Raw genomic sequence first — 115,343 nt, 5'->3', positions numbered from 1 at the left:
TCATCTGATCTCACTCGCGCCTGAAGCGACCAGCATTATGCTTAGTCTCAACAGCTCCGTCCTGCAGTTGGCCATGGCTGCCGGCGCGGGTATCGGCGGCATCATCGTGGAAAGTGCTTCATTGACCGCCATCACATGGATTGGTGCCGCCGGCGTCGCCGTCGCCGCGCTCATATCGGCCGGGGCCTTCGGTTACTTCAGCGCCGGCGCGGCTTCCCGGGTAGGCTCAAGTCCTCAAATAGACCAACCTGGCAGCACCGAACGCTCCTGACCCATCATCTCAAGAAGAAGCCCGCAGCTACCGTTTTGACAAGTAGGCTGCAGGCTTCTTTTCACAAGTCACGAATGTGCACGCTCATCAATAACTCATATATTAAACAGTTACTAGCGTAATCACCTAAAGAAACAAGGTCATCTAACCGTCTGGTAAGCGAGGCCTATGGCTCCAGAATCAAAGGTTTTGTTTTCGATTAGTTTAAGATTGATCTTCTCCTTAACACCTTGGAATAACGGCAATCCCTTACCGATCAGGACGGGAGAAACCGTAATTTTATACTCATCAATTAAATCAAGCTGCATTAGGTGGTGTGCTAACCTAGGACTTCCGAGGATGACCATATCCTTGCCTGGTTGCTGTTTGAGATTCTTGATCTCTTCCTCGACATCTTCTTTCACGAGTCTGGAATTATTCCATTCGACATGCTCCAGCGTCGTGGAAAAAACGATCTTGGCCGTTTTTTCGATCCACTCGGCATGATCCCGTTCATGCTGTGAAGCGGATGGGTCCGAAGGTACAGATGGCCAGTAACTGTGCATCATCTGATAAGTCCCACGTCCCCAAATGACAGTGTCGGCAGTACTCAGAATTTCTTTCGCATGTTTCTCCAAATCAGCATCATAGGAAATCCAGCCAATGTCCATTTCACCATTCGGTCCTTCTACAAAACCGTCAAGCGATGCGTGCAAAAATAGAACGAGCTTTCTCATTATTATTTCTCCTCCGATTACGAATTTTTGTTCGTTTATTTGGTCGTTAGACCGTATTTCATCCTGATGTTATGTTTATCATAAATCATTACGTTAGGTAAGGTTCAAGTGCAAATCTATCTTTAATGAATATGGTTTGCTTAATTTGTTCCTCTTCTGAACACTCTAGGGTATTGGGACCTTGTCCAGCAACATACACCGTATCTTTCACTCCAACTGTGAGTAGGCTAAACCAACCGAATTTTCTACGCCAAAATATTTCTTCAATTTCATTCCCCGAACATGTTGAGCTATAGTTCTCCTTTAGTTCAATCATCCTTATTTTATTTGTATTACATCATCTTTCAAATTCAACATATCCCAAAGGTCTATCTCTTCTAAGTCTGAACATCCAATAACGATTTCATATTGACAATTAGATTTATTTATTTCAGTTATTACGCCAGCAACATCCATAGATTTATTAAGGGAGACATGGATTTCCATTCCTTTATTTATTTGCCCTTCTAACAAAACCCCTTGAAAGATAAAAGCATTAACTGTCTTCAATGTTTGGATTACTTGGAACTGTGCCATAAATCCCTCCGCAATCTTACGACTTAAGGTTTGAGCTAACTATTCGGTGAACCGGTTGAACTTTCCTGCAGTTGAACAAAAAGCTGCCACTCATGCCGGTAGCTTCGACTTTGGAATTCAACTAAAGTCTCCTGTTAGTTCAATGCGTTTCGATATAGCATACAAGAATTATCAAGGATACACTGTCCTTCTGGCAATTTTTCATTCAATGATTGATTTATTAAGATAGCATAAAACTTATGTAATTTATTTTTGAAAGTAAGATTTGCAAAGTTATATTTTTCATTTGGCCATGCTTCATTAACATCAAACAAACCTATCATATCTTCTTCAATTGCTAAACCACCCACGCTAAAATTTAACGTTCTATAAAGTGAAATTAATAAACAGATAAACTCATCAATTTCTTCATCTCTTATACCTGGCTGTTTCCACTCTGAAGCATCTTCTTTAGCTCCGAAAAAACTCATTGAGAATGACAATAACTCCGAACTTATTTTCTCAACGAATAGTAAAGCTCTCCGTTGTCGGGTTGTGTGCACTGTTAAGTTGATTTCTATTCGATGGATCATCTTACTGTGGGGATCATCCTCATCAAAAGGATAGCCCTCGTAAAATTGCTGAATATACTCTGGCGAGTTGTGTACTTCTATTTTAACGTCAATATTGTTCAGTTTAGAGATGACATTTTCAATTATCGTTGGTTCATGAAATATGAAGCTAAGTTCTAAAAACGGTCCACCTTGTAACCAACTCATTAATAATCACCTCATTATTATTGCTATACCGCTTCGCTCTTTCGAAGTTTAGAAACAGTGGAAAAGCGTCACAAAAAAAATCATTTTAATACGATGTGGCTTTTTACCTCCCTTCGGTGTCTAAGGAATTGTACGTTCAGGAGGAGGTACTACAGGTGTCACGAGCTCAAGACAAAACGAAAATCCCTGTTCTTCCGGAGGAGCAGGAGCACATCCAGCATTTCGAAGCCATCTATGATCAATATCGAGAGAGAATTCGAAATTATATCGCAGTAAAAACAAATTCGGCAGCGGCCGATGACTTAACACAACAAGCTTTTTTAAAAGCAATGGAAAACTATTGCTCATTTAATCATAACTCCAGCATATTTACTTGGATATTCAAAATCGCGCAGAATATTGTCAAAAACGAGTATCGTAAGAGATCACGAAATAAAGAAATCATGCAAGAAATTATCGATTTTCAGTCCCAATCGATTTCTCTCGATATAGCTAGAGATGTCGATATCCGCATCGATATTAGTGCTGCATTGGCCCAATTGAATGCATTAGATCAGCAAATCATATCATTGCGTTTTTTCGTCGACTGCACTTTATTGGAGATATCCAAAATCATTGGGATGCCTGAAAGCGCGGTTAAGAACAGACTTTACCGTGCTTTAAACAAACTAAAAAAAGAATTAAAAGAATGGGGAGACATAACTATCATGTCTATCAAAGAAATGATATCGATTGTAGATAAAAACGAGGCATCCACCAAGAATGATGGTATGAACAAGGTATACCATGACTTATTTGAAGAACTGAAAAACAATGTTGAGCGAATTGTTACAACCTTTCGTCATCGACCTTCACAGAAAATCTCTATCGAAATCTATCCGGATCTGTCCACTTTTCATCAAGCAATAGGCGAACCGGATGCGCCTAATTGGTTCATGGGTACCTATGATCACAACAAAATTAAAATCGTATCCCCACTAAATCCGGGCCCTGAACATTCGTATCAATCGGTTCTACGACACACGATAAGCTTGTTTACGATGTGGTTAGTGACGGATATCAATCCGTTGGCACCGAAATGGCTTACTCATGGACTCGGCGGACATGAAGCCAAACAAATGTCGCAAGAATATATCCAGTATAGCACCTCCGAAGCGATTCAAAATGATGCCGTCCCTAGCTTTCAAGCTTTAACGAATGATACGTGGGATTTCGAGAAGATCGGAGGATATGCATTCTCGAATTTACTCATAGAATATCTCCTTCATTCTTACAGTTCAGATGCGCTCAACAAATTCATAAGCGATGCCACTGATTTTCAAGGCGCATTTCAAGTATCGGAAGCTGAGTTGCACGCGATGTGGGTGCAATATTTAAAATCTAGATTTTCTTAAATTCTAAATTAATATCTGACCATAACAAAACCACCTTCGACAAGGTGGTTTATTCTTTCGTCACCCGATAGCTTAATGCTATTGGTAACCAACTGATTTTATTTGTATAAACACTAGATAATTACAAAATAAAGTGTACAAAACATATGTTCTCCTGTAAAAATATTCTATCACACTATCCTGCTATTTGCTTAATGACAGTGACCAGACTTAATCTTTTTAAATTCACCAGACATTTACATTCAAAAGGTAAGGCGTCCTCCCTACCGGGAGAACACCATCGGCGGTTTTAGTGCTCCGTACTTTTCTCAGCTCTTTAAGAAACAAAAAGGAGTAACGCCTAATTTATACCGATCTGCAAACAAACGTATCAGATGGAGTAGTGCGCTCTACAACACATATTTATACTTGCTAAACTTCATAATAAAACCGTCCATCTGCTACGCCGATTTGTATGATATTTCGTACAAAACCTCTGCGATCGTCCATCTGCAATGCCCTTTTGTATGATATTTCGTACAATACCTATGCGACCGTCCATCTCGTGCGCTGATTTGTATGATATTTCGTACAACCCTCTGCCATCGCCCATCTCATGCGCCGATTTGTATGATTTTTCGTACAAAGCCTCTGCCATCACCCATCCCGAGCGCCGCTTTGTAGTGCATATTTCCGCATAGCAAAATAAGGGAGCAGCAAGCACTCCCCATTGGCATTAACCCCTATTTCATCAACAATCATTTTCAATCAATAATCATGCTTCATAAAGCTTTTTGCCAGATGTTCTGCTTCAGGGTCACGACTGCTCTTCTCATGGTTCTCAAGCACATCGATTTTGTAAGTTTCCCCATCCCTCATAGCTTCATAAATAAAATTCTGGGGATCTATTAAACCGGTAATTTCATGTCCGTATTCCTTCAAGAAGTGAGCATAGTCTTCTGCATTTGGTTCCTGATCTTCCTCCAGAAATAGCAGTCCTCGGAATTCCTTGGCCTCTTTACCGTGAATAACCTTGAAGTGTACGATATGTTCTTTTTTCATCCCAATCATGCCTCCCTAAGAGCAATTGCTCTTGTTGTGAGCGTGCGTTAACTCAACGATCATTCTCTTCTAATTATGAATGTTCACGGGGATGAAAATCAAACCACAATTTGATGAATACTTCACGAAAAAGCGCACTAAGCAGTCTTAGTACGCTTTCATTGCCTCTACTATGAACAATTAGTTATTATCAATCTTCACGAGCGGCGTCAATGCACCGCGATGAAGCAGCTGCAGCTTGTGAAGCGCACGCGTGCAACCAACGTAAAGCAGCTTCGCATCACCTTCGCGATATGCCTCTTCCCCAGCATCTGCAATCACCACTGCGTCAAACTCAAGTCCTTTGGACAGGTAGACAGGGACAACCGTCAGACCGCCCTTATAGGCGGGCTGCTTGCTTTGAACCAAGGATGGAGTAAGACTCGCATCCTGCAGCACGTTATAGATCGCTTCGCATTCCTTAGCCGTACGTCCAATTACCGCTACAGTCTGATAGACTCCCGTACCAAGCATCGCCTGTACAGATGCCAGCAACGTAGATTCCCATGAAGTTTCTTCACATGGAATCACATCCACAGGTTCACCGCTCCGGAACACCGGAGTCGCCGGCTTCACGCCGCCATCCATACCAGCTAACACGTGGTTCGCGAACTCGATAATTTCCATGGTTGAGCGATAACTGCGATCGAGCTCGTAATACCCGACAATCGATGAATCAAACAGATCCATCTGCTCGCTCCAGCGGCGAACGCCAGCATAATCATGAATACCCTGCTGCAAGTCGCCCAGTACGGTAAGCGAAGGCATGCGTTGGCACAGCGCCAGCGCCTCAAGCTGCATCGGCGAGTAGTCCTGCGCTTCGTCAATGACGATATGGTCGAACATCGGCGTGTCGAGACCATACATTCGAATGTGCAAATATACAAGCGGTGCCAAATCCTCCGGATCGACGACGCCGGCTTTCAGCTGCTGCACCGTCCGCTTGGCAATTGCCTTCGGCACATCCGCATGAGCATCCTTGCCATCAAACAAAGTGCGATACAGCTGCGGTGCGCTGTAGGATGGCATTTTCTTTACATAAGCGTTCAGCTTGGAGTTTGCCTTCGACTTCGCTGCCTTATCGGTTAGCCTACGTTCCTTCCACTCCGATTCCAGCCACCGCTTCATCCGGCTGGCCAGACGTTCGCGGCGTTTCATTAGTGGTTCGTCGCCGCCATAATCGGTCTCGAACCATTCGCGGATACGGACAGGCGACAAGGTAAGACCTGGATGCGGTTCGAACGGCACATCCGGAGCCATTCTCCGTTCCACGTCCTTCAGTTTCTCATCTAGCAGTTCACGAAACGCTGCACGTCCCTTGTATCGACCAGGCGCTTCATCACGTTCAACTTGCGTACGTTTCTCCTCGAACCAATGCTCAAGCGTATCTGCAGCGCTCACGAGCTTCACTTCATGATCCAGCAGTGCTATTGACCAATCCGCAAACGTTGTTTGCGCGATATCGCCAACCCCAAGCTCTGGCAGAACGCCGGATATATAATCGAGGAACATGGTGTTCGGTGCAAAAATGATCATGCGGTTCGCCGCGATCCGGCCCGCATATCGATACAGCAGATATGCGAGACGATGGAGCGCTACCGTTGTTTTACCCGAGCCCGCTACCCCTTGAATGAATAGCGCCTTGTTACGCTCGGCACGAATAATGTTGTCCTGCTCCTCTTGAATCGTTGACACGATGTCGCGCAGCTTATTGTCTTTTGATTCGCCGAGACGGTACAACAGAAACTCATCGGACGCCCCAACGTTGTCCGCGCCACGCACATAGCTGTCGACCACGCGAACAAGTTCACGCTGGCGTACGAGGATATTGCGCTTCAGCATGATTTCGCCCGTCTCTTCACCCTCAGGCGATTCGTACGTCACCGGACTTTCCCCGCCGCTGAACGAATAGAACAAGCTTGCGATCGGCGCACGCCAATCGATGACGAGCGGGTCAACTCCCTCGTCATCGCCTACGCCGGCTTTGCCAATGTAAAGCGGCTTCACATCACTGTCCTTCTCATGCTTATAATCGATACGGCCAAAATACGGCTCTCTCGCCGATACTTCCAGCCGTTGACGACGCTCCTCGCGCGTCGCGTCGAGCACTTGCTCGGTGTAGTCGTTGCCAAGATACCGGGGACCGATCCCGCCTAACTGCCGATCGATTTCTTGAAGAGTGTGGGTTAGCCGCTGCTCTTCCTCCGGATGAATGCTGTGAACGGACATAACTACCTCCATCAAATGTTTGTCTTTACTAACCGTAACTATTTAAAAAGGATAAATAGAATACCATTATTAAACGGACTATGCAACAGACAATACCATAAAATACGCTCCGTGGACAAAATAAACAGCCTCGAGATTCGAGGCTGCATGACGTACCGTTATTCAGTTATATCCGATTGGAACAAACGTTCACTGTGCGGAACGCGCAAGCGCTGCAATTGAGCCGCGGAAATCAGGTCTGCCGTCATCCGTCCACAATAGCTCCACTACAAATGTATGGCGATTCGGATCGTATAGAGGATCTCCTACAATGTCCTTGTACGTTCTGGCGTGGAACACAAACAACGTCTTCTCGTCGTCGGCTGACGCCGAAAAGCTATTATGACCGGGACCATACATCGAGATACTCTCATCTGTCGTGAGAACGGGCTCTTGCGACTTGCGCCATGAGGCGGCATCGAGTAAATCCGCATCGCTATCTGCTTCAAGCAGGCCCATGCAATAATTGAAATCAGTGGCGCTAGCCGAGTATGTGAGGAATACCCGATCCCCCTTGCGAACAAATGCCGCGCCTTCATTCACTTTGTAGCCGATGATCTCCCAATCATATTCCGGCGTGGAAATCATCGTTTGCGGCCCTGTCAACGTCCACGGATTGCTCATTTTGGAGATGTACAGATTGGAGTTGCCTTCGATTGATGGATCCTTTTGTGCCCATACATAATAGCGGCTGCCATTGTGCTCGAAGGTAGTTGCATCGAGGGCGAAGCTTTCCCAATCGGTAATAACTTGCCCTCGTTCCGTCCAGCTGCCTTCCAGTGGATTGGCACTGTCATTCTCTAGTACGTACATCCGATGGTCGAACAGACCATCCTTCGTTTCCGTCGTATGTGCCGCTGCAAAATAAACGTACCATTTGCCATCGATATAATGCAGTTCAGGCGCCCAAATATTGGCACTAAGAATACCCGTCTCGCGTTTTCTCCAGACCACAACTGGAGTTGCTGTAACAAGGCCCTCAAGGTCCTGTGCTCTACGGATTTCAATTCGATCATACTCTGGTACGGATGCCACGAAATAATAATAACCGTCCGAATGTCGGTGAATATAGGGATCTGCTCTTTGCACGATCAAAGGTTTCATGGTGTTATAACTCCTTCTGAGGGACTATTCAGCCTATTAATTGATTCGTAAGTTTAAATACTAACCTTTAACAGCACCTGCAGTCATACCGTCTATGAAATATCTCTGGAAAGCGATAAACAGAATGAAAATTGGAATGATGGAGAAGAAGGAACCCACGATCAATAGGTCATAGTTATTTCCATAAGGCGTTAACAGTGTTTTCAAACCGATTGGAAGCGTAAATTTACTCTGATCGCCAAGCACCATGAATGGCCAGAGCAGATTGTTCCAGCTGTTCATACCGTTCAGAATGGCCATTGCCGCAAAGGAAGGCTTCATAATCGGCATTATCAGTCTGAAATAAATCGCATATTCGTTAGCGCCATCAACCCGGCCAGATTGAATAATCTCTTTGGGTATGCTTCTTAGATATTGTCTGAAGAAGAATATCGTCCCGGCATTCGCTATACCTGGCAGAATGATCGCTGAATAGCTATTCACCAAATGCAAATCATTGATTAAGCTGTACAGAGGAACCAGCAAGATTTCGAAAGGCACCATCATAATGAGCAAAACGCATATAAAGAGGAAGTTCTTCCCTTTAAAATCATAGGCTGCAAACCCATAAGCAACAAATGCGCTTACAAATAGGGTTAAGACCACTTGAGCAATCGTTAAAAACATACTGTTCCAGAACCATGTGAAATAATCATGTGATCCAGTGAACAAATAGATGAAATTATCAAAGCTCATGATTTTAAAATCCAGACTTAAGTTAAGACCATATCTGATTAACGATTCACCTGGTTTAAAGGAAGAAAGGGCCACTGCATAGAATGGAATCATAATTATTACGAATAGTACAATAAAGAAACAAATCATGACGATTCTAGCAATTAAGTTGTTCTTCGATTGACTTGCGCCCATTTTAATCCTCCTCCTTCTTGAACATTCCACTGAATTTCAGCTGCGTTAAATTGATAACCATTGCAATGACTAACAATACGATACCAACTGCCGCTGCGTAACCCAGTTTATTCTTCTCAATCCCTTGTCTATACAGATATCCGACAATGGTTAAGCCGATATTTTTCGGTGAATTGTTACCGTTAAACATCATTAAGCTCTCGGTAAACATTGCTAGACCTGCATAAACGCTAATGGTCGTCACATATATCGTGGTCGGCTTCAATAATGGCATTGTAATGTTTTTGAATTTCTGCCATGCTGATGCCCCGTCAATTGAAGCAGCCTCATAATATTCATTGTCAATGCTCTTCAAGCCGGAAAGATAATAAAGCATATTAACGCCTGTCCATCTCCAACATGCAAGGATCAACAGCGCTGCCATACTCCATTCTCCGTTTTTCAAGAATTTAATAGGCTCTACTCCAAATAAACCTAGGAAACTGTTCATTAATGAGCCTTCCATTTCGCCGAAAGTAAGGCGGAAAATAGTACCCGCAACGGCGACAGACGTCAATGCAGGAAGAAAGAACGAAGATTTGAAAAACTCTCTTCCCATCATTAACTTACTGTTGATCATAACGGCGAATAACATTGGGAAAGGAATCAACAGCACTAAAGTTCCCAGCATGTACACAACGCTATTCTTAATAGCTGTCAGAAACACTTTATCTGTAAATAATTTCGAATAGTTCGCTTCGCCAACCCATTTGGGATCCTGTCCCAACATCCGATCTTGGAAACTCATGACGAATGAATTGGCAAGCGGATAAGACCAAAATATTAAGAATATGAGTATGAAGGGCAATACAAACACATAAGGCGCAACTTTTTGAGAGTATACAAATTTCTTTATCATATTCTCAATCTCCCTTGAGATTGATTAAACCTGCCGACCACTATACCTGCCGACAGGTTTAATCAAAATCATTTACTTATTAGGTTTATTTCAATTCTTGTTCGATTGCTGCTTGTGCCTCGTCGAGTGCTTCTTTCACGTCTTTGCCATCTTCGAAGATAGCGTTCAAAGTAACCGTATTCAGGACGTTGCCGATCGTCGGTGAAGCTTTTACGGATTTGATCGCTTGAATTTCGTCTTTGATTTCATTCAACGTATCAAATGCATTTGTTTTGAAGTATTGAACGTACTCGTTATCAGGGTTTTTCGTTACTTTCTCATCTTTCCATACATCCATGTTGATTGGGTCGAATCCAAGCGTATTCCAGATTTCAGTCGTAGCTTCTTTCGAAAGCTTGGCGAACGCTACGAATTCTTTGGCCAGCTGAACGTTTTTGCCGCTCTTCGTGACGACTGTGCCCGTACCGCCCAAACCAACGGAACGTGGGTTGCCTACTTCAAATACAGGCAGTGGAGCAATTGCATACTTGCCTTTAAGATCCTTCATTTCGTTTACGAAACGGGACATGTACCATTCAGGCATCAATGCGCTTGCGTAGTTGCCTTTGTTGTATTCGCCTTTCGCTTCTTCTGTATCCGGTTGTCCGCCTGGGATCGTGTGGATAACATTGTTCTTCTGCAGGTCGACCAACATCTCAAGAGCTTTGATCATTTCTGGCGAGTTAACTTTAGGATTGCCGTTCTCGTCTGTGAAGTCAGATTTTTGCTGAGCAAGCAGCAGCGACTCTTGCCACATAGCCGAAGTATCAGCAGTACCTAAGTACTTGCCAGTCTTCTCATACACTTTGATGCCTGCTTGCTTGTAATCTTCCCAAGTGATGATCTTCTTGTAGTCAACGCCTGCTGCTTCAAGAATTTCAGTGTTGTAGAAAGCAAGCGTAGCGCCTACGTGATAATCAAAGCCATATACTTGGTCTGCTTTGCTGTAAATCGCGACACGTGCCGGAACGACAACGTCTTTGTATGGTGCGAATACATCATTCAAAGGCTCCAGCGGAACGTTGTCGCCTTCCAAGAATTTAGGGAATTGACCAAGCTCGATATCCGCGATATCAGGAGCGCCTTTGCCACTCGTAACAGCCAACAAGAGCTTATTGTGCATATCATCATAAGGCATAACCGATACATTCAACTTAATTTGTTTGTCTGGGTTCTCTTTGTTCCATAATCCCAGCATTTTATCCAAATGCTTGCCGTGCAAATCTACGAATGTCCAGAACGACAATTCTGTTGCATTCTCACCAGCATTAGCGCCTAACTGCGTTGTTGTTTTTGAATCATCAGACTTGCCACATGCCGACAAAACCATTGTCAAAATAAGGATTGTAACGATGGAAACTAAAGTACTGCGTTTTTTCATTTGTTCGTCATCCTCTCTTTTGTTGTTAAACGTTTAAAAATGGGTTGACTAGTTAGCAATGTTAATATAAGCGGTTACAATTGTGTCATTGACACCACTTTCCTTAACATTGTTCTAACTGTTTAATGAAAAAGCCCCCTGCGTACTCCCTCTCAAATTCTGTATTGTAAGCGCTTTACATTTTGTATTATAGTATATATGGAATATGTTTTATATACCCAATTGATTATAAAATCATAAAATTTATGGGGAGATGCGGCAAGTTGAAAAAGCTGGCGCTCTACAAGCAAATTCAAGAAGATATTATGAGGAAGATTAAATCAGGGCTGCTACGGCCAACGGACCGCATCCCTTCTGAGCAAGAACTGATGGACGAATACAAAGTAAGCAAAATCACAGTCAAGAACGCCTTAACCCTACTAGCTGATGAAGGATTAATTATACGCGTACAAGGCAAAGGAACATTCGTCTCCTCCAACCTTGATGTTTATAACATTGACACGCCGACTCCATCCGCACGCGTATCGTCCTTGCCACTCGTCGGCTACATCATTCCTACAATGAGAACCCGTGTCATACAGAAGCTTGTCGACTTCACGGAACAATTCCTGCAAGAAGCTGGACTCAGCATGGTACTGAGCATTACGCGCGAGTCCTCCTCTATTGAATCGAACGCCATTCGCACGCTGACGGAACTTGGTGCGCAGGGGTTAATCGTTTTTCCGACAGAAGATGAGAAGTACAACGAATCACTGCTGCGTCTGTCGCTCGATAAATTCCCATGCGTATTCATCGATCGGTATCTTCGCAACATTGAGACTTACACGATTACATCGGATAATTACGGAGGTGCGTACAAGGCAGTCTCGTACTTGCTGTCCGAGGGTCATCAGCGGATTGCGCTCATTTCACCTGAGAACTCCAATTCTGCTATAGAGGATCGCACGCTCGGCTTCGAGAAAGCGTACACCGATCAAGGCATCTCGATCGACAAGAGCTTGTGGTGTCACATTCCTCTCGACATTCTACGAGGTGAACGGGCATTGGACTATGTTAGCAGCTTCCTAGAGGAGCACAACGGAATCACTGCCGCCTTCACCTTGACTGAGGAAACTGCTCGTCTTACTTCAGCCGCCATCAGTCGATTGAACAATGACACCAACATCGAATTGCTATCTTTCGATAATCCTCATCTAGCAAGCGTGGCGTATGTGCAGCAGGATGAACAAGAAATGGCACGAACCGCCGTAAGGCTGTTACGTGAACAGATGGACAATATATACTCGCCGAAGAACGCCGTCATTCCTGTACAGCTTATTTTCCCTAGCATATAGAGAAAGATATCTTCTATATATCCCATCCGCATAGAATATAGCAATATGAGAAAACCTCTTTCGCAGCATTTCGAAGAAGAGCGACCGCGTTTAGAGGTAGGCTTTATCGCCAATAAGAATTCGTTCTTTCGAGAAACTCGAAAACTTATACATTCTTATGTGGTAAGAGAAAGGTGGGAGCAGTCTGAAAATTCGGAAAGAAATCAGAGGTTTTACGGTAGGCTTGTTGGCGGGTAGTCTTCTTATGCTCGCCGTGCCGACGTTTGCCGACACGGTGAAGCAATATGTATTGGTCAAAGTGGGCTATCCCGTGTACGTCAACGGACAAGAGTATACGAGTGGAGAGCAGCCCATTCTGAACTATCAAGGTAACACCTATGTTCCGATGAGATCGGTCGGCGATATTCTGGGCGCCGATGTGAGATGGAACAGCGAGTTAAACCGGTCTGAAATCACCTACGGTGGCGGCATGCCCCATGCGAACAATGCCTTCCGCCATATTCAAGTAACCGGCTCCAACGGCCATTACACCGTAACCGGGGAAGCGAGAGTGTTCGAAGCGGTCATGAACTACGTCGTTTCCGCTCAGAACAATGATTTGGCGGAAAGTACCTATATGCTGAACGAAGGGGCTCCGACTTGGTCCCCATTCAGCTTAAGCATCGTCATTCCCGCTGATCAATTGCCGCTAAGTGGAACACTTAAGATCGAGTTGTTCGAATACAGTGCCAAGGATGGCAGCCGAATTAACGTTATGCCGTTGGTGCTTGAGACTTTCACGCCGCGTGTTAATAATTAAGTGGTGAAGATCGAATAACAGTCCCTTGGGCTGTTATTTTCGTTTTGGGGTTTTCTAGCAGATTGTGGATAAACTTTACTGCCATCAGCATTTACAAATATATGACAGTACATTGAATCTCTTAGTTGCTGCTCTATTCATGATATACTTGTCGAATGTCCTCAACCTAAATTACGACTTCCGTAACGTTTAGAGGACTTATTTCCACACGCCGAATACTTCCGTCAGCACGTACAAATGGACGATTGCCATTGCAGGATAACCAAGCTTAAAAGCTGCATGCTTCGTTTTGTGACGGAACATCTGCATACCGGCAATGCCGCCGAAAGCACCGCCAATCATCCCGAGCGTTAACAACCGTTTCTCTGGAATGCGCCGACCATGATGGCGAGCTTGCTGCTTGTCATATTTCATCATGCCCCATAGAATGAAATTCACTGCTACGTAATAGGCGATAAGGATTGGAATCATGGATGAATCAACCTCAATTCTTTGAAAATATTATGATACATACAAATCATACAACGACATCATTGCTGACTATCATGGAGGAGCCTACATTATGATCGATTTACAAACTGCTGTCTCATTCATTGCCGTCGCCATTGCGCTGACGCTTATGCCGGGACCTGATATTCTGTTCGTCATCGCGCAAAGCATGAGCCGTTCTGCTCGAAGCGGCATTATGGTCGCGCTTGGCTTATGTACAGGCCTGCTTGTTCATACATCGCTTGCGGCACTTGGCATATCCGCCATCGTACTGTCTTCCGAAGCCGCCTTTACTGCAGTTAAATGGCTCGGGGCTGCCTATCTTCTCTATCTCGCTTGGAAGACCTGGCCGAGAAAGAAAACAACGAAACCAACAACTACAACTGCTATCAATACCCACAATGATACCGATCAGAAACAGGATGAAGTTACACTCGGCACGCTATATCGGCGCGGTATCTGGATGAATGTACTCAATCCGAAGGTTTCGCTGTTCTTCCTTGCTCTGCTGCCCCAATTCGTATCGATGGATAAAGGACATGTTCCATTCCAGATGGTCCAGCTCGGCTTACTGTTCATCATACAAGCACTTCTTGTGTTCAGTGCCGCATCAATCGTTGCGGGATGGCTCGGCGGATCGATCCAGCGCCGATCGAACAAATGGAATAAGCGCCTCTCGATTATCGAGGCGCTTATCTATGCAGCGCTTGCCGCGAATTTGGTTCTGCTTCATTTCTAGATGGCGCATTCGCTGGGATTTTGTACGAATTATCGTACAAAAGGGCGCTATGAGCAGTCCGGCGCTCGGGTTTTGTACGAATTATCGTACAAAGTGGTGCTCGTGGCTGCCCAGCGCTGGGATTTTGTATGAATTATCGTACAAAGTGGCACTCATATTATTCTCTCCGCTGTTCACTTACGGTCTCGGCCGCACTCGATTCGTCGGCACTGCCGCGAACGGGTCATCCGGCCAATAATGCTTCGGATAACGAACCTTTAATTCTTTCTTCACTTCGAAATACGTATTCCGCCAGAAGTTTGCTAGATCCTGCGTCACTTGCACAGGCCGCTGTGCAGGTGACAGCAGGTGAAGCGTAAGCGGAAGCTTCCCCTTCGCAATCCTCGGTGTCTCCTGCAACCCGAACAATTCCTGCAGCTTGACCGCGAGCACTGGCTGCTCCGGATCGGTATAATCAATCGCAATTCGTGAGCCGCTTGGCACCGTCATGTGAGTCGGCATTAGCTCATCCAATCGCTGTTTGTCGCTCCACGACAGCATCGCTTCCAGTACATGCATCATATTCAGCTTCTGAAGGCCGTCGCGGCTGCGTATTCCCGACACATGCGGCTCGAGCCAATCTTCGAGTGACGCAAGAAGCGCTTCTTCCGACAAGTCTGGCAATTCTGCATCGTACTGGCGCATGACGCGTATGCGATCCCGCAGTTGCGAAGACTGTTTGCTCCACGGAAGGATTGAGACACCCTCCACCCTTACACCATCCAGCAATGCAGCTGTTACGGCGTTGGGGTCAGGCTTAGCGATCTGTTCTTCCTTCAACACGAGCGCACCGAACATGAGCTTGCGTCTCGCCCTAACCGCTTGCGCGCTGCGATCCCATATGACCGATGCCTCTTCAGAGATTCGATCGCTATGATAAGCATGCAGCTCGCTTTCTTCAACATCTGCCGCGAGTATAATCCGGCTCTCGCTGTCGGCATCTTCCATCTCGGATGCCGCAATAAAGGCGGCGAACGACAACGGCTGCGTCGGCGTCAGCACAGCGCCTCGGCCGCTTGCGAGCAGGAAGCGCCCGTCGCCGCGGCCTTGGCCGACGCGATCGGGGTAAGCGAAGGCGAGCAGCGCGCCGATCGACAGCTCGCGAGCAGGCGATGCGTCGGTGTCGCGCGCTGAGAGCGAAGAGTCGGCGCTGCGTGACGACGGCGACGTGACAGCGCTGCGCGCTGACGGCGCGGCTTGCGAGCCGCCGCTGTGCGGCGAAGCCGCTTCGTTAGCGCCGCGCGGCAACGGCTGCGCCTGCGGCGCTTCGGCGCTGGGCGAAGCCCCAGCGCCATCCTGCGCGAGCGCGCGCTGCCATTGGCGCGCTTCCGCGAGCGCCTGGCGGGCGGCGGCTTCGTCTACGCCGCCGCCCGCCCCTCCCGGCGCCCCGCGCCGGAGCGCGCGAAGCGCGCCAAGCCGCAGCGCGATGTCGGCGCTGCGCTCGCCGCGCAGCGGATCGCGGCCGCTGAGCAGCGCGGCCAGCTCGCACGCGGTGTCCGCGGCGGCGTGGCTGATCGCCGCCGCGGACAACAGCATGCGCGCGAGCCTTGGCTGCGCGCCGAGCGCGGCCATGCGCCGCCCGAGCGGCGTCAGCCGCCGCTCGCGATCGAGCGCGCCGAGCTGCTGCAACAGCTCGCATGCGCTCGCATAGGCGCCGGCTGGCGGCTCGTCGAGCCACGCCAGCTCGCTTGGCGCGCTGACGCCCCAAGCGGCGAGCTCGAGCGCCAGCGGCGCAAGATCCGCTTCGAGCAGCTCCGGCGTGCTGCGCGGCGCAAGCATTAGCTGCTCCTGCTCCGTCCACAGACGGTAGCAGACGCCAGGCGCAACGCGCCCTGCGCGTCCACGCCGCTGATCGGCCGACGGCGCCGACACCGGCACCGTCTCCAGCCGCGTCATGCCGGTGCGCGGCGAGAAACGCGGTACCCGCATCATGCCGCTGTCGACAACAACGCGGACGCCTTCAACCGTAATCGATGATTCTGCAATCGATGTAGCGAGTACGATCTTGCGGCGTCCCGATGGACTTGGCGCAACGGCCTGTCCCTGCTCCTCGAGCGACATACTGCCATGAAGCAGTACAATATCGACTGCCTCATACATGCCGCGTCCGATACCCTGCTGGCGCAGCTGTGAATCGACCCGGCGCATCTCGCGCATACCCGGCAAGAAGACTAGCACATCCCCTTCATGATCCGGCAGGGCAGCCGTAACCGTACGGGCTGTCCGGTCCTCAAGCGATTCAGATCGCCAGAGCGCACCCGAACTGAAGCCTGCCGGACGATCCGAATAGACGGTCTCAACCGGAAAGGCTCTGCCCTTGCTCTCTATGATGGGAGCATCGCCAAGGAGACGTGCCACTGGCGCTGTCTCGAGCGTTGCAGACATGACAAGCAGCCGCAGATCCTCACGAAGCAGCGACTGTGCCTGCAAACACAACGCCAATCCAAGATCGCCATGCAAATGCCGCTCATGAAACTCATCGAACAGAATGGCGCCCACCCCTTCGAGCGAAGGGTCGCTCTGCAGCATGCGCGTCAATACGCCCTCCGTCACGACTTCGATTCGTGTCGCTGCACTCACCTTCGTATCGAGCCTAACGCGATAACCGACCGTTTCACCGGTCTTCTCGCCAAGCAGCGATGCCATATGCGCAGCCGCCGAACGTGCTGCCAGCCTGCGCGGTTCGAGCATAATGATTTTGCCGCCGCCAAGCCATGACTCGTCCAACAGCGCGAGCGGTACGCGCGTCGTCTTGCCTGCTCCCGGTGGAGCAACCAGCACCGCGTTCGAATTGGACGACATCGCTTCTAACAGCTCCGGAATCGCTTCATCAATCGGTAATTGAGGTAAACGTCTCACACATACCTTCCCTTTCTAACCTACAACCTTGCAGCAATGTCCAATCCTTTATTTCTTCATGCATCTGGACGCTATAATCTAATTAGAAAATATGTATATCCAGCATCCCTTTCATTCCACACGCTCACACCACAAGTGTTGCCATACCATTTGTTCTATCGGGTCTCTCCCGGATTCTTCAGACGAATCATCTGTTCCACTTGTCTGCCATCTCCTGGCAGCGTCGCCTCGAATGCACGAAGCTGAGAGGATCCATCGCCGTCGAGAAAAATGCCGTCCTCCATCTCGCCGTAAGCTTCGAGTATCGCCTTCCTGAAGATCGCAAGCGTCGTCTTCGTCTGCGATACGATCAAATAAAGCTTGCCATCCTTATCATAAACAGCCGCAGTCCGCAGCCGATTATCATCTGGGTAAGGTGCTTGCTCCGCATCCACCTGTTGACGCCATCCTGACTCATCCGTTGGGCGCATGCTAATGCCGCCTTGCGCCCAATAATGGTTACGATCCGTCACCTTCAAGTCCGCCGCATTGGATACAACCTGCACACTCAACTGATTTGCAGCCCCGTCCCACACAAGCGTCCCGCGAGCAAATTTCACGTTGCTGTTACCTGATCCATACGTTTCTGGCTTGCCTCCAACGGGCTGATCATTAATGACCGCGATGCTGAGCAGCATGCCATTAAAGAAAAATCCGCCGTTCACGCCATAATAGATTGAATTTGCAACATTGCCGCGTACAGCCTCAAGTGTTACCTTGCTTGGTTCTGTCACAAGCGCGTGCATAACAACGCCTTCTGCTTCCTCACGCACGTACGTATAGCCGTCATAGGCTGGTTTACCGTTCGTTCCATGATGTTCCGTCTGCGCTGCGGTGAGCCATATCGCAATGCCAGCCGCTGCACAAGAAAGCGCCACTGCCAACAGCACAACTGCTGCAATTGATGCTGCGCGCCCTTTCTTCCTATCCGGTTCAGGCGTAAGTTCGGCATTCACAGATTGCTGCGTTTCCATGCCGCTCATCAAGTGACATCGCCCAAATAAACGGGTGTCAGTTGACCCGAGGCTATCACTTGCCCGACCGTTTGCGGAACAAGATTTAAGGTTGGAAGCTTATCAATATCGATCCACTCTACGCCAATCTGGTTCGCATCCGGTACAGTCGCCGTATCATACGGGCGATCGGACAGCAATTTGCATTCGAAATAGCACTCGACTTGGTGAAATTCATTGTACATCGTAGCCGGCGCCTGGTTGCGCCCGATAAACTCACGGACATGGACAAGCGCAAGCGGCTGTATATCCTGTCCGATTTCTTCTAAACATTCTCGAATAATTGAGGCTTCGAGCGTTTCCCCATGCTCTTGTCCTCCGCCTGGAAAGCCGTAATGAATGCCGCGCTCGCTGTTCTTGAACTTAATCAGCAATATTTGTCCATCCCTGCGGATGATCGCTTTAGTCGCAATACGGATTTTCTTCATCCAACTTCTCCTCCGGCACCCGATAGTGTGAAATCTTCTGATTCTCGCTTAATCGAACCAGCCTTTCCTTTTGAACCACAGATACATAAGCAAGCCGAGCACAAACATTAGAACAAGGACGTCCGCGTATCCAGAACGCCAATGCAGCTCAGGCATATGATCGAAGTTCATCCCATATATCCCGGCGATAAACGTCAGCGGCATGAAAATCGTCGTTATAACCGTGAGCGTTTTCATGATCGAATTCATACGGTTGGAACTGTAGGACATGTAACTGTCCCGCAAATCGGCTGTCATTTCTCGGCTTGCGTCGATCATCTCCGACAGCTTCAATAGATGGTCATGAACGTCCGCGAAGAACGCTCGCTGCCCCGGCAGTTCATCAATTCGGTCTGAGCCCAATATTCGATAGAGCAGATCCCGCATCGGATTGATCGTCTTGCGCAAATGCAGCAGTCTGGAGCGAATATCAAACAGCGCATCGAGCAGCGCAGTTCCAGAACGTTCCGAATTCTCGATTTCCCGCTCCGCAAGATGATCATCTATCGCATATACGGCAGGAAAATAGCGGTCCACGAGCTCGTCCATCAAATGATACGCCGCATGCAGCGGCTGCAAACGCTTCTCATCCGAAGAAGGAGTCGCCAGTACTTTATCCATTGCAGCGCGAACTTCAGGTGACGGATGCGTATGGAACGTCACAACGAACTTCGCGTTCAGAAACAAATTCACTTCGTGAACGAATAGCGATTCCGGTTGCAGCGCATGCAGCACGAAGAAATGCGTTTCTCCGTAATGGTCCATCTTAGGGCGCTGCAGCCGATGCAGACAATCTTCAATCGCCAGCGGGTGAAAATGAAACCAGGACGATAACAGTTCAATCTCCTGATCCGAAGGCTGGTCAAAATCGACCCAATACCATTCGTAATCGCCGCTATTCGCGCGGATATCGTCCATCGTCAAATCGATCAGCTTCTCCTGCTTCTTCGTCACGGCGATAATCGACAGCATTCTTCAAACCTCCAAGCACCAATGTTCACCAAAATATGATCTATTGTACCATGTCCATCGTAGCATTGGTCAATCATTGACCCGCTATGAGCTTAATCCGTACTTGCAGTTGATTCGAAAATATCGGCCATGCTAGAATATGGCTTGTCTTAGCGTCCATACCCATTATTTTTTATTCAAATAAACTGAAATCGTGACGAAGCATCGCTCCAAGCTTGCTTCAATACAGCAATACGGAGGTGACTTAATCGATGATACGCGGAAGATTCGCACCGACACCTTCCGGTCTTATGCATATTGGCAACGCACGAACCGCCCTTCTCTCGTGGCTGCAAATACGCAGCGCGGGCGGCCAATTCATTCTGCGCATCGAAGATATCGATAAGCCTCGATCGAAGCCCCATTACGCGGAGCAGGCGCTGAGTGACCTGCGCTGGCTCGGGCTTGATTGGGATGAAGGCCCTGATATCGGCGGATCCTACTCTCCTTATGTGCAGAGTGAACGGGAAGAGCAATATGAGGCTGCGCTGCAGCTGCTTCTCGAGCAGGACAAGCTTTATCCTTGCTTCTGCAGCCGCGCCGACCTTCAAGCGATCGCAAGCGCTCCGCACGGTTTATCATCTGAGGGGCCGGCTTATCCAGGCCTGTGCCGTCATTTGACGCCATCCGAACGTGAAGAACGCGGCGCTGCCAAGCAGCCTTCACTCCGATTCGCCATGCCTGATCATCCGATTTCTTACGTTGATGAAGCGGCTGGTCCGCAGACCTTCGAGTCTGGCGCTGGAGGCGACTTCGTCGTCAAACGTGCCGATGGCATCATCAGCTATCAGCTTGCAGTCGTCGTCGACGATGCTGCAATGGGCATCACCGATGTCCTGCGCGGCTACGATTTGCTGGACTCCACGCCACGGCAGCTGCTGTTGTATGAAGCTCTCGGTCTGACGCCGCCGCGCTTCGCGCATGTCCCGCTGCTCTTAGGACCTGACGGCAATCGGCTTGCGAAGAGGCACGGCGCCATCTCGCTGGCTTCCATTCGCGAGAGCGGACTACCGCCAGAGCTCATCGTTGGCGCGCTTGCTGCATGGAGCGGCCTGCATGATCGTACCGAACCGATTGCAGCACAAGAACTAATTAGCAGCTTCAGTCTAAACAAAGTCTCAACAGCCCCCGTCGTTGTCGATGATGCGACGTTTAAGCTGCTGGGACTGGCAGATAACGATTGATCCATTCAAAAACCTCCCGTTAGGACAGCTTTGTCTCAATGGGAGGTTGATTTTTTATAGAAAGTTTCTATTCTCCATCCTTTTACTTCGATTCAAGATCCTTCTTAGCCAATTCCATAGCGACTGCAAGTTTTATCTGATTCGTTTTACTTAGCCCCTTCGACCAGTTTTCAATCGGAATCACACTCATGATCGGTGCTATTCGCTCATCATAACGGTCCAATTCAATATCGATTATGGAATGCGTATCTATAAGGAATGTAATGATATCTTCCCCCTGCTCGGGGATCCAATATAAAATGTAGGCCGTCTTCATCTCAGGAAATGTCTCTCTGATGACGCTAAGGAACCTTCGCATGTCTCTATCGTTGAACAGTCTTGTTTTCGAAGCGATTAATTGTTCCCTATAAGTCTGTTCCGTCCATGTCCCTTTAAGCTTCATGGTCTGCCTACTTTCTAAATAAACGATATGGATACTCCGATGTAAGCGCTCTGTCTGTAATGGACTTTTTGGCGTCTCTGGCAGTGTTCACCATAGGCGTATACTTTGACACCATAACCGTATTCGCTGTCGTTGTACCGTTGACCTTCCAACTTAGAGCCACCTAGCTTTGCAAGACAGTCAGGAAGGTCTCTCCGACTGCTCCATTCAGATTGAATCGGTATCATGAACGTTACTCGTTGACTCCCTACCTCAAGTGTGGACTAGAACCCGATTGATACCAGTTTCGACTAACGTCTATCAGGTTCAATCGTTACCCATCGAGATTGCATTTATAGAAGATGAACCAGTTGCAATGCACGTAACAGGTCCCACCTTATTAGATGGTGTGGTTGATTACAATTATACGAAGAGGACTGAATAAACCAAAAATCCACAGAACGAGGCGTGAATGCCTCGACTGTGGATTTTGTTATAAGTGCGATTAACGAGCCGTCCAGCCTCCGTCTGCTTTAATGACATCACCATTCACGAAACTGGAGTCGTCTGATCCAAGGAACAACGCGACACGAGCAATTTCCATTGGATCTGCCAGTTTGCCTGGACCAGCATCCGTAAGCGCAGCGAGACCAAGCGGATGTGGGGCTGTAATGGTCGACTGGATGTTTGTGTTGACACCGCCAGGAGCAATTGCATTTGCACGGATATTGCCGCCTTCACGACCATAAGTGGAAGCGATGTTTTTCGTAAGACCGATAAGACCATGTTTCGATGCAATATAGGCTGCGCCGCCGCGTGTACCGAACAACCCGCCGACCGAAGCATTATTGACGATTACACCGCCATTCGGCTGTTCTTTCATAATGTTGACTGCAGTACGGCATGCCATGAATGGCCCTTTGAGGTTAATGTCGATCAGACGATCCCAGAGCTCGTCCGATACATCTCCGACAGGAGTGAAGTTGTCCATTACACCTGCATTATTAACGAGAATGTCAAGCGAACCGTATGCCGATACGGCAGCGTTGATCATATTCTCAACGTCTTCTTTTTTCCCGACATTGACAACAGCACCTGCTGCTTCACCGCCGTTTTGTTTAATTTCAGTGACTACCGCATCTACACTAGCTTGATTGATATCCGCAACAATGACTTTAGCGCCCTCTTGCGCGTACAGCGTTGCAATTGCTTTGCCCATACCGGAACCTGCACCTGTTACGACTGCTACTTTTCCTTGTAATTTCAATTGAAACACTCCTTTATGTTGAGTTAGCTATTGCACGGTTTGAATATCATACACACCCTTATTATTGATCTTGAAAGCGTATCCTTCAATTTACATCTCGTAGACGTTTGTTTAAGTTTGAACACATGTATATAATTTTGTATATAGAAACGCAAACTTTAGACAACTTGGCGAGGGATGTGCAATGAGCAATAAGAACCCGAATAGCAGCGTGATCCGAACGAAAAAAGCGATCAAAACAGCCCTCATCTCTTTGCTGAACGAGAAAGATATTAGAGAAATTACGATTAAAGAAATTGTTGCACGTGCGGAATATACAAGGGGAGCCTTCTATGCGCATTACCAATTCAAAGAGGAATTGTTGGACGAGCTAATTCAGGAGACAATTGAAGGGTTCTTGGCTGCTTTCCGAGCACCGTATGAGGGAAAACGAGAGGAATATAATATTCACAATTTGACGCACTCCACGGTTGTAATTTTTCAGTACATCCAAGAGAATGCCGCTGCATTCAGTTTGTTATTCAAAGGCACAAGCTTTGGATTTCAGGAGAAGCTGGGTGTAGCGATTAAAGTCATCTATGAAGACGAATTTGAATTATTGTTCCCACAAATTCCTTCTCACATCAATCGTGCCATCTTCATAAATCAGTCCGTTTACACGATTCTAGGCTTAATCAGGTATTGGATTCAATCCAACTTCATGTACTCTGCTCAATATATGACCGAACAAATGCTTGAGATTGCGAAGTGGTCCTATTCGGAGTGAACAATCCAAGGGGCTGGTACTGCTATGCACTTACAGCGGTGGAGTTTCTTGGTCTCATCTACCGTTGGTGCATTAGTGCACCTATGGGGCTCGATATAGAGAGTCTCACGTTCTGTTGGTGCAGTATTGCACCTACGGAGATTGGATATCGTGGTTTAATGATCAGTAGGTGCAGGTTTGCACCTACCGAGATGGTTTATCGAGGTTTGGTGATTTGTAGGTGCAGTTCTGCACCTACGGTGAAAGATTTATGCTTGAAACGACTGATTCTACTCCTCGGAGACAAACACCCGTACTTTTTCACTTCTATACAACCATCTGCTAGCGACCAACCTACTCTCCCGCCCGTCAATCCTCATGCTGCGTCGTTACCGACTCATATACCGTGTCATAGACGAGCTTGCCGATTGCCGCACCCACTTCGGTTGCGGTGCCAGCATATTCATGAACAGCGCCGTAGGCGGGGTTGCCGCTTACTCCTAAGATAACGGCATCCGTCGACGTGCCTGTAGCGATGAGTCCGTTGTCCATATCGCGTAGGCCGATATCCTGTAAGGCAGCAGCTTTGGCTTCTGTTGCCGTCATGAGGGCGTTAACCATTGCCGAGTCGGTCATTTGTCCGTCGAACAGCAGCATCGTGTTAATTGTGCCAGCTCGCCATGCCGGGTACACTGTCCTGTCGCTGCCAGCGCGTGCAGCGTTGCGTGTTCCCGACGTGGTGATGCAGATAAGTTTGAAATGGCTATCTGCAATCTCTGCGACTGAGGCATGCGTAAGCTTGGCTGCTGTCATGAGAACGACGGAGCGCTTCGGTGCGAGGTTCCATTGACTAAGCTGCGAAGCAATCTCCTCTTGTGGATCGCCACCGTTATAATCAAGCGGCACCTTCCAATTCACGAGCCGATCAACAGACGATATTCCACCGTTGTAAACAGCATTGCTCAACGTACGGAGCCTATCAGGAATGGCGACCGTAATCCGATCGCCGTCCTTATCTCCCGATAACTCCGCGGTGACATCCTGCCAATACGCCGAGCGGAACAATGCTTGTGTGCGAAATGGCTGCATCTTATGTTGTCACTCCTATTCCAACCAGCGAATCAACGCTGCTGCAAACATTCAGACAATGCTTGGATAAGCCGTTCATTGAGTTCGCGAAGCTTAACAGCCACACGAATAAACCGTCCGTTTAATCCTTCAAAATGCGATGCATCGCGAATTAATACCCCGCGCTGCCCCATCAATTGTTGGAGCTGAGCTGCTTCAATCGCAGACTCGTCAGGTAATTTAATCAACAAGTAATTCGTTATGCTATCGAACACCTTGCAGCCAAGTGCCCCCAACGCGTTCGTCAGCCACGCCCGCTCCTCAGCGAGCCACCTCTGCGTACGATGCGCATACGCCTCTTCGTCCAGCACTGCCTCACCTATCCACTGCGCAAGCGAGCTGACACTCCATGGCGTCTGCTGCCCGCGCATCTGAGCAATCGTCTCCTCAGAGCCTACCGCATAGCCGAGACGAACACCGGGAATCGCATAGAATTTCGTCATCGATCGAATGACAAGCAGATTTGGCCGCCTCGTCGCTTCCTGAATGAGCGTGATAGCTTCTTCATTCGGGACGAAGTCGAGAAACGCCTCGTCGATAACAACGAAAGCACCCGTGTCAAGCAACTGCAGCACTAAGTCGCGATCTACGGTCACCCCTGTCGGATTGTTCGGAGAGCCTAGCATCCAGATTCCCGGACGATCATAGCCTGATGCTGCTTCCAACACACGCTCCGCCGACAGTCGGAACGAATCCTCCTCGAACATCGGTACCTTCACAACGCTGCCACCGTACTTGTGCGCCGCATCCGCATATTCACCAAAACATGGCACAGCTAGTCCGACACCTTGATTCGGACGCAGCGCACGGATCGCCAGATCAATCAACTCAGCCGCACCGTTGCCGCACAAGATATGATCTGGCTTGATTCCATGCCGCTGTGCAAGCTTGCTTCGCAGACCGCGAACTGCCGGATCCGGGTACCGATCAAGCTCACGCCACTTCGTCTCCAGCACATGAAGGACAACTTCCGGCGGTCCAAACGGATTCATATTCGAGCTAAAATCAACAAACTCGTCGGCGGTTATGCCGAACAAATCCGACGCGGTCACTAAGTCGCCTCCATGCCCATACCGTTCCAGCATGCTGCCACCTCCTACAACTTCGTATTACATCAACCACACTTTGACCGCAATGCATACTGCGACAAGACAAGCCGCCTCTGCCGCTTCATTCATAGCGCCATATGTATCGCCGGTCAGCCCGCCCAGCTTCCGATTCAGCCAGACCGCCAACAATGTCCCTGTCAGCGCTGCCGAGGCAGCAATCACAACCAATGAAATGACGGCTTTCTCGGCATCCAAATTAGAAAAATACAACAATACAGCCGATACGATCGCCGCTGTGATCAATGAACCTAACACATGCCGTAGCCTTGCAGCACGGAACATCGCACCCATTCCGCCCTCTCTTGCATTCGGCCACAGCGTAATCGCAGCCGTCATCCACCAGCGGCTCCATATCGGTCCTGTAGCCACCAACAACCAAACTGCAGGCGAATCTGCCCGTTCGAACAGCGTATAGAGTGCTGCAAACTTAATGAGAATCAGCACGACAGCGGCAATGACGCCCATCGCCCCTACTCGGCTATCTTTCATAATCTCGAGCATTTGCTCCCTCGGCCTTCCGCTTAACACGCCATCAGCTGTATCCATCCAACCGTCCAAGTGCAATCCACCCGTAAGCGCAATCCACCAACCAAGCGTTATCGCTGCAGCGAGCATCGGCATGTCGAGCAGATGCAGCAATGATGCTGCTCCGCTTGTAAGAAGTCCAATCAACAGCCCTGCAAAAGGGAACGAAATCATACTGACAGCTAGTGTCGGCGGGTCAAAGGGAACTTGAATCGGCAGCGGGATACGCGTCAGCAATTGAACGGCAGCCACCAGACCGTTCATGCTGTTTCTTATCGTACGGCCCACCATAACGCTATTACTCCTATCCATGTCAGCATTGTCGTCATATATAACAATTTAACCGTTTGCAGGATGTCGCCTGCCGCTAGCGTGCGCAGCGGCCAACCGAGTCGTGCCCGTTCACTGTCTTGTCCAAAATAACGGTTGATACCGCCGAGCTCGATCCCAAGAGCGCCAGCAGCCGCCGATTCGGGAATACCGCTGTTAGGACTCGGGTGCAGCCGAGCAAACTTCCACACAGCTCGGATCGATCGCCCAACCGACATACCTGGAAGAAGCATGGCCGATAGCGGCATCAACAGCGCGCTAAGTCTTGCTGGCACGTAGTTCAACACATCATCCAACCTTGCAGAGCACCAACCGAAATACCGATACTTCTCATTCCGATAACCAACCATCGAATCTAGCGTATTCGCAGCTCGGTATGCCATTGCGAGCGGCGCACCTCCTAGGATTGCGAATAAGAGCGGAGACAGAAACGCATCGACCGTATTCTCTGCTACGGTTTCTACCGCCGCTCTTGCCGCATCCGGTTCATCGATATGATCCGTGTCGCGGCTTACGATATAACCGACATATTTGCGCGCCTCGGGCAAATTGCCTGCCACCAGCGGACGATAAACGAGCATCGCCGCATCCTTCAGACCTTTGACGGCAATCGTCGTCGAGATGAACCATACACTGACTGCGTAACCAAGCCAGCGATGTATAGCATCGGCAGCGAATACGATCAACAGCATCGCTAGCCAAGCCAATAGTACCGTTGTTAAGGTCAGTACAATGCCACGAAGCCGAATAACGGAAGGCTTCGCATCAACATCAGCACCGCGGCGAAGCCGTTTCTCCAGCAAGCGGATCCACTGGCCGATTCGAATGACCGGATGCGTTGGCCATTTCGGGTCGCCGACGAGCAGATCGACGATCACTGCCGCCGCGCTCATTAACAGAAGCTCCGGCCAACTGTATAGAATACCGATCACAGGTCGTCCAGCGATACGGCAATCCGGCTGAGATCAACCGGGATTCCGCTGACGACGAGAAACGTTCGATCCGCTATCGCTGCGATTTGGCGATTCATTCGTCCCGCCGCATCACGGAACGTCCGCCCTAACGGATACGCTGGCACGATCCCGCTTCCCACCTCATTCGTAACAAGCAGCAGCGGGTAACGGTAGCCCGCAATGGCATCGACGAGCTGATCAACTTCCTGCTCCAGTCGTTCAGCCGGTTCATGCTCATAGGCAAGCAACGTATTCGTCAGCCAGAGGGTTAAACAATCTACAAGAACAACTGGTGCTTTATTACCTTCCTTAACCGCAGCATCCGTAGCTTGTTTCAAAGAACGAAGCTGCTCCGCAAGCGCAAGTGTTTCCTCAATCGTCTGCCAGCGGAAGGAGCCTTCCTCACGCTGCTTGCGGTGCAGCCCGATTCGCTCCCGCATCTCCTCATCGCCTATCGCTGCTGTAGCGATATACACGCCTTTATCTGCGAGCTTCGCTGCGTATTGCTCGGCGAACGAGCTTTTGCCGCTGCGCGCGCCGCCAGTGATTAGAACTGCCATGATTGATGTGTCCCCCTGTACAATCGTTACCCGCGTGATACGCCAGCACTGTCGAACGTCGCCATCTCGCGCATAACGCGCTGCGCCGCTTCAATGAAGTGGAAACACAACGCTGCGCCAGTTCCTTCTCCCAAACGCATGGACAGATGGATTACAGGCGATAAGCCGATCTTAAGGAGCAGTTGGCCGTGCGCCCGCTCGTCCGACAGATGCGACCCAATCATATAAGACACGGCATCCTTACACAACGAAGCTGCAATAAGCGCGGCCGCTGAAGAAATGAATCCGTCGATTACGACCGGACATTTGCGCGATGCTGCGCCAATAATGACCCCTGCCAAACCTGCGATTTCAAGTCCGCCCACTTTGCTAAGCACGTCGATCGGATCGGATGCGTCCGGTGCATTCGTCTCGATCGCACGGCGAATGACAGCCATTTTGTGCGCAAAACGTTCATCGTTAATACCCGTTCCCCGGCCTGCCGCCTCTTCAGGCGAATCGCCGGTCATAACGGACATCACAGCGGAGCTTGCCGTCGTATTGCCGATACCCATCTCACCTGTTGCAAACATCCGATAACCGTCCAGCCATAGCTGATCGACAACTTCGATTCCGGCCAGCACCGCTTCGATCGCTGTCTCGCGGGTCATTGCAGGTCCTCTAGCTATATTGTTCGTGCCATGCATAAGCTTACGGCTGATCAGCTCTGGGTGACTGAGCTCGGCATTAACGCCGATATCGACACAACGGACATCCGCGCCTGCTTGTCTTGCAAGCACGTTCACAGCAGCTCCGCCTGCCAGGAAATTCAACACCATCTGCGGCGTAACCTCTGCCGGGAATGCACTTACGCCTTCTTCGCATACCCCGTGATCTGCAGCCATCACAATTATGGCTTTGCGCGATAGATCGGGATGCAGCGAGCTTGTAATACCTGCAAGCTGACGTGCAATATCCTCAAGCTTGCCGAGACTGCCAGGGGGCTTCGTCAAATTAAGCAGATGCTGCTCCGCCTGCTGTATTGCTGATTCGTCCAGCGGCTCAATTCTCCGAATTTCCTCCTCTAGCTTGCTGCGCAGCTCACTCTCTCGGTTTGTTGACACAATACAACACGCTCCCTTGATTTATTAATGGATTAACGCCCAATTGGCTGCATAAATTGAATTCGATCCGATGGAAACGGCTCCTTCAACAACCGCCCTGCGCGGTGTAGAACAATTTGCGGAGTCCCGCCTTCTTCGGTATATATCACTTCCGCGTCTGCATGATAAACATCACGGACAAGCCCTTTCGTAATGACATCCCTTGGCTTGCCAGAGGCATACAGAGAACCATCTTTCATAACAAGCAGTTGATCGCAATATAACGAGGCTAGATTCAAATCGTGCAGCACTGCCACAACGATCATTCCCCGCTCGCGCTGCCACGCATGCACGGTCTCGAGCAGTTGAAGTTGATAGCCGATATCGAGATACGTAGTCGGCTCATCGAGCAGCATGATCAGCGGATTCTGCACCATGATCTGGGCAAGTGCCGCACGCTGGCGTTCACCGCCGCTTAATCGATCCAGCGGACGATGCTGAAGCTCAGTAAGCCCCATTCGACTGAGCGCTGATTCAATCAGCGGCGTAGGATCCTCCCGCTCATCACCGAACCAGCCCTGATAGGCGAACCGTCCCATTGCCACTGTGTCGCGCACGGAAAATCCGACAGGCGGCAGTCCACCCTGCTGCAAGACAGCCATTGTTCGCGCTAATGTTTTGCGAGGATAACCCCCGATCGGTTTACCATGCAGTAGAATCTTTCCCGAGGAAGGCTGTGCAGCACCTGACATGAGCCTCAGCAGCGATGTTTTGCCAGCGCCATTGGGTCCGATGATGCCATACATCCCTGGTTTCGAGAACGTGAACGTCATCTGATTCACTACTGTCGAATGGTCAATCGCCAGACTAACCTGCTTCGCTTCAATCATCCGTTACACGTCTCCTTTCCCGCCAAGCTTATGCCGATATAACAGCAATGCGAAGAACGGCGCACCAACAAGAGCTGTGACGATCCCAAGCTGTATCTCCCGCGGGGATAATGCAATCCGAGCCACCGTATCCGCCCAGAGGACGAAGATGCCGCCGCCAATTGCTGATAGCGGAATGATGCGACGATAGTCTGGACCTACTAGCAACCGCAGTAGATGCGGTACGACTAAGCCTACGAAACCAATAACGCCCGACACCGACACCGCCGCTGCGGTAAGCAGTGTGGAGCCGATAAGCACGATAAGCTTCGTTCGCTCGACATTAACGCCGAGATGAGCGGCATGCCGCTCGCCGAAAGCGAACAGATTCAGCCGATGGGCATAAAACGCGATAAGCGGAACGCCAACAATTAGGAACGGAATCAGCATGTACACATGATCCCAGCTTCGAAGTGCCAAGCTTCCCATCAGCCAGTATAGAATCTGATTCACAACCCCTTCAGACATAGAGACCATGAACGAAACAAAAGCACCAAGGAAGGACTGAATAATTACGCCTGCAAGAATGAGCGTTTCGATCGCCATCGCCCCTTTGGAACGGGCAAGCGCGAATACGGCGAACAACGTCAGCGCGCCGGTTACGAACGCAACTAGCGGAATCGTCCACAGGCCAAGCAGCGACTGCAGACCGAAGAAAATGATAAAAGCCGCGCCAACCGAAGAGCCGGACGCGACGCCTAATGTGTAAGGGTCTGCAAGCGGATTGCGCAGCACGCCTTGGAAGCCTGTGCCAGCTGTCGCTAGACAAGCGCCGACGAGCACCGCAAGGATGACGCGCGACAGTCGGATCTGCACGACGATCGCGACGTCACTATCGGACCAATCGCCGAACAGATGGATACCGGTTATTTTGTAAATAAGAATGCCCCATACGTCTGACAGCGATAAGCCCGCTGAACCGATCGAAACCGCCAGACCGATAGAAACGACAAGAAGGAGCATAGCTGCTCCTCCATATAAGACTGATCGCAGTCTCATTCGTTATTGAAATAGCTCCGGATGAATCGCCTTCGCGAGTACTTGCAGTCCATCTGCAAGACGTGGGCCGACACGGGACAGCGGATCCTCCGGCACCTCAACGAGACGATTATTCTTCACGGCGTCAATCACTTTCCAACCTGGACGGGAGTTGATCGCTTCCAGAATCGGATTCGGGCTCTCGGCCAGCGAAGGATATACAATGACTTGCGGATTGCTCTTCACGATCTGTTCAGCATCGAACTCATGCCAACCATTACTCTGCGCAACGTTCGTGCCGCCTGCCAGTGTCAGCAGCTCATCCATAAATTCACCTTTACCAACCGTCCAGCCTTGCGAAATTTCTATTAGTACAGTTGGTTTATCGGCGCCGGCAAGCTTCGATTCAACATCTGCTTTGACTTGGCTCATATGATCAGCCACTTCAACAGAAGCCTGCTGCTTATCGGTCAGAATGCCGATATTCTTAATCTTCGCAATGACGGCATCGTAAGTCTTAGGTTCTGTTGCATATACGTTCAGCTTCAGTGCGCGCAGCTGCTCGATGGCTTGCTTGTTAGCAGACACGGAAGCTAGGATAAGATCCGGCTGCAGCGCAGTAACCTTCTCGATGTTGGTCGTCATATCGCCGACTTTCTCGATAGCGGCAGCTTGCTCTGGATAGTTGCTGTACTCGTCGACGCCTACCACACTGTCACCAGCACCAATTGCGAATGCGATTTCCGTCTCGCTCGGCGCAAGCGTCACAATGCGAGCTGGCGCTTTCTCGAGCGTAATCTCTGTACCCGAATCATCCTTGATCGTCAGTGGATACACGGTCGCGCCAGGCTGCTCGGCGGCAGGCTCCGTCTTCCGATCATTCGTTTGCTCCGCTGTCTGTTCTTGCTGCTGCTTGTTCGAACTATTATCATTGTTCGTGCTGTTGTCCTTGCTGCCGCATGCTGCGAGCAGCATCAGAACCATTACGATTGAAAGAAGGCCCAATTTCCTCCATAACCGCAATTGTGCTTGTTGCTTGTTCATGTTCATCTCTTCCTTTCAAGCTATGTAAAATAAAAAAAGCATTCCCGCCGCAAGGGTCGGAAATGCTTCAGTCAACGAATCCTCGCTCCTGTCTTAGAACTGCATTAGCAGCTAGACAACAGATAGGACTACGTTATTAGCGATTATCCAACACCTTCCCTAACACCACGTAGGTAGATGCATGTACGAGACAGGCAGGTATCCTGACTTGAAGCCCGCGTACCAACGTCTTCCCAAGGAGATCCTCAGTGACTGGTGTCGGTGCGGTTACTTGGTTTATCTTACATGCCAAGCGCTTCTTACAGTGGCGGGTCCGTGCCGGAATTACACCGGCTTCCCTATTGTGCCGTGCGGATCGATCTGACTTGCATCGCCGACTAGCACCTGCTCGATTGCATATCCAATTGAATGAACGAAAGTAACTATATCATCGGACATGCTTTTTGTCTATCCTTCCCATCACAAAAGTCAATATAGTCCTTACCACTTCCGCCTAAGCTGCAACCGAAGGATGATCGCATTGCCAACAACTGATAATGAGCTAAGCGCCATTGCAGTTCCGGCCATCCATGGCTGCAGCTGCCCTAACGCAGCACTTGGGATGACAGCTGCATTGTAGAGAAAGGCAAGCGCTAGATTTTGCTTTACATTGCGCATCGTTAACCGGCTGATCCGCACCGTATCCGCAACCCCGGTAAGCCGGCCATGCAGCAGCGCAAGCTGCCCCGCTCCCATCGCCGCATCTGCTCCGCCGCCAATGGCAAAGCCGACATCAGCTGCTGCAAGCGCAGGGGCATCATTCCATCCGTCACCGACCATGGCGACAGAACCGTGTCGCTGCTGGAGCGAATGAATGAGCGCCACTTTCTGTTCCGGGCGCAGCGATGCATGGACTTCTCTTATCCGAACGCGTGAAGCGATGGCCGATGCAGCTGCTTCCCGGTCACCAGACGCAAGCACAATGTGCCGAATGCCAGCTTTGCGAAGCATCGCTATCGCTTCCCGCGCATCTGCTCGAAGCGGATCTGCTAATGCAATGGCTCCTTCGCATCGGCTGTCGACTGCCACGTACCATATCGTCTCACCTTTGCGTTCATGCTCGACTGCAAACCGTCGAACCGAGTCTGTTAACCGCCAACTATACTTGATTGCATAATCGTATCCGCCGACTGCAACCGTATGTCCGTCCATTTCGACTAACGATCCGCCCTCTGTGTGATTTGCTCTACTGCCAGCGGATTTGTTCGACATCCGGGTTGGTGTTTCATTATTGTGCGCATAAGCAGCACTCGATGCAGCAGCTCGAACGGCTGCAGCATATGGATGGGTCGCATGTTCTTCTGCAGCCGCAGCTAACCGAAGCAGCGCAGCAGGATGCAACGTCTCTGCATGAACAGCCGTCACTTGTGCACGGCCTTCTGTCAGCGTACCTGTCTTATCCAGTACAACAGCCTGCAGCTGAGCTGCTGTCTCCAGCGCATCAGCCTGTTTCAATACAATGCCCCGCTTAGCGGAAGCGGTTGATGCTGCCGCAAGCGATAAAGGTGTCGCAAGGCCAAGCGCGCAGGGACAAGCGGCTAACAGTACAGCCAACGCACGTATAAAAGCTGCTTCGCCATTTCCTTTCGTCCACCAGATCATACTTACGATGAACGTTGCGATTGACAGGCCGATCATCACAGGTACGAATATGCCCGCAATCACATCCACTTTACGCTGGACAGACGTCTTGGAAGCCAACGCTTCCCGCATCATGGCGTGAAGCCGCGACAGCGCTGTAGTCGCACCTGAGGCTTTCACATAAACACGAACTTCGTTTCGTGCATTCATTGTCCCTGCATAGACACGTTCACCGCGCTGCTTGGCAACAAGCCGGCTCTCCCCTGTCAGCAGCGATTCGTCCGTCTCCGCCGAATCGGATAACAGCAGGCCATCAGCAGGGAACGGCTGTCCAGGCTCAACGATTACCTCATCCCCCGCTTGCAGTAGTGCCGACGCAACTTGCTCTCGACTTCCTTCGCGAACAATGGTCGCCATCAACGGCTGAAGCTCGCCCAAACTGCCTAGCTCCGAAGCTGTGCGGCCAGCCGCCGCAGCCTCTATCCATTTGCCCAAGAGCACAGCTGTAATGACGACCGCCGATGTCTCAAAATAAAGCGCTGAATTGGTTTCAGCCATTGAGCTTCCGCCTCGGAACACCATGTAATGACTGTAAAGATAAGCCGCTGTCGTTCCTGTAGCTACGAGGACATCCATATTGGCTGCCCTCTGCTTCAACGCATAATAAGCGCCATAGTAGAATGGAGCGGCAGGCACTAATTGGATCAACGTTGCAAGCCCGAGCTGAACCCATCGGTTCATTAAGATAGTCGGTACCGGAATGAAGGAGAGCGCCTCAAAATGATGCGCCATCGGCCACAGCAATGGAATCGTCAGCAGCGCCGATAGTATGAGCCTAAGCAGGAGCATCGTCCTCTCCTGCCGGTCGAACGCTGGCCGCTGCTCCGAGGAGGATTGAAACCCAAGCCTCGTAATGACATTGCCGATATCATTGACGCTTAATCGTGATGGCTCATAGACGATCCATGCCGAACGCGAAGCATAGCTGACCGCAGCCTGCTTCACGCCAGGAAGACGACCAACTGCTTTCTCAATCCGGGCAGCGCAAGCCGTACAGTGCATACCACCTATTCGAAGATCGATAGAGATCGGATCAGATGGATTAGCTTCCAGTGGATGAGATTCAGCGTCCACCGTCTCTATCGGAGGTTTTAACATTTGAACAGACATAGACGCATCGCTCCTTCCTCGTCTCTCCCCATTGTATGTCCACTACGCGTCGAGCATGTCTCATGTTCTTGTTTCATACTGGCACTGGCATATGCTATCTATCCGCATCAAAAAAAGCCCGTATCCTCCCCATCCTGGTAGACGAAGAAAATACGAGCTTTATTCATTCCATCTCTGTTCAAAACTTACGTGTTACGCGCCAGAAACCACTTTCCCGTTCCAGTTCAGCATGCCCCCGGCCACATTAACGACTTCGTAGCCAAGCGCCGTCAAATAATCGCATGCTCGGCTGCTGCGATTGCCGCTTCTGCACATGAGAATGAACGGCTCTTCGCCGCCGGCAGCCAATTCCCCAACCCGCGCTTGCAGCTGCGACAGCGGGATGTTGATCGCCTCTTGCACATGGCCGTCTTCCCATTCATCAGGCTCACGAACATCGACTAGATACAGCTTCTCGCCTTGCTCCAATCTGTCGCGCAGTTCGTCCGTGCTTATTTCTGTATACATAAATCCTGTCTCCTTCAATAACTGAAATGGTCGTCCATTCCATTGTAACTAGATTGCAATAGCGATGTCCACCTTAGCGGAATTTAACAGCCGTACCGCTTACAGCGACCATCAGCATCCCGTCTCGGACTACCTCATAGTCAATGTCGACGCCAACGATACCATTCGCACCGAATCGAACGGCTTGTGCACGCATTTCTTCAAAGGCGACATCTCTCGCTTCCTTTAGTTTGTTCTCGTATGCGCCGGAGCGTCCGCCGATCACGTCTGTGATCGAAGCCAAGAAATCACGTACAATGTTAGCGCCCATAATGGCTTCTCCGGTAACAATACCGATATAGTCCTCGATTGCACGGCCTTCAATCGCATTCGTCGTCGTCATCAACATAAGGAATCATCCTTTCTGCCTATCGTTGATCTGTTGTTCATTGCAATTCTGTCAGCTTGAGCCCTACCCGTTCACCTGTCGATGGATTGACACTTACAGCTACTCGAATGGCATACTCACGGCTTGCCTTACGAACCCACAACCGAAAGCGATACTCCACGTTGCCGTCTACGGAAGGATATCGCCCTTCATAAGCATAGTCGACTACTTCCGCTTTATATTCCTGGCTTGTGTAATCAACCGCTTGCCGTCCCCATTGGGCATATTCAGGCTGAAGCCGCGCACTCGCAGCAGCAGCGCTGCTCGCCGTTGGATCAGCCAAAGCTATAAGTGTAATAGCTGCAATGAACCACTTCTTCCACTTCATTATTGGCATGGGAATCCTCCCTGTTGGATAGTTGAATAAACGGAAACCGAAACCGATCTTGTTTAATTTCTCTCCAATTGCCACGATTAATCCATACACAAAACCTAACAACAATTCGAGCCTGCTTGTATGCGCAAAAAGAGGTTGCCCCTTCACCAGTGCGCTGGCTTCGGGACAACCTCTACATATCTTGCGGCTTTAACAGCGATTCATCTAACCTTCACTAACCTTCGCTTATTCAGCCGATCTAGCTTTGAACTTCCGTTTGCGGTTCAGCAGCTCGTACACCATCGGTACGAAGATGAGCGTGAGCAGCGTCGAGCTCGTCAGACCGCCGATTACCGTAATGCCAAGACCTTTGGAGATCAGACCGCCGGACTCAAATCCGAGTGCGAGCGGGAGCAATGCGCCAATCGTTGCGATTGCTGTCATCAGAATCGGACGCAGACGCGTGCCTGCTGCTTCGAGCAACGCTTCACGTACGGACAAACCTTCTGCTTCTTTATGAATAACGCGGTCAACCAATACGATCGCGTTCGTGACTACGATACCGATGAGCATCAGCATACCGATCAATGCCGTAACACTAATCGTCTCACCTGCGATCAGGAGACCAACCAATGCACCGATAACGGTGAACGGCAGCGAGAACAGAATTGCGAACGGTGTACGCGCGCCGCCGAACGTGATGACGAGCACGAGGTATACGATAGCGATTGCGGCAACCATCGCAAGGATCAGCTGCGTAAACGCCTCGTTCATATCCTGCGTTGCACCGCCCATTTCGGTCGATACGCCAGCAGGAAGATCCATGGCATCGATTTGTTTTTGTACATCAGACGAAACCTTGGAGATATCGGCTGTCTTCGCATCTGCGGTTACTTCCGCATATACTTTGTCGTCTTTACGCGTAATCGTATTCGGCGACTGACCTTCCTCTACCTTCACAACATCCTTCAATGCAACTTCGAATCCGAGCGGCGACATCAGCTGTTCATTCTCGAGATCCGAAATGCTGTTATACGTTTTGGCTTCCACATGTACCGTAACATTCAGCTTCTCCCCATCCTTCGTGATGGTCGTCAGCTGCTCTTGCGTACGAACTGGGGAGATCGCCATTGCCACTTGACCAGCCGTCAAGCCGTATTGGCTCAGCTTCGCTTGATCAGCAACAAGCTTGTACTGCTTGTACGACTTCGCAAGGCTGGTATCGACATTCGTCAGTTTGTCGTTCTTCTTCCAGTTGTCAGCGATTTGACCTACAACGGTTTGCAGCGTGTCCATATCTGGGCCGTATACGGTCAGCGACATGCCACTGCCGCCAAGGCCGCCGCCTGTGAAGTCCTGCTGCTTCCATTCGCCTTTGCCGCCGAGGCCTGCGAGCATATCGATAACAGCTGTTTTCTCATCCTCGAACTTCGGCGTTTTTTCATTGTAATTCAAGTAGATAAGCCCTTGCTTCGAAGCGCCCGGGTTGAGCGGATTACCGCTGCCAATCGTGTATTGCATCATTTCTACATTGTTACGGCTGAGCAGCTCCTTCTCTGCTTTCGAAGCCAGATCTGTTACTTGCTCAAGCGTCTCACCTGGTGCTGGGTTATACGTAATCATCATCGTCTTCTCGCCCTCGGAAGGGAGGAAGCTGAAACCGATGAGCGGCGTCAGCAACAAGCTGCCGACGAGCAGAACAATCGCAACCAGCGACGTGATGACTTTATGATCGAGCGTCCAACGAAGCGTACGACGATATGCGCCGGCCAAGCGACCTGGCTTATCTTCGTGATGCTTCGCATTCTTCAATCCTTTGCGGAACATCATGTGGGCAAGCATTGGTACGACCGTAATCGCAACGAGCAATGAAGCGAGCAGCGAGAATACGATCGTCAATGCGAATGGCATGAAGATCTGGCCGACTGCGCCCGATACGAAGCCCATCGGCAGGAATACAGCGATCGTTACGATCGTCGATGCAAGAATCGGGATGAACATTTCTCGTGTCGATTCGAGCATCAGTTCTTTACCCGTCAACTTCTCCGTAGCAAGTGACATACGGCGGTACATGTTCTCGATAACGACAATCGAGTCATCGATTACCCGTCCTATGGCGACGGTCATGGCGCCGAGTGTCATTATGTTAAGCGTAATATCAAGTTGATTCAGAATAAGCAGCGCGATGAAGATCGACAATGGAATCGATACGACGGCAATGATCGTCGAACGAATATCGCGCAGGAAGATGAGAATGATGACGACAGCGAACGCAGCGCCAATGAATGCTTTGCTCAGCATCGTATTGACCGATTTCTCGATCGGCTCACCTTGGTCGTATACCGTCAGAATTTCCAAGCCTTTATTGTCTTCCGACAGGCTCTTCACTTCGTCCTTCACACTGTTGACGACATCAACCGTATTCGCGTCTGCCCCTTTCACGACCGAGATGCCGATTGCATCTTGACCGTTCGTACGGGAGATTGAAGAAGCCTTGCCGATAACCGTCAAATCTGCAACTTCAGACAGCTTCACTGTAGGCAGTTGAATCGCTGCACCGGCTTGCGGTGCGTTCTGACCTGCTGCTCCAGCACCAGCGCCGGCACCTGCTGCACCACCCGCACCCGCAGGTGTGACTGGGATCTGCAGATTGTTCAGATCGTCTTCCGTCCATATGTTGCCGTCGACAACTACCGTATTCTCTTCGCTGCCGAACGTGAACAGACCAAGCGGAACCGATAGGGACGAGCCTTTAATAATGCCCTTCACCGTATCTTCCGTCAGACCGTATTGCTGCATTTTGTCCGACTTGAACGTCAGCTCTGCCGACTTCACATGCTGACCGGAGATCTGAACAGACGCTACGCCTTCTGTGCCTTGAATGGCAGGAACAACTTCTGTCTCAACAAGCTTCGTCAGCTCTTCAAGCGACAGATCCTTATTCGCTACGCTTAAGGACATAACAGGGAAAGCATTCAGCGAGATACGCGAAATATCTGGCGCATTCACGCCTTCAGGCAGTTTCAGCCCGCTGATCGCTTCTGTTATTTCGGCCTTTGCCTTTTCCATATTTTTATCAAAACCATACTGGATAATGATGGAGGATGCATTCTCCATCGAAGTCGATGTTACGTTCTCGACTCCCTCCAGATTGCGAACCTGCTGCTCGATCGGCTTCGTCACATCGTTCATGACCGATTCCGGCGCGGCGCCAGGATAAACCGTTGTTACGCTGACAATCGGAATTGTAATATCAGGCAGCGTCTCCATCTTCATCTGCATGCTCGAGTACATACCGGCAAACAAGACGATGATGGTCATAATCCAGAGTGCAAATTTGTTGTTCAATGAAAATCGAATGATGCTTTTCAATACCGTCACTCCATTCCCCTATTTATAATTGTTACATCTATAGTGCAAATCCAGGCTGCATGTTTATACCTTTAGCCTGTATCCGACTCCCCATACGGTATCGATATATTGCGGATTCGATGGATCGAGCTCAATTTTCTCCCGCAGCCGCCTAATATGAACGGTTACGGTGCCAATATCGCCAATCGACTCCAATCCCCATACCCGCTCGAACAGCTCTTCCTTCGTAAAAACACGATTCGGATGTTGGGCAAGCAATAACAATAAATCGAATTCTTTACCCGTCAGCAGCATGTTCTGATCTCGTATCGTCACTTGATGCGTTAGCTTGTCTATCGTCAGTCCACGAATCGTCAACGAGTCGCTTCTGTTCTGATTATCGCCAGTAAGCCGTTCATAACGGGCAAGATGCGCTTTCACCCTTGCTACCAGTTCGCTTGGACTGAACGGCTTCGTCATGTAGTCATCTGCACCAAGCCCAAGGCCGCGTATTTTATCGATGTCCTCTTTCTTCGCAGATACCATTAAGATCGGCACATTCGCAGTCTGCCGAATACGTCGGCATATCTCGAAACCATCCATATTCGGCAGCATGACGTCCAGAATAATGAGATCAAACTTCTCTTCCAGCGCACGCTTCAGTCCAATGTCACCTTTCACCTCAATATCGGCGCGGTAGCCATTGCTCTCTAGATAATCGCGTTGAAGCTCTGCGATGGAACGCTCGTCTTCAATAATGAGAATGGACTTCATCGTTACAATTTCACCTGCTTTCTGCGTCATGCTCATGATCGTTCATCCATTGGCGCAGTGTTACAGTGATGGCTAGTCCCCCGCTGGCAGGCAGCTTGGCTTCAACATGTCCGCCATGTCCTTGTACGATCTGTTTCACAATCGCAAGCCCGAGACCGCTTCCGCCTGTTTCGGTGCTTCGCGACTGCTCCGTCCGGTAGAACTGGTCGAACAGCATAGGCAGCGCATCCGGTGCTACACCCGGCCCATTATCGCTAATTTCGAATTGAATGTAGCCACCTGGCAATCCATGCAGCGAGATAACTATACGCCCTTCGTCATCGCTGGTTTCATCCATCATATACTTAACACTGTTCCCAATAATGTTGTGAAACACCCGACTTAACTTTTCGGTATCAGCCGCCACCATCAACGGCTCGCCTTCAATCCCTTGCAGCGCCAGCGTAATGCCGGCTTTCTCCAGATCAATCTGCTGGTCTTCGGCGAAGTGCATAATGTAGCGACGAATATCGATTGGTTTAAAATCGTACGCCACATGCTGCATATCCAGCTTGGAGAACAAGAACAGCTCATCAATCAGGCGATCCATATCTGTCGCTTTGCGGTACACGGTGCGCAAATATTTCTCCTGCTTTTCCTGCGTGTTGGCCACACCATCCAAGATGCCTTCTATGTAGCCTTTGATTGCCGTGATCGGCGTCTTCAAATCGTGGGAGATATGCGAGAGCAGCCGTTTGCGGTTCTCTTCCTCCTGTAGTCGATCTTCGATAGAGCCTTTAAGTCGCTGCCGCATCGCCTCGAAAGCAATGCTGAGCTCGCCAATCTCGTCCTTGTTCATCGGCTTTACTTCACCATCAAGCATCCCTTCACTAATCTGCTCGGCCGATCGTTTAAGCGAGTATAATGGCTTAATGATGCTCCTGGAAACGATATAGGTTAGAAAAATGCTTGTTCCAACAAGCGCAAACAGTCCGATGGCAATAAATATGATCTTCCAATATATCGGAAGCTGTTCCTGCTGCCTGAGCAGCAGCACTTTACCTTCAACGCCGTCGGCGAACACGACATCTTGTCTGACGATTTGATACAAATAGCCGTCTAACGTAATTTGATCACGATTATCGTCGACCAGCTTGCCCCAATCTTCATGCGGCGCAGCTTCACGCAGCATAGGGGTTACGGCTGGCGGGTACCCTTCCCGCTCCAGAACAACACCGGCCTGCAATTCCGCCAGACGTTTCTGAAAATCGTTCAAGTATTGGTCGTTCTCCATCCGTTCTGGCTCGTACCGCAGTACATAAGACAGCTCACCGAGTGCAACCGCTTGCCGATCCTTATAATATTTCTCGTTCGTCATTAGCTCGTGAAGCGTCTGGTCACTGAGAAAATAAAGCAGCGATATGATCAAGCTGATCATAATGATGTTCGGAACGATTACCATCGCCCATAGGGCGACTTGCAGCCTCGTACGAATCGACACATTGCTCATCCTTCTGCTGTTATATGTTGCTATATTAGAATAGCGTTTAATTCTTAACGAATTTTAACTCATTTCTTACAAAATTATTAAACATTCTCTCATTCTAGCGTTATCCTATCGTATAATACGCAAGTAGAAGCTGTATGCGGCTCGACTAACGACGATTATGACTGGATACGGAGGTAATGATTAATGTCTGCTGCGCTTCGAATTTCGCGTCGACAGCAACGCGTATGGTTTGCCGTCATGACCGTCCTCTACTGGACGTCCATGTATATGTATGTACCGATATTATCCCCTTACTTAACATCAAGAGGGCTATCGCTAAGTATGATCGGCATTGTGCTGGGCAGCTACGGCTTCGTCCAGCTGCTCGTAAGATTCCCGATTGGGCTCTGGTCCGATACGCTCGGTCGCCGCAAGCCATTCATCATGCTTGGCCTTGCAGCCGGTGCGTTAAGCTGTCTGCTGTTCGTCATCCCAGGCGGTTTCGGTTGGTCGCTCTCTGGCCGGATAACGGCCGGCATATGTGCATCAAGTTGGGTTGCTTTCACGATTATGTATGCTTCGCTCTTCCGACCCGATGAAGCGTATAAGGCAATGGGCCAGGTAAGTGCGATGACAGTAGCAGGCCAGTTGCTAGGGATGGCCTTCAGCGCCCCGCTTGCCGATTCGTTCGGCTGGCATGTCCCGTTCTATATCGGGATCGGAGCTGGCATTGGCGGGCTGGTTGTTGCGTTGTTCATCCGAGAAGAGCCTGCCGCAGAAGGACGCCCGCCAATGTCGATCCGCCTGCTGCGCGGAGTGGTCCGGCAGCAGACGCTCGTTCGTGCTGCGGTGTTATCTGTACTTGTTCATGCGATGCTGTTTATCTCCATGTTCGGCTTCACACCGCTTAAGGCCAAGGAACTTGGCGCCGACGGTTGGCTGCTGACGGCGATCGTATTCGCGTTCATGATCCCGCACGCTATCGCATCCTTATTGGCAGGCGGCGTATTATCGGCGAAGCTTGGGGAATGGCGTTTGCTGCAAATTGGTTTCGGCATCGGTGCAATCGCCACCGCACTTATCTCCGTTAGTCCGAATCTTATCGTCCTGGCAGCTACACAAGCAGTGAACGGCTTTATGCAAGGCTTACTGCTGCCGATGCTGCTCAGCTTAGCTATTCGTGAAGCGCAGTTGAATGAACGTGCGACAGCAATGGGCTTCTACCAAGCTGTTTATTCGGTCGGGATGTTCGCTGGACCATTCGTCGCCGGCTGGATGAATGATCGCTGGAGCATTGACAGCGGCTTCTGGCTTGGCGGAGCAGCAGGCGCCATTGCGACCGTGTTGACATTCGTATGGGGACGTAAGACCGCAGAGGCGACACGAAGGTTGGAACATTGATATGCACATAAGAAAGTCCGCATGCTGCGTCTGGGCATGCGGACTTTTTGTTATAACCAATACAAGATAGCGAATAAAATGCCAAACACCACTGTAAGCTTGCTGTCCGAGATCGACCATCTGAGTACAATTCCACGAGTAGGTGTACTGCCGCCCATTCTTCCGTATCCCCGGGCTTCCAGCGCATCTGTCATCTCATCCGCGCCACGAAGCATGGCCAACATGAAAGGCGCCGTAATCGCGTACAACATTCGAGCAGGCAGCTTACCTGGCCGTGTGGTCGATTTGCCCCTTGCATGCGCAATACGAACGAAGCGTTCCCACTCTTGCTTGATCATCGGCAAGAATCGAAAAATAAGGGCAACCGTTAAAGCTAATGCGTCTATTGGCAGCTTGATCTTACGCAGCCAGCCAAGCGATTGTTCAATCGCTCGCTGAAGACGGATTGGTGTAACCAACGCAGCGATCGGAAGGCCCGTCACCATCACTACGAGCAGCTTACTAAGACGGAAACCAGTCTCCACTACCGGATGCCAATCGTAGCCGATGGAAGTCAGCTTGATTCCCGCGAACAGAATGAATACAATCACCATTCGGATATAGAGAATAATGGCATTGCGCCAAGGCGTAATCGTATATCGAAGCGGCCACCAGACGAATGCCGAAGCAAACAACGTCGCGACGAGCAAGCCCCACCAGTTCTGCTGCAGCAGGATGCCTGTAGCAAACAGCAAATAACTGAGTACGACAGCACGCGGATCAAATCGATCGGATGGTATCACTCTCGTATTGCTGCGGGGTGCTTGCCTATTCGTATGTTGAATGGATGGATTCGCTGCTGTTATCAATACTGCAGCATCTTCAGAATCGGTTATGCTATCCGGCCGATCGGGAGGATTCACAATGGCCTGACTGCCTGATTGAGCAACAGCATGATGATCTCCGCTTAGTAGTTGCTGTGTTAATGCAGCAGCAAGAGCCTTCGGTTCCATCCATGCTTCATCCGAAGCCGGCAGCTTGATGCCTGCTTGATGCAGGAAGGCTGCTGTCTCCAGCGGCTGGGGCAGCGGACCGCTATCCGTTGAAGCGGCTAATGACGCCGCGTACTGAACCGCTGGTCGGATTCCGATCGATACGGCAGAGCCATTATCTATCTCAAGGACCGCATCTGATATTGGGAGCAGAACCTCCAAGTCGTGCGCGACGATGATTGCACTTCCTCCTGCTGCGCGATGCTTCATTAGCAACACACACAACTGTTGGATTCCATCAGCATCCAGTCCCGCCGTCGGCTCATCGAGCAGCAGCCATTGCGGCTGGCACGCTGCCAGCATCGCGAGCGACAATCGCCGCTGCTGACCTCCGCTCAGCGTCTTCGGATCCCGCTCCAGGAATCGCTCCGATTCCAGACCTACTGCCGCTAACGCATCCTCCATACGTGCATTCATCTCTTCACCGCTGAGCTGATAAGGGCGCATAGAATAACGGAACTCGTCCGCCACCGTCGACAGAAACCACTGTGCGGATGACTGCTGCAAGGAAACACCAATCTGCATCAAGTATTCCTTATTGAGCTTCTTCTTCAACCACAGCTGCTGATCCGCTAGTTGAATGATGCCTCCAGCCGGTTCGCGAAGCCCCGCTAACGTTTCGAGCACCGTTGATTTGCCAGCGCCGTTATGCCCGACAATTAACGTAATCCGACCTGCCGGAAACGCCGCAGATAGAGCGTTCACAATCGTCTTACCGTCGACAAGTACGCTAAGATCATGGACATGCAGGCTGCCGTTGCTGCGCATAGCTGCTCACCGCCTTTGCAAGTGATGATGCCGTGAGCGGCATTGGAGGCTCGAGTGCAACACCTGATTGCTGTAATTCCCACACGGTCTCCACTACATACGTCGCATCCAGACCCGCTTCTTCACATGGGCTTTTCTTACTAGACCTTATATAGAAATGCTCCGTACTTCCATCGAATGTAATCCGCCCATCTTTCATCGCGACAACCCGATCACCTTCAATCAACTCTTCCAGACGCTGCGTGACCCAGACAATCGTCGTTCCTCTTCGATGAAGCTCTCGTAAAGCGGCCATCACTGCTGTCGACGCATGAGGATCGAGCATCGCCGTCGGTTCATCCACAATAAGAGCATCCGCTTCGCTAGCGATGCAACCTGCAATGGCTGCAAGCTGCTTCTGACCGCCGGACAACTGCGCGATTGGCTGCTTCATCCATTCGGTTAATCCAGTGATGCGCATAGCGGCATCAATCCGGCTAGCCATCTCTTCAGGAGGTACAGCAAGCTGCTCCAGCAGCAGGATAGCGTCTTCTTCTGGCGTCATGCCAACAAGTGCTGCTTCCGGATTCTGCGTAACGAGCGGAGCGAATGAAGCACCTGTCGCACTTGTCATCACGCCACTTACTCGTGGCTGACCAAGCCCTGCAAGCAGACGCGCAAGCGTGCTTTTGCCACTGCCATTCGTTCCGACAATAAACACCCACTCGCCAGACTTAATTGACAGATCAATATTAAAGAGCAATTGATGCTCCCTCGTATGTATGAGCGGTTGTCTCTCGCCACCAGCACCAGACTTATGCATAACCGCTGCCTGCACGAACAGATCAACGGATTCTAGCTTCCAACGATTTCGATGCAAAAAATTCACCCAACCTCTTCCTATATCGATAAACGTATGCTATGATTCTTTTCGTTAACCAGATTCAATTGATATTAGGTTAACATATAACGACGTACATAGGAAGGTGCAATCTATGAAAGCATTCAATATTCGCAGTATCGTATTCACCGCACTATTCGGCGCATTGTTCATCGCGCTTAGCTCCGTCAAATTCGATCTAGGCTTCTCGGCTGTACCGATCACGCTTCAGAATCTAGCCGTCATGCTCGCAGGTGCCTTCCTCGGCGCAAGATTGGGCTTCACCAGCATAACGATCGTGCTGCTGCTCGCCGCAACGGGACTGCCGCTGCTTCACGGTCAAGGCGGCCTATCTTATATGACCGGTCCAACGGGCGGTTTTATCGCCGCATTCCCGTTTAATGCCTTCTTCGTCGGTTTATTCGTAGTCATGCTGATGAACAGCCGGTTCTCGTCGAACCGGACCACGACAATTGTTGGACTTTTCCTTATCTTCGAAGTGTTTGGCTCGCTCCTCAGCTACGTAGGCGGCGTACCTTGGCTGATGCATTCCTTGGATTATTCATTCCACTTGGCAATGGTCAAAGGCTGCTATCCGTATCTGTTAGGCGACGCTTTGAAAGCTGTAGTTGCAACAGCCATCACGATGTCGCTTTATCCGTTCATCGCGATTTATCGGGCCAAACAATCGACAAGCCCCACTTCCGCAGCACACCAAACAGGGATGAGCCACTAGGCTCTCCCTGTTTTTTTGCACCTATGTGCTTATGGATGGATCAAACCCTTATCCAATCTCTACAACGACAGACGATAGATGTTCACAACATCTTCTTTGGTCAACTCGCGGAAGTGACCGCGCGTACCATTGCCGACCGTTTTCTCTGCCATTTCTTCGAAACGGCTGGCGTCGATATTGTAATCGGACAGACGCGAAGGCGCGCCGATCGAATTCCAGAACTCGCGCAGCGCTTTAATGCCTGCCTCGGCAATCTCACGGTCTGAACGGCCATCTTCACGAATTCCGAACACGTTCACAGCAAATTGGCGGAAACGAGCAACGTTATCGTCCAATACATACGTCATCCAGTTCGGGAACAAAATCGCAAGGCCGCCGCCATGCGGAATGTCATAAACCGCCGATACCGCATGCTCCATATCGTGGTTCGCCCAGTCGCCGAGAATGCCCATCGACAGCGTACCGTTCAATGCCATCGTACCGCTGTACAGAATCGTTTCGCGATACTGCAGGTTCGTCAGGTCGTTGACCAGATGAGGAGCCGTTTCAACGACGGCACGGAGAATCGACTCACAGAAGCCGTCTTGTACAGGCGTACGGTTGTCGTGGTGAAAATATTGCTCGAACACGTGAGCCATCATATCGACCATGCCATATACCGTATGATCCTTCGGTGCAGACGCCGTCCATTTCGCATCTAGAATCGAGAAAGCCGGATACACGTGCGGGCTAGCCCAGCCGTGTTTCTCTTCTGTCACTTCATTCGTAATAACGGAGTTCGAGTTCATCTCCGAACCCGTCGCTGCAAGCGTTAAGATCGTGCCGAGCGGCAAAGCGGACTGTACAGTTGCTTTTCTAGTCACAATATCCCAGAAGCTGCCGTCATACTTCGCCGCTGCTGCAATTGCTTTGGCACAGTCGAGCGTACTGCCTCCACCTACTGCGAGCACCCAGTCGATGCCCTCTTGGCGAATGATATCCGCACCGCGATGTACCGTCGACAGACGCGGGTTAGGCTCAACGCCAGCCAATTCATAAACGGTGCAGCCCGCTTGGTTCAACAGTTCATTGACCTCATCATACAAGCCATTGCGCTTGATGCTGCCGCCGCCATATACAAGCAGCACTTTCTTCCCATATTTCTCAGCTTCAGCCGTAATATGACGCAGCGACTGATCCCCGAAGTAAAGTTTAGTTGGATTGTGGTAGACAAAAGGACGCATGCTAGTTAATCTCTCCTTCCGATTATGTACATCTTCACTTCTTCATTATGATAAAAAACGTTAACAAGGTCAATCATAGTTGACCACTTTGTTTTATCGGTTTTATCAATAATGTCAAATCATGATCAATTCCGTGCTGTATTCTTTCCTAAAATGGTAATAAAAAAACAGGAAAAGCTCAAAAGCTCTTCCTGTTTCATTATTGTAGAAGGATTAGTTGCTGCAATCCGCAGGCTCATCCTGCTCCGTTGCGCCTTCCACTTCAAGCTTCTGTGCAACCGTATCGCGAACAACGCCGATAACGAGCTGAAGCATGTAATTGATATCGGATTGGCTTTGCTGGAATTGCGATACGATCGGCATGCCGTCCAGCTCATCCTGCAGCTCAGCCATTTCTTCCTCGATCTTCTTCGCCATTGCTTCGTTCTTGAACGTTTTCTCGAACGCAACGACTTCCTTCTGCTTCTTCTTCAGCAGCGCCATAACCGATTGTACGCGCTCATGTGCTTGAATTTGCTTCTCCGCTTGACGGTAACGCTGTACCTCCTCGGAAGTGTAGATCAAGTCTGCCAATTCTTTTGCCTTCTCCATGACGTCCTTACGAACGATCAAATCACGGGTATGGAAGCTTGGAACACACCGTCCTTCGTGATCATGATCGTGGTCGTGTCCGCCGCAAGTATGTGCGTGCTGTTCTGCCATTCTAATCTCTCCTATCGTTACGTTTGCTTTATCTATGCGATTAAGATACAGCTTCTTCGGTATGCAATACAGGTTCTCCCTTAATATGCCAAGTGAGAGGCTCCGTTACACGGACATGAATGAATTGCCCAATCCATTCCTTCGGTCCTTCGAAGTGAACGAGCTTGTTCGTCCGCGTGCGGCCGGACAGTACGTTCGCGTTGTTCTTGCTCTCGCCCTCTACCAATACCTCGACGATTTGACCATACAGCTTCTCATTGCCTACGCGTCCAAGCTCTGCCATTAGCCCATTCAGACGAGCAAGCCGTTCACGCTTCTCTTCGAACGGAACGTTGTCCTCCATGCCAGCAGCAGGCGTGCCTTCGCGCGGCGAGTAGATGAATGTGTATGCCATCTCGAAGCCAACTTCACGGACGAGTGACAATGTCTCTTCGAATTGCTCTTCGGTCTCACCAGGGAATCCAACGATAATATCGGTCGTAAGCACGACGCCGGGAATCGCTTTCTTAATTCGTTTCACCAAGTCGATGAAATGTTCACGGCTATACTTACGGCTCATTCGTTTCAATACTTCCGTACTGCCGGATTGTACAGGCAAGTGAATGTGCTCCACAAGATTGCCTTTGCCTGCCAACACCTCGATCAGATGATCGTCGAAATCACGCGGATGACTCGTTGTGAACCGAATGCGCGGGATATCGATCCTCGAAATGTCCGCCATCAGGTCACCGAACCGATACTCACGATCTTCGAAGTCTTTGCCATAGGCATTAACGTTCTGGCCGAGCAGTGTTATTTCTTTGTAGCCTTGACGCGCCAACTCTCGCACCTCGGCGATAACATCCTCCGGTCGACGACTACGCTCTTTGCCGCGCGTATAGGGTACGATGCAGTATGTACAGAATTTATCGCAGCCGTACATAATGTTGACCCAAGCCCGCATGCCTTCGCGTTTCTTCGGCAGATTCTCGATGATGTCGCCTTCCTTGGACCATACTTCGACGACCATCTCTTTGTTATAATAAGCGTTCTGAAGCAGGTTCGGCAGACGGTGAATGTTGTGGGTACCAAATACGATATCCACATGCTGCTGCTTCTCCATGATACGGTTGACAACGGATTCTTCCTGTGACATACAACCGCAAACGCCGATTAACAAGTTCGGACGTTCGCGTTTCAGTGATTTCAGGTGGCCGAGTTCGCCGAACACTTTATCTTCCGCATTTTCCCGAATGGCACAAGTATTGAGTAAAATAACGTCTGCTTCAAGTCGATCTTCGGTCGGCGCATAGCCCATCTGTTCGAACATGCCTTTCATGACTTCCGTGTCATGCTCGTTCATCTGGCAGCCGTACGTTTGAATCAGATAGTAATGCTGCTTCGCTTCGTTCATAGCTCTGAAGCCGTCCATGATATGCTCGGTTTCTGCATTCCCGAATGCATGAACCTGAACATCTTCTTTGCCCCTGCGCTTCTCTTCTTTATGGTTAGGCGCAGCATGTATCTGAATGTTTCTGCCGTTGATGCGGTAAGTGATCTTACCCTCTTCTTCGCTTACGACTTTCGCACCGCTAAAATCGAAATATCTAGAGTAGTCCTTTGACTCATTCTTGCTCACTGTTGTCTCACTTCCCCTCATCAACACGTATCTCTCTATTAAAGCTCGTGTTCATCGTGATCAAAAGCGTGCTTGTTGAACAGCCTATTAAACTTTAATTATCGTTCCATCAAGGAATTATACCATCTACCTATAACAATTTCCATTCTCCTTATTCGTGAAAAATATTATTGCAGCCCCTCCGGAAACCATGTCCGCAGGAACCGGATCCATTCCTTCGCCGCGTAAGACAAATAACGATCCTTGCGCCATACGAATGCAAGCCGCCATGGAATAATTGGCTGGTCCAAGGCGACGGCAGCGACACCATCTCCCGCTTCCCGGCAGATCGATTCCGGCAGCAGGGCAGCGCCTAGATTGGCAGCAACGAGTCTTACAATAAGATCCCACTGCGAGCTTTCGCACACAATGTTAGGACGGAATCCTTCAGATAGACATGCGGCGGGGATTCGATCATGCAGCGCGAACCCTTCACTGAACGAGATGAGCGGTTCCGGCTCAAGCTCCGTCAATGCAATTCGTCCTCTAGCCGCATACCGATGCTCCGGATGCACCAGAACCATTAGCCGTTCATCGGCGATCAGGATCGATTCGAACAGCTCCGATTTCGTTGGCAGCAGCACGACGCCGAAATCAAGCGCACCATTCTCAATATCGGCTTCTATGCGCTTAGCGCCATCCTCCGCCAACTCGATTGATATTCCCGGATACATCGCGTGAAACCGTCCGATTGGTTCTGCAAAATAACTAGCCCCTGCCATCGGCGGCAGACCAATGCGCAGCTTTCCTCTCCGGAGCGAAGCGAGCTCATCAAGCCCTGTCGTCAAATTATCAAAGGCATGCGCGATCACATTCGCCTGATCCACAATCAATTGGCCGACGTCCGTTGGTACGATGCGGGAACCAGAGCGATCAAACAACTCGACGCCCAACTCTTCCTCCACAGACTTAATCATTTTACTGATTGTAGGCTGGCTGACGAACATCGTCTGAGCCGCTTTCGTGAAGCTGCCTGTCCTAGCAACTTCTATGACATATTGCAAATGTTTGATATCGATTGCGTATCCCCGCCCATAGACCAAATTCATGAACATCATTCTTATTATTCATTTTACCTATATTACATTCGCTCGTATACTTGTCATGAACGAAAGGGGACTGCATCAACATGGCTTTATTCAAAAATTTGTCGCTCACCATTGCGCAGATCGCCTTGCTTACGGCGCTCGCGTTTGGATCAGACCGGGCGGCACAATGGCTTCATTTGCCCGTTCCCGGAAGCATCATCGGCGCTATTATTTTGTTCGCCCTGCTTAAAAGCGGTACCATACGGCTCCGCTGGATTGAACGAGGCGCGAACTGGCTGCTCGCACAAATGCTGCTCTTCTTCATACCGCCGTGCGTCGGCATTATTCAATACGAGGACATCGTACGTACGAATGGAGTAACTCTGCTCGCCGCCGTTATGATCGGAACAATCGTTGTGATGGCAATTATTGCACTCCCATCAGCCGTTATCCAAGCTGGCAAAGGGAGACGCCGTCTTAGAAGGCATGACGAGGTGAGCCATTCATGATCCCATTGATTTGCCTACTCGTTACGATCGGCATCTATATCGCGTCGCGCGCGCTTTACGCTCGATTCTCATTGTTCATTCTCACGCCAGTTCTCGTTACGCCGCTGCTGCTCATTGGCTTGCTGCTCATTACTGGCATTCCATACACTGACTTCGATAGCGGCGCACACTGGCTGTCTGATCTGCTTAAGCCCGCAACGGTTGCATTAGCCGTACCGCTGTATCGGCATTTTGATGTGCTGAAGAAGCATGCGCTTGAAATCGTCTGCGGCGTTATCGCAGGCTCAGCTGCATCTGTTATCTGCGCTGCAGCTGCTGGCGGATTATTCCACTTCAACGCTACGCTTACCGAGAGCTTGATCCCCCGGTCTGTGACGACGCCAATCGCCATGAACTTATCTGCCACGCTTGGCGGCAATCCGGCCTTCACCGCTGCGCTTGTCATGGTTACCGGGCTGACAGGCAGCTTGTTCGGCCCTGCAGTCATACGCATGCTTCACGTCGAGAGCGATGTTACGCGAGGCGTGATGCTTGGCACGTCCGCGCATGGCGCGGGCACGTCCAAAGCGTTCGAGCTTGGTTCGCTTGCCGGAGCCATTGCCAGCGTGTCAATGATTATTGCAGCCCTGCTTGCAATTATCGCCCTGCCGGTCTTCGCACAACTGATCTACTAAACATGAAGAAGCGGTCATCACTGGATAACTCCAGTGATGACCGCTTCTTGTGCTGTGAGAGCAATTTTATTAATCGATAATCTCCGCTTGTTGTCCATTCTCCACGCCTGCCGCATTCGCTTCATCGGTGTCGATATGCATGTCCAGCGCAAAATTCGGTGACACCCGCGCAACGACATTCTCGAATACAACGCCGCGGTCGCCGCCTACACGTACGCGCAGCTTCTGCTTGTCCACGATACCCCATTGCTCTGCATCGCTAGTATGGAAATGAATATGACGAGCCGCAACAATAACGCCTTCTTCAATCGTTACCTCGCCGACAGGACCTTGAATCGTAATGCCCGCCGAACCTTTAATATCACCAGACTCGCGAACAGGCGGCTTCACGCCAATCGCGAATGCATCCGTACGTGAAATCTCAAGCTGAGTCGCTGGACGTACCGGACCCAGAATGCGAACCTTCTGGAACGACCCTTTAGGGCCAACAACAGCAACTGTCTCATTCGCAGCATATTGGCCTGGCTGAGACAATGGTTTCATCTCTGTCAGCTCATAGCCAGCGCCGAACAAGATCTGTACATGCTCCGCTGTCAAATGAATGTGTCGGGCAGATACGCCCACTGGTACCATCTTCGCCATCGCTTCATCGCCGTCCTTTAATGCTATCACTATTGTAAAAAACAAGAAAAGGCATACGACTAATCGTTAGCCGTATGCCTTATTATACCTGTTATTATTGGAACTCGGCAACCAACTTGTCGAACGATTCGCGACTAATGTCGAGCGATTGCGAGCTGAGCGCCTCTTCCTTGAAGCCAACGATCATATCTTCGTAAGACTTGCGTTCTTTGTTCTGATAGATAAGACCTGTCAGCAAGCCGCCCGTCTCCATGATCTTGGTCATCGCTTGTATGCGGTTCGTCGGATCGTAGTCCGGGAACTCTGCCAGGTTCACGATGTTCTCCTTGAACCAGTCATACGTATTCACCTTGTTGAACGTTACGCAAGGGCTGAACACGTTGATGAACGAGAAACCTTTGTGCGCCATGCCCTGCTCAATCAGTGCCGTCAGCTGCTTCAGATCGCTGGAGAACGATTGTGCAACGAACGTTGCGCCTGCCGACAGCGCAATCTCGAGCGGCGACAACGTCGTCTCGATCGAGCCTTCTGGCGTCGACTTCGTCTTGAAGCCTTCGGCGCTGCGAGGCGATGTCTGGCCTTTCGTCAGGCCATAGATTTGGTTATCCATTACGATATACGTAATGTCCAAGTTTCGGCGAATCGCATGAACCGTATGGCCCATACCGATCGCGAAGCCGTCGCCGTCACCGCCGGATGCGATAACCGTCAGCTCGCGGTTAGCGAGCTTAACGCCTTGTGCAATTGGAAGTGCGCGGCCGTGAATACCGTGCAGGCCATAGGCATTGATGTAGCCCGAAATACGTCCCGAACAGCCAATACCCGAAATGACAGCAAGCTCTTCTGGCTCTAAGCCTACGTTCGCCGCGGCCCGCTGAATCGCTGCTTGGATCGAGAAGTCACCGCAGCCTGGGCACCAGTTCGGCTTAACGTTATTGCGAAAATCTTTAAATGTAGCCACTTAGTTCAACTCCTTGCATGCTTTATACACTTCGGATGGCAGGAATGGGCTGCCGTCATATTTGAGGACATTATGGATTTTGTCAGCGTAACCTGCGTGCATCTTAATCTGTGACGCCAGTTGAGCCGTTGCATTGTTCTCCAGAACAACTACGCGCTTCGCACTATTCAGGTACGGCGTAAGCAGGTCTGTCGGGAACGGTGCGATCAGACGAATCGTCACATGATTCGTCTTCAGCCCGTCTGCTTCTAGTCTACGGCGCGCTTCATCGATAGTGCCGCCTGTCGAGCCCATGCCGATAATAAGCAGGTCCGCTTGCTCGTAAGGAGCGTCTACTCGAATGGCATCACGGAATTGCAGCGAATTCAGCTTCTTCAGACGTTTATCCATCATATTCTTACGGTTCGTTGTGCTCTCCGATGGACGTCCAGTCTCATCGTGCTCGACGCCTGTGACATGGTGGATACCACCTTTTACACCTGGAAGCACACGCGGCGATACGCCATCTTCCGTAAGCTCGTAACGCTTGAACAGTTCATTATCATCTGACGCTGGCACTTCTTCAACCAATTTACCGCGCTTAATGACGATCTGATCGTAATCGAGCATTTCGCATGATTGTTTGCCCAGCGACAGCTGAAGGTCCGTCATAACGATAACTGGCACTTGATACTGCTCGGCAACGTTGAACGCCTCGATCATGTCATAGAAGCAGTCTTCGATCGAAGCAGGCGCAACAACTACCTTCGGAATTTCACCGTGCGTACCGTACACCATCGCGTTCAAGTCAGATTGCTCCTGCTTGGTCGGCAGACCTGTCGAAGGACCACCACGCTGCGTATCTACAATAACGAGCGGCTGCTCCGTCATACCAGCAAGACCGATCGCTTCCATCATGAGCGACAAGCCTGGGCCAGCCGATGCCGTCATCGTGCGAACACCTGCATAGTTCGCGCCGATTGCCATCGTGACAGCAGCAATCTCGTCCTCCGTCTGAACGACTGTACCGCCGAACTTCGGCAGTTTCTTAATGAGGTATTCCATAATTTCTGATGCTGGCGTAATCGGATAGGCCGACATGAGGCGGCAGCCTGCTGCAATCGTACCGAGACCGATTGCTTCGTTACCGATAATAAACATCTTCTGCTTGCCGTCTGCAGGCTCCAGCTTGAATGCTTCAATTGGACCGCCTGCTTGATCAAGCACGAAGTCAGCGCCTTGTTTGACAGCCTCGATGTTCTTCTCAACGACTGCTGCACCTTTACGGCCGAATTCTTCTTCTACTGCTTTATTAAACACTTCGAGCGGCAGTCCAAGCAGTGCCCATGATGCACCCGAAGCAACCATGTTCTTCATCAGGGATGTTCCAAGACCTTCGGCGATCGCCGTGATCGGAACAGCAAACAGTCTAGCGTCAATTCCTTCTGGCACAACGGGGCTAAACTTCGCATCCGCGACGATAACGCCGCCAGACCGAAGCTCATGCGCATTAAGATCAATGCTCTCTTGGTCGAATGCAACAAGAATATCTAAATCATCGGAAATCGCACGAATCGGACTCGTGCTGATCCGAATTTTATTATTCGTATGTCCACCTTTGATGCGAGAAGAGAAATGGCGGTATCCGTACAAGTAGTAGCCGAGACGATTCAGCGCAGTGGAGAAAATGCGGTCCGTACTTTCAACGCCTTCCCCCTGCTGTCCCCCGATCTTCCATGATAATTGACTGATCAAAACGTCCATCTCCTCTTTTATAGAACGCAGCAGCATTCGTATATATGTGTACGATTAGAATTTAATAATAATTATCATTTAAATTTTAGGGGAGGTAGCAGCAAAATGCAAGACTCGCGACCTGAATAAATGATCTGTCTTTGCGATGAGATTCGTGCTAAATAGAGAATATAGTGTCATCAGCCTAGCTATGCAGTAGGTAATTGTTCTTTCAAATACCGGATTGCATTACCCGAGGTGATATCGGTTACAACTTGTTCTGGGAATACCCGCAGCATCGCTTCTACAAGCTTAGGAACGTCTGCCGGATGGCGCAGCGACTGAACATACTGCTCGATTCCGTCGAAATCAGAACCCAGCATAAGCTGCTTAGCTCCCCCCAGTGCCGCTACATGCTCGATATGCCGAAGAACATCCGTGATGGTGGCGTTCCCGTCTTCTTTTACAAAATAAGGCACGTACGTAATTCCAATCCGTCCATCAATTGCTATGAGTGCTTTAATCTGATCGTCAGCTAAGTTACGAGCATGCGGACATAGCGACTTCGCATTCGAATGCGAGGCAATAAACGGCCGCTTCACGCGATCTGCCAGTTCCCAGAAGCCTTGCTCGGTCAGATGCGACACATCAAGTATGATGCCCAGCCGTTCGCATTCGTCAACGAACTGCGCCCCTCTCGCGGTCAACCCGCCTTGTCTAGGCTCCAGTACGCCATCTGCTGCCCAATTCGCGTGGTTCCATGTCAATCCGACTGCGCGAAGCCCGAGATGGTACAGCAGCCTTAGCATCGAGAAATCGCCATAGAGCCCGTCTACACCTTCAAGCGACAACAGGGCGCCTGTCTGCCCATGATGGACCGCATAGTCAATATCAGCGGCTGTGCGTATCAGATGCATCTTCGGATTCGAGAGTACATGTTCATAAAATAAATCGACGCTCTTCCAGACGGCAGCCTGGCTTGTCATACGCGGAGATATAAACACTGCAAACGTCTGCAGAATCGCTTGTGAAGCATGGAGTCGTCCCGGTGTCACATCAATTTGGCTCTCGGATCGGTCATCGAACGAGAGCTCCTCATGCTTCAGCAGCTTCCACAGCACGTCACAATGAAAGTCAGCTATCGGATAACCTGAAGTGGCGGATTCACGCATTGCTACGTCATCCCTTCCTATATTGTTATGCAGCATGCAAAAAACCTGCCTACAAATATGTAAACAGGTTTATCCATTTCGTAACTATTGTGCTGCCGTGCCTACACTGATCATCTAGGTTCAACGATCAATTTGATCGCAGTGCGGTCTTCACCATCGATTACAATGTCTGTGAATGCTGGAATGCAAATGAGATCGACGCCGCTTGGTGCTACGAACCCTCTTGCAATCGCTACTGCTTTAATCGCTTGGTTTAACGCACCAGCCCCGATAGCCTGAAGTTCTGCGCCGCCACGTTCTCTCAAAACACCCGCTAGCGCGCCAGCAACAGAGTTTGGATTGGACTTTGCTGAAACTTTTAATACTTCCATGAAAAAGTACCTCCTCGGGAATGATGGGTTAATTCCACTAGTTATAACTATTCGAGGGAGGCAGAAAGATTCCTTCTTTTCTTGCTTGTACTTTGTTCACTATTCCGAATTGTTTGACATTTAGAACAATTTATTTTGAAATTGAATATCGGTGCATCGATTTTGGATCAAATTGGCGGCTAGAAGAACATTAACGTCTCTTCCGTTTGACGAATCTTCTGAATCGAAGTCGCTTTACCCGTCGCATCATCTGTGTCCACTAACACAGCGTGGAAGTGCCAATCGCCTTCATCCACGACGAACCGGGTCGGCAGCTGCGTCAGGAATTTGTGCAGCACCGCTGTGCGCTCCATCCCAAGCACGCCGTCACGAGGTCCAACCATCCCTACATCTGTCAGATACGCGGTTCCTTGCGGCAAAATCCGATCGTCATTCGTCTGCACATGCGTATGCGTACCAACAACAAGCGAAGCTCGGCCATCCAGATGCCAGCCCATTGCGATTTTCTCGGACGTCGCCTCTGCGTGGAAGTCGACCAGAATCTGATTCGTCTTGTCGCTCACCTCTTCGATCAAAGCATCCGCCGTGCGGAACGGGCAATCGATTGGCGGCAGGAAGGTACGGCCTTGAATATTAATAATCGCAAGTGTCTTCCCGTTCGCTTTAATGATTGCTGCCCCTCTGCCCGGTGCCTCCGGCGCGTAGTTAGCAGGGCGCACGATGCGCTGCTCGTCGTCGATCCACTCGAAGATGTCACGGTTATCCCACGTATGATTGCCCATCGTAATGCCGTGTACGCCCGCTTCGAACAATTCTTTCGCGATTGTAGCCGTAATCCCCCGGCCAGCTGCCGAGTTCTCGCCGTTCGCAATAATGATGTGCGGATTATATTTAGTCTTAAGCGCCGGCAGCACTTTCTTCACAGCCGCTCTTCCGACACTTCCGACAATATCGCCGATAAAAAGAATTCTCATAATAAAACCTCCGGTTTTCTTTCATCAAGGGGCTGTTGCCCCTTGGACCCCTACTTGTCTTGAAGTTAAAGGGGCTTCGCCCCTTAGAACCTTAACTTTATTGATTAAGGGCTAGCGCCCTCACTATAACCCAATTGTTCTACCCACCAAAATCCTCCCTGCAAGGGGGACCCCATGGGACTCCCGTCCCCTGGACCCCGGAAGAGGCGTTTGAGAGGCGATAGTGCTGCTGAGTTAACAACGTGCTGGGAGACGCGTACCCCTGCGGGGTACAACTCTTGTTCGACGTGTGGTAGTCAGGGGCTGCGCCCCTTACGACCCTCGACTTCGATGAAACCAGATATCTTAAGGGCTTGCGCCCTCATTGTAACCCAATTTTCTCTACCCACCTAAATCCTCCCTGCAAGGGAGGACCCCATGGGACTCCCGTCCCCTGGACCCCGGAAGGGGCGTGTGAGCGGCTGTTGGAGGGGCTCCGTGACAACGTGCTAGGAGTCGTGTACCCTTGCGGGGTACAACTCTTTTTCGACGTTGTGGAAGTCAGGGGCTGCGCCCCTTACGCCCCCCCCCCGACTTCGATGAAACCAGATATCTTAAGGGCTAGCACCCTCATTGTAACCCTGTTTCTCTACCCGCCTAAATCCTCCCTGCAAGGGAGGACCCCAAAGGGCATTGCCCTCTGGACTCCCGAAGGACGGATCTATGTACGTTGTTGGATCGTCTGCCCGCTTTCATCCCTGACGGACACGCTCTAATGCGTACACGTTTGGTTATGGACTCTTCTGGTGCATACGTGTTCAATGTTCTCGCGATCGTTCTGCTTGTGCTCGCTTTCGTCCCTGCGGGACACGCTTTACGTTGGCTCATATCGCTCTTATACCTAATCCCCTTCAAGGGGATTAGGTTACATCCAATTCCACACCTGACCACACTCTCGGTTTCACCCCCGCCCTCTCAAGGAGGATTCTCCTCCCATGGGACTCCGTCCCCTGGACCCCGGAAGAGGCGTGTGAGCGGCTGTTGGAGGGGCTCAGTGACATCGTGCTGGGAGTCGCGTATCCCTGCGGGGGTACAACTCTTGTTAGGGGCGTGCGGTCAGGGGCTGGCCCCTTGGATATTAGTTGGTTTGCCTATAAGTTCATTATGTACTGCCAATTGCAGTGTTAACGATATATGTACATTGAATACTTGAAGTAATGTTAACCATCCGCCGGGTGTCACCCGAATAGACTAAGACGACAGCATATCATGCGGATGATAACCCTGAAAAACAAACAAAAGTGGCTGACTAGCAGCCACTTTCGTCGTTGCTTTAATTCAATTATTTCGCGTACTCGACAGCGCGCGTTTCGCGAATGACCGTAACCTTGATATGGCCCGGATAATCGAGTTCGTTCTCGATTTTCTTCGTGATATCGCGTGCTAGGCGGAACGCTTCCGTGTCGTCGATCTTCTCAGGCTGAACCATGACGCGAACTTCGCGTCCAGCTTGAATGGCGTACGACTTCTCGACGCCTTCGAACGATTCGGAAATTTCTTCGAGCTTCTCCAGACGTTTGATATACGTCTCCAGTGTCTCGCGGCGTGCGCCCGGACGTGCTGCCGACAAGGCGTCAGCTGCGCCGACGAGCATTGCGATAACCGACGTCGCTTCGCAATCACCATGGTGGGATGCGATACTGTTAATAACGACTGGATGCTCCTTGTACTTCTTAGCAAGTTCTACGCCGATCTCAACGTGCGAACCTTCGACTTCATGGTCAAGTGCTTTACCGATGTCATGCAGCAAACCTGCGCGCTTAGCAAGCGTAATATCCTCGCCGAGCTCGGCAGCCATCAGACCTGTAAGGTACGCGACTTCCATCGAATGCTTGAGCACGTTCTGACCGTAGCTAGTACGATATTTCAAGCGGCCCAATATTTTGATCAAGTCAGGATGCAATCCATGCACACCAACCTCGAAAGTAGCCTGCTCCCCGTATTCGCGGATACGCTCGTCCACTTCTTTCCGAGATTTCTCGACCATTTCTTCGATCCGTGCAGGGTGAATCCGTCCATCTGCCACAAGCTTCTCCAAGGAAGTCCGGGCAATTTCCCGACGAATCGGGTCGAATCCCGACAGTATGACCGCTTCCGGTGTATCGTCGATAATGAGATCGATACCGGTCAATGTTTCCAGGGCGCGAATATTGCGGCCTTCACGTCCGATGATGCGGCCTTTCATTTCCTCATTCGGAAGAGCTACAACAGAGACTGTCGTCTCTGCAACATGGTCAGCCGCACAACGTTGAATAGCCAACGAGATAATGTCGCGCGCTTTCTTATCTGCTTCTTCCTTCGCTTGCTGCTCGATTTCCTTGATCATCTGAGCTGTTTCATGACGAACTTCCTGCTCTACGTTGGACAAGATGATACTGCGTGCATCCTCCATCGAAAGATTCGAAATTCGTTCCAGCTCAGTTACTTGCTGCTTGTAGAGAACATCGATTTGCGATTGCGTTTCCTCGATTCGTTTCTCCTTGTTGGCAACTTGTTCTTCTTTGCGCTCAAGCGCTTCTAATTTTTTATCCAGAGTCTCTTCTTTCTGCTGAAGACGACGCTCTTGACGAGACGTTTCATTGCGCCGCTCGCGGATATCGCGTTCAGCTTCAGAACGGAGCTTGTGGACTTCATCTTTCGCCTCAAGCACAGTTTCTTTCTTCAGCGCTTCCGCTTCTTTCTTCGCATTCTCAACGATTACGGTAGCGGCTTGCTCAGCGCTTTGAATTTTGGCTTCGGCGATCGATTTGCGAATGAAATAACCTATCCCAAAGAAAATCGCACCAACAACGAGAACGATCAAGATCCATACAGCCGTTTGCATCTTGTTCACCTCCCCGTTGCACACCAAGTTTCAACGCTTGGGATGATATTTTGTTTTAAATCCAAGTAAGTATAAGTTTCCCCCTCCAATCGAATGGCATCGATTGAGGTTCCCTCATACTTGCGCTTGAATTTTACCGGAATGAAACGTTCTGTAACCAAATAAAGGATGGAGACAGCCGTTTCACCCTGTCCTTAGCCGGTTCCATACCGAATAATCGACTAAACTAAGTGAAAATAATCTGTTTCGAATCAATTTTTGGAAGGAAAATCGATTCAAAAAGAAAGAATACAAAATCATTTTATCTTTTGACAAATTCAATTGTCAAGCCATCCTAACTCTTCATCATCAAGAGCAGCCTCCTGATCAGCAGATGCACGCTTCACAGCTTGCATGGCTACATCCATCGGAAAGCCCCTTCTCAGCAAAAATTGAGCAAGTTTACGCCGCTTGTCATATATTTCGCCTGTCATGGATCTCCATTTCTTAGCAGCTGCAAGATCTGCAACTGCTTGCTCTGCCTCTCTCCCCAGCTCCTGAGATGCAGCATCTGCTGTATGCTTGTCCACTCCACGCATCTTCAATTCCTGTTTAATAAGCAGCCTTCCCTTGCCGCCCGAACGAAGTCGGCTTTCGGCAAACCGCTTCGCGTAATCTTCATCATCAATGAGACGTTCCCGCTCCAACCGCTCAATCGCATATGCGATTGGTTCAGGCTCAATCTCCTTGCGCTGCAAATACCGTTCTATCTCTTTGCTCGTCCGAGGTCGCAATCCCAAATAGTTAATCGCCAGTGCATAAGCTTTGTATTGATTATCCTCCGCTCGTATGTCGGAAATCGCAGATTCCGTCAATTCTAATCCTTTAAACAGACGGTGTCGAATGAGCAGGTCTTCATGAACGGACAACATAGGTTCCGAATCATTGTTCATATAAATATGATATCGGCGGTACTGCTTCGCGTCTTGTTCAACTGATGTAACCGTATAAATCATCGCCCAATTGTAACCTCCTCATGAACGAGGAACGGCACCTCGAATAAGGTGCCGTTCTCTTCTTGCTATGTGATTACCAATTGTTCTAGAGCAAATCCTCGAAAGTTGGCTCTTCTTCTTCTTCCTTCTCTGCTGCAAGTGCTGCAGCTTGGAGAGCGGAATCAGAAAGTTGCGTTGCTTGACGAATCTGTTTCTCAATCGTAGCAGCAAGTTCTTTATTGTCCTTCAAGAATTGTTTCGCATTCTCACGGCCTTGACCCAGTCGATCGCCATTGTATGAGAACCATGCTCCGCTCTTCTGAACGATTTCAAGTTCCGTACCAATATCAATAATGCTTCCCTCACGCGATATGCCTTCGCCGTACATAATGTCCACCTCAGCTTGCTTGAAAGGAGGTGCAACCTTATTCTTCACGACTTTAATCCGAGTGCGGTTACCGACGATATCGTTGCCTTGCTTAATCGACTCGATACGGCGTACATCAAGACGTACGCTAGAGTAGAACTTAAGCGCGCGTCCGCCTGGCGTCGTCTCTGGGTTGCCGAACATAACGCCGACTTTCTCACGCAGCTGGTTAATAAAGATCGCGATAACTTTCGATTTGTTAATCGCACCAGACAACTTACGAAGAGCCTGCGACATCAGACGTGCTTGAAGACCAACGTGGGAATCACCCATGTCGCCTTCGATCTCCGCTTTCGGTACGAGTGCGGCAACGGAGTCGATAACAATAATGTCGACCGCGCCGCTGCGAACGAGCGCTTCCGCGATCTCGAGCGCTTGCTCGCCTGTATCCGGCTGGGATAGCAGCAACTCATCGATGTTGATGCCTAGCTTGCTAGCATACAGCGGATCGAGCGCATGCTCGGCGTCGATGAAGGCAGCTTGTCCACCAATCTTCTGTACTTCTGCGATTGCATGCAGTGCAACCGTCGTCTTACCGGAAGATTCCGGTCCGTATACTTCAATAATACGACCGCGAGGAAATCCGCCGATCCCAAGGGCAATATCTAAAGCAAGCGCGCCGCTGGATACGGTCTCAACTTGCATGTGTGTCGATTCGCCTAGTTTCATGATGGAGCCTTTACCGAACTGCTTCTCAATCTGGCGGAGTGCCATTTCTAACGCTGCGCGACGATCTGACAAGTAACTCACATCCCTTTACTCTTTATAGTGTTATCATAGCTTATTTCGTTCTTGTTGCCAAGCATTTTTTCGAACATACATTCGCTTTTTTTTCTTCCTGAAGACGAACGATGCCCGAAAGAACAAAAAGAACCGCAGCAAATGATCCATTCGCTACGGTTCCTCCGTTAACTACGATTACTATAGCACGATTCTCAAAAACTCGGCAAGAGAAATTATAGCCAAGCACTCTCCCCAGCTCTGCTATTGCTGCTCAGCGCCGCCCAGCGCCTGCCACAGACGGTACAGAACGGCTTTGACAGCGCGTACGCGGATAATATCCCTCGTCCCGCTCAGATGCATCGTGTGGACTTCTGTCGGCTTCGAGCGTTGCGCAATAGCGTAATAAACGAGTCCCACTGGCTTGCCTTCTGACTCAGCTGGTCCAGCGACACCTGTTAATGAAATGCCATAATCCGCATCAGCGATCTCTCTCACTCGCTCCGCCATCATTGCAGCAGTCGACTCGCTGATCGCACCTGGTGCTCCTTCGCCTTCTAGCTGCGACATCGGGATGCCGAGAAGTTGATGCTTCATCCTATTCGTATAGGTAACAACACCGCCAGCATATTCCCCGCTGCTGCCTGGAATGTTCGTAATAAGCTCAGCGAACAACCCGCCGGAACAGCTCTCCGCAGAAGCCATCGTACGGCCCGTCAATCGAAGCAGGCGCACGACAGCCTCTTCTAACGGGATATCTTCCTGGGCGAACAAATGCGCTCCGACATATTGTTTTATTTTATCCACCGTAACATCGATCTTGCGCTGTGCTTCCATCGCCGTTGTTGCCTTGGTCGACACGCGAATCGCGACTTCTCCTTCTTTGGCATAGGGCGCAATCGTTGGATCCGTCTGTCCTTCAATTAATGGCAGCAGATCGTGCTCCAACTTCGATTCCCCGATGCCAGCAAACTTAAGCAGCCTCGAATAAAGCGGAATCGCGGTCCCCAATTCGCCGAGAAGCCACGTCAAAGCAGGTCCTTCGAACATGGGCTTCATCTCACGCGGCGGCCCAGGAAGCAGCAAATAACGTGTACCGTCTTCATGCAGGGCATTACCAACTGCAAGTCCGGCCTCATTAAATAGCGGCATTGCGCCTACAATCGACGTTGCCTGTCTTTTATTGCTTTCCACCATATGAATACCGCGATCTTGGAAGAATGCCGTAATCTTGTCCATTGAAGGCTGATCGTAGGTCATCTCGCGTCCAAGGTAATCCGCCAGCACGTCCTTCGTTAAATCATCCTGCGTAGGTCCTAGACCACCGGTAAACAGCAGCAAATCAGCGCGGCTGCGTGCCGTTTCGATTGCGCTGCGAATACGGTTCGGGTTGTCGCCCACCACCGTCTGATAATATACGTCTATGCCAAGATCGGCCAATCGACGTGACAAGAACTGAGCATTCGTATTCACAATCTGACCCAGAAGCAGCTCCGTGCCTACTGCGATTATTTCAGCTTTCATCGGTTAGTCCTCACTCTCAGGAACAAAATTGTAAGTGCTAAAGGAAGGAAGGACACCCTTCAGAATTGAAGGATGTCCGTCATTTAGGCAATCGGTATCAGGTTTTTGTTCTTGACAAAATAGTCGATGCCCGAGTATACGGTTATGACCGCCGCAACCCAGCTGGCGAAGATGTCAAAGCGAATATCGATGAAGGTGAATGGGAAATTGTTCAGCATGAGCGCAATGATCATCGTAATCTGAACAGCTGTCTTCCATTTGCCCCACTTGCTTGCGGCAATAACTTTATTCTCAAGAAGCGCGATTTGGCGTAAGCCTGTCACTGCGAATTCACGGCAAATAATAACGACTGCGATCCATGCATCGAGTTTATCCATCTCAACAAGCGAGATTAGGACAGCCGCAACAAGCACCTTGTCTGCAAGTGGATCAAGCAGCTTGCCAAGGTTCGTTACGATTTTGTTCTTACGAGCAATGTAACCGTCCAATCCGTCCGTGCTCGCTGCGATGATGAAGATAAGAGCGGCTGCAATCTGATTGTATGTAATCGAGAAATCATCAAAGTGAATCGGTTCCAAATCCAACTTGATCAATAGAAAAATCATGATGAACGGAACGAGAAAAATGCGGGCAATCGTGATCTTGTTAGCTAAGTTCACAGCATCTCCTCCCCGCTGCAGGATGCCACTAGCATACTATCCAAGCTGCCGTCCACTGTCATTCGACAAGTGAGAGGCTTACTGTCCTGTTCACTTGCACCGCTCAGCCATTGCATTGCGAAATGTCGTTCTGTCATGTCGTGCAATCCCCCAGATCTGACTCCATAAAGCTATCTATCCATATAAGTTAAAGTATAATACATGCCCTAAAGCGTGTCAAAATGACAAAACCGACGTCACTTTAGAGAAGAAACTGCAAATTGGAATTATCGATAGTTAATGAACTGCAGCTCTACCGGCAGGTCTGCACCACGGAGCAGCGCAATTACGCCCTGCAGGTCATCTCTGCTTTTTCCTGTTACCCGAATTTGATCGCCTTGAATCTGGCTCTTCACCTTGAGCTTCGAATCGCGGATCATAATGTTGATCTTCTTCGCCACATCCTGCTCGATGCCGGTTCGCAGCTTAATGTGCTGGCGGACGGTAGAATGGCTAGCTGGTTCAACTTTGCCGTAATCCAGGTTTTTGACCGGAACGCCGCGTTTAACCATCTTCGCAATGAGAATATCGATAACGTTACTCAACTTGAATTCGTCATCCGACGAAATAATAAGCTCTTCTTTCTCAAACTTAATGCTGCTCTTGCTGCCCTTAAAGTCGAAGCGAGTCTCCAGCTCCCGCTCTGCCTGGGTTATTGCGTTAGTAAGCTCCTGCATATCGACCTTCGATACAATATCGAATGAACTTTCAGCACTCATGAATTCGATCGCTCCTTTAGAATAGAACATTACACATACATTACTTGTGCCGTATTATAACCGAAAAGCGCTCACAAATAAAGGCATCCGCACTGAGGCGAATGCCTTTATTCAGCGAAAAGTTATCGAACGTTCTGTACTTCGCCTTCTTGGTCAGCTGCACCAGTACCAGTTCCAGCGCCATTATCTGTACCTGTGCCAGTGCCCGTATTCGTTCCGTTGTCAGTTCCAGCCACAGGATTGAATTGCAGCTTCTTCGTCGTCGTCCGGTTGCCGTCTTCGACAACAACGTCATCGATCGAGACTTCAACTAAATCCGCACGGCCGATATTCATATAAGTGGAGCCACTCAACGGAAACGTCTGTTCCGTGCCGTCAGCTGCGTTACCAGAATAAAGCTCTTTGCCTTTCGAACCGCCTTCACGCACCTCAATCCAGCTCTTACCGCCTTTAACCGTAAACTTCAGCACGTGATCCTTGCCGCTTGGTCCTACATCGTAAAGATCGATACGGCCCGACTTGCCCGCCAAGGTAACCGTTGTATCCGGGACTTTCGGCGGCTCCGGTTGCTGTACCGTCGTTCCTGTATCAGGCGTATTCGTGCCCGTCTGTGGATCCGTTGACGGATCCGTCTCCTTCGGCAAATCGATCGAATCCGTAATCTTCGTCTGATCGTCCGCCTTAGGCGCATTATCATTCGTATCGGAATTGTTAATTGCGTAGATCCATACGACTACCGCAATAACAATAACGAACGACAGCATAATGCCCGTGAAGCCGAACTTGCTCCATCGGTCGGATGATGTCTGCGACGCCCTGCGCGGCTGTTTGATCATAGGCTCTACCGCAGCCTCAACCGGCGCAGCAGGCATTTCGTGTTTGTATAAGCGAAGTACGTCATCCGCATTCAGTCCAAGCGTCTCTGCGTACGTCTTTACGAATGCGCGAACATAGAAGGTCCCTGGCAGTACTTTATAATCGCCTTCTTCGATCGCTTCTAGATACCGTTTACGGATCTTGGTTGATTCTTGAATATCATCAAGCGATAAACCGCTTTGCTCCCTTGCCTTCTTAAGCAGTTCTCCTAAATCTGACATATCTTCACCTCCTGATGTCCCTTTTCTATATATGCTCTGGTCTAGAAAGTCTAGAAATCATGAAAGCCGTTCGTAATCGCTTCATACGAAATCTCTTCATCCGGCGTATTACGCAGCTCTATAATCGTATCAAAAGTGCTGTAATCATAGTGTGATTCTTTAATGAAGATATCCGGATGCTCAATAATCTTCGTGGCAGGCATTGCCATTAATTCTTGAATGAGTGCGTAATGGCGCTCATTGGAACGCATGGTGCTGACGATTCCGTCAATGATAAAGATGCTGTTCGGATTCATTTCTTCCTCCGATAATTGACTGCGAACCGTCTGGCGCAGCAGCGTCGACGAAACGAAGGTCCAGCGTTTATTCGAGCAGACGCTTCCAGCGATGATCGACTCCGTCTTCCCTACACGAGGCATGCCTCGTAATCCTATAACCTGATTGCCTTCCCGCTTGAAAATTTCTCCGAGAAAATCGACCAGAACACCGAGTTCATCCCGTGTAAAACGAAATGTCTTCTTATCATCGGAATCACGCTCGATATAACGCCCGTGCCTTACAGCAAGAATGTCTAGCAGCGTAGGTGGGCGAAGCTTGTTAACCGTAATGTAATCCATCTTCGCAAGCATCTGGCCAAGCAGATCGATCTTGCCGTCATCATCGGTCTCGAGGAGCATGCCTCGCGTACGATCTTCGACGCCGTTGATCGTCAAGATGTTAACGCTCATCATCCCGAGCAAGGAAGCAATATTGCCAAGCAAACCAGGACGATTTTTATGTATTTTGTATTCCATGTACCACTGCCGCTTTTCCATTGATCCACCGTCCCCATTTGCCGTTCAATCTTCAAAAATTAATTCTACAATTTTCGTCACTTTCCTGCAAGCGAATGCAATTATGTTCCAGTGACTTATTAACCACTCACAAATCAGCATAAATCGCGTCAGAATACCACTATTGAGGCTTCACGAAGGAAACTTTGCGAGCCTCGATGTCAGTATATGCGTCCAAAAAATACGTATTTTACTGTAAATGAGAAAAATCTTATTTAACGTGTTAAAAAGCCCCCGGTGACGGGAGCCTTTGTCATACAACTGGCATTAATGCTGTACAAGTTTGCACATGAGTCTTGCCAGTGTTTTGCGTTCCTCTTCATCACCGGCATCCCAAATTTCTTTGAGCACCCGCTGCTCTTCATTTTTGGGATCGACGCGCTCGTCGAGGAAGGAGCCGATCTCATACGCAAGATTCGCAATGGTATCTTCAGAAAGTCCTAATTTCTTACCCTGTTCTAGACGAGCAGCCAAAAATTGCTTCCAAGAATCGAAATTCGAAAGAACCGTGGACACGGGTATCGCCTCCTACATTGATCTGCTCCATTCTCAGACATTATGGCTGAGTGGGCAACGATTGTAGTGTGCGCGAGTATGCGCCAGTCTATTCGAACAATTCAGTTTCGGTTCATTAAGTGATCCATCCGCCATTCGGGCTAATAATTTGACCCGTTATATAGGCTGACTCAGGTAATGATAAGAAATAAACCAAGGACGCAATTTCATCCGGCTGTGCAAAACGGCCCAGCGGAATTTCCTGCTCCAGCGCTTGTTTCTCAGAACTGTCGAGCTTATCCAACATAACGGTATCCACAGCCCCAGGCGCTACTGCATTAACGGTGACGCCGGAAGGTGCTAGTTCCTTTGCCAGCGCTTTCGTGAAAGCGTTCATTCCGCCTTTGGTCGTTGAATACAGCACTTCGCAAGATGCGCCGGACTGCCCCCAAACCGAAGACACATTAATGACTCGGCCGAACCGCTGACGAATCATCGGCGCCATAAACAACTGTGTCGTGAGGAACATGCTCTTCAGGTTGACGGACATGACGTCATCCCATTCCTGCTCCGTCACATCAGCCAACATCCCGTAATGGGCAACCCCAGCGTTATTAACCAGTATGTCTGGAACGAAACCGCGATCCTGCAGCTTGTCCTTCATACGGACAATTTGTTCTTTCGAGCGCAGATCAGCCGAGATTGTCATCACGTTCGACCCGAGCCGCATGCAGCGGCGCGCCGTCTCGTTGGCTGCTTCATGCGATTGCAAATAATGAATGATGATGTTCATCCGCTCCGCGGCGAAGCGCTGCGCGATGGCAGCGCCGATGCCGCGGCTTCCCCCGGTGATAAGCACCGTCATTTCGTGAAGCGGTTTGCTCAACTCGTTGTCTCCTCGGCAGCAACGATGGAAACGGCAAGCTGGTTCCAATCAAAATGCTCGCGCAGGCGATCATTAACTTCCTGCAATGTAACCTGCTCATATTGAGGCAGCAGCGCGAATAGATCGCCGCCACGAAAACGATATCGAGTAAACTCGCCAGCGATTGCTTCAGGGGAATTAAGCATGCGTAAGTAACCGCCTATTTTTTTGCGACGGGAACGCTCAAAGGCTTCGCTGTTAATGCCAACAGTTAGCAGCTTATCAACAGCTTCTCGTACGCGTGCTATCAATGCGTCCGGGTCTTTGGTCTCACCGCCAATGACTGAGAAGCTGTACTCTGGCGAAGCATTATACTCATGCGAGAACGAGTCCGAGATAAGCCCTTCATCGTACAGCGATTGATACAGCTGCGAGCTGGCGCCGAATACGATATCCAGCATGATCCGCGTTGCCACTTCCCGCTTCTGCAGCTCCTCGCCAGTGAAGCCTACCTTCGTCTCCTTCAAGCCAAACATGCATTTAGGCAGCGACACCGGAAGATTCAACAGCTTCCTTGACTCTTTCACAGCTGCAGGCTCTGGATCGAACGAGCGAATAATGCGGCCTTGCGACGGGAACGACTTGCGCTCTTGATTGCGGCGAACGAGCTCAAACACTTCTTTGGCGTCTACACCGCCAACCACGAACAGAATCATGTTCGTTGGATGGTAGAACGTCTCATAACATTTGTACAGCGTTTCCTTGTCTATCTGATAGATCGACTCCACTGTGCCCGCAATATCGATATGAATCGGGTGATCATGATACATCGCATCGAACAAGCCGAAGTACACACGCCAATCCGGATTATCTTGATACATTTGAATTTCTTGTTCGATGATGCCCTTTTCTTTGTTCACATTCTCATCGGTGAAATACGGATGTTGAACAAAGTCGATGAGCGTCTCAAGGTTCGCCGGAATTTGCTCCGTTGCCGAGAACAAATAGACCGTACGGTCGAAGCTCGTGTACGCGTTAGCCGATGCACCTTGATTCGAGAACGTAGCGAAAATATCGCCTGTTGGTTCCTCGAACATTTTGTGCTCAAGAAAATGGGCAATTCCGTCTGGTACGCTTACAAGCGGTTTCCCCTCTACGCCGAACCGATTGTCAACGGAACCGTATTTGGTCGAGAAGGTTGCATATGTTTTCTGAAATCCTTCCTTCGGAAGAACAAACACCTCAAGGCCATTAGGCATCACTTCGCGGTACAGCGTTTCTTGAACGCCTGGGTATGCAAGTGTTTCCATTGCTACGCCTCCTTCCTGTCACGTAAGAAGTAAACGGTATCGAGCTGTACGCCATTCGCTACACGCACAATATCGTCAACCGTCACAGCTTGAATTTGTGCAATCAGCTCTTCACCCGTACGCGTGCTGCCCGAGAACAGTGCATTAAAATCATACGCGATCAGCTCGTATGCAGAATCCTGCATTTCGCGAACATGATTGACGAGCATCGCCTTTGTCTGATTGATTTCCAGCTCACTGATTTTGCCGGCTTGAACATCCGCAATTTGCTCGCGAATGATTGCCAGAGCCCGCTCGTACTTATCAATCTCGATACCGGACTGAATCGTCAGGATCCCCTTGTGACCGTCGATACGGGATGATGCATAATAAGCGAGACTTGCTTTCTCTCTTACGTTTATAAACAATTTCGAGTGGGGGTAAGCACCCAACACGCCGTTATATACAAGAAGCGCAGGATATTGTTCGTCTCCGTAGCTAATTCCCGTGCGCAGACCTAGATTAAGCTTACCTTGTTTGATATCCATATTCTCAACGACGGTTTTCACATCGCGAGCAGTTGTACGAACATCCGTTGATGCAAAGGTACCAATATCGCCATCAGGCAGCTTGAACGATTCTGCGACTAGCTTCTCTACTTCAGCGAGCGATGTATCACCAGCTATGTACAGATCGAACACAGCCTCGTTGATCCATTGGTGATACCGCTCATACAATGATTCTGCCGTAATATTAGGCAGATCGGCACGATTGCCAAGAGCGTGCAACCGGTACGGATCGCCCTCGCACATCACTTCAGTGCAGCGTTCGGCAGCATAACGAATTTTATCATTAATGATTGCCTCTAGACGCTTGCGCAGCGTATCACGCTCTGCCTGCACATATTTGGACGCAAAATGCCCGTTCTCCAGCAGCGGTTCCGTCACAACCTCGCCAAGATAGCGCAGCGATGACGCGAGCAGCGATTCCTTAGATTCCACGAATGCATCATTAATGACATCCATTCGGAATTGGATGAATTGATTGTTTCCGCGCTTGAATACATCAAATCCGAAGCCTGCGCCATACAGATCATCCAGCTTCTCACGCAGCGCAATTGTCTCAGGCGTTGTATTCGTGCCACGACGGAATACAAATGGCAGCAGCGCAGTCGATGTCACATGATCTTCTTCCAGCGGAATGCCTGCATAAAGCGTTATTGCAAACGTCTTAAACCGGGTCGTTGGCAATACATGCAGTCTAATCCGGTTCACCCGGCCTCGTTCAAAAATGTTAGAACTCATACCTACAGCCCCTTCCGTATCCCAGCTTGATCGCTTGATCATCCATAGTAAATCTATTCCAGTCAAAGTTGTTCAATTACCATTCTAACGGATTGGAAATGGCAGAAGCAACCTGCGCCACATCGGGCGGGCTGCTTCTGTCTGAATGGCCAAGGCATTTATCCTTTTACATGCAAAAAATGTGCTTACCGATCGTCTTAACCTGCGGACGCGACCAAATCCACTTCGACGTTGCTGTCACCGGGTTGAAGTAATAGATGCATCCACCGCTAGGATCCCAGCCATTGATGGCATCATTCACGGCTTTCTTCGCCGTTTCGTTCGGCGTCAGATTAATCTGACCATCCGCCACTGCCGTGAACGCGCCAGGCTGGTAAATGACGCCTGAAATCGAGTTCGGGAAGCTTGGCGATTTCAACCGGTTAAGAATTACCGCAGCAACCGCAACCTGTCCTTCATATGGCTCGCCGCGCGATTCTCCATAAACGGCATTTGCCATTATTTTAATATCATTTGCCGAAAGGCCAAGGTTGTTGGATTTACCAATGTTTGTTGTTGTGCCGGTTGAGGTCGATTTGTCTGCTCCGCTTGAGCTGCCTCCCGATGACGATGGTTGATCACTGGCAGACGGTGCCCAATTTTTCGTCGCGTTCCATAGCTTCAGCTTTGTTTGAGCACCAACAACGCCATCTGCCTTCATGCCGAATTTCCATTGGAACCACTTCACAGAATTTAATGTGGTGTAACCGAATTGACCATCAATAGAACTGCTGTAGTATCCTAGGAATTTCAACCTGCCTTGCAGCTCTGTCACATCTTTGCCGGAGGAGCCTAGCTTAATGATTGCACTGCTGAACGTCTCTGCAGACCGGCCTTTGTCCGCATAGTGGAGCGAGTATGCTCCGAACAACAGCAGCACAATGACAACTGTCATCACTATCAGGCGATTTCTCATGATCGGGATCTGCCTTTCTCATGCAAGATGGTAAGTTTTTTGAAGCGCATCCTGTCGGTAGTATGAGAAACGGCTATCCTTTCTATTCATGCAATGGAGGCTTCGCCCCTTAGAGCCCATTGTATGGTCAACTTTCGCAAGCACAAAAAGCTCGAAACCGCATGATGCGGCTTCGAGCTTTCATTGAAAGTCCGAGTACTTCATTCAGCGAGAATGTGCGTACATGGTATGACTACTGCTGGCCGCCTGTGCGTGCGTTGGCGTGATCCGACGACCACAACACCTCACGAGGTTTACTGCCTTCATAAGGTCCTACAACACCTTTGGCTTCCATCTGGTCAATCAGACGCGCCGCGCGAGTATAACCAACGCGCATTCTGCGTTGAAGGAGCGATACGGAAGCCTGCTTCGCATCAATGACGATGTTAACGGCTTGGTCGAATAGCTCGTCCAGCATCTCTTCGTCCTGACCGCTGCCGGAGTCATCGATCTCCGGCACAAGCTCAGGCTTGTACTCTGCTTCGCCTTGTGATCGTACATACTCGACGATCGATTCAACCTCGGGATCGGAAAGAAATGCGCCTTGTACACGAATCGGCTTCGACATGCCAACTGGAAGGAATAACATGTCACCGCGGCCTAGCAGCTTCTCTGCGCCAGCCATATCGAGTATCGTACGGGAATCCACCTGAGACGATACACCAAAAGCAATACGTGAAGGGATATTCGCTTTGATGACACCGGTAATAACGTCTACCGATGGACGCTGTGTCGCAATAATTAAGTGAATACCGGCGGCACGTGCCATCTGTGCAAGTCGGGTAATCGCGTCCTCAACATCGTTCGCTGCAACCATCATCAAGTCGGCAAGCTCGTCGACGATAACAACGATGTACGGCAGAACGGCTGCAGGATTGGATTCCATCAGGTTATTATAGCCTTCAATATTGCGAGTGCCTGACTTGGAGAACAACTCATACCGTTTCTCCATCTCGACTACGATTTTCTTCAGCGCGAGTGAAGCACGGCGTGGATCCGTGACAACTGGCGCGAGAAGATGCGGGATGCCATTGTACATGTTCAATTCGACCATCTTCGGGTCGATCATCATAAACTTAACTTCATCCGGTTTCGCTTTGTATAGAATACTGGTAATAATGCCGTTAATACATACCGACTTACCTGAACCCGTTGCACCTGCAACGAGCAAGTGGGGCATCTTCGCCAAGTTGCCGACAATGGACTGACCTGAGATATCTCGGCCGAACGCAATCGACAGCTTCGAACCTGCATTCTGAAACGCACTCGATTCCATTACCTCGCGCATCGTAACGACAGAAACCTCAGAGTTCGGCACCTCAATACCAATAGCAGATTTGCCTGGAATCGGAGCCTCCATCCGAATATCCTTTGCAGCTAACGCCAATGCGATGTCGTCCTGAAGCCCAACGATACGGCTGACTTTAACGCCGGTTGCTGGCTGCACTTCATAGCGAGTTACTGCAGGACCTTGTACAACATCGAGTACTTTCGCACGCACACCAAAGCTCTCTAGCGTTGCCTCGAGCTTACGCTGCGATTCTAAACGATCCACGCCATCCGAGCCTTTACCGCCGCCTGCTGGCTTCGCAAGCAGCGACAAGGAAGGCAATCTGTACGGCTTCACCTTCGGTACGACAGGATGCTGGGCTTGCTCCGAATGATCTGCAGCTCCGGTCTGAAGCGCTTCGGTTTGTTCTTCTAACGATGGTTCATATACGTTATCCTGTTCGTCGATAATCTCATCATCCATATCCGGTTCATCATAGTGATCCGTTGTATTAGCTGCCGTCTCTTGTCCATCTTCAAATGCAGGCGACAGCGAGGACGGAGCAACGCGCTGTGAATTGTTGTCCGTTATATCGAATGGCGTGTTATCCTCTGCATCCTCATCGAATTCATGCTGCGAATTCATCCAAGGCGGCGCTTCTTCTTCCGCTTGCTGTTGCGTTTCTGTTACAGCCTCCGATTGCTGTGGAACACGCGTATCTGGGCTGCCAGCACGACGCAGCATTCGGCTCAAGATCGACTCAGATTGTCTGCCGTCGGACGATTGTTCTTCGGGTTCATTGCTGTGGTTACGATCTGTATGTATCCGTACGACTGGCGTTCTCGTCTGCCGTGGCGGCGGTTCTGGCTCCTGCTCATCATCATCGTGATCCATCGTCCATTCCCGCTGCTCGCTTCCGATCGGCTCGGTCGCATGTTGTCGACCACGCATCCATGGGAACAGCAGCGATCCTCTACGACTGGACGATGTTGAAGAATTTCCATCATTGTCGCCATCTTCATCCGCATCGTCATCGAAGTCATCCATCGTTCGGCGCGATAATGGAACCGCATTCCCTTGGCCTGCTGCTCTCGCAGCCGACACCGCTACCGTACGAGGCTGACGATTCGCATATTTAGCGCGGAGCAAAATGATAAGTCGACCGATTCGCTTCCTTACTGATTTCAAAATGTCGACATACGACTTTCCTGTAATTAACATAATCGAAATCGCGAACATGACGAGCAGCAAGAACTTCGTTCCGTATACGCCAAAAAGCGCATACAAAATCGTATACTGTACAGCACCTATATATCCGCCAGATATGTCACGTGACATAACAGACCCTGAAGGTGCCTCTGGTGACAGCAGCTGTCCTTGCAAATCGCTGCCGAGCTGATGCAGAATACTGCTCGCACTCATCTCAACCGCACTATCGACTGGATTGAATTTTCGATCAATCTCCGCTATTGAGCTCCATAAGGTCAAGGCCAGGACGAGTACAAGCATTCCTGTTTTGCGGCCCGACCACCCTTTAGGCCATGCTCGCTTGATCATAACCGTCAAACCAACATACACGCCTATTAATGCGATTACAAAATAATATTTGCCTAGAAATAATCCAAACAGCTTGGACAAAGAACGACCAACTGCCGCCTCACCTGAGAGAGCAATGACCGATATTGTTATGAGCAAAATTCCGTATATTTCGTACTTCAGGCTCTCACCTATCGATTTGCGTGCCTTGCGTCTTCGCTTCGCCATTCTGCTCACCTCTAATTAACGATTATACCATAGGTGGACAATTGTTCCTATCGAGAGAAAGGGAAAAAGCCCGTCCACGATTAATTCGTGGGCGAGCCATAAACGATATAAGCGCCAGGTTGATAACGCGGATTTAAGTAATGGTCGAGAGGTGCGTGAACGAGACGAACAAGCTTGCCGATGCCGGGAGCAAGCGGGGCTAGCTGCATTAAAGCACCGTCCTGCTCCAGCTCAATGAGCGGTTCGCGTTCGTCGTTCATACCGGCTAGCACCAGCTCCAGGGGCATCGATGTATAGAGTGTCATGAAGGCAACACACCTACAGGCGCTGCTCGACGCTGGCTTATGAGCGCATTAAGTGAGGCTATTGCTTCACCGATGCCGCCGATCGCATCGATAAGGCCATATTTCACTGCATCTGAACCGATGACGGTTGTGCCGATATCGCGGGTCAATTCCCCCGTCTTAAACATTAGCTCTTTAAATTGCTGTTCGCTCACTTTGGAATGCGTGGTGACGAATCGAACGACACGCTCCTGCATTTTATCCAAATATTCGAATGTCTGTGGTACTCCAATAACTAACCCATTCATGCGGATCGGATGAATGGTCATCGTCGCGGACTCCGCTATGAACGATTGATTGGCTGAGACGGCGATAGGCACACCGATCGAATGTCCGCCGCCCAACACGAGCGTAACGGTCGGTTTCGATAACGATGCGATCATCTCTGCAATGGCAAGGCCCGCTTCGACATCGCCGCCAACCGTATTAAGCACAATGAGAATGCCCTCTATCTTCGGATTTTGTTCAGCGGCGACTAGCTGCGGGATGAGGTGCTCATACTTGGTTGTTTTGTTCTGCGGCGGCAGCACGAGATGACCTTCTACCTGGCCAATGATCGTCATGCAATAAATATTTGACTCCGCAGGAGCCGGTGTTGATGTCTGTCCTAACTGCGTGATGGTATCTACGACAGAAGGCTTGCGATCAGCCGGCGGGGTAGGCTCGGGCTGCTCAGACTTCATATAGGCGAGCTCATCATTCATCGCTGTATGCTCCTTTGTATGACGGAATGTAGCTCATCATAGTATGGGACTCGACTGAATGATTATGCAGATGCTCGTGATTATGAGAACAAAAAAAGATGCAGCCTCACGCTGTTTCCAGCGCTTCTGCTGCATCTTGTATCGTCTGTGATTGATTATACTTCCATGATGATCGGGAGGATCATTGGACGACGGCGCGTTTGCTCATACAGGAAGCGGCCAAGCGCATCCTTCACGTTCGTCTTCAGCGATGCCCACTCGTTCACATTATCGTTCATCAGCTTGTTCAGCGTCGATGTGACGATACGGTTCGCTTCATCCAGCAGTCCTTCGGATTCGCGTACATAGACGAAGCCGCGCGAGATGATGTCTGGACCGGACAAAATCGTTCCATCCTGCTTGCTCAGCGTTACAACAACAACAAGGATGCCATCCTGCGACAGCAGCTTGCGGTCACGAAGGACGATGTTGCCTACGTCGCCTACACCCAGTCCGTCGATCAGCACGTTACCAGCTTGTACCTTCGAGCCTTTGCGCGCTGCACCATTCTGGAATTCAACCGTATCACCATTATCAATGATGAAGATATTCTCACGCTCAATGCCCACCGCTTCGCCGAGCTGTGCGTGCAGACGGAGCATCCGGTATTCACCGTGAATTGGAATGAAGAACTTCGGACGGATCAAGTTGAGCATCAGTTTCAGCTCTTCTTGGCTGCCGTGACCGGAAACGTGAACGCCGGATACCGAACCTGGACCGTAGATAACGTTAGCTCCAAGACGGAACAGCTCGTCAACCGTGCGGCCAACGTGACGTTCGTTACCTGGAATTGGCGTAGCTGCGATAATAACCGTATCACCTGGCAAAATATCGATCTTGCGATGCGTCGAACGCGCCATACGCGTCAGTGCGGACATCGGCTCGCCTTGGCTGCCTGTGCACAAAATAACGACGCGATCGGCTGCCATTTTGTTCACTTCTTCCGGCTCGATGATCATTCCTTCTGGAATGTTCAGGTAGCCAAGTTCACCAGCGATCGATACTACGTTGACCATCGAACGGCCAACGACTGCGATTTTGCGACGAGTAGCAGCTGCTGCATTCACAACTTGCTGGATACGGTGAACGTTCGAAGCGAACGTTGCAACAACAACGCGTTGAGTTGCTTTGCGGAAAATCTCCTCCAGATTATGTCCGACAACGCTCTCAGAAGGCGTAAAGCCTGGACGTTCTGCGTTCGTGCTGTCCGACAGCAGGGCAAGTACACCTTTGCTGCCGATTTCAGCAATACGCTGAAGATCCGCGAACTCGCCGTTAACCGGCGTGTGATCGAACTTAAAGTCGCCTGTATGTACAACGCGGCCTTCTGGTGTATCCAAGCAAACACCCAGGGAGTCTGGAATACTGTGGTTCGTCTTGAAGAAAGTAGCTGTGATCGAGCCGAGTTGAACTTCGGAATCCGCGTTAATGAGAATACGCTTCGTCTCGCCAAGCAATCCTGCTTCCTTCAACTTGCCTTCGATTAGACCAAGCGTCAGCTTCGTACCGAAGACTGGAACATTCAGGTTCTTCAGAACGAATGGCAGACCGCCAATGTGGTCTTCGTGACCGTGTGTAACGAGGATACCGCGAACTTTGTCGCGATTCTCGAGCAAGTAAGAAATGTCTGGAATAACGATATCGATTCCGAGCATATCCTCTTCAGGGAATTTCAAACCTGCGTCAACAATGACAATATCGCTGCCATACTGAATGGCATACATGTTCTTACCGATCTCACCAACGCCACCTAGGGCGAAAATGAGCAGTTTATCTTGATTATTCTTTTTGGACAACTGAATCTATACCTCCTATAAAGCTCTGCGTAAGCGTCATCAGCTTCGAAAGCATTATTTGTTATTTTGTAATTGTATGGGCCGTATCCTTAAAACGCCGCTCTACGTTAACCGGTTTCTTCTTCATTAAAATGGCCGCACCGAGTCACTTGTACATCATTATACATGATACAAAAGATGGAATACAAGGTGAAACGACTGTTGCCTTCTTCGAACGGCATCATGCGTTTCATTCCGGTGAACGATTAGCCTGTACATATAAGCGATACCTTATATTTCAAGTGAAGTAAAAACCCGCTATTATTCGAATTCCCACTAAAGAGAAAACCTCTACCGAGGACACCGAAGACGCGCGACGCGATTAGAGGTAGGTTTTATCGCCAATAAGAATTTATTCTTTCCTTATTGCACCAGGAAATATTAACTCTTAAGTAAAAAAAACCGATGCTTCGCCACAAGCTGCGCTTGCGGCCGATGCACCGGTTACATTCCCGCTTCGGATCGGCATAAATCCGTGCCGATTAAACAAGTTGGCGCAAGTATTCGCCCTCTGCTTCTGACAATGCGACGAGCGGCAGGCGGACGCCGCCGACCGAAAGGCCTTTAAGCGCCAATGCATATTTAACCGGAGCTGGGCTCGGGTAATTAAACAAACCTTTGAAGATCGGCATACTTTGGGCATGAATTACTGCCGCTGTACGTACGTCGCCTTCCAAATAAGCGTTGATCATTTTCTTCATATTACCGCCAATTATGTGACTGGCAACGCTAACAATACCATAAGCGCCAACTGCTAATGCTGGCAGCGCTACGCTGTCATCCCCACTATAGACACGGAAGTGATCGGGTGCGGCTGCTGCAATTTCAGTTAACTGATCAAGCGGTGCACAATCTTTGGTTGCTACAATGTTAGGAATTGCAGCTAATCGCAGCGTCGTATCCGTTGTCATGCAAATGCCTGTACGTGATGGAACATTATAGAGCATAATGGCAAGCTTCGTTGCTTCAGCGATTGCTTTGAAATGCTGATAAAGTCCTTCTTGGCTTGGCTTGTTGTAATAAGGTGCTACGAGCAGGATCCCGTCAACACCACAAGCTTCCGCAATTTGGGTCAAATGAATCGTATGAGCTGTATCATTGCTTCCTGTACCTGCAATAATCTTTGCGCGTCCGCCTGCGCGTTCTACTGCGAAACGGAACAATTTCTCTTTCTCTGTATCTGTCAGCGTTGGCGATTCGCCAGTTGTTCCTGAGATAACCAAACTGTCAGATTGCTGGTCTTCAATCAAATAATCAATCAATCTACCGGCTGTTTCCCAATCAATTGCACCTTCTGCATCGAATGGTGTAGTCATTGCTGTAATTAATCTGCCAAAATCCATGACGATTCCTCCCGCTTAGTTGAAACCGTAGACTGCTTAATTTATAGATCGGAGCAAGCGGCTAATGCCGCCTGCACCGTCATTGTCGTTATAAATGCAGTTCAAACTTCGCATGCAATGCGCGCAGCGCATCTGCCATGTTCTCCTGCCGTACGAGTACCCATATCGTCGTATTGGAATCCGCCGATTGGAGGATTGGAATACCAGCCTCGCTCAGCGCCTCGACGATTCTTGCCATGATGCCGGGCACTCCGTTCATACCGCCCCCGATAACCGATACTTTGGCACAGCCGCTTACTGCACTCGGCACAAAGTCGAGCTTCTCCAGCACCTGTACTGCTTTCTCGGCATCGCGGTCAAATACCGTATATACAGCCCCTCCAGGAGTCACGTTAATGAAATCAACGCTAATGCCATGGCGAGCCATTGATTGAAACACTTGCAACTGCACATCGACCTGTCCCTCGCGGGCATAGACCGATATTTGGGTAACACCCGCAACATGAGCAATGCCTGTTACATGTTTATCTCGAACCGTTGTTCCGGCTAACGAACGGTCATCGGTTACAAGCGTGCCTTCATCCTCAGAAAACGTAGACCTCACTCGCAGCGGAATACGTGCCTGTTGAGCGATCTCAACCGCTCGCGGATGAATGACTTTCGCTCCTTGCCTTGCCATATTACAAATTTCTGCATAGCCGACTACAGTGAGAGGCTTCGCTTCCGAAACAATTCGAGGATCGGCTGTTAGAATACCGTTAACGTCGGTATAGATATCAACCCGTTCAGCACGAAGCGCGGCGCCAAGCGCTGTAGCAGACGTATCGCTGCCGCCTCTTCCGAGTGTCGTTAGTTCACTATTCTCCGTCCGTCCCTGAAATCCTGCTACAATTGCAACTTCTCCGCGCTGAAGTGTCTCTATTAATGCTTCGGTACGAACATCAAGTATACGTGCCGAACCAAATGTCGAATCTGTCACAATGCCAGCAGCTCCGCCTGTTAACCCAGTGGCGTTAATACCTTGAGAGCGAAGTTTGCTAACCAGAACAGCTGTCGAGATGATCTCACCGCAGCCTAGTAGAAGGTCTTTCTCTCTAGCGGGCAGCGCATCGCCATTGCTTGCAATCATCCGAAGGAGCGTATCTGTCGCGTACGGATCGCCTTCACGACCCATAGCAGAAACGACTACAACAAGCGCATAGCCGCGATCCCGCTCTCTTGCGATGTGGCGAATGACAAATTCCCTCGCCTGCTCTGTAGCAAGCGAGGTGCCCCCGAACTTTTGTACAAGTATTCGCATGATGTCAGTCCTCCAAATTGATCAATGAAGACTACGGACGCCGGGAGCAGCTATTCGTATGAGAGTATTGCGCGATCCAAGTAATTGTGCTGGTGAACAGCGTTCCGAACAACGTCAGTTATGAACGCACGGAAGACAACAGCCCAACTTATGCAGGGGACAATGGCATGAAGCCATTCGTCTCCCCCTGCCTCAGGCGTGTATCTATCAAGAAATAGATAATGTATTACAATTCTATCTAGTACAGAAACCGCTCGACAAGCATCGGTTGAAGCTGTTTACCTTCAAGAGCAGCTTCACACGCTTCGACTACAAGATCCATACGCGCAACCAAGGAATTCGGTTTCTGTTCCGGATTATCTTGACCAAATGGGACGAAATAAATATTCTTCGCGACAAGTAGCTTCGCAATATTGGCTGCATTCAAACCGAGACCATCATTCGTAGAAATCGCGAGAACGACAGGACGTCCGTTACGCATCTGTGCTTTAGCCGCCATTAAAGGAGCGCTGTCCGTCAATGCGTTGGCTAACCGGCTCGTCGAATTGCCCGTAAGAGGCGCAATCAGAAGTACATCTAGCAGCTTCGACGGTCCGAGCGGCTCAGCTTGAACAATCGTCGATATTATATCGTTACCCGTAATCCGTTTCAGTTCCGACTGCCAGTGTTCCGAAGTACCGAACCGCGTATCGGTCGTCATCAGCGTATGAGATGCGATTGGCACTACATTCGCTCCCAGATCGACAAACCGTTGAATATGCGGCATCACTTCAGCAAATGTGCAGTGTGATCCTGTCAAAGCGTACCCGACCGTTATCCCCGACCAGTTCATGGTCTCTCCCCCCACAGCTTCGCATTGTCCATAATTAGCTGACATAAGCAATCCGCTATGATTCGTCCAGCCGTCTTCGGCGCGACGATACCCGGGAGACCGGGAGCCAACATCGCCTTCATACCACGCTTCTCAGCGAACCGAAAATCGGTACCGCCGGGCTTCGAGGCAAGGTCGATAATGACCGCCCTGGAGGGCAAATTCGCAATAATTTGCGCTGTGACTATCATAGTCGGAATTGTATTAAAAAGCAAGTCAATGTTACCAACTTCGTGCATCAAACGATCCGTATAAAACGGGAGAAAACCCATCTCCCACGCGCGCGCATAATGCTCTTCGCGCCGTACGCCGACCTTAACTTTGGCGCCTAAACCTTGCAATGTTCTAGCGAGTGTCAGCCCTGTTCTACCAATTCCGAGCACCATACAATTCGAGCCGTGAATCGTAATATCCGTATTCTGAATCGCCATCATAATGGCGCCTTCAGCCGTCGGAATAGAGTTGTATATCGCCACATCGTCCCGTTCAAACAACTCGACGAGCCCAATGCCGTGCTCCGCGCATAGGTTCATTAGATAAGGCTTTGCCATCCCTGCATATACGACCGCATGCTTCGGCAGACGTCCGATTTGTGCTGATGTAAGCCTCAGCTCTCGATCACTGAATACGGCGGTTACAAGACCGGAATCATCTGTTCCGACAGCTGGAAGCAGAAGCACGTCCGCTGTGTCGAACAGTTCGTCTCGCAGCTCGGCGTGTATAGCGCCATCTAATGACGTATGCAGCCCTTCGAATCCGACAACCGAGACAGCAGCGTCCAACTCCGTAAGCTTGCGAATCACTTCGAGCTGACGGGCATCGCCGCCGATCAGCAGGACATGAACGCCGGTGAGCATGAAGGCTTCACTCCTTTCTGCGCTCATAAGATATAGAGCATCATATGCGATAGCCTATAAGGGGGTGCCCCTTATACCCCCATTTTTATTACTTCACCCCCTTCCCCCTCGAGGGGGAGATTTTCACCCACCCAAACCCTCCCTCTAGGGAGGGCCCCAAAGGGCGTTGCCCTCTGGACTCCCGAAGGACTGATCTAGGTACGTTGTGTTGGGGTGCCCGCTTTCGTCCTTGGCAGGACACGCTCTACTGCGAACTTGTTTGGTGATGGGCGATTCTGGTGCATACGTGTTCGACGTTCTATCGAAAGTTCTGCTTGTGATCGCTTTCGTCCCTGCGGTACACGCTTTACGTTGGGTCATCTCGCTCTAACACCAAATCCCCGTGAGGGGATTTGGTACACTTAAAATCACATTTATACAAAACCTCGAGGTTTCACCCCCTGCCCCTCAAAGGGAACTTTTCACCCATCCAGACCCTCCCTCTAGGGAGGGCCCCAGAGGGAGTTTCCTCTGAACTCCCGAAGGACTTCTCTAGATACGTTGTGTTGGAGTGCCCGCTTTCGTCCTTGTCAGGACACGCTCTCATGCGAACTTGTTTGGTTACGGACTCTTGAGGTGCATATGTGTTCGACGTGCTCGCGATCGTTCTGCTTGTGCTCGCTTTCGTCCCTACGGGACACGCTTTACATTAGGCGATCGCCCTGGTTTCGACCTTGCCTCGAGCACTCGAGCATCCATTTTTAACGATCCAATCCCTTCGACTGTTGCATATTCACTGCAACGGTCGTGAGAGAGCTTAATGAGTGCAAAACTCAGATATAACGGTTGCTATTGTGCATATTGGGGTGGTTTACGGGTGAAATATGTGTTTGAGGGATCTATAACGATTATGGTCACCGTTATCTTTAGAATTGGATGGATTACTTGGACATAGTCACTATAACAACCGTTATATTGTTCAGCATGAAGACGGCCGGGCGCATAGTTTAGTTAGAAACAAAAAAAGACCTCATCTTCCACTTACGTGGATGATAAGGTCCTGCTTTTGGTTACTTTTATACACCTGTATGGCCGAAGCCGCCGGCGCCGCGGACGGTGTCCGGGAGTTCGTCGCTCTCGGCGATGGTAACGGCCGGGACGGTCTGGAATACCATCTGGGCGATGCGTTCGCCGCGTGTAATCACGAACGGCTCTTGTCCGTGATTGATGAGCAGCACTTTCACTTCGCCGCGATAGTCAGCATCGATTGTGCCCGGTGAGTTCAGGCATGTAATGCCATGCTTGAATGCCAGGCCGCTGCGCGGGCGAATTTGGGCTTCCAGCTGCTCAGGCATAGCCATCGCGAAACCCGTCGGAATGAGCTTACGTTCGCCAGGAGCGAGCGTTGTTGGTTCCGCCACAGCTGCATGCAGATCGAAGCCTGCTGCCGCTGCAGACATGCGCTCCGGCAGTTTCACGTCCTCGTTACCGGGAAGACGTTTAAATAGTACCTGAAACAAACTGATCCCTCCTGAGTTTGGCTGCAGCTTTATCGTTCGTGCCAACCACAGCCGTTGCAAAAGGAACGCTGAGCATCTTCTTAGTCATATCTGCAATGTCTGTCATCGTAACGTCATCAATTCGTTCTAACATTTGATCCAACGTATAATGTCTGCCGAGCATCAGCTCGTTCTTGCCGTTGCGGTTCATCCGACTGCTTGTGCTTTCTAGGCTAAGAATGAGACTGCCTTTGAGCTGTTCCTTGCCCCGGTGAAGCTCCGCTTCTGTTAATCCCTTGACTGCCAATTCACCGAGAACATCCATCGTAATATTCAACACATCGGATGTCTGTTTCGGCGCTGTGCCGGCATAGATCGTGAACAGTCCTGTATCGGCAAACGACGTATGGTAGGAATACACGGAATAAGCCAAGCCGCGCTTCTCCCGAATTTCTTGGAACAGTCGGGAGCTCATGCCGCCGCCAAGCGCATTATTAAGCAGCACCATCGCATACAAATTCGGATCCGCAATAGAGCAGCCTGGGAACGATAAACAGATGTGATTTTGCTCCGTCTGCTTCTTAAAGAACAAGTAGTTGCCGTTAAACGCCGGCGTGTCCAGCGTCTCAGCTATACCCGTGTTGGTGAAACCGCCAAAATGCTTCTCCAGCAGCTCAATCAAGCTTTGCTCTTCAATGTTGCCAGCAACGCTAATAACGACATTGTCGATGCGATATTGCCGCTGCATGTAGCTGCGCAGATCACTGCTCGTCATCGCTTTCAGCCGATCTTGAAGGCCAAGAATGGAATAAGCGAGCGGATGGTCGCCATATGCCGCGCGGGACGCATCATCATGCACTTTATCATCTGGCGTATCCTCGTACATTGCGATTTCCTCAAGGATCACATTTTTCTCTTTGGCGAGTTCCTCTTCATCCAGTTGGGAATTGAAGAACATGTCTGCGAGTGCGTCTACCGCAATCGGCAAATGCTGATCAAGCACTTTGGCAAAATAGCAAGTATATTCCTTCGATGTGAATGCATTAACGTTGCCGCCAATGCCGTCGAATACATCTGCGATATCTTTCGCAGTGAACCGTTCAGTCCCTTTGAACAACATGTGCTCAATGAAATGGGAGATGCCGTTATCTTGTGTATTCTCATGCCGCGAGCCAGTCTTGACCCATATGCCAAAAGAAACCGATCTGCACGTTGGGATCGGCTCAACAATCACTCGCAGACCATTGCTCAATGAATACTTCTTCAATTAAGAGTCCTCCTTCGTTTTGACGCAAGGTGAAACGGCCGAGTCGTCCATTAAACGGCACAGTGCGTTTCATTCCAGAGAAATCCAAGCCTATATATAAGTTAAAACTTATACATCCTTGAATTTGAACATAAACGTGATTACACGAGGAGCAGAGTCTCGCCGTTCAACAGATAGTAACACTATAACAAATTAAGTGACACCGCTCAACCGCCCGTATCCGTTCGCTTTGGCGATAAAGTATCGCTGACAGTGCCAAGTTGATAGCCTTTGGACTTGATCAGCTTGATCAGATCAGGCAGTGCATCTCGTGTCGAGGCTGTTGGATGCATAAGAATAAGAGCGCCTGGCTGCAGCTTGTTGCGAATACGGCTCACCACTACTGATGCTGGCGGCTTCTGCCAATCGATCGTATCAATCGTCCACAGCACAGTCCGCAAACCAAGCGAGTGCGCCAGAGAAACCGTCAAACTATTATATGATCCTGAAGGAGGTGCAAACCACCGGTTATCGTCCACGCCAAGCACAGATTTCAACAAACCTTCCGTCTTTGTGATTTGCTGATATTGCGCATCCCTACTTAAATTTCGCATATTCGGGTGATTGTAAGCATGGTTGGAGAGCTCATGACCGGCTGCTTGAATTTTTTTCGCCAGATCGGGATTATTCCTGAGCCAAGTCCCGTCTAGGAAGAAGGTTGCCTTCACATGCTCCTGCTCAAGCGTCTTCAGAATCGGCTCAATAAACTCGTTGCCCCAAGCTACGTTGATCATGAATGAAACCATCTTCTTATTCGGATTGCCGCGATAAACCTCCTGGGCGCCGAGATCATTCAAGCTGACTGCAGGAGAAACTTCCTTATAAATAAGCTTAAGCGGTGCACCTGCATCGTTACTCACATTCGCAGCGTATGTCCGATCAATGTCGACTTCCAGACCGTTATAGCCGGGAATCGCTTTCCATACGCGATCAACCCTCGCATCGATCGGCTTTACATTCCGCTTCTCGGCCTCGGTGCGAATGTCCTGCAGCAAACGTTCATTCGTCTGATCGCTATAGGCTGGCGAAGAGTGACTGCCTACATTGCGCATCGCTTGTATGTATTCATTGAACGGTCCGTTAAGCTTCACTAAAGCAACAATAGCGATTACGCATCCGGCCATTGCCGCAGCTTTGCCGTACTTCATCCGAACTCCCACCTTTCCCATGCTCACAATGTATGAGAAAAGGGACGAGATTATGCGCATGTCCAATGGAGTAAAGTGAACCAGTTGTTACCGTTCTTTCAACGAAAAGTATGTTCTCTTGAAAATAAAAAAGAGACAGATCTAATCTGGCTCTTCGTCGTATGGGCTATTCGATTAAAATAGGACGCTGCGTGAGTTCGGCTATGCCATGAACCACACGCAGACGTTTTACTGGGAAGAAACTTCCGATTCTTGCGCCAGTACTGCTTTGCGCGACAGATTGATGCGGCCTTGTTGATCGATCTCCGTTACTTTAACCGTAATTTGATCGCCAATCTTCAGCACGTCTTCAATCTTCGCAATACGCTCAGTCGATACTTGCGAAATGTGAACGAGACCGTCCTTGTTTGGCAAGATTTCGACGAATGCACCGAATTTCTCAATCCGTTTAACCGTACCGAGGTAGATTTCGCCAACAATAACTTCGCGGACGATGCCTTCGATGATCGAACGGGCTTTTTGGTTCATTTCTTCATTAGAAGAAGCGATGTATACCATGCCGTCCTGCTCGATATCGATTTTGACACCTGTCTCTTCGATGATTTTGTTAATGATTTTGCCGCCTGCGCCGATTACATCGCGAATCTTGTCCGGATTAATGCGAAGCGTCATAATCTTCGGTGCGTATTTGGACAGGTTTTTGCGTGGCTCGCTTATTACTTCAAGCATTTTGCCAAGGATATGCATCCGGCCTTCACGTGCTTGCTCAAGCGCTTGTGTCAGAATCGCACGGTCGATACCGTTGATTTTAATGTCCATCTGAATCGCTGTTACACCTTCAGCCGTACCAGCAACTTTGAAGTCCATATCGCCGAGGTGATCTTCCATACCTTGAATATCGGACAGAATCGAGAAGTGATCGCCGTCTTTGATCAGACCCATTGCAATGCCGGCTACCGGTGCTTTAATTGGAACGCCTGCGTCCATCATAGCAAGCGTGCTCGCGCAGATACTTGCTTGCGATGTCGAACCATTCGATTCAAGGACCTCGGATACGAGACGGATCGTGTATGGGAATTCAGATTCTGGCGGAATTACTTTGGACAGTGCGCGCTCACCGAGTGCACCATGTCCGATTTCACGACGGCCTGGAGCACGCAGTGGACGAGCTTCACCGACGGAGAACGGCGGGAAGTTATAGTGATGCATGAAACGTTTAGATTCTTCTGGCGAGATGCCGTCGAGAATCTGTACGTCACCAAGCGCACCAAGTGTACAGATGCTGAGTGCCTGCGTTTGACCACGCGTGAACAGACCCGAGCCATGTGTACGTGGCAGCAACGAAGTATCGCATTCGATCGGACGAATTTCGTTCAAGCCGCGACCATCCGGACGTACCTTGTCATGCGTAATGAGTCGACGCACTTCTTCTTTGACGATGTCGTACAGCACTTCTTTCACGTCATCCATCAATTCTGGCGTTTCTGCGTATACATCGTTAAAGTGAGCAACCGTCTCTACGTTGATTGCATCGATCGCTTCTTGGCGAGCATGCTTCTCTGGAATACGGATTGCCTCGTTCAAACGATTTGCAGCATATGCGCGAACAGCTTCGTTGACAGCGCCGTCAACTGCGTGCAGCTTCACTTCCATCTTGTCTTTGCCTGCAAGAGACTGCAGTTCTTCAATCGTTGTAACGATATTGCGGATTTCATCATGGCCGAACATAATTGCTTCGAGCATTACGCTCTCTGGCACTTCATTCGCTTCAGCTTCCACCATCATGATTGCATCGCGCGTACCCGATACTACGACAAAGATGTCGCTCGCCGCTTCTTGCTCAACCGTAGGGTTGATGATGAATTGACCATCAATACGACCTACGACAACACCGCCGATTGGTCCGTTGAACGGAACGTCAGAAATCGACAATGCAGCAGAAGTACCGATCATTGCAGCGATTTCTGGCGAGCAGTCTTGATCAACGCTCATAACCAAGTTTACGATTTGGACATCGTTACGGAAGCCTTCTGGGAACAGCGGGCGAATTGGACGGTCCGTCAGACGGCTCGACAAAATCGCTTTCTCGCTCGGACGGCCTTCACGTTTGATGAATCCGCCTGGAATTTTACCGACTGCATACAACTTCTCTTCGTAATTTACAGTCAACGGGAAGAAGTCGAGGTCCTTCGGTTCCGAAGAAGCGGTTACCGTACAGAGCACAACAGTCTCGCCGTAGCGAACCGTTACAGCCGCGTTTGCTTGTTTAGCCAAACGGCCTGTTTCCAGCACGAGCGGACGTCCGCCCAGTGTCATTTCCACTTTTTGCAGCATAGTATCCCTCCTGTCAATGTTGCATGAAATATTGCATTCATGGCAAACAATTCTGATTTCTTTAACATTACAAAAAGCAACCTGCCACATCCGCCCGTTTGTCGGACCGAAGAAAGGCTAGGTTGCTTTTTTCGATGCTTATCGGCGAAGGCCGAGTTTTTCGATCAATGCGCTGTAACGTTTAACGTCGTTGTTTTTCAGGTATGCCAGCAGTTTACGGCGTTGGCCTACCATCTTGAGCAAACCGCGGCGGGAGTGGTGGTCCTTCTTGTGCGTCCGCAGGTGGTTCGTCAAGTTAACGATGTTTTCCGTAAGGATAGCGACTTGAACCTCTGGGGATCCCGTATCGCTCGCGTGTTTCTTGTGCGTTTCGATAATCTCATTCTTACGCTCTTGTGTGATTGCCATCCTATGTTCACCTCCTAATCAAATAATCGCCTTCAGCCTCGTCACCGCCGGTGAGAGCGAGTAACCAAGCCGAGGTTCCTGTGCTGTATCGACAGCGAAAACTGTCCATGTAAGCAGCAACGTGTTACAGTATAGCACAAATGTACGTCCCATGTAAACCGCCGCCGCTTGTGCATTCCATCACAATATAGGACATGCTCAAAACGTTCAGTTTCCAGTAACGTGATCAAACACAACTTCTCGAACGAACTCTTATAGGTTGCGGCTTACGGTTGATGTTTCCTCAGACCCGAGTTGTGCAAGTTGTCTAGCTGCTTCATCACGATCACGACCGATCTGTGCAACAAGTTCATCGACAGATGCGAATTTATGCTCTGGCCGAATGAATGAAATAAATCGAATCCGAATCGTCTGATCGTAAAGATCGCCAGAAAATCCGATCAGATGGGCTTCGAGCACCGGCGCTTTCTCCCCATCCTTAAATGTCGGCTTCATGCCGTGATTCAGCACTGCCGGATACAATTGACCACCGATAACCGCTTGTGCTGCATATACACCAAGTCGCGGTGTCGTGTACGGCTCTACAAGTCCAATGTTTGCTGTAGGAAATCCTATTAGCCGTCCTCGCGCATGCCCGTGGACAACAACACCTTCAACTTCATATGGACGGCCAAGCAGCTGCTCAGCGAGCGCCATATTGCCTTCATCCAACGCTTCGCGCACATAAGTGCTGCTAATCTTCTGACCTTGCAGCAAGAACGGTTCGACAACCTCAGTCGTCATTCCTACTTCTTGACCAAGGGAACCGAGCATCGAAGCATCGCCTGCACCACGGCTGCCGAAGCGGAAATCAAATCCGACTACGGTATGGCGAACGCCAAGCGGTGCTAACACCTCGAAGACGAATCGTTCAGGCGAAATGCCAGCGAAGCTGTGGTCAAACTTCATAACGAACGCATAATCGACACCAAGCTCCGCGAATTGAGCCAGCTTGCTCTCAAGCGGTGTCAAACAGCTGACATACTGCTCGCCCTGCCCAAGCACAGCCTTCGGGTGAGGATGAAAAGTCATCACGGCTGATTTCAGCCCTTGCTGGCGAGCGGCATCAACTGCGCGCTTGATTACGTTCTGATGTCCTTTGTGAACTCCGTCAAAATGGCCGATCGCAACGGACAGCTGCTCGCTCTTCGATGCTAACGGCGAATCGGATAACGGAAAACCGATGGAAATCAGTTCCATAGCTCAAACACCCGCAATCTATTCAAAATTCTGTTCTTGCAAGAAGCTAATTAAATACTTTGACTGGGGACAACTGGCGCGCCTCCGCATTCCATTCGAAGATGCCGAGGAACCGTTCCTCCTCATCATACAATCGAACAGACTGTTTAGGTAAGAGCGAATTCACACCGCTAAGACGATGTGCTCCAATTCTTTGCCCTTGAAGGGCATACGCTGCGGCACTCTGTTTGACGATTGCCTTCGGCATATGGAACAAAGCCGCATCCGCAGTCATTAACCGCGATTGCAGCAGCCCATCTGCCTGTAGTGCTGCCACCTCTTCAATCGTCATGCAGTGCTCCTTCGTAAAACCTGCCGACATCGTACGAACAAGCTCTGCCATCGAAGCTGGCACACCAAGACGTTTGCCGATATCTACACACAATGTTCGGATATAGGTTCCCTTAGAGCAATGAACGCTAAAACGAATACGCGGACGGCTTGCATCCTGTTCAAATCCGAGCAGCGAAATGCTGTGGATCGTCACCTTCCGCGACTTGCGTTCAATCGTGACCCCTTGTCTGGCCAAATCATACAGACGCTGCCCACCGACTTTTACAGCCGAGTACATCGGAGGAACTTGATCGATCTCGCCAACGAAAGAGGCAAGAACGGAAGCTGCCTGCTCTTCTGTAACGGAGACCGTATCGACTTCCTCAACAGGTGTTCCTGTCATATCTTCGGTATCAGTCGCCACGCCGAGCTGCAGTACCGCCTCATAAGCCTTGGGCTGCTCCTGCAAGTATTCGACGACGCGTGTTGCACGTCCAATGCAGAGCGGAAGAACGCCTGTTACTTGCGGATCGAGCGTGCCTGCATGACCAATTCGCCGCTCGCGCGTAATGCCCCGCACCTTCGCTACAACGTCATGGCTAGTCCATCCAGCCGGCTTCCATACCGCCAATATGCCATCCATCAATTGTTCAACGCCTTTCTTGCCGCTTCCACCACTTGCAGCATTGTCTGCTCAAGCGGCCCTTCATGTTTGCAACCTGCAGCGCGAACATGTCCGCCGCCGCTGAACGATTGGGCAACAGCTGCTACGTCGACGACACCCGCTGAACGCATGCTCACTTTTACCTGACCATCCTTAAGTTCCTTGAACAGTATACCAACTTCAACGCCATCAACGTTGCGCGCGTAGTTGACTAAACCTTCCAAGTCTTCAGGCGCTGCGCCGGTGTTGGCGAGATCGTTCGCTTCTATGTATAGCCAACCAATACGGTTATCTTCGGAAAACACTAATCTGCTAAGGCCTAACTGCAGCAGCTTGAGCTGCGGCATCGTCATCCGCTCGAGCAAATAATCCGCGATCCAATGTCCGTTCACACCTAGTTGAAGCAGCTGGGAAGCCATCTCCATCACATGTGGTGTCGTATTCGAATATCGGAAACCGCCCGTATCCGTCAACAAGCCTGTATAAATCGCTGTAGCAGCCGACTCATCTGGCGTAATGCCAGCATGTCTTAATAAATCAAACAAAATCTCAACGGTTGCTGCCGCTTCCGGATGAATAACATTATGAACGCCGAATGCGTCATTCGTTGGATGATGGTCAATATTAAGAAGCTGATGGTCCTCAGAAAAACAAGACGCCACCTCGCCGATACGCCGAAAATCGGCACAATCGACAGCAATGACGCGGTTGAACGTTCGATTCGGCTGTGACTTGCTGTAATTTATGATCGTATCGCTAAGAGTTAAAAAATGAAGTCGTGAAGGCACTTCACCTTCGTTGATTAACGTAAAACGTTTGCCAAGCTTGTGAAGCAGCCATCCGACGACAACGGTCGAGCTGATTGCATCTCCGTCAGGCTGCACATGGGAGACGACCAGAAAGTCGTCTCCCTCATGCATAAACGTCAATGCTTGCTCAAGCAGAGCTGAGTAGCTCTCTGAACTTAACATCGCCTGATTGGTCATACTTGCCGCTCTCCACGGTTAATCTGTTCAAGCAGCGATTCGATACGGCTACCATATTCGATACTCGCATCAAATTTGAAGATGAGCTCTGGCGTATGGCGCAGACGCATCCGCTTGCCAAGCTCCGAGCGAATGAAGCCTGTGCCGCGGGCAATTGCCTTTAGCGACTCTTCCTTCTGCTCTTCGCTGCCCAGCACGCTGAGATACACCTTGGCTTGGGACAAATCGTTTGTCACTTCAACGCCAGTGACCGTAATGAATCCGATGCGCGGATCCTTTAATTCCGATTGAATAATTTGGCTCAGCTCTTTTTTAATTTGTTCGCCGACCCGACCAACTCGGACTTTTGCCATTAAGCGATCACCTCTCTACCTTTTCCATCACGAAGGCTTCGATGATGTCCCCTTCAAGAATGTCGTTAAACTTGTCAAGCGAGATACCGCACTCGTAACCTTGCGCGACTTCTTTGACATCGTCCTTGAAACGCTTGAGCGACTCAATTTTGCCAGTGAAGATGACTTTGCCGCCGCGCGTAACACGTGCTTCCGCATTACGCTGCATTTTGCCATCAATGATCATGCTGCCGGCAATCGTGCCGACTTTGGTCACTTTAATTAGCATGCGCACTTCTGCATGGCCTATAACGACTTCTTTGAATACAGGATCCAGCATGCCCTTCATCGCGTGCTCGATTTCATCGATAACGTTATAAATAATGTTATGCAGACGAACATCTACCTTCTCGTGCTCAGCTTGCGCAGTTGCCTGCGCCTCTGGACGAACGTTGAAGCCGATAACGATCGCATTCGATGCCGAAGCGAGGTTGATATCGGATTCCGTAATTGCGCCAGCGCCACTGTGGATGACGCGAACACGAACGCCTTCGATATCGATCTTCGCCAGTGCGCCTTTGAGCGCCTCGACGGAGCCCTGAACGTCACCTTTGATGATAACATTGAGATCTTTGATCTCGCCGTCTTTAATATGTTGGAACAAATCGTCAAGCGTTACGCGAGTCGTCGTCGTAAGCTCCGACTGACGAGCTTTCGTCATACGCGTTTCCGCAATTTGACGTGCTTTGCGCTCATCCTCGTAAGCGAGGAAAGGATCGCCTGCAAGCGGAACTTCAGTCAGACCAGTAATTTCGACTGGCGTAGAAGGTCCAACTTCCTTCAGACGACGGCCTTTATCGTTCACCATGGCGCGAACACGGCCGAAGCTGTTGCCGGCAATGAAGGCATCGCCGACTTTGAGCGTACCATGTTGTACGAGAATACGTGCAACAGGACCTTTACCTTTGTCGAGCTCTGCTTCAAGAACAGTACCGCGAGCGCGTTTGTTCGGGTTCGCTTTGTAGTCGTTCACTTCAGCTACGAGCAGAATCATCTCAAGCAGACCTTCGAGGTTGATCCGCTGTTTCGCAGACAGGTTGACGAAGATCGTATCGCCGCCCCATTCCTCTGGTACAAGGCCGTACTCGGTGAGCTCTTGTTTAATTTTATCTGGATTTGCATCTTCTTTATCGATTTTGTTAACTGCAACGATGATCGGTACGCCTGCCGCTTTCGCATGGTTTACGGCTTCGACCGTTTGCGGCATAACGCCGTCGTCTGCTGCAACAACGATAATCGTAATGTCCGTTACTTGAGCACCGCGGGCGCGCATAAGCGTGAACGCTTCATGGCCTGGTGTATCGAGGAACGTAATTTTCTTACCGTGAACTTCAACTTGGTATGCGCCGATATGCTGCGTAATACCACCCGCTTCTCCGCCTGTTACGTTCGTATGGCGAATGGCGTCAAGCAGTGTTGTTTTACCGTGGTCGACGTGACCCATGATGGTAACAACTGGAGGACGCGCTTCCAGATCCGCTTCATCATCCGTTTCTTCAACGGTTTCGAATTGGTCTTCTTCGACGCGGATTTTCACTTCGACTTCCTCAACGCCCATCTCTGTTGCGATGAGTTGGATCGTATCCAGATCAACTTCTTGGTTAATCGTAGCCATAACGCCCATGAAGATCAGCTTCTTGATAACTTCGGAAGCATCCTTATGGAGCAACTTAGCAAGCTCGCCAACCGTCATCGAACCACGTACGATAATTTTCTTCGGCGTATTGTCGATTTTCTCGCGTGGAGGCTGGTTGCTGGCGCCACGGTTGTTTCTGCCGCCTTTGCCGCCACGACCCGAACGGAATCCACCTTTGTTGTCATCATCGAAGCGACGGCCGCCATTGTTGTTATTGTTGTGGCTCTTTTGATTTCCTTTTCTCGAAGCCCAGTTGCTGGAAGCGCCGCTGTTCTCGGAACGCGAGTTTTGGGATGGTGCGCTTGTAGCGCCGCCGCGTGCGCCGCCACCAGGTGCACCGCCGCCGCCAAATGACGGACGACCGCCGCCACCTTGACCCGCTGGTCTGCCTTGACCACCTTGACCGCCGCCTTGGCCGCCGCGGAATCCGCCTCCGCCTTGACCCGCTGGTCTGCCTTGGCCACCTTGGCCTCCTTGACCGCCGCGATATCCACCGCCTTGGCCGCCTTGACCACCTTGGCCTCCTTGACCGCGATATCCGCCGCCCTGTCCGCCTTGGCCTCCTTGACCTCCGCCTTGGCCGCCGCGATATCCACCGCCGCCTTGGCCTCCTTGACCACCTTGGCCTCCTTGACCGCGATATCCGCCGCCCTGTCCGCCTTGGCCTCCTTGACCGCCGCCTTGGCCGCCGCGATATCCACCGCCGCCTTGGCCTCCTTGGCTGCCTCCTTGACCGCGGTATCCTCCGCCGCCTTGGCCTCCTTGACCGCCGCCTTGACCGCGGTATCCACCGCCGCCTTGGCCTCCTTGGCCGCCGCCCTGACCGCGGTATCCTCCGCCGCCTTGACCCGGTCCACGGTTGCCGCCTTGACCACCGTTACCGCGGTATCCGCCGCCTTGGCCTGGTCCACGGTTGCCGCCTTGCGTACTATTCGTATTCGATTGACTTGGAGCTTGCTGTTCAGTACTGCGTTGTTCAGTGCCGCGCTGCTCCTGTTGTTCGCCTGATTGGTTGGTTGTGTTCGTTGTCGTTTTAATAGAATTCATAGTCCCCTGTCTATCCTGTGAATGAATTTTGTTCGGATCCGATTGCGCCTGTGCGCCAGCATGCTCTGCAGCAGACGCCTGTTTTCGGTTGTCCTGGTGTTTCGGAGTTGCCGCTCCCGACACGGTAGCCGTCTCGGAGGCGCGTTTAACTGCGGCATTTTGTTTAATATCACGAAAGAATCCTTCAACCTTGGAGACCATATTGTTCTCCATGACACTCATATGATTATTCACCGGCAAATTAAGCCGCTTCAAGATCGTGATGATTTCTTTACTGCTCATGTTGAGCGATTTGGCATATTCGTATACGCGAAGCTTATCTTTATTGTTATCTTTGCTGTCCGGTTGTTTAGTCAATATTGTCCACCTCCGAATATGAGCTTAACTGACCAATGATCATCCGGGCGAACCCTGCGTCGGTGACCGCCACCAGCACGCGGGCTTCTTTCCCGATCGCCTTGCCCAGTTCCACTCGATCGAACGCTTCGGCTAGTTTGACATTATAATAGCCGCACTTGTCACGATACTTCTTCTTCGTGTTGTCCGAAGCATCCCCCGCAACGATGACTAGATGTGCTTTGCCTTGCCTTATCGACTTCAGAACCGTATCGTCGCCGGTAACGAGCTTACCAGCCCTCATTGCCATCCCAAGATGCGAGAGCGCCTTACTCATCATCTTCTGCACGTTCTTTGCTGGCAATGAATTCATCCTCTACCGCTATGAAATCCTGCTCCAGTTGGTCGTAGATGACCGGCTCCACTTGCGCTTTCAATGCGCGATCGAAAGCTCTGCTCTTCTTCGCCAGCCTGAAACAATCGACTTGTCCGCACAAGTAGGCGCCTCTGCCCGCCTTTTTTCCTGTCAGATCGATCAAGACATCACTTTCAGGTGTACGTACAACCCGAATAAGCTCCTTCTTGGGCATCATTCGTTGACAAGCAATACATTTGCGCAGCGGCACTTTTCTCGGTTTCACCGTGCTCCCCCCTCTCTGAAGCAAGCTCTATCCTGTTGACCGATTAGTCGATCGATACCGAATCCTGATGCATCGTATCGCTCTCTGGCGATCTTGGACGACCGAATTCTTGCTCAGCTTGCGTCTCGCTTTTAATATCGATCTTCCAGCCTGTTAGCTTCGCCGCTAGGCGAGCGTTCTGGCCTTTAATACCGATTGCTAGCGAAAGTTGATAGTCAGGCACGATGACACGCGCCATTTTCTCTTGTTCGAATACGATAACTTCCAATACTTTGGACGGGCTAAGCGCATTCGCAACGTACTCGTCGATGTTCTCCGACCAGCGGACGATATCGATTTTCTCGCCTTTGAGCTCGTTAACGATCGTCTGTACGCGCATGCCCTTAGGACCTACGCAGGAGCCAACAGGATCAACTTCCGAATTGCGGGAGTGAACCGCAATCTTGGAACGGAAGCCCGCTTCGCGTGCAACGGAACGAATCTCAACGACACCGTCATAAATCTCAGGCACTTCAAGCTCGAACAGGCGCTTAAGCAAGCCTGGATGTGTGCGGGACATAATAATTTGAGGTCCCTTCGTCGTATTCTCAACCTTCGTGATATACGACTTCACACGGTCGCCGTGCTTGAATTTGTCCGTTGGCATCAATTCCGTTAGCGGAAGCACTGCTTCTACTTTGCCAAGATCAACGAACAGATTGCGTGTATCTTGACGTTGAACGATACCGTTCACGATATCTTCTTCTTTGTCGATGAACGCGTTATAAATAAGACCGCGCTCAGCTTCGCGGATACGCTGCGTTACGACCTGTTTAGCGGTCTGCGCTGCAATCCGACCAAAATCGCGCGGCGTGACTTCGATATCAGCAATATCGTCGATTGTGTAATGCGGATTAATCTCGCGTGCTGCATCTACCGAAATTTCCATGCGAGGATCGAGAACCTCGTCAACAACGGTCTTACGTGCGTAAACTTTAATAACGCCCGTTGTGCGGTTAATGTCAACGCGTACATTTTGTGCAGTGTTGAAATTACGCTTATAACTGGAAATGAGCGCAGCTTCTATGGCATCGATCAGGATGTCTTTGCTGATCCCTTTCTCTCGCTCGATCTCGCCTAAAGCTTCAATAAACTCCATGCTCATTGCAATGAGCTCCCCCTTTCATACGATGACAGACGTGCTAGAATACGATAGCCAAACGGGCCGAAGCGACCTTGGCATACGGAATTTCGACGTTGCTCTGATTGACACGCATCTTCACAAGCTCGCCGTCGAATGATTGCAGCAGTCCTTCGAATTCTTTGTGCCCTTTAATCGGCTCGTACGTGGTTACATAAATATGCTTGCCAACCGCTTTATGCACGTCTTCCGGTTTTTTGAGAGGACGCTCAGCACCGGGCGAAGAAACCTCTAGGAAATATGCTTCCGTAATCGGGTCCTTCTCGTCGAGTTGCTCGCTCAAGTATTCGCTTACGCGACCGCACTCGTCGATATCGATGCCGCCCTCCTTATCGACAAATACGCGCAGGAAGTAGTTGCTGCCTTCCTTCACATATTCAACGTCAACAAGCTCAAATCCGTTCTCGTCGATGAAAGGTTTCACCATGTCTTCGACGATTTGTTTAATTTTCGAATTGCTCAAATGATACGAACCTCCCGAATGTGACAATGGAAAAATGGCGAGACAAAACGTAAAGAGTGGGTTTCCCCACTCTTTGTCAGTCAGCCTATCCACATCTTTACCAGAAAAATTATAACATAACCATATGACAGGTGACAACCGCCTTGTTCAAGGTGAAACGGCTGTAACCACCCTATTGGCGGTACAGTGCGTTTCATTCCGGAGAAATCCAAGTCATAGTATCAGATAATAATATACTTTCTTGGATTTCAAGGTGAAACGGCTGTAACCGCCCTATTGGCGGTACAGTGCGTTTCATTCCGGAGAAATTACGCGTTTAGAAGAGCGAGAGCTGATTCGATTCCGGCAGACCTCGGAAGACGCCCATACCTGTCAGAACCTCTACGATCGTCTTCGTTGCCTTCGATTTCATCTGGAAGTCTTCAATCGATAGATACTCGCCTTCCTCGCGGGAAGCAGCGATGTTCTTCGCCGCGTTCTCCCCGATGCCGGCAATAGCGGAGAACGGTGGAATAAGCGAATTGCCATCAACGATGAAGTTCGTCGCATCCGAACGATACAGATCAATCGGCTTAAACGAGAACCCGCGCGAAGTCATCTCCAGCGCCATCTCGAGCTGCGACACGCTGTTCTTCTCTTTCGGCGTTGCGTTGAAGCCTTTGTTCTCTATCTCTTCAAGCCTGCGGAAGATCGCATCATAACCTTGACATAACAGATCGAGGTCAAAATCCTCCGATATCCGAACCGAGAAGTAAGTCGCATAGAATTGAATCGGATAATAGAGCTTGAAGTAAGCAGTACGCACTGCCGAGATTACGTATGCCGCGGCATGCGCTTTCGGGAACATGTACTCGATCTTCAAACAGGAGTCAATGTACCATTGCGGCACCTTGCAATTCTTCATTTCTTCGATCCATTCAGGCGTCAAACCTCTGCCCTTACGCACGCTCTCTGTAATTTTGAACGCAAGAGCCGCATCCATGCCCGCTTTATAGATCAGGAACAACATGATCTCGTCGCGGCAACCAATAACGGTCTTGATCGTACAAGTGTTGTTCTTAATCAGTTCCTGTGCGTTACCGAGCCATACGCCCGTTCCGTGCGATAGACCGGAAATCTGCAGCAAGTCCGCAAACGTTGAAGGTTTCGTCTCTTCAAGCATCTGGCGAACGAACTTCGTCCCCATCTCCGGAACCCCATATGTTGCAACGGCAGAACGAATCTGCTGGGGCATAACCCCAAGCGCATCCGTTGAGTTGAAGACACTCATAACCTTCGGGTCGTTCATCGGAATGGTCGTCGGATCGACACCCGTCAAGTCCTGCAGCATCCGCATCATCGTAGGATCATCGTGTCCGAGTATATCGAGCTTAAGCAAGTTTTCCTCGAAGGCGTGATAGTCAAAATGAGTTGTCTTCCATTCCGCATTCACGTCATCGGCCGGATACTGGACCGGCGTAACATCCTCAACTTCGATATAATCCGGCACAACAACGATACCGCCAGGGTGCTGACCCGTGCTTCGCTTAACGCCTGTACAGCCCGAAGCCAATCGGTTCAGCTCAGCGCCGCGCCATTTCTTGCCCTGCTCTTCTTCATACTTCTTGGCGAAACCATATGCGGTCTTCTCAGCTACCGTACCAATCGTACCTGCGCGGAATACGCATTTGTCACCGAACATGACCTTTGTATAGTTATGCGCAACCGGCTGATAGACGCCTGAGAAGTTCAAGTCAATATCGGGAACCTTATCGCCTTTAAACCCTAGGAATGTTTCGAACGGAATATCCTGTCCTTCGCCTTTCATCGGCGAACCGCAGTTCGGACACGACTTATTCGGTAAGTCAAAACCGCTTCGAATGCTGCCGTCAAGGAACCACTCGCTGTGTTTGCATGATGAAGACGGGCATAAGTAATGCGGCGGCAGCGGGTTTACCTCGGAAATGCCGAGGAACGTAGCGACAATCGAAGAACCTACGGACCCCCGCGAACCAACCAGATAGCCATCTTCATTCGATTTTTTTACCAAACGCGCTGAGATTAGATAGTTGGCCGAGAAACCGTAGTTGATAATCGGTACAAGCTCTTTCTCAAGCCGCTGGATAATAACCTCTGGCAGTTCGTCTCCATACAAGGACTTAGCTGTGTCGTAGCATGTCGTACGAATCTCTTCTTCGGCGCCTTCAATTATCGGTGTGAACAGCTTGCTCGGGAACATATCGAATTTCTCGAACCGATCCGCCAGCTCGTTCGTGTTGCGGACGACTACCTCATAAGCTTTCTCCTCCCCAAGGAAAGAGAATTCACGCAGCATCTCGTCCGTTGTTCGAAAATGAGCATCAGGCTTGCGCATCCCTTTCAGCGGGCTGAAGCCAGTGATACCATGAATCGTGATGTCGCGGAACACTTTATCGCGCGGATTCAAGTAATGAACGTTGCCTGTTGCGATAACAAGCTTATTCAGCTTTGCACCGATGCGAACGACACGTCGGAGCGCTTCCTCGATCTCCGCGCGACTGCTGACGAAACCTTTTTCAACAAGATGCATGTAGAAGTCAACCGGTTGAATTTCCAGCACATCGTAGAATTGTGCGACATCTTCTGCCTCTTCTTCCGTCTTATTAAGTACGGTCTCGAAGAACTCGCCTTTCTCACAACCAGAGATGACTAATAGCCCCTCGCGAAGCTCTGTCAGCTTGCTCTTCGGCATGATGGCCACTTTCTTGAAATATTCTGTATGCGAAATCGAAATGAGCTTGAACAGATTTTTCTTCCCTGTACCGTTGAGCGCGTAAACGCCGCAATGGAATGGACGCTGGTTCGATAGGTCAAGACCAACGTAATCGTTCAGCTGATGCAGACCCGTAATATTGCGATCGGCACAATCCTTAAGCAATCCGAACAATACGCCGCCGAGTGCGATCGAGTCATCGATTGCACGGTGATGGTTCTCAAGGCTGATTTTATATTTATCCGACAATGTGTTCAGCCTGTGATTCTTCATCGTTGGATGGATGAAACGTGCAAGCTCCAATGTATCAAGCACTGGATTCTTAACCTCAGGAAGCCCGATCGCCTTGCAGTTCGCCTGAATAAAGCCGATATCGAAACGCGCATTATGCGCGACGAGCACCGTATCGCCGATGAACTCAATGAATTCGCGCAGCTTCGGTTCAAGCTCAGGCGCATCTGCCACCATCTCATCATTAATGTTGGTGAGCTGTTGAATATGGTAAGGGATTTTCTCATGCGGATTGATGAACGTCGAGAAGCGGTCTACTTCTTGACCGTCGCGCATTTTGACCCCTGCAAGCTCGATGATCTTGCAATTGATAATGGACAGACCTGTCGTCTCGATATCGAACACGATATATTCGCTGTCAAGCAACGACTGTTCGCGTGGATTGATGACCATCGGCACCGCATCGTTGACTACGTTCGCTTCAACGCCAAACAGAACGTTAATCCCATGCTTCTTAGCTGCTTTAGCGGCCTCGGGGTAGCAATGTACGTTGCTGTGGTCGGTAACCGCAATCGCTTTATGGCCCCACTTGGCAGCTGTCTTCACGTAATCGCTTATCGACGTAACAGCGTCCATTGTGCTCATCGCGGAATGGAGATGGAATTCGACCCGCTTCTCTTTCGCTTCGTCCTTACGGTCAGCCGGCGCCTTCACTTCGTGCAGATCGTTCGGCATCATGACTAGCTCAGGCTCCATCATGAAACGGTCATATTCGACGCGGCCGCGCGCTTTGATCCATTTGCCATTCGAGAGCTTGCTCAGAATCTTCACGTCTTCCTTCGTCTTCGCAAACATCTTCATCGCGATCGAATCCGAGAAGTCGGTTACATTGAAGGTGAACAGCGTGCTGCCGTTACGCAGCTCCTTCACTTCGAGACCGAACACTGTACCTTGTACAGCAATCTTCTTCTCTTCTTCGCGGATATTCATGATTGGAACAGCTTCCTCACGAATGTCATAGCCAACAGCAAGCGGCTGATCGCCGTCATCTGCCGCATCGTCAAAGGATTCCTCAGGAGCGCTCACCATTAATTGCTGAAGTGCTTCCCGTTCCTCTTGCTCTACCTTCCTTGCTAGTTGCTCATAGGCTTCTTGCCGGCTTTCTTGCCTTTGTGCAGCCGTCAGCTTGACGCGCACCGATCGAGCGAACCTTTCATCATAAAAACGGGATACTGCTTCGTCGATCCCTTTTTTCTTCGCAAGTTCAAGACCAGTCTGATCAAGCATCAGAATGCTCAGCACATCATCGTTCGCTTCGATTCCTGCTCTCGCCAGCCAGCCGTTAACCGATACCATCTCGCGCTGCGCATATTCAACGAATAAAGACCAATATTCCTGCGAAATAACGGAGGTGGGAATTGCGTTATCGTAGTGCATGACGATTGATATGGCTGCGATATGAGAAAGACGATCCGCAATCGTTCGCATGAACAGCGAGAACGTCGTTGATGGAACAAGAGAAGGCTTATGAATATGAAGCGTCCACTCTCGATTGGTTTCGCTAACGACAACCCTCTCGATATGTCCGTCTTGAAAATGTGCATGTATCATGTCTTCCGGCAGCTGCGCCTGACGCATGAGCAGCTCGAAACGCTGACGCTTATTAGTGTCCATAGCTTTTATCCTTTCCTAAAAGGAGAATGGGGCGGTCCCCATGCCCCCTTGTTGTAAGGGAAGGGGCTTCCCCTTGTACCCCGGTTGGTGACTTATAAGGGGCTTCGCCCCTTTGAAACCCCTGCTGTGAAACATTTACTTCTGGAAAGGGCTGCGCCCCTTTTGATACTATTTTAATAAATCTTATCCACTCCCACCCAAACCCTCCCTCTCCTAAGAGGGAGGGCTCCAAAGGGCTCCGCCCTCTGGACTCCTGGATGACGCGGTCTAGCTGCGTTGGGCGGTGGGGTCGCTTTTGTCCCTGATCGGGACACGCTTGACGTCTACTGTATCTAGGTACGGAAGATGAATGAGCAGCTAGGTGTGCTCGACCCTACCAAGTGCAGTTAAGCCGCTTGTCGTCCCTGCGGGACACGCTCTAGGTCGATGCTCGACCGGTTAAGGGGCTTCGCCCCTTTGGAGCCCTTGCAGTGAAATTCATTTTTGGGGGCTGCGCCCCTTAAACCGCTGTACTACCGAAATACGGGCTTCAGCCGCAAAATTTCGGCTTCGATGTCGAACTTTGTGATGATCGTTTTATATTATACCTGAAACGGAGCGGGTATGGGGGCTTGGGTGAAATGAAAATATAATCTGAAAATTAACAGCCGCCCTGTCTCCTTCGATGGAAACGGACGGCCTAAGGATTAATCAGGTAATTGCAGCGCTTGTAAATAACTGTTGTGGCCATAAACATTATAATAGTAAAGCCAGTTGGCAGCGATATTGAGTTCACCAGGCGAGTCGAAAACATCGAGGTCGTCGATCACCTTCCACTCCCCCAACATCCGATATGTCGGTGTAGACGGCAGAATATCTTCTTGGTTTGGGTTGTGAAGATTAATTCGTGCGATTACTTCGTATTGCGCAGAATCGCGCCTTACATAATAAATCCAACCGTCTGCAAGGTTCATGGAATGAACATTAACCGGGAACGTATGGAGCACGACAGGATTCGTACCATCCAGCTCAATCCGCTGAATGTTGCAGCTGCATGCGCCTTCTTCCTGCCCTCTTGTCCGGGTCAGATAATATATATGATCCTTATATTGCTGCACTGCGTACAAATCTTCAAGCCCTTGCACGACAACCTTGTCCTTGCGAGATTCCAATTCCATCTGATGGATCGAATAATGTTCATTGGCACTGTCGAAAGCAGCATAAATTAATAGCCCTTCATCCGTAATCTGAGGCGATAGGATAACCCCGTTCTTCAATATCGTCTCATTGCTCTTATCTTGAAGATCCATTACTTGCATCGGTCCATTCACATAATAAAGCCTATCGTTCCACAATTGCATCCATTGCAAATGCCTGCCGCTGCCACCCTGGTATACGACTGATTTGCTCCGCGTCGTCAAATTCAATCGATAAATCGATTCATCCATTGTATAAAATAATTCATTCCCCACTACATTCATGTTCTCCGCATAATCATCCGACAACGAGATCAAATGGCTGCCATCTGTATCGGTCATATAAATCCCGCCATTCAAATCAGAGAACACTATCCGGTTCCCATAATGGATCGTATAGCCGTCATTATTGCGATTGCCATTCTCTTCACGCAGGAGCAGGTCAATCGTTTCATTAGGCGTGACCAATTTGGTCACGCGTTTATTCGTTATATCCGTATATATTTCGACGAACTGATCGTCGTCAATGATTTTATAACTCCAGTAGCCATTCGCTTCGGCAAGCTCATATTGAAAACTTGGATCAACAAGCAGCCTTCCCGGATCAGAGGACAAAAAGAAGGTTGGATACGTTTGGTCATGGGATAACTCCACTTTCACCAGCATTAGTCCGTATCGCTCGAAAACATTCTTCGTTGGATGATGCCAACCACTCACATCCTGAATGATTAGTACCTCGTCCGAAGTATTTTCTTTTGTCTGCATCACCGTAATCGCCTTTGAATCCAATGTTGATGCTTCTTCTTGATTCGTATCGTCACTGCATCCGGCCAATAGTACAGCACATACTACTCCCCATTCTATACAGCGCCTCCATCTCATCTCTGCCCACCTTCCAATCCGCATATTACCAATACTGTATCATGGATAATTCCCCCCTGAAATCCCCCCTACATAAAGATTTATTCAATTCTATCGTTCTTCTTGAGCACAAAAAAACACCTCTAGGTTAATTAGCAACTGCAATTACGCAATTGTCCAATTTCACTTAGAGGTGTTCCTCTCATTACCATCCCATTCTACAGTAAAGCGTGTCCCGCAGGGACGAAAGCGAGTATCCACTCGCATGGTGCAGCACTTCGAACAAGTATGCAGACGTTCGAGCTTCACTAGATCCCATCACCCCTGAGCTTGTCCCAATGGGACAAAGCGGGCACACGTTCTACCGTCCCTAAACCGGTCCTTCAGGGGTCCAGGGGAGATATCCCCTGGGGCCCTCCCCTTTGAAGGGGAGGGTTTGGGTGGGGTAGAAAATTAATATGCACGTGCGAAAGCTACCGTGTGCTCTGCCTTCTCGCCGCATACGAGGCAGGTCGACTTGTGCGACGTTGGCTCGAACGGAATGTTACGGCTCGTAGCGCCCGTCTCTTCTTTGACCGTCTTCTCGCACGCTGCGGAACCACACCAGCCCGCTTCGACGAAGCCGCGTTTCTCTTCGAGGAACGCCTTCATCTCGTCGAGCGTATCGAGCGAACGGAAGTTGTCCTCACGGAACTGCTTCGCACGTTCGAACATATCGTTATGGATCTCTTCGAGCATCCGTTCCACTTCTTCTACGAGATTCGCTTGCTGCACAATGCGCTTCTCGCCAGAAATCCGGCTAACGAGAACAGCTTGTCCGTTCTCGCAATCGCGTGGACCGATCTCAATGCGAAGCGGAACGCCGCGCATTTCGTATTCATTGAATTTCCAACCAGGGCTGACGTCAGAACGGTCATCCACACGAACGCGTACGCCCGCTTGTTTGAGCTGGGCAAACAACTCATCTACACGAGGCATAACAACATCACGTGTCTTCGGCGGTCCGATTGGAATCATAATCGCTTGCGTAGGCGCTACCTTCGGAGGCAGTGCCAGACCGCGATCATCGCCATGAACCATGATCAATGCGCCGATAAGACGTGTGCTGACGCCCCAAGACGTTGTATGCGTAAATTGCAGTTGATTCTCACGATCAAGGAACTTAATATCGAACGCAACGGCGAAGTTCGTACCGAGGTAATGAGATGTACCTGCTTGTACCGCACGGCCGTCCTTCATCATTGCTTCAATGGAGTACGTATCCACTGCGCCTGCGAATTTCTCAGAAGGCGTCTTCTGGCCCATGATGACCGGAATCGCGAGGAAATCCTGCACGAAATCGCGGTATACATGAAGCATGCGCATCGTTTCTTCGCGTGCCTCTTGCTCTGTCTCGTGAGCCGTATGACCTTCCTGCCACAGGAACTCGCTTGTCCGCAAGAACGGCAGCGTACGTTTCTCCCAACGGACGACGTTTGCCCATTGGTTAATGAGAACTGGTAAATCTCGATACGATTGAATCCATTTGGCATACATATGGCCGAACATCGTCTCAGACGTTGGGCGAACAGCCAGACGCTCTTCGAGCTTCTCGCCTGCCGCTTCCGTTACCCATGGCAGCTCCGGATTGAATCCCTCCACATGCTCCTTCTCTTTCTGGAAGAAGCTTTCTGGGATAAACAGCGGGAAATACGCGTTGCGGTGACCTGTTTCTTTGAATCGACGGTCCAGATCGCGCTGAATATTCTCCCACAGCTCATAACCTTCTGGACGGAATACGATGCAACCGCGAACTGGGGAATAATCCATCAGTTCCGCCTTCTTGATTACATCAATATACCAACGGGAAAAATCCTCGCTCTGAGGCGTAATTTCGGTTACAAAACCTTTCTCCTTCGCCATAAACGCTCTTAGTGCTCCCCTCTAAACAATCGCAAAATATCATTATAAGTGACGACCAGCATCAGCAGCATGATCATCGCAAAACCAATAAAGTGAACCAGGCTTTCCCGATTCGGATCGAGCGGTCTGCCTCGCACAGCTTCCAAACCGAGGAAGATGAGACGGCTTCCGTCCAATGCCGGTATCGGAAGCAGGTTGAATATACCCAGATACAGACTAAGCAGCGCTGCCCAGCTCGTGAGCTTCGTAATGCCTTGTGCAGCAATCTGGCCCGTTACTTCAGCTGTACGTACTGGACCGCCAAGATCATCCAGTTTGAACTCGCCAAAGATCAGCTTCTTGAAGCCTTCGAAAATCGCAACGGTCATCGACTTCATATATTGACCGGAGTACTTAATCGTCTCTCCAAACGTTGCAGATCGGGTTGGATAAGCAAATCCTACGCCGACTTTACCGACCTTCGCATCTTTATCCAATACAGGGGTAATCGTTACTTTGCGCAGCTCACCATTACGAACAATCTCCCACGTGGTAGCTTTGCCTGGCGACCCTGCAATCAGATCAATAATTTTGCTCTCCTGCCCAACCTCGACCTTCATGCCATTGACGGAACGAATCTCGTCCCCTACCTTCAGATCAGCTTCCGCTGCAGGTCGTCCTGCCACAATCTCACCGACAAGAACCTTATCGGGATTGTCCACGGTTACGCCAGATAACTGAATGTAAATTCCGATTAGTACGAAAGCAAGCACGAAGTTCATGAACGGTCCGGCAAAAATAGCAAGTGCGCGCTGCCCGATCGTCTTGCTGCCGAACTGGCGGTCGATTGGAGCAATTTGCGTCTCTTTGCCTTTTGAAATCAGCAATGCTTGCGGATGAATGCGATACGTCTCCGATACCCCGTCCACATCGAGCGTAATGCTCAATCGGCGTTCCATATCGATTGCTTGTACTTCACCGCGAATGACCTGACTCCGCTCATCAAGACGGTCCAGATAAATTCGGGTGACCGAATCGCCGCTCAAACGGACGGCAATCGTCTGCCCTTCCGCCACATCGACGATTTCAGGATCTTCGCCCGCCATTCGGACGAAGCCGCCTGCCGGTATAAGACGAAGCGTGTATCTAGTTTCACCGCGTTTGAACGACAACAGCTTCGGTCCAAACCCGATTGCGAATTCACGAACAAGAATGCCGGCTCGCTTAGCAAAATAATAGTGACCCCACTCATGGATCGTCACGATGACGAAAAAAACGAGAACGGTCAAAAAGACGACCTGTATCATATGCATGGCTAGGAGCCTCCTATTCCTGATCCAACATACTCCAGCAGTACCCGGGTTGGCTTGTTCTTAATTTATCATTATTCTCCTATCCGATACAAGAGAACCGCCATGCTAGGCTCTACACGACTTCCGACTGCTGTCTCGCCCATTGATCCGTCTCTGCGATCGTCTGCTCGTCCGGATTAGTTAGAGTCTGATGCTTCTCAAGCACCGACTCTACAACCCGTTCAATATCAAGAAACCCGATTTCCCCGCGGAGGAAACGTGCTACTGCTACTTCGTTGGCGGCATTAAACACGGTTGTCGCCGTACCTGCCGCCCGCCCAGCCGCATAGGCAAGCTTCATCATCGGGTAACGCTCTTCGTCCATCTCGCGGAAGTTCAATGTACCCTGTTTGACCAAATCCAATCGACCCGTTGGCGTCGGACGGCGTGCAGGATACGTTAGCGCGTATTGAATCGGAACACGCATATCTGGCAGACCCAGCTGCGCCATCACGCTGTGATCTTCAAATTCCACATAGGAGTGGATGATGCTCTCAGGATGAATGACAACGCCGATGTCATCATAGTCAATGTCATAAAGCCAACGAGCCTCAATCACTTCAAGCCCTTTGTTCGCCATCGTCGCCGAGTCGATTGTAATCTTCGCGCCCATCGACCAGTTCGGATGCTTAAGCGCCTGTTCAACCGTTACATGGGCAAGCTCATCGCGCGTGCGATCACGGAATGAACCCCCAGAGGCCGTCAACGTAATCCGCTTAATCGAGCTGCGGCTTTCGCCATTCAAGCATTGAAAGATAGCTGAATGCTCGCTATCGATCGGCAGTACTGATACGCCTCGTTCTTGCGCTAACGACATGACTAGGTGTCCAGCCGTAACGAGCGTTTCCTTATTCGCAAGACCAACCGCCTTCCCTGCACGAATTGCTGCAAGTGTAGCTCCTAGTCCGCGACTGCCTACTATGGCCGTCACAACCATATCAGCCTGTCCATCAGCGGCAATCTCAATTAATCCTTGTTCGCCATAATAGACCTTCGTGCTTGCAGGCAGATGGAGTTTTACTTCTTCAGCCGCTTCTTTCGTCGCGACACATACTTGTTTCGGTTGAAACTGCTTCGCTTGTTCGAGTAACAATGCAATGTTGTTACCGACAGCGAGGCCTTCTATTTCGTACTGTTCCCGGTCATTAGCAATAACGTCCAACGTCTGTGTGCCAATGGAGCCGGTAGAGCCGAGTACGGTTACTTTCTTCGTCATGTCGAAATCCTCCTGACGCCTATGTGCCGAGTATCGGCTTACTGCTATATGCGGGTATGTATATAAACCTCTGACAGGGCGTTACTCAGATGAAAGACCGCATTATGCAGGTTGCTTATACTGTAAATAACCCCATAATGACGAGCAGCGGAAACACGATAATCCAGCTGTCGCAACGGTCAAGCACACCGCCATGGCCAGGCAGCAACGTTCCTGAATCTTTAATCCCGCGAATACGCTTATAAGCCGATTGAATCAGATCGCCAATCTGACCTGCGATGGCACACACAGCTGCAATACCAAGCGCTTCACCAATGCCGATCCAATCCGGTGCGCAGAGTGCAAACACAAGACCGACTACAAGCGCCAGTACGATGCCCCCAATCGCCCCTTCAACCGTCTTGTTCGGACTGATCGATGGCCAGAGCTTCGTCTTTCCAATAGCTCGTCCAACGAAATAAGCGCCAGCATCGGACGCCCAAATGCATCCGAACGCCAAGCAGGAATAATAAAGTCCGTGAGGTTCAATCGAACGGACTGTCAGCATAGCATCGAAGCCATAGCCAACATAGAACGCGCCGAGCAGCAGCAAGGAAGCGCCGTCGAGCGTCCATTTATTTTTGGACAAAACGGTAATTGCTAATTGTGCGAACATCAACACCCAGAGCACGGTTGTTACGGATGGCTGCTTCGTTCCAATTAACTCCCATGGAAGAACGAGAAGTAAGACGCCAATAAAACCGAGAAGCGATGAGGGATGAAACCACTCTACGCCGTTCATCTTGACATATTCATGGAATCCGATGAGAGCCAGCAGAACGATCAATATTGCATATACCCAATTCCCGGCTACGACTGCACAGGCAAAAACAGCTCCAGCGAGTACACCGGTCACGATCCGTTGTTTCAACTTGTTCACTCCATTATTCGTTACAAGCCGCCGTACCTGCGTGCGCGTCGTTGATATTCCGCTATCGCCTCGTGAAAATGGCTTTCCGAGAAGTCAGGCCAGTAGACGTCTGTAAACCACATTTCGCTATATGCCAACTGCCACAGCATGAAGTTGCTTAATCGAAGCTCACCGCTTGTTCGGATGAGCAGATCTGGGTCAGGAATTCCACTTGTGAATAGATGATCACTCATGGTCGATTCATCGATTTGCTCGGGGGACAGCTTACCATCGCGCACAGCCTCTGCAATGATCTTCACGGCATCCGTCATTTCTTTGCGGCTGCCATAATTAAGCGCAAAGTTGAGGATTAGTCCTGTATTCGTAGCTGTTCGTCTGATTGCTTCTTCTAATGCATCAATCGTATAATTCGGCAGCGCCTCTCGGTACCCCATCATGCGAACCTGTACATTGTTGGCGATCAGTTCCTCCAGCTCAATAGCTAGGAATTCTTGCGGAAGTTTCATCAGGAAGTCAACCTCAGCCTTGGGGCGCTTCCAGTTTTCAGTCGAAAACGCGTATAGCGTTAGGTATTTCACACCTAGCCGATCCGCTGCCATCGTAATTTGCTTTACTGCCTTCATGCCGGTATGGTGACCAGCAATGCGAGGCAGCCCACGGCTTTTAGCCCAACGACCGTTGCCGTCCATGATTATTGCAACATGCTGCGGCACATTCTCAACCGTCAGCGTACTTGCCTTATCGGATGACGGCTTGACGAATTTGGACCATAATCGATCGATCATCCGGGACTCCTCCTAATGATACAACAAACCCCACCTGTCGGAGGGGCAGCATCGTCTATTAAACTTCCATGATCTCTTTCTCTTTAGCAGCGAGCACTTTCTCTACTTCTGCAACGAAGCGATCTGTCGATTTCTGGATATCATCTTGGTGGCGGCGCGACTCGTCTTCCGAAATCGTCGATTTCTCGAGTTTCTTAATGTCGTCGTTCGCGTCGCGGCGAATGTTGCGGATTGCAATTTTCGCTTCTTCACCGAATTTCTTCGTGAGCTTCACAAGCTCACTACGGCGCTCTTCTGTAAGCGGCGGAATGCTCAAACGGATTGTGCTGCCGTCGTTGGAAGGCGTCAGTCCGAGATCGGATTTCATGATCGCTTTCTCGATTGCAGCTACCGAAGATTTATCCCATGGTTGAAGCAGAAGCGTACGCGTATCCGGCGTATTAATGTTAGCAAGCTGGTTCACTGGCGTCATTGCACCGTAGTATTCAACTTGAATGCGATCGAGCAGCGCTGGCGTTGCACGTCCTGCGCGAAGGGTGGAAAGATCACGCCTCAGGGCACCAATCGCTTTGTCCATCCGTTCCTCTGCATCTTTCTTAATCGCTTGAGGCACTAGTTGACACTTCCTTTCACAATTGTACCGATTCGTTCACCAAGAATTACACGCTTAATATTGCCGGATTCCGTTATGGAGAATACAATAAGCGGAATGTTGTTATCCATGCAAAGCGAGGATGCCGTAGAATCCATAACGCCCAGGTTTTTGTTCAGCACTTCCATATACGTAAGCTGATCGTATTTCTCAGCCGTTGCATCTTTGAACGGATCAGCAGAGTAGACACCGTTAACTTTATTCTTCGCCATCAGAATGACTTCAGCCTCGATTTCAGCCGCGCGAAGCGCTGCTGTCGTATCTGTCGAGAAGAACGGGTTACCCGTGCCTGCTGCGAAAATAACGACGCGGCCTTTCTCCAAGTGGCGAATCGCACGACGGCGAATGTATGGCTCAGCAATTTGCTGCATTGCGATCGACGTTTGTACGCGAGTCGGCACACCGATTTGCTCCAGTGCGTCTTGCAATGCCAGCGAGTTCATAACCGTTGCGAGCATGCCCATGTAGTCAGCCGTTGCACGGTCAATACCTTTAGCCGTTCCTGCAATCCCGCGCCAAATGTTGCCTCCGCCTACAACGATTGCAACCTCGACATTCAATTCCACTACTTCTTTAACTTGTTCAGCGATCGATGCGATGACAGATGCTTCGATACCGTAACCATTCTGACCGGCGAGCGCTTCACCGCTCACTTTAAGTACTACGCGTTTGAAAACTGGACGTTCCATTCCTTTTACCTCCATCTTGTACCTCGTCAAACAATGGCGAAGACACAATCACACTTAATCCGGGCATACAAGAGGGCGGGGCAGACAAATCCGCCCCGCCTGCTGTAATGCTAATTACAGTTTAGCTTGCGCCATAACTTCTTCTACGAAGTTATCAACTTTTTTCTCCAAGCCTTCGCCCAGTTCATAACGAACGAAGCGGCGGATCGAAATATTTTCACCGATCGTGCTGATTTTTTCTTTCAGCAGCGTCGCGATTGTTTTGTCTGGATCTTTGATGAACGATTGCTCAAGCAGACAGAACTCTTCATAGTATTTGCCAAGGCGGCCTTCTACCATCTTCTCAACGATGTTAGCTGGTTTGCCTTCGTTCAGTGCTTGAGCCGTCAGAATTTCGCGCTCTTTATCGAGTTCTTCTGCTCCAACTTCTTCACGACTAACAAATTTAGGGTTCGCAGCTGCGATTTGCATAGCGATATCGCGAGCAAAGTCACGGAACGAATCCGTTTTTGCAACGAAGTCTGTTTCGCAGTTGATCTCAACGATAACGCCAATACGGCCGCCTGCGTGGATGTACGATTCAACTACACCTTCCGTAGCTACACGACCAGCTTTGTTAGCTGCTGCCGCGAGACCTTTCTCACGAAGGATCTCGGAAGCTTTTTGGATATCACCGTTTGCTTCGTCCAACGCTTTTTTGCAATCGAGCATGCCTGCGCCCGTTTTTTCACGCAATTCTTTAACTGCACTCGCACTAACTGCCATACTATTACCTCCTGAATGATCGTTCTTATTTTCTCTCTTGTTTCAAAAAAAGGGCGGTGAGGAGGCTTTACACCTTCTGACCACCCTTTCTGTTGTATACCGAGTATGATTACGCCGTCGTTTGTTCGCCTTGGTTAGCTTCAACAACTGCGTCAGCCATCTTCGCCGTAAGAAGCTTAACAGCGCGGATTGCATCGTCATTACCTGGGATTACATAGTCGATTTCGTCCGGATCGCAGTTCGTATCAACGATACCTACGATTGGGATACCAAGTTTACGAGCTTCCGCTACTGCGATACGCTCTTTACGCGGGTCGATTATGAACAGCGCGCTTGGAAGACCTTTCATGCCTTTGATGCCGCCGAGGAATTTCTCGAGGCGATCTTTTTCTTTGCGGAGAATGATAACTTCTTTCTTAGGCAGTACGTTGAACGTACCGTCCTCTTCCCATTTCTCCAGCTGTTTCAGACGATCGATACGCTTTTGAATCGTTTGGAAGTTCGTGAGCGTACCGCCGAGCCAGCGTTGATTGATGTAGAAGTTGCCGCAACGTGCTGCTTCTTCTTTAACCGAATCTTGTGCTTGCTTCTTCGTACCAACGAACAAGATCGTGCCGCCTTCTGCAGCTACCGACTTGATGAAGTTGTACGCTTCGTCAACTTTTTTGACCGTCTTTTGCAGGTCAATGATGTAAATACCGTTTCTTTCAGTGAAAATATAACGATCCATTTTTGGGTTCCAACGACGCGTTTGGTGACCGAAGTGTACACCAGCCTCGAGGAGTTGCTTCATGGAGATAACCGCCATATTCACTACACCTCCTAATAATGGTTTTGGAATTGTTCCGCCGCCTGTCGCATCTTCCTTCAAAACTTGCCGTCCCGGCAAGCACCGTTGAAGGAATTAACTGGCGTGTGTTTTTAACACCGACAATTAATATAGCATAATAAAAGGCGTCATGCAAGTTAACATGACACCTTTTCCTTCAAGAATTCGACTTTATTCGATTTGCTTCGGTAGCCGTTAGAGGTTGTCCGGTCAGTGTCTTCACGACCTCGTCCAGCGAAGGTTTACCCTTGAACGCGAAATAGCCGGCGCGGACCAGCTTCTTGTCGCTCTTCATTTTGGTAATGAACTTACTTTGACTTGCAATGAGTCCGTTGTCTGCCAGCAGCTTCGCGGTTGAAGTCAGATTTGCACCTGGTTCAATTCGGATAACGACCTGCTTA

General features: G+C 50.0%; 104 protein-coding genes and 1 riboswitch (2 of these 105 running past the window's edge). Of the genes, 12 read left to right on the top strand and 92 right to left on the bottom strand.

Annotated elements, in window-relative coordinates; genetic code table 11:
- A protein-coding gene (locus H8B09_RS06365; RefSeq protein ID WP_191202565.1) for an MFS transporter crosses the window boundary here: on the top strand, positions 1 to 271 show its final stretch. It extends 941 nt beyond the left edge of the window; the window shows 271 of its 1,212 coding nt (coding positions 942–1,212); its start codon lies beyond the left edge, outside the window; it ends in the stop codon at positions 269 to 271.
- 140 nt (positions 272 to 411) lie between these two features.
- On the opposite strand, the gene H8B09_RS06360 is transcribed toward H8B09_RS06365, so the two are convergent.
- The 3 genes from H8B09_RS06360 to H8B09_RS06345 all read right to left on the bottom strand — a co-directional run bounded on the left by H8B09_RS06360 (position 412) and on the right by H8B09_RS06345 (position 2,321).
- Positions 412 to 987 (bottom strand): dihydrofolate reductase family protein, encoded by a 576-nt coding sequence (locus H8B09_RS06360; RefSeq protein ID WP_191202564.1) that lies wholly within the window; start codon positions 985 to 987, stop codon positions 412 to 414.
- Positions 988 to 1,305: 318 nt separating this feature from the next.
- Positions 1,306 to 1,563, bottom strand: a complete 258-nt coding sequence (locus H8B09_RS06350; RefSeq protein ID WP_191202562.1) for a hypothetical protein — start codon at positions 1,561 to 1,563, stop codon at positions 1,306 to 1,308.
- Positions 1,564 to 1,697: 134 nt separating this feature from the next.
- Complete coding sequence (locus H8B09_RS06345) at positions 1,698 to 2,321, bottom strand: hypothetical protein (protein ID WP_191202561.1); 624 nt, start codon at positions 2,319 to 2,321, stop codon at positions 1,698 to 1,700.
- 155 nt (positions 2,322 to 2,476) lie between these two features.
- On the opposite strand from H8B09_RS06345, the gene H8B09_RS06340 reads away from it, so the two are divergent.
- Positions 2,477 to 3,715, top strand: coding sequence for an RNA polymerase sigma factor (locus H8B09_RS06340; protein WP_191202560.1), 1,239 nt, complete (start codon positions 2,477 to 2,479; stop codon positions 3,713 to 3,715).
- 213 nt (positions 3,716 to 3,928) lie between these two features.
- Complete coding sequence (locus H8B09_RS31180) at positions 3,929 to 4,225, top strand: helix-turn-helix transcriptional regulator (protein ID WP_397376051.1); 297 nt, start codon at positions 3,929 to 3,931, stop codon at positions 4,223 to 4,225.
- 237 nt (positions 4,226 to 4,462) lie between these two features.
- Here the strand turns inward: H8B09_RS31180 and H8B09_RS06335 are convergent, their stop codons facing one another.
- The 6 genes from H8B09_RS06335 to H8B09_RS06310 all read right to left on the bottom strand — a co-directional run bounded on the left by H8B09_RS06335 (position 4,463) and on the right by H8B09_RS06310 (position 11,394).
- Entirely contained in the window at positions 4,463 to 4,756 is a 294-nt protein-coding gene (locus tag H8B09_RS06335; protein ID WP_191202559.1) for a hypothetical protein, read from the bottom strand.
- A 180-nt stretch (positions 4,757 to 4,936) separates the two neighbouring features.
- Entirely contained in the window at positions 4,937 to 7,024 is a 2,088-nt protein-coding gene (locus H8B09_RS06330) for a HelD family protein (RefSeq protein WP_191202558.1), read from the bottom strand.
- 189 nt (positions 7,025 to 7,213) lie between these two features.
- Positions 7,214 to 8,167 (bottom strand): glycoside hydrolase family 43 protein, encoded by a 954-nt coding sequence (locus tag H8B09_RS06325; protein ID WP_191202557.1) that lies wholly within the window; start codon positions 8,165 to 8,167, stop codon positions 7,214 to 7,216.
- 60 nt (positions 8,168 to 8,227) lie between these two features.
- Positions 8,228 to 9,031 (bottom strand): carbohydrate ABC transporter permease, encoded by an 804-nt coding sequence (locus H8B09_RS06320; RefSeq protein ID WP_397376050.1) that lies wholly within the window; start codon positions 9,029 to 9,031, stop codon positions 8,228 to 8,230.
- Between the two features lie 46 nt (positions 9,032 to 9,077).
- Entirely contained in the window at positions 9,078 to 9,974 is an 897-nt protein-coding gene (locus tag H8B09_RS06315; RefSeq protein WP_191202555.1) for a carbohydrate ABC transporter permease, read from the bottom strand.
- Positions 9,975 to 10,059: 85 nt separating this feature from the next.
- On the bottom strand, positions 10,060 to 11,394 hold the full coding sequence (locus H8B09_RS06310; protein WP_191202554.1) for an ABC transporter substrate-binding protein: 1,335 nt from the start codon (positions 11,392 to 11,394) through the stop codon (positions 10,060 to 10,062).
- A gap of 263 nt (positions 11,395 to 11,657) precedes the next feature.
- Between H8B09_RS06310 and H8B09_RS06305 the strand changes: the two genes are divergently transcribed.
- Together H8B09_RS06305 and H8B09_RS06300 are read left to right on the top strand one after the other, a co-directional pair.
- Entirely contained in the window at positions 11,658 to 12,728 is a 1,071-nt protein-coding gene (locus tag H8B09_RS06305) for a GntR family transcriptional regulator (protein WP_191202553.1), read from the top strand.
- Positions 12,729 to 12,972: 244 nt separating this feature from the next.
- Positions 12,973 to 13,527: a Gmad2 immunoglobulin-like domain-containing protein gene (locus tag H8B09_RS06300; RefSeq protein WP_224753275.1), complete on the top strand. Its 555-nt coding sequence runs from the start codon at positions 12,973 to 12,975 to the stop codon at positions 13,525 to 13,527.
- 198 nt (positions 13,528 to 13,725) lie between these two features.
- Here H8B09_RS06300 and H8B09_RS06295 read toward each other — a convergent pair whose 3' ends face one another.
- On the bottom strand, positions 13,726 to 13,998 hold the full coding sequence (locus H8B09_RS06295) for a DUF1294 domain-containing protein (RefSeq protein WP_191202551.1): 273 nt from the start codon (positions 13,996 to 13,998) through the stop codon (positions 13,726 to 13,728).
- 91 nt (positions 13,999 to 14,089) lie between these two features.
- On the opposite strand from H8B09_RS06295, the gene H8B09_RS06290 reads away from it, so the two are divergent.
- Positions 14,090 to 14,755 (top strand): LysE family translocator, encoded by a 666-nt coding sequence (locus H8B09_RS06290; protein WP_224753274.1) that lies wholly within the window; start codon positions 14,090 to 14,092, stop codon positions 14,753 to 14,755.
- A gap of 177 nt (positions 14,756 to 14,932) precedes the next feature.
- On the opposite strand, the gene hrpB is transcribed toward H8B09_RS06290, so the two are convergent.
- The 4 genes from hrpB to corA all read right to left on the bottom strand — a co-directional run bounded on the left by hrpB (position 14,933) and on the right by corA (position 20,144).
- The gene (gene hrpB, locus H8B09_RS06285) at positions 14,933 to 17,653 is read right to left on the bottom strand and encodes an ATP-dependent helicase HrpB (RefSeq protein ID WP_318152542.1); all 2,721 of its coding nucleotides are present in this window, start codon (positions 17,651 to 17,653) and stop codon (positions 14,933 to 14,935) included.
- Positions 17,654 to 17,808: 155 nt separating this feature from the next.
- Positions 17,809 to 18,675 (bottom strand): phosphodiester glycosidase family protein, encoded by an 867-nt coding sequence (locus H8B09_RS06280; protein WP_224753273.1) that lies wholly within the window; start codon positions 18,673 to 18,675, stop codon positions 17,809 to 17,811.
- The gene (locus H8B09_RS06275) at positions 18,675 to 19,133 is read right to left on the bottom strand and encodes an NUDIX domain-containing protein (RefSeq protein WP_191202550.1); all 459 of its coding nucleotides are present in this window, start codon (positions 19,131 to 19,133) and stop codon (positions 18,675 to 18,677) included. The genes H8B09_RS06280 and H8B09_RS06275 overlap by 1 nt, the downstream gene beginning before the upstream one ends.
- 48 nt (positions 19,134 to 19,181) lie before the next feature.
- Complete coding sequence (gene corA / locus H8B09_RS06270) at positions 19,182 to 20,144, bottom strand: magnesium/cobalt transporter CorA (protein WP_191202549.1); 963 nt, start codon at positions 20,142 to 20,144, stop codon at positions 19,182 to 19,184.
- Positions 20,145 to 20,395: 251 nt separating this feature from the next.
- Between corA and gluQRS the strand changes: the two genes are divergently transcribed.
- Positions 20,396 to 21,367, top strand: a complete 972-nt coding sequence (gene gluQRS, locus H8B09_RS06265; protein ID WP_191202548.1) for a tRNA glutamyl-Q(34) synthetase GluQRS — start codon at positions 20,396 to 20,398, stop codon at positions 21,365 to 21,367.
- Positions 21,368 to 21,449: 82 nt separating this feature from the next.
- On the opposite strand, the gene H8B09_RS06260 is transcribed toward gluQRS, so the two are convergent.
- Both H8B09_RS06260 and H8B09_RS06255 read right to left on the bottom strand, forming a co-directional pair.
- The gene (locus H8B09_RS06260) at positions 21,450 to 21,809 is read right to left on the bottom strand and encodes a hypothetical protein (protein ID WP_191202547.1); all 360 of its coding nucleotides are present in this window, start codon (positions 21,807 to 21,809) and stop codon (positions 21,450 to 21,452) included.
- Positions 21,810 to 22,293: 484 nt separating this feature from the next.
- On the bottom strand, positions 22,294 to 23,055 hold the full coding sequence (locus H8B09_RS06255; RefSeq protein WP_191202546.1) for a glucose 1-dehydrogenase: 762 nt from the start codon (positions 23,053 to 23,055) through the stop codon (positions 22,294 to 22,296).
- Between the two features lie 184 nt (positions 23,056 to 23,239).
- On the opposite strand from H8B09_RS06255, the gene H8B09_RS06250 reads away from it, so the two are divergent.
- Positions 23,240 to 23,821: a TetR/AcrR family transcriptional regulator gene (locus tag H8B09_RS06250; protein ID WP_191202545.1), complete on the top strand. Its 582-nt coding sequence runs from the start codon at positions 23,240 to 23,242 to the stop codon at positions 23,819 to 23,821.
- A gap of 348 nt (positions 23,822 to 24,169) precedes the next feature.
- Here H8B09_RS06250 and H8B09_RS06245 read toward each other — a convergent pair whose 3' ends face one another.
- From H8B09_RS06245 to H8B09_RS06170, 16 genes are all read right to left on the bottom strand, one after another.
- Positions 24,170 to 24,889: an adenosylcobinamide amidohydrolase gene (locus H8B09_RS06245; protein WP_191202544.1), complete on the bottom strand. Its 720-nt coding sequence runs from the start codon at positions 24,887 to 24,889 to the stop codon at positions 24,170 to 24,172.
- Positions 24,890 to 24,921: 32 nt separating this feature from the next.
- Positions 24,922 to 26,013, bottom strand: a complete 1,092-nt coding sequence (gene cobD, locus H8B09_RS06240; RefSeq protein ID WP_191202543.1) for a threonine-phosphate decarboxylase CobD — start codon at positions 26,011 to 26,013, stop codon at positions 24,922 to 24,924.
- Between the two features lie 24 nt (positions 26,014 to 26,037).
- On the bottom strand, positions 26,038 to 26,853 hold the full coding sequence (gene cobS, locus H8B09_RS06235; RefSeq protein WP_191202835.1) for an adenosylcobinamide-GDP ribazoletransferase: 816 nt from the start codon (positions 26,851 to 26,853) through the stop codon (positions 26,038 to 26,040).
- Complete coding sequence (gene cbiB / locus H8B09_RS06230) at positions 26,835 to 27,785, bottom strand: adenosylcobinamide-phosphate synthase CbiB (protein ID WP_191202542.1); 951 nt, start codon at positions 27,783 to 27,785, stop codon at positions 26,835 to 26,837. The genes cobS and cbiB overlap by 19 nt, the downstream gene beginning before the upstream one ends.
- Positions 27,786 to 27,820: 35 nt before the next feature.
- A complete protein-coding gene (gene cobU / locus H8B09_RS06225) occupies positions 27,821 to 28,405 on the bottom strand; it encodes a bifunctional adenosylcobinamide kinase/adenosylcobinamide-phosphate guanylyltransferase (RefSeq protein WP_191202541.1) in 585 nt (194 codons plus the stop codon).
- A 26-nt stretch (positions 28,406 to 28,431) separates the two neighbouring features.
- Positions 28,432 to 29,511 carry a nicotinate-nucleotide--dimethylbenzimidazole phosphoribosyltransferase gene (gene cobT, locus H8B09_RS06220; RefSeq protein ID WP_397376049.1) on the bottom strand — a complete coding sequence of 360 codons (1,080 nt, stop codon included), beginning with the start codon at positions 29,509 to 29,511 and terminating at the stop codon, positions 28,432 to 28,434.
- Between the two features lie 29 nt (positions 29,512 to 29,540).
- Positions 29,541 to 30,377, bottom strand: coding sequence for an ABC transporter ATP-binding protein (locus tag H8B09_RS06215; RefSeq protein ID WP_191202540.1), 837 nt, complete (start codon positions 30,375 to 30,377; stop codon positions 29,541 to 29,543).
- Between the two features lie 3 nt (positions 30,378 to 30,380).
- Positions 30,381 to 31,379, bottom strand: coding sequence for a FecCD family ABC transporter permease (locus H8B09_RS06210; protein ID WP_224753272.1), 999 nt, complete (start codon positions 31,377 to 31,379; stop codon positions 30,381 to 30,383).
- Positions 31,380 to 31,418: 39 nt separating this feature from the next.
- Positions 31,419 to 32,438: an ABC transporter substrate-binding protein gene (locus H8B09_RS06205; protein WP_191202538.1), complete on the bottom strand. Its 1,020-nt coding sequence runs from the start codon at positions 32,436 to 32,438 to the stop codon at positions 31,419 to 31,421.
- 176 nt (positions 32,439 to 32,614) lie between these two features.
- Positions 32,615 to 32,841, bottom strand: a riboswitch (cobalamin riboswitch).
- A 77-nt stretch (positions 32,842 to 32,918) separates the two neighbouring features.
- Positions 32,919 to 35,228, bottom strand: coding sequence for a heavy metal translocating P-type ATPase (locus H8B09_RS06200; RefSeq protein WP_191202537.1), 2,310 nt, complete (start codon positions 35,226 to 35,228; stop codon positions 32,919 to 32,921).
- 192 nt (positions 35,229 to 35,420) lie between these two features.
- On the bottom strand, positions 35,421 to 35,735 hold the full coding sequence (locus tag H8B09_RS06195; RefSeq protein ID WP_191202536.1) for a rhodanese-like domain-containing protein: 315 nt from the start codon (positions 35,733 to 35,735) through the stop codon (positions 35,421 to 35,423).
- Positions 35,736 to 35,808: 73 nt separating this feature from the next.
- Entirely contained in the window at positions 35,809 to 36,123 is a 315-nt protein-coding gene (locus H8B09_RS06190; protein WP_191202535.1) for a YbjQ family protein, read from the bottom strand.
- A gap of 37 nt (positions 36,124 to 36,160) precedes the next feature.
- Complete coding sequence (locus H8B09_RS06185) at positions 36,161 to 36,499, bottom strand: DUF3889 domain-containing protein (RefSeq protein ID WP_191202534.1); 339 nt, start codon at positions 36,497 to 36,499, stop codon at positions 36,161 to 36,163.
- A gap of 225 nt (positions 36,500 to 36,724) precedes the next feature.
- A complete protein-coding gene (locus tag H8B09_RS06180) occupies positions 36,725 to 39,850 on the bottom strand; it encodes an efflux RND transporter permease subunit (RefSeq protein ID WP_191202833.1) in 3,126 nt (1,041 codons plus the stop codon).
- A 63-nt stretch (positions 39,851 to 39,913) separates the two neighbouring features.
- Positions 39,914 to 40,603: a response regulator gene (locus tag H8B09_RS06175; RefSeq protein WP_191202832.1), complete on the bottom strand. Its 690-nt coding sequence runs from the start codon at positions 40,601 to 40,603 to the stop codon at positions 39,914 to 39,916.
- A gap of 10 nt (positions 40,604 to 40,613) precedes the next feature.
- The gene (locus H8B09_RS06170; protein WP_191202533.1) at positions 40,614 to 42,083 is read right to left on the bottom strand and encodes a sensor histidine kinase; all 1,470 of its coding nucleotides are present in this window, start codon (positions 42,081 to 42,083) and stop codon (positions 40,614 to 40,616) included.
- Between the two features lie 192 nt (positions 42,084 to 42,275).
- Between H8B09_RS06170 and H8B09_RS06165 the strand changes: the two genes are divergently transcribed.
- The gene (locus H8B09_RS06165; RefSeq protein WP_191202532.1) at positions 42,276 to 43,472 is read left to right on the top strand and encodes an MFS transporter; all 1,197 of its coding nucleotides are present in this window, start codon (positions 42,276 to 42,278) and stop codon (positions 43,470 to 43,472) included.
- 50 nt (positions 43,473 to 43,522) lie between these two features.
- On the opposite strand, the gene H8B09_RS06160 is transcribed toward H8B09_RS06165, so the two are convergent.
- Positions 43,523 to 45,271, bottom strand: a complete 1,749-nt coding sequence (locus H8B09_RS06160; RefSeq protein WP_191202531.1) for an ATP-binding cassette domain-containing protein — start codon at positions 45,269 to 45,271, stop codon at positions 43,523 to 43,525.
- A complete protein-coding gene (locus tag H8B09_RS06155) occupies positions 45,240 to 46,139 on the bottom strand; it encodes an ATP-binding cassette domain-containing protein (RefSeq protein WP_191202530.1) in 900 nt (299 codons plus the stop codon). The genes H8B09_RS06160 and H8B09_RS06155 overlap by 32 nt, the downstream gene beginning before the upstream one ends.
- 106 nt (positions 46,140 to 46,245) lie before the next feature.
- Here H8B09_RS06155 and H8B09_RS06150 point away from each other — a divergent pair, with 106 nt between their 5' ends.
- Positions 46,246 to 46,866: a biotin transporter BioY gene (locus H8B09_RS06150; RefSeq protein WP_191202529.1), complete on the top strand. Its 621-nt coding sequence runs from the start codon at positions 46,246 to 46,248 to the stop codon at positions 46,864 to 46,866.
- Between the two features lie 59 nt (positions 46,867 to 46,925).
- On the opposite strand, the gene H8B09_RS06145 is transcribed toward H8B09_RS06150, so the two are convergent.
- The 4 genes from H8B09_RS06145 to H8B09_RS06130 form a co-directional block, all read right to left on the bottom strand.
- On the bottom strand, positions 46,926 to 48,089 hold the full coding sequence (locus H8B09_RS06145; protein ID WP_191202528.1) for an iron-containing alcohol dehydrogenase: 1,164 nt from the start codon (positions 48,087 to 48,089) through the stop codon (positions 46,926 to 46,928).
- A gap of 213 nt (positions 48,090 to 48,302) precedes the next feature.
- A complete protein-coding gene (locus tag H8B09_RS06140; protein WP_191202527.1) occupies positions 48,303 to 48,791 on the bottom strand; it encodes a YlbF/YmcA family competence regulator in 489 nt (162 codons plus the stop codon).
- 40 nt (positions 48,792 to 48,831) lie between these two features.
- A complete protein-coding gene (gene miaB / locus H8B09_RS06135) occupies positions 48,832 to 50,430 on the bottom strand; it encodes a tRNA (N6-isopentenyl adenosine(37)-C2)-methylthiotransferase MiaB (RefSeq protein ID WP_191202526.1) in 1,599 nt (532 codons plus the stop codon).
- Positions 50,431 to 50,576: 146 nt separating this feature from the next.
- Positions 50,577 to 51,467 (bottom strand): LysR family transcriptional regulator, encoded by an 891-nt coding sequence (locus H8B09_RS06130; protein WP_191202831.1) that lies wholly within the window; start codon positions 51,465 to 51,467, stop codon positions 50,577 to 50,579.
- Between the two features lie 110 nt (positions 51,468 to 51,577).
- On the opposite strand from H8B09_RS06130, the gene H8B09_RS06125 reads away from it, so the two are divergent.
- Positions 51,578 to 51,985: a CidA/LrgA family protein gene (locus H8B09_RS06125; RefSeq protein WP_191202525.1), complete on the top strand. Its 408-nt coding sequence runs from the start codon at positions 51,578 to 51,580 to the stop codon at positions 51,983 to 51,985.
- The gene (locus H8B09_RS06120) at positions 51,982 to 52,659 is read left to right on the top strand and encodes an LrgB family protein (protein ID WP_191202524.1); all 678 of its coding nucleotides are present in this window, start codon (positions 51,982 to 51,984) and stop codon (positions 52,657 to 52,659) included. Before H8B09_RS06125 ends, H8B09_RS06120 begins: the two co-directional genes overlap by 4 nt.
- Positions 52,660 to 52,728: 69 nt before the next feature.
- Here H8B09_RS06120 and pduL read toward each other — a convergent pair whose 3' ends face one another.
- The 54 genes from pduL to H8B09_RS05850 form a co-directional block, all read right to left on the bottom strand.
- Positions 52,729 to 53,301: a phosphate propanoyltransferase gene (pduL, locus tag H8B09_RS06115; protein ID WP_191202523.1), complete on the bottom strand. Its 573-nt coding sequence runs from the start codon at positions 53,299 to 53,301 to the stop codon at positions 52,729 to 52,731.
- Between the two features lie 94 nt (positions 53,302 to 53,395).
- Positions 53,396 to 54,262 carry a 2-oxoacid:ferredoxin oxidoreductase subunit beta gene (locus H8B09_RS06110; RefSeq protein WP_191202522.1) on the bottom strand — a complete coding sequence of 289 codons (867 nt, stop codon included), beginning with the start codon at positions 54,260 to 54,262 and terminating at the stop codon, positions 53,396 to 53,398.
- Positions 54,263 to 55,996, bottom strand: a complete 1,734-nt coding sequence (locus H8B09_RS06105; protein WP_191202521.1) for a 2-oxoacid:acceptor oxidoreductase subunit alpha — start codon at positions 55,994 to 55,996, stop codon at positions 54,263 to 54,265. It lies immediately after the preceding gene.
- 188 nt (positions 55,997 to 56,184) lie between these two features.
- Positions 56,185 to 57,147 carry a dipeptidase gene (locus H8B09_RS06100; protein ID WP_191202520.1) on the bottom strand — a complete coding sequence of 321 codons (963 nt, stop codon included), beginning with the start codon at positions 57,145 to 57,147 and terminating at the stop codon, positions 56,185 to 56,187.
- A 110-nt stretch (positions 57,148 to 57,257) separates the two neighbouring features.
- Positions 57,258 to 57,518, bottom strand: coding sequence for a stage V sporulation protein S (locus H8B09_RS06095; RefSeq protein WP_006211249.1), 261 nt, complete (start codon positions 57,516 to 57,518; stop codon positions 57,258 to 57,260).
- Between the two features lie 179 nt (positions 57,519 to 57,697).
- Positions 57,698 to 58,492 (bottom strand): TIGR00282 family metallophosphoesterase, encoded by a 795-nt coding sequence (locus H8B09_RS06090; RefSeq protein WP_191202519.1) that lies wholly within the window; start codon positions 58,490 to 58,492, stop codon positions 57,698 to 57,700.
- 1,321 nt (positions 58,493 to 59,813) lie between these two features.
- Positions 59,814 to 61,355: a ribonuclease Y gene (gene rny, locus H8B09_RS06085; protein WP_191202518.1), complete on the bottom strand. Its 1,542-nt coding sequence runs from the start codon at positions 61,353 to 61,355 to the stop codon at positions 59,814 to 59,816.
- Positions 61,356 to 61,672: 317 nt separating this feature from the next.
- The gene (locus H8B09_RS06080) at positions 61,673 to 62,350 is read right to left on the bottom strand and encodes a regulatory protein RecX (protein ID WP_191202517.1); all 678 of its coding nucleotides are present in this window, start codon (positions 62,348 to 62,350) and stop codon (positions 61,673 to 61,675) included.
- An 85-nt stretch (positions 62,351 to 62,435) separates the two neighbouring features.
- Positions 62,436 to 63,497 carry a recombinase RecA gene (gene recA / locus H8B09_RS06075; protein WP_191202516.1) on the bottom strand — a complete coding sequence of 354 codons (1,062 nt, stop codon included), beginning with the start codon at positions 63,495 to 63,497 and terminating at the stop codon, positions 62,436 to 62,438.
- A gap of 243 nt (positions 63,498 to 63,740) precedes the next feature.
- Positions 63,741 to 65,000 carry a competence/damage-inducible protein A gene (locus tag H8B09_RS06070; protein ID WP_191202515.1) on the bottom strand — a complete coding sequence of 420 codons (1,260 nt, stop codon included), beginning with the start codon at positions 64,998 to 65,000 and terminating at the stop codon, positions 63,741 to 63,743.
- 83 nt (positions 65,001 to 65,083) lie between these two features.
- A complete protein-coding gene (gene pgsA, locus H8B09_RS06065; protein WP_191202514.1) occupies positions 65,084 to 65,659 on the bottom strand; it encodes a CDP-diacylglycerol--glycerol-3-phosphate 3-phosphatidyltransferase in 576 nt (191 codons plus the stop codon).
- Positions 65,656 to 65,796 (bottom strand): hypothetical protein, encoded by a 141-nt coding sequence (locus tag H8B09_RS06060; RefSeq protein WP_191202513.1) that lies wholly within the window; start codon positions 65,794 to 65,796, stop codon positions 65,656 to 65,658. Before H8B09_RS06060 ends, pgsA begins: the two co-directional genes overlap by 4 nt.
- Before the next feature lie 129 nt (positions 65,797 to 65,925).
- Complete coding sequence (locus H8B09_RS06055; RefSeq protein ID WP_191202512.1) at positions 65,926 to 66,417, bottom strand: YajQ family cyclic di-GMP-binding protein; 492 nt, start codon at positions 66,415 to 66,417, stop codon at positions 65,926 to 65,928.
- Between the two features lie 122 nt (positions 66,418 to 66,539).
- Positions 66,540 to 67,514, bottom strand: coding sequence for a RodZ domain-containing protein (locus H8B09_RS06050; protein ID WP_191202511.1), 975 nt, complete (start codon positions 67,512 to 67,514; stop codon positions 66,540 to 66,542).
- A 50-nt stretch (positions 67,515 to 67,564) separates the two neighbouring features.
- Positions 67,565 to 68,329, bottom strand: coding sequence for a DUF3388 domain-containing protein (locus H8B09_RS06045; RefSeq protein ID WP_191202510.1), 765 nt, complete (start codon positions 68,327 to 68,329; stop codon positions 67,565 to 67,567).
- Positions 68,330 to 68,614: 285 nt separating this feature from the next.
- Positions 68,615 to 68,863 (bottom strand): DUF3243 domain-containing protein, encoded by a 249-nt coding sequence (locus H8B09_RS06040; protein WP_191202509.1) that lies wholly within the window; start codon positions 68,861 to 68,863, stop codon positions 68,615 to 68,617.
- Positions 68,864 to 68,978: 115 nt separating this feature from the next.
- Positions 68,979 to 69,707, bottom strand: a complete 729-nt coding sequence (ymfI, locus tag H8B09_RS06035; protein ID WP_191202830.1) for an elongation factor P 5-aminopentanone reductase — start codon at positions 69,705 to 69,707, stop codon at positions 68,979 to 68,981.
- Positions 69,708 to 69,724: 17 nt separating this feature from the next.
- Complete coding sequence (gene yfmH, locus H8B09_RS06030) at positions 69,725 to 71,017, bottom strand: EF-P 5-aminopentanol modification-associated protein YfmH (RefSeq protein ID WP_191202508.1); 1,293 nt, start codon at positions 71,015 to 71,017, stop codon at positions 69,725 to 69,727.
- 2 nt (positions 71,018 to 71,019) lie between these two features.
- On the bottom strand, positions 71,020 to 72,300 hold the full coding sequence (yfmF, locus tag H8B09_RS06025; RefSeq protein ID WP_191202507.1) for an EF-P 5-aminopentanol modification-associated protein YfmF: 1,281 nt from the start codon (positions 72,298 to 72,300) through the stop codon (positions 71,020 to 71,022).
- Between the two features lie 166 nt (positions 72,301 to 72,466).
- Positions 72,467 to 73,255 carry a spore cortex-lytic enzyme gene (gene sleB, locus H8B09_RS06020; RefSeq protein WP_191202506.1) on the bottom strand — a complete coding sequence of 263 codons (789 nt, stop codon included), beginning with the start codon at positions 73,253 to 73,255 and terminating at the stop codon, positions 72,467 to 72,469.
- Between the two features lie 232 nt (positions 73,256 to 73,487).
- Positions 73,488 to 76,328, bottom strand: coding sequence for an FtsK/SpoIIIE family DNA translocase (locus tag H8B09_RS06015; protein WP_191202505.1), 2,841 nt, complete (start codon positions 76,326 to 76,328; stop codon positions 73,488 to 73,490).
- 80 nt (positions 76,329 to 76,408) lie between these two features.
- Positions 76,409 to 76,633, bottom strand: coding sequence for a YlzJ-like family protein (locus tag H8B09_RS06010; protein WP_191202504.1), 225 nt, complete (start codon positions 76,631 to 76,633; stop codon positions 76,409 to 76,411).
- On the bottom strand, positions 76,630 to 77,376 hold the full coding sequence (locus tag H8B09_RS06005) for a ClpP family protease (protein ID WP_191202503.1): 747 nt from the start codon (positions 77,374 to 77,376) through the stop codon (positions 76,630 to 76,632). The genes H8B09_RS06010 and H8B09_RS06005 overlap by 4 nt, the downstream gene beginning before the upstream one ends.
- A gap of 155 nt (positions 77,377 to 77,531) precedes the next feature.
- Positions 77,532 to 79,211: a ribonuclease J gene (locus H8B09_RS06000; RefSeq protein ID WP_191202502.1), complete on the bottom strand. Its 1,680-nt coding sequence runs from the start codon at positions 79,209 to 79,211 to the stop codon at positions 77,532 to 77,534.
- A gap of 521 nt (positions 79,212 to 79,732) precedes the next feature.
- Positions 79,733 to 80,593 (bottom strand): 4-hydroxy-tetrahydrodipicolinate synthase, encoded by an 861-nt coding sequence (gene dapA, locus H8B09_RS05995; RefSeq protein ID WP_191202501.1) that lies wholly within the window; start codon positions 80,591 to 80,593, stop codon positions 79,733 to 79,735.
- An 88-nt stretch (positions 80,594 to 80,681) separates the two neighbouring features.
- Complete coding sequence (gene dapG / locus H8B09_RS05990) at positions 80,682 to 81,893, bottom strand: aspartate kinase (protein WP_191202500.1); 1,212 nt, start codon at positions 81,891 to 81,893, stop codon at positions 80,682 to 80,684.
- Positions 81,894 to 82,131: 238 nt separating this feature from the next.
- Positions 82,132 to 82,725, bottom strand: coding sequence for a dipicolinate synthase subunit B (locus H8B09_RS05985; protein ID WP_191202499.1), 594 nt, complete (start codon positions 82,723 to 82,725; stop codon positions 82,132 to 82,134).
- Complete coding sequence (gene dpsA, locus H8B09_RS05980; protein WP_191202829.1) at positions 82,722 to 83,621, bottom strand: dipicolinate synthase subunit DpsA; 900 nt, start codon at positions 83,619 to 83,621, stop codon at positions 82,722 to 82,724. The genes H8B09_RS05985 and dpsA overlap by 4 nt, the downstream gene beginning before the upstream one ends.
- 1,055 nt (positions 83,622 to 84,676) lie before the next feature.
- Positions 84,677 to 85,120: a dUTP diphosphatase gene (gene dut / locus H8B09_RS05975; RefSeq protein ID WP_191202498.1), complete on the bottom strand. Its 444-nt coding sequence runs from the start codon at positions 85,118 to 85,120 to the stop codon at positions 84,677 to 84,679.
- Positions 85,101 to 86,366: a M16 family metallopeptidase gene (locus tag H8B09_RS05970; protein ID WP_191202497.1), complete on the bottom strand. Its 1,266-nt coding sequence runs from the start codon at positions 86,364 to 86,366 to the stop codon at positions 85,101 to 85,103. Before H8B09_RS05970 ends, dut begins: the two co-directional genes overlap by 20 nt.
- Before the next feature lie 206 nt (positions 86,367 to 86,572).
- Positions 86,573 to 87,553 carry a polysaccharide deacetylase family protein gene (locus H8B09_RS05965; protein WP_191202496.1) on the bottom strand — a complete coding sequence of 327 codons (981 nt, stop codon included), beginning with the start codon at positions 87,551 to 87,553 and terminating at the stop codon, positions 86,573 to 86,575.
- Positions 87,554 to 87,781: 228 nt separating this feature from the next.
- A complete protein-coding gene (gene pnp, locus H8B09_RS05960; protein WP_191202495.1) occupies positions 87,782 to 89,887 on the bottom strand; it encodes a polyribonucleotide nucleotidyltransferase in 2,106 nt (701 codons plus the stop codon).
- 138 nt (positions 89,888 to 90,025) lie between these two features.
- Positions 90,026 to 90,295: a 30S ribosomal protein S15 gene (rpsO, locus tag H8B09_RS05955; protein WP_110043122.1), complete on the bottom strand. Its 270-nt coding sequence runs from the start codon at positions 90,293 to 90,295 to the stop codon at positions 90,026 to 90,028.
- 252 nt (positions 90,296 to 90,547) lie between these two features.
- Positions 90,548 to 91,534: a bifunctional riboflavin kinase/FAD synthetase gene (locus tag H8B09_RS05950; protein WP_191202494.1), complete on the bottom strand. Its 987-nt coding sequence runs from the start codon at positions 91,532 to 91,534 to the stop codon at positions 90,548 to 90,550.
- 46 nt (positions 91,535 to 91,580) lie between these two features.
- On the bottom strand, positions 91,581 to 92,489 hold the full coding sequence (gene truB, locus H8B09_RS05945; protein ID WP_191202827.1) for a tRNA pseudouridine(55) synthase TruB: 909 nt from the start codon (positions 92,487 to 92,489) through the stop codon (positions 91,581 to 91,583).
- On the bottom strand, positions 92,489 to 93,496 hold the full coding sequence (locus H8B09_RS05940; RefSeq protein ID WP_224753270.1) for a DHH family phosphoesterase: 1,008 nt from the start codon (positions 93,494 to 93,496) through the stop codon (positions 92,489 to 92,491). Before H8B09_RS05940 ends, truB begins: the two co-directional genes overlap by 1 nt.
- Complete coding sequence (gene rbfA / locus H8B09_RS05935) at positions 93,493 to 93,849, bottom strand: 30S ribosome-binding factor RbfA (protein WP_191202493.1); 357 nt, start codon at positions 93,847 to 93,849, stop codon at positions 93,493 to 93,495. Before rbfA ends, H8B09_RS05940 begins: the two co-directional genes overlap by 4 nt.
- A 7-nt stretch (positions 93,850 to 93,856) precedes the next feature.
- Entirely contained in the window at positions 93,857 to 96,928 is a 3,072-nt protein-coding gene (gene infB, locus H8B09_RS05930) for a translation initiation factor IF-2 (protein ID WP_191202492.1), read from the bottom strand.
- Positions 96,921 to 97,280, bottom strand: a complete 360-nt coding sequence (locus H8B09_RS05925) for a YlxQ family RNA-binding protein (protein WP_397376042.1) — start codon at positions 97,278 to 97,280, stop codon at positions 96,921 to 96,923. The genes infB and H8B09_RS05925 overlap by 8 nt, the downstream gene beginning before the upstream one ends.
- Positions 97,237 to 97,548 carry an RNase P modulator RnpM gene (gene rnpM / locus H8B09_RS05920; protein ID WP_191202491.1) on the bottom strand — a complete coding sequence of 104 codons (312 nt, stop codon included), beginning with the start codon at positions 97,546 to 97,548 and terminating at the stop codon, positions 97,237 to 97,239. The genes H8B09_RS05925 and rnpM overlap by 44 nt, the downstream gene beginning before the upstream one ends.
- A 43-nt stretch (positions 97,549 to 97,591) precedes the next feature.
- A complete protein-coding gene (gene nusA / locus H8B09_RS05915) occupies positions 97,592 to 98,692 on the bottom strand; it encodes a transcription termination factor NusA (protein WP_191202490.1) in 1,101 nt (366 codons plus the stop codon).
- A gap of 37 nt (positions 98,693 to 98,729) precedes the next feature.
- Positions 98,730 to 99,191: a ribosome maturation factor RimP gene (rimP, locus tag H8B09_RS05910; RefSeq protein ID WP_191202489.1), complete on the bottom strand. Its 462-nt coding sequence runs from the start codon at positions 99,189 to 99,191 to the stop codon at positions 98,730 to 98,732.
- Positions 99,192 to 99,507: 316 nt separating this feature from the next.
- The gene (locus tag H8B09_RS05905) at positions 99,508 to 103,827 is read right to left on the bottom strand and encodes a PolC-type DNA polymerase III (RefSeq protein WP_191202488.1); all 4,320 of its coding nucleotides are present in this window, start codon (positions 103,825 to 103,827) and stop codon (positions 99,508 to 99,510) included.
- A 686-nt stretch (positions 103,828 to 104,513) separates the two neighbouring features.
- Entirely contained in the window at positions 104,514 to 105,884 is a 1,371-nt protein-coding gene (locus H8B09_RS05900) for a DUF5050 domain-containing protein (protein ID WP_191202487.1), read from the bottom strand.
- 432 nt (positions 105,885 to 106,316) lie between these two features.
- On the bottom strand, positions 106,317 to 107,765 hold the full coding sequence (gene proS, locus H8B09_RS05895; RefSeq protein WP_191202486.1) for a proline--tRNA ligase: 1,449 nt from the start codon (positions 107,763 to 107,765) through the stop codon (positions 106,317 to 106,319).
- Between the two features lie 8 nt (positions 107,766 to 107,773).
- On the bottom strand, positions 107,774 to 109,057 hold the full coding sequence (gene rseP / locus H8B09_RS05890) for an RIP metalloprotease RseP (RefSeq protein ID WP_191202485.1): 1,284 nt from the start codon (positions 109,055 to 109,057) through the stop codon (positions 107,774 to 107,776).
- Positions 109,058 to 109,169: 112 nt separating this feature from the next.
- Positions 109,170 to 110,312 carry a 1-deoxy-D-xylulose-5-phosphate reductoisomerase gene (locus tag H8B09_RS05885; RefSeq protein WP_191202484.1) on the bottom strand — a complete coding sequence of 381 codons (1,143 nt, stop codon included), beginning with the start codon at positions 110,310 to 110,312 and terminating at the stop codon, positions 109,170 to 109,172.
- Between the two features lie 115 nt (positions 110,313 to 110,427).
- The gene (locus tag H8B09_RS05880; protein WP_191202483.1) at positions 110,428 to 111,222 is read right to left on the bottom strand and encodes a phosphatidate cytidylyltransferase; all 795 of its coding nucleotides are present in this window, start codon (positions 111,220 to 111,222) and stop codon (positions 110,428 to 110,430) included.
- Positions 111,223 to 111,242: 20 nt separating this feature from the next.
- Entirely contained in the window at positions 111,243 to 112,007 is a 765-nt protein-coding gene (uppS, locus tag H8B09_RS05875; protein WP_191202482.1) for an undecaprenyl pyrophosphate synthase, read from the bottom strand.
- A gap of 58 nt (positions 112,008 to 112,065) precedes the next feature.
- Entirely contained in the window at positions 112,066 to 112,620 is a 555-nt protein-coding gene (frr, locus tag H8B09_RS05870) for a ribosome recycling factor (protein ID WP_191202481.1), read from the bottom strand.
- Positions 112,620 to 113,348, bottom strand: coding sequence for a UMP kinase (pyrH, locus tag H8B09_RS05865; RefSeq protein ID WP_191202480.1), 729 nt, complete (start codon positions 113,346 to 113,348; stop codon positions 112,620 to 112,622). Before pyrH ends, frr begins: the two co-directional genes overlap by 1 nt.
- Before the next feature lie 114 nt (positions 113,349 to 113,462).
- Complete coding sequence (gene tsf / locus H8B09_RS05860) at positions 113,463 to 114,113, bottom strand: translation elongation factor Ts (protein ID WP_191202479.1); 651 nt, start codon at positions 114,111 to 114,113, stop codon at positions 113,463 to 113,465.
- A 109-nt stretch (positions 114,114 to 114,222) separates the two neighbouring features.
- On the bottom strand, positions 114,223 to 114,921 hold the full coding sequence (rpsB, locus tag H8B09_RS05855) for a 30S ribosomal protein S2 (RefSeq protein ID WP_191202478.1): 699 nt from the start codon (positions 114,919 to 114,921) through the stop codon (positions 114,223 to 114,225).
- Positions 114,922 to 115,099: 178 nt separating this feature from the next.
- Positions 115,100 to 115,343, bottom strand: the end of a protein-coding gene (locus H8B09_RS05850) for a superantigen-like protein SSL4 (RefSeq protein WP_191202477.1). The gene runs 386 nt beyond the window's last position; only the last 244 of its 630 coding nucleotides appear in the window; the start codon falls outside the window, past its right edge; it ends in the stop codon at positions 115,100 to 115,102.

The sequence above is a fragment of the Paenibacillus terricola genome (assembly GCF_014779765.1).
In the GTDB taxonomy this organism is placed as follows: domain Bacteria; phylum Bacillota; class Bacilli; order Paenibacillales; family Paenibacillaceae; genus Paenibacillus_T; species Paenibacillus_T terricola.
This window is presented reverse-complemented; position numbering and strand designations above follow the sequence as displayed.

What these genes read in the sequence shown, in the direction of transcription:
- H8B09_RS06360 (WP_191202564.1), bottom strand. Translation starts at nt 987, where the DNA reads ATGAGAAAGCTCGTTCTATTTTTGCACGCATCGCTTGACGGTTTTGTA.
- H8B09_RS06350 (WP_191202562.1), bottom strand. Translation starts at nt 1,563, where the DNA reads ATGGCACAGTTCCAAGTAATCCAAACATTGAAGACAGTTAATGCTTTT.
- H8B09_RS06345 (WP_191202561.1), bottom strand. Translation starts at nt 2,321, where the DNA reads ATGAGTTGGTTACAAGGTGGACCGTTTTTAGAACTTAGCTTCATATTT.
- H8B09_RS06335 (WP_191202559.1), bottom strand. Translation starts at nt 4,756, where the DNA reads ATGAAAAAAGAACATATCGTACACTTCAAGGTTATTCACGGTAAAGAG.
- H8B09_RS06330 (WP_191202558.1), bottom strand. Translation starts at nt 7,024, where the DNA reads ATGTCCGTTCACAGCATTCATCCGGAGGAAGAGCAGCGGCTAACCCAC.
- H8B09_RS06325 (WP_191202557.1), bottom strand. Translation starts at nt 8,167, where the DNA reads ATGAAACCTTTGATCGTGCAAAGAGCAGATCCCTATATTCACCGACAT.
- H8B09_RS06320 (WP_397376050.1), bottom strand. Translation starts at nt 9,031, where the DNA reads ATGATTTGTTTCTTTATTGTACTATTCGTAATAATTATGATTCCATTC.
- H8B09_RS06315 (WP_191202555.1), bottom strand. Translation starts at nt 9,974, where the DNA reads ATGATAAAGAAATTTGTATACTCTCAAAAAGTTGCGCCTTATGTGTTT.
- H8B09_RS06310 (WP_191202554.1), bottom strand. Translation starts at nt 11,394, where the DNA reads ATGAAAAAACGCAGTACTTTAGTTTCCATCGTTACAATCCTTATTTTG.
- H8B09_RS06300 (WP_224753275.1), top strand. Translation starts at nt 12,973, where the DNA reads ATGCTCGCCGTGCCGACGTTTGCCGACACGGTGAAGCAATATGTATTG.
- H8B09_RS06295 (WP_191202551.1), bottom strand. Translation starts at nt 13,998, where the DNA reads ATGATTCCAATCCTTATCGCCTATTACGTAGCAGTGAATTTCATTCTA.
- H8B09_RS06290 (WP_224753274.1), top strand. Translation starts at nt 14,090, where the DNA reads ATGATCGATTTACAAACTGCTGTCTCATTCATTGCCGTCGCCATTGCG.
- H8B09_RS06280 (WP_224753273.1), bottom strand. Translation starts at nt 18,675, where the DNA reads ATGAGCGGCATGGAAACGCAGCAATCTGTGAATGCCGAACTTACGCCT.
- H8B09_RS06275 (WP_191202550.1), bottom strand. Translation starts at nt 19,133, where the DNA reads ATGAAGAAAATCCGTATTGCGACTAAAGCGATCATCCGCAGGGATGGA.
- corA (WP_191202549.1), bottom strand. Translation starts at nt 20,144, where the DNA reads ATGCTGTCGATTATCGCCGTGACGAAGAAGCAGGAGAAGCTGATCGAT.
- gluQRS (WP_191202548.1), top strand. Translation starts at nt 20,396, where the DNA reads ATGATACGCGGAAGATTCGCACCGACACCTTCCGGTCTTATGCATATT.
- H8B09_RS06260 (WP_191202547.1), bottom strand. Translation starts at nt 21,809, where the DNA reads ATGAAGCTTAAAGGGACATGGACGGAACAGACTTATAGGGAACAATTA.
- H8B09_RS06250 (WP_191202545.1), top strand. Translation starts at nt 23,240, where the DNA reads ATGAGCAATAAGAACCCGAATAGCAGCGTGATCCGAACGAAAAAAGCG.
- H8B09_RS06245 (WP_191202544.1), bottom strand. Translation starts at nt 24,889, where the DNA reads ATGCAGCCATTTCGCACACAAGCATTGTTCCGCTCGGCGTATTGGCAG.
- cobD (WP_191202543.1), bottom strand. Translation starts at nt 26,013, where the DNA reads ATGCTGGAACGGTATGGGCATGGAGGCGACTTAGTGACCGCGTCGGAT.
- cobS (WP_191202835.1), bottom strand. Translation starts at nt 26,853, where the DNA reads ATGGTGGGCCGTACGATAAGAAACAGCATGAACGGTCTGGTGGCTGCC.
- cbiB (WP_191202542.1), bottom strand. Translation starts at nt 27,785, where the DNA reads ATGAGCGCGGCGGCAGTGATCGTCGATCTGCTCGTCGGCGACCCGAAA.
- cobU (WP_191202541.1), bottom strand. Translation starts at nt 28,405, where the DNA reads ATGGCAGTTCTAATCACTGGCGGCGCGCGCAGCGGCAAAAGCTCGTTC.
- H8B09_RS06215 (WP_191202540.1), bottom strand. Translation starts at nt 30,377, where the DNA reads ATGATTGAAGCGAAGCAGGTTAGTCTGGCGATTGACCATTCGACAGTA.
- H8B09_RS06210 (WP_224753272.1), bottom strand. Translation starts at nt 31,379, where the DNA reads ATGCTCCTTCTTGTCGTTTCTATCGGTCTGGCGGTTTCGATCGGTTCA.
- H8B09_RS06205 (WP_191202538.1), bottom strand. Translation starts at nt 32,438, where the DNA reads ATGAACAAGCAACAAGCACAATTGCGGTTATGGAGGAAATTGGGCCTT.
- H8B09_RS06200 (WP_191202537.1), bottom strand. Translation starts at nt 35,228, where the DNA reads ATGTCTGTTCAAATGTTAAAACCTCCGATAGAGACGGTGGACGCTGAA.
- H8B09_RS06195 (WP_191202536.1), bottom strand. Translation starts at nt 35,735, where the DNA reads ATGTATACAGAAATAAGCACGGACGAACTGCGCGACAGATTGGAGCAA.
- H8B09_RS06190 (WP_191202535.1), bottom strand. Translation starts at nt 36,123, where the DNA reads ATGTTGATGACGACGACGAATGCGATTGAAGGCCGTGCAATCGAGGAC.
- H8B09_RS06185 (WP_191202534.1), bottom strand. Translation starts at nt 36,499, where the DNA reads ATGCCAATAATGAAGTGGAAGAAGTGGTTCATTGCAGCTATTACACTT.
- H8B09_RS06175 (WP_191202832.1), bottom strand. Translation starts at nt 40,603, where the DNA reads ATGAAGTCCATTCTCATTATTGAAGACGAGCGTTCCATCGCAGAGCTT.
- H8B09_RS06165 (WP_191202532.1), top strand. Translation starts at nt 42,276, where the DNA reads ATGTCTGCTGCGCTTCGAATTTCGCGTCGACAGCAACGCGTATGGTTT.
- H8B09_RS06160 (WP_191202531.1), bottom strand. Translation starts at nt 45,271, where the DNA reads ATGCGCAGCAACGGCAGCCTGCATGTCCATGATCTTAGCGTACTTGTC.
- H8B09_RS06150 (WP_191202529.1), top strand. Translation starts at nt 46,246, where the DNA reads ATGAAAGCATTCAATATTCGCAGTATCGTATTCACCGCACTATTCGGC.
- H8B09_RS06145 (WP_191202528.1), bottom strand. Translation starts at nt 48,089, where the DNA reads ATGCGTCCTTTTGTCTACCACAATCCAACTAAACTTTACTTCGGGGAT.
- H8B09_RS06140 (WP_191202527.1), bottom strand. Translation starts at nt 48,791, where the DNA reads ATGGCAGAACAGCACGCACATACTTGCGGCGGACACGACCACGATCAT.
- miaB (WP_191202526.1), bottom strand. Translation starts at nt 50,430, where the DNA reads ATGAGGGGAAGTGAGACAACAGTGAGCAAGAATGAGTCAAAGGACTAC.
- H8B09_RS06125 (WP_191202525.1), top strand. Translation starts at nt 51,578, where the DNA reads ATGGCTTTATTCAAAAATTTGTCGCTCACCATTGCGCAGATCGCCTTG.
- H8B09_RS06120 (WP_191202524.1), top strand. Translation starts at nt 51,982, where the DNA reads ATGATCCCATTGATTTGCCTACTCGTTACGATCGGCATCTATATCGCG.
- pduL (WP_191202523.1), bottom strand. Translation starts at nt 53,301, where the DNA reads ATGGCGAAGATGGTACCAGTGGGCGTATCTGCCCGACACATTCATTTG.
- H8B09_RS06100 (WP_191202520.1), bottom strand. Translation starts at nt 57,147, where the DNA reads ATGCGTGAATCCGCCACTTCAGGTTATCCGATAGCTGACTTTCATTGT.
- H8B09_RS06095 (WP_006211249.1), bottom strand. Translation starts at nt 57,518, where the DNA reads ATGGAAGTATTAAAAGTTTCAGCAAAGTCCAATCCAAACTCTGTTGCT.
- H8B09_RS06090 (WP_191202519.1), bottom strand. Translation starts at nt 58,492, where the DNA reads ATGAGAATTCTTTTTATCGGCGATATTGTCGGAAGTGTCGGAAGAGCG.
- rny (WP_191202518.1), bottom strand. Translation starts at nt 61,355, where the DNA reads ATGCAAACGGCTGTATGGATCTTGATCGTTCTCGTTGTTGGTGCGATT.
- H8B09_RS06080 (WP_191202517.1), bottom strand. Translation starts at nt 62,350, where the DNA reads ATGATTTATACGGTTACATCAGTTGAACAAGACGCGAAGCAGTACCGC.
- H8B09_RS06070 (WP_191202515.1), bottom strand. Translation starts at nt 65,000, where the DNA reads ATGAAAGCTGAAATAATCGCAGTAGGCACGGAGCTGCTTCTGGGTCAG.
- H8B09_RS06060 (WP_191202513.1), bottom strand. Translation starts at nt 65,796, where the DNA reads ATGACAGAACGACATTTCGCAATGCAATGGCTGAGCGGTGCAAGTGAA.
- H8B09_RS06055 (WP_191202512.1), bottom strand. Translation starts at nt 66,417, where the DNA reads ATGAGTGCTGAAAGTTCATTCGATATTGTATCGAAGGTCGATATGCAG.
- H8B09_RS06050 (WP_191202511.1), bottom strand. Translation starts at nt 67,514, where the DNA reads ATGTCAGATTTAGGAGAACTGCTTAAGAAGGCAAGGGAGCAAAGCGGT.
- H8B09_RS06045 (WP_191202510.1), bottom strand. Translation starts at nt 68,329, where the DNA reads ATGGAAAAGCGGCAGTGGTACATGGAATACAAAATACATAAAAATCGT.
- ymfI (WP_191202830.1), bottom strand. Translation starts at nt 69,707, where the DNA reads ATGACGGTGCTTATCACCGGGGGAAGCCGCGGCATCGGCGCTGCCATC.
- yfmH (WP_191202508.1), bottom strand. Translation starts at nt 71,017, where the DNA reads ATGGAAACACTTGCATACCCAGGCGTTCAAGAAACGCTGTACCGCGAA.
- yfmF (WP_191202507.1), bottom strand. Translation starts at nt 72,300, where the DNA reads ATGAGTTCTAACATTTTTGAACGAGGCCGGGTGAACCGGATTAGACTG.
- sleB (WP_191202506.1), bottom strand. Translation starts at nt 73,255, where the DNA reads ATGAGAAATCGCCTGATAGTGATGACAGTTGTCATTGTGCTGCTGTTG.
- H8B09_RS06015 (WP_191202505.1), bottom strand. Translation starts at nt 76,328, where the DNA reads ATGGCGAAGCGAAGACGCAAGGCACGCAAATCGATAGGTGAGAGCCTG.
- H8B09_RS06010 (WP_191202504.1), bottom strand. Translation starts at nt 76,633, where the DNA reads ATGACACTCTATACATCGATGCCCCTGGAGCTGGTGCTAGCCGGTATG.
- H8B09_RS06005 (WP_191202503.1), bottom strand. Translation starts at nt 77,376, where the DNA reads ATGAATGATGAGCTCGCCTATATGAAGTCTGAGCAGCCCGAGCCTACC.
- dapA (WP_191202501.1), bottom strand. Translation starts at nt 80,593, where the DNA reads ATGGATTTTGGCAGATTAATTACAGCAATGACTACACCATTCGATGCA.
- dapG (WP_191202500.1), bottom strand. Translation starts at nt 81,893, where the DNA reads ATGCGAATACTTGTACAAAAGTTCGGGGGCACCTCGCTTGCTACAGAG.
- H8B09_RS05985 (WP_191202499.1), bottom strand. Translation starts at nt 82,725, where the DNA reads ATGAACTGGTCGGGGATAACGGTCGGGTACGCTTTGACAGGATCACAC.
- dpsA (WP_191202829.1), bottom strand. Translation starts at nt 83,621, where the DNA reads ATGCTCACCGGCGTTCATGTCCTGCTGATCGGCGGCGATGCCCGTCAG.
- H8B09_RS05965 (WP_191202496.1), bottom strand. Translation starts at nt 87,553, where the DNA reads ATGAAGTACGGCAAAGCTGCGGCAATGGCCGGATGCGTAATCGCTATT.
- pnp (WP_191202495.1), bottom strand. Translation starts at nt 89,887, where the DNA reads ATGCTGCAAAAAGTGGAAATGACACTGGGCGGACGTCCGCTCGTGCTG.
- rpsO (WP_110043122.1), bottom strand. Translation starts at nt 90,295, where the DNA reads ATGGCAATCACACAAGAGCGTAAGAATGAGATTATCGAAACGCACAAG.
- H8B09_RS05950 (WP_191202494.1), bottom strand. Translation starts at nt 91,534, where the DNA reads ATGGAACTGATTTCCATCGGTTTTCCGTTATCCGATTCGCCGTTAGCA.
- truB (WP_191202827.1), bottom strand. Translation starts at nt 92,489, where the DNA reads ATGGATGGCATATTGGCGGTATGGAAGCCGGCTGGATGGACTAGCCAT.
- H8B09_RS05940 (WP_224753270.1), bottom strand. Translation starts at nt 93,496, where the DNA reads ATGACCAATCAGGCGATGTTAAGTTCAGAGAGCTACTCAGCTCTGCTT.
- rbfA (WP_191202493.1), bottom strand. Translation starts at nt 93,849, where the DNA reads ATGGCAAAAGTCCGAGTTGGTCGGGTCGGCGAACAAATTAAAAAAGAG.
- H8B09_RS05925 (WP_397376042.1), bottom strand. Translation starts at nt 97,280, where the DNA reads ATGAATTCATTGCCAGCAAAGAACGTGCAGAAGATGATGAGTAAGGCG.
- nusA (WP_191202490.1), bottom strand. Translation starts at nt 98,692, where the DNA reads ATGAGCATGGAGTTTATTGAAGCTTTAGGCGAGATCGAGCGAGAGAAA.
- H8B09_RS05905 (WP_191202488.1), bottom strand. Translation starts at nt 103,827, where the DNA reads ATGGACACTAATAAGCGTCAGCGTTTCGAGCTGCTCATGCGTCAGGCG.
- H8B09_RS05900 (WP_191202487.1), bottom strand. Translation starts at nt 105,884, where the DNA reads ATGAGATGGAGGCGCTGTATAGAATGGGGAGTAGTATGTGCTGTACTA.
- proS (WP_191202486.1), bottom strand. Translation starts at nt 107,765, where the DNA reads ATGGCGAAGGAGAAAGGTTTTGTAACCGAAATTACGCCTCAGAGCGAG.
- rseP (WP_191202485.1), bottom strand. Translation starts at nt 109,057, where the DNA reads ATGCATATGATACAGGTCGTCTTTTTGACCGTTCTCGTTTTTTTCGTC.
- H8B09_RS05885 (WP_191202484.1), bottom strand. Translation starts at nt 110,312, where the DNA reads ATGACGAAGAAAGTAACCGTACTCGGCTCTACCGGCTCCATTGGCACA.
- uppS (WP_191202482.1), bottom strand. Translation starts at nt 112,007, where the DNA reads ATGATCGATCGATTATGGTCCAAATTCGTCAAGCCGTCATCCGATAAG.
- pyrH (WP_191202480.1), bottom strand. Translation starts at nt 113,348, where the DNA reads ATGGAACGTCCAGTTTTCAAACGCGTAGTACTTAAAGTGAGCGGTGAA.
- tsf (WP_191202479.1), bottom strand. Translation starts at nt 114,113, where the DNA reads ATGGCAGTTAGTGCGAGTGCAGTTAAAGAATTGCGTGAAAAAACGGGC.
- rpsB (WP_191202478.1), bottom strand. Translation starts at nt 114,921, where the DNA reads ATGGCGGTTATCTCCATGAAGCAACTCCTCGAGGCTGGTGTACACTTC.